At 44.1% G+C, this 115,343-nt stretch carries 106 protein-coding genes (1 of these 106 running past the window's edge); 69 read left to right on the plus strand and 37 right to left on the minus strand.

Translation table 11 applies throughout. The annotated features are described in order from the left end of the window. Positions 1-1,344, plus strand: a complete 1,344-nt coding sequence (dnaA, locus tag ACX6CI_RS00005; RefSeq protein ID WP_458776122.1) for a chromosomal replication initiator protein DnaA — start codon at positions 1-3, stop codon at positions 1,342-1,344. Positions 1,345-1,476: 132 nt separating this feature from the next. On the opposite strand, the gene hemG is transcribed toward dnaA, so the two are convergent. Both hemG and ACX6CI_RS00015 read right to left on the minus strand, forming a co-directional pair. Further along, positions 1,477-2,868 (minus strand): protoporphyrinogen oxidase, encoded by a 1,392-nt coding sequence (hemG, locus tag ACX6CI_RS00010; RefSeq protein WP_458776123.1) that lies wholly within the window; start codon positions 2,866-2,868, stop codon positions 1,477-1,479. Beyond that, a complete protein-coding gene (locus ACX6CI_RS00015) occupies positions 2,865-3,548 on the minus strand; it encodes a metallophosphoesterase family protein (protein ID WP_458776124.1) in 684 nt (227 codons plus the stop codon). The genes hemG and ACX6CI_RS00015 overlap by 4 nt, the downstream gene beginning before the upstream one ends. A 159-nt stretch (positions 3,549-3,707) precedes the next feature. On the opposite strand from ACX6CI_RS00015, the gene htpG reads away from it, so the two are divergent. From htpG to ACX6CI_RS00065, 10 genes are all read left to right on the plus strand, one after another. Next, complete coding sequence (htpG, locus tag ACX6CI_RS00020) at positions 3,708-5,588, plus strand: molecular chaperone HtpG (protein WP_458776125.1); 1,881 nt, start codon at positions 3,708-3,710, stop codon at positions 5,586-5,588. A gap of 323 nt (positions 5,589-5,911) precedes the next feature. Then, positions 5,912-6,298 (plus strand): hypothetical protein, encoded by a 387-nt coding sequence (locus ACX6CI_RS00025; protein WP_458776126.1) that lies wholly within the window; start codon positions 5,912-5,914, stop codon positions 6,296-6,298. Next, positions 6,298-6,942: a protein-L-isoaspartate(D-aspartate) O-methyltransferase gene (locus ACX6CI_RS00030; protein ID WP_458776127.1), complete on the plus strand. Its 645-nt coding sequence runs from the start codon at positions 6,298-6,300 to the stop codon at positions 6,940-6,942. The genes ACX6CI_RS00025 and ACX6CI_RS00030 overlap by 1 nt, the downstream gene beginning before the upstream one ends. Continuing rightward, positions 6,926-7,543 carry a YqaA family protein gene (locus tag ACX6CI_RS00035; RefSeq protein ID WP_458776128.1) on the plus strand — a complete coding sequence of 206 codons (618 nt, stop codon included), beginning with the start codon at positions 6,926-6,928 and terminating at the stop codon, positions 7,541-7,543. The genes ACX6CI_RS00030 and ACX6CI_RS00035 overlap by 17 nt, the downstream gene beginning before the upstream one ends. A 512-nt stretch (positions 7,544-8,055) precedes the next feature. After that, positions 8,056-8,550, plus strand: coding sequence for a hypothetical protein (locus tag ACX6CI_RS00040; RefSeq protein WP_458776129.1), 495 nt, complete (start codon positions 8,056-8,058; stop codon positions 8,548-8,550). Between the two features lie 27 nt (positions 8,551-8,577). Continuing rightward, positions 8,578-9,507 carry an NADH-quinone oxidoreductase subunit B family protein gene (locus tag ACX6CI_RS00045; RefSeq protein ID WP_458776130.1) on the plus strand — a complete coding sequence of 310 codons (930 nt, stop codon included), beginning with the start codon at positions 8,578-8,580 and terminating at the stop codon, positions 9,505-9,507. Between the two features lies 1 nt (position 9,508). Next, positions 9,509-10,936, plus strand: coding sequence for a Ni/Fe hydrogenase subunit alpha (locus ACX6CI_RS00050; RefSeq protein WP_458776131.1), 1,428 nt, complete (start codon positions 9,509-9,511; stop codon positions 10,934-10,936). Further along, on the plus strand, positions 10,929-11,180 hold the full coding sequence (locus ACX6CI_RS00055) for a 4Fe-4S dicluster domain-containing protein (RefSeq protein WP_458776132.1): 252 nt from the start codon (positions 10,929-10,931) through the stop codon (positions 11,178-11,180). The genes ACX6CI_RS00050 and ACX6CI_RS00055 overlap by 8 nt, the downstream gene beginning before the upstream one ends. Beyond that, positions 11,177-11,656, plus strand: coding sequence for an L-2-amino-thiazoline-4-carboxylic acid hydrolase (locus ACX6CI_RS00060; RefSeq protein WP_458776133.1), 480 nt, complete (start codon positions 11,177-11,179; stop codon positions 11,654-11,656). The genes ACX6CI_RS00055 and ACX6CI_RS00060 overlap by 4 nt, the downstream gene beginning before the upstream one ends. After that, on the plus strand, positions 11,653-12,114 hold the full coding sequence (locus ACX6CI_RS00065) for a hydrogenase maturation protease (RefSeq protein WP_458776134.1): 462 nt from the start codon (positions 11,653-11,655) through the stop codon (positions 12,112-12,114). Before ACX6CI_RS00060 ends, ACX6CI_RS00065 begins: the two co-directional genes overlap by 4 nt. 26 nt (positions 12,115-12,140) lie before the next feature. On the opposite strand, the gene yaaA is transcribed toward ACX6CI_RS00065, so the two are convergent. Continuing rightward, positions 12,141-12,905 carry a peroxide stress protein YaaA gene (yaaA, locus tag ACX6CI_RS00070; RefSeq protein ID WP_458776135.1) on the minus strand — a complete coding sequence of 255 codons (765 nt, stop codon included), beginning with the start codon at positions 12,903-12,905 and terminating at the stop codon, positions 12,141-12,143. Between the two features lie 116 nt (positions 12,906-13,021). On the opposite strand from yaaA, the gene ACX6CI_RS00075 reads away from it, so the two are divergent. Together ACX6CI_RS00075 and ACX6CI_RS00080 are read left to right on the plus strand one after the other, a co-directional pair. Further along, complete coding sequence (locus ACX6CI_RS00075; protein WP_458776136.1) at positions 13,022-13,450, plus strand: hypothetical protein; 429 nt, start codon at positions 13,022-13,024, stop codon at positions 13,448-13,450. 48 nt (positions 13,451-13,498) lie between these two features. Beyond that, the gene (locus tag ACX6CI_RS00080; protein WP_458776137.1) at positions 13,499-14,497 is read left to right on the plus strand and encodes a diguanylate cyclase; all 999 of its coding nucleotides are present in this window, start codon (positions 13,499-13,501) and stop codon (positions 14,495-14,497) included. A gap of 82 nt (positions 14,498-14,579) precedes the next feature. Here ACX6CI_RS00080 and ACX6CI_RS00085 read toward each other — a convergent pair whose 3' ends face one another. Continuing rightward, complete coding sequence (locus tag ACX6CI_RS00085) at positions 14,580-15,959, minus strand: DUF711 family protein (RefSeq protein WP_458776138.1); 1,380 nt, start codon at positions 15,957-15,959, stop codon at positions 14,580-14,582. A 43-nt stretch (positions 15,960-16,002) separates the two neighbouring features. Continuing rightward, a complete protein-coding gene (locus ACX6CI_RS00090) occupies positions 16,003-16,563 on the minus strand; it encodes a glycine cleavage system transcriptional repressor (RefSeq protein WP_458776139.1) in 561 nt (186 codons plus the stop codon). A gap of 327 nt (positions 16,564-16,890) precedes the next feature. Here ACX6CI_RS00090 and ACX6CI_RS00095 point away from each other — a divergent pair, with 327 nt between their 5' ends. The 8 genes from ACX6CI_RS00095 (at position 16,891) to ACX6CI_RS00130 (ending at position 24,548) form a co-directional block, all read left to right on the plus strand. Further along, positions 16,891-17,910, plus strand: coding sequence for a 3'-5' exoribonuclease YhaM family protein (locus ACX6CI_RS00095; protein WP_458776140.1), 1,020 nt, complete (start codon positions 16,891-16,893; stop codon positions 17,908-17,910). Beyond that, positions 17,911-18,882, plus strand: coding sequence for a DNA polymerase III subunit delta' (holB, locus tag ACX6CI_RS00100; protein WP_458776141.1), 972 nt, complete (start codon positions 17,911-17,913; stop codon positions 18,880-18,882). It begins immediately after the preceding gene. Between the two features lie 304 nt (positions 18,883-19,186). Next, positions 19,187-20,092, plus strand: a complete 906-nt coding sequence (locus ACX6CI_RS00105) for a PSP1 domain-containing protein (protein WP_458776142.1) — start codon at positions 19,187-19,189, stop codon at positions 20,090-20,092. Positions 20,093-20,162: 70 nt separating this feature from the next. Then, a complete protein-coding gene (metG, locus tag ACX6CI_RS00110; RefSeq protein ID WP_458776143.1) occupies positions 20,163-22,115 on the plus strand; it encodes a methionine--tRNA ligase in 1,953 nt (650 codons plus the stop codon). Positions 22,116-22,133: 18 nt separating this feature from the next. Further along, positions 22,134-22,433 carry a YggT family protein gene (locus ACX6CI_RS00115; RefSeq protein WP_458776144.1) on the plus strand — a complete coding sequence of 100 codons (300 nt, stop codon included), beginning with the start codon at positions 22,134-22,136 and terminating at the stop codon, positions 22,431-22,433. A gap of 182 nt (positions 22,434-22,615) precedes the next feature. Continuing rightward, on the plus strand, positions 22,616-23,440 hold the full coding sequence (locus tag ACX6CI_RS00120; protein ID WP_458776145.1) for a DivIVA domain-containing protein: 825 nt from the start codon (positions 22,616-22,618) through the stop codon (positions 23,438-23,440). Positions 23,441-23,528: 88 nt separating this feature from the next. After that, positions 23,529-23,825 carry a DUF167 domain-containing protein gene (locus ACX6CI_RS00125; RefSeq protein WP_458776146.1) on the plus strand — a complete coding sequence of 99 codons (297 nt, stop codon included), beginning with the start codon at positions 23,529-23,531 and terminating at the stop codon, positions 23,823-23,825. Positions 23,826-23,852: 27 nt separating this feature from the next. After that, on the plus strand, positions 23,853-24,548 hold the full coding sequence (locus ACX6CI_RS00130) for a triose-phosphate isomerase (RefSeq protein ID WP_458776147.1): 696 nt from the start codon (positions 23,853-23,855) through the stop codon (positions 24,546-24,548). Between the two features lie 17 nt (positions 24,549-24,565). Here ACX6CI_RS00130 and ACX6CI_RS00135 read toward each other — a convergent pair whose 3' ends face one another. Both ACX6CI_RS00135 and ACX6CI_RS00140 read right to left on the minus strand, forming a co-directional pair. Further along, positions 24,566-26,260: an ABC1 kinase family protein gene (locus ACX6CI_RS00135; protein ID WP_458776148.1), complete on the minus strand. Its 1,695-nt coding sequence runs from the start codon at positions 26,258-26,260 to the stop codon at positions 24,566-24,568. Continuing rightward, entirely contained in the window at positions 26,260-27,147 is an 888-nt protein-coding gene (locus ACX6CI_RS00140) for an HDOD domain-containing protein (protein ID WP_458776149.1), read from the minus strand. The genes ACX6CI_RS00135 and ACX6CI_RS00140 overlap by 1 nt, the downstream gene beginning before the upstream one ends. A 496-nt stretch (positions 27,148-27,643) precedes the next feature. Between ACX6CI_RS00140 and dnaG the strand changes: the two genes are divergently transcribed. From dnaG to ACX6CI_RS00180, 8 genes are all read left to right on the plus strand, one after another. After that, positions 27,644-29,443, plus strand: coding sequence for a DNA primase (gene dnaG / locus ACX6CI_RS00145; RefSeq protein WP_458776150.1), 1,800 nt, complete (start codon positions 27,644-27,646; stop codon positions 29,441-29,443). A gap of 212 nt (positions 29,444-29,655) precedes the next feature. Continuing rightward, entirely contained in the window at positions 29,656-31,311 is a 1,656-nt protein-coding gene (locus ACX6CI_RS00150) for a sigma-70 family RNA polymerase sigma factor (RefSeq protein ID WP_458776151.1), read from the plus strand. A gap of 36 nt (positions 31,312-31,347) precedes the next feature. Next, positions 31,348-32,460 carry a DNA-processing protein DprA gene (dprA, locus tag ACX6CI_RS00155; RefSeq protein ID WP_458776152.1) on the plus strand — a complete coding sequence of 371 codons (1,113 nt, stop codon included), beginning with the start codon at positions 31,348-31,350 and terminating at the stop codon, positions 32,458-32,460. A 64-nt stretch (positions 32,461-32,524) separates the two neighbouring features. Next, complete coding sequence (gene rpe, locus ACX6CI_RS00160; RefSeq protein ID WP_458776153.1) at positions 32,525-33,211, plus strand: ribulose-phosphate 3-epimerase; 687 nt, start codon at positions 32,525-32,527, stop codon at positions 33,209-33,211. Between the two features lie 18 nt (positions 33,212-33,229). Beyond that, positions 33,230-34,822 carry a glucose-6-phosphate isomerase gene (locus ACX6CI_RS00165; RefSeq protein WP_458776154.1) on the plus strand — a complete coding sequence of 531 codons (1,593 nt, stop codon included), beginning with the start codon at positions 33,230-33,232 and terminating at the stop codon, positions 34,820-34,822. 279 nt (positions 34,823-35,101) lie between these two features. Continuing rightward, positions 35,102-36,382 carry a dissimilatory-type sulfite reductase subunit alpha gene (dsrA, locus tag ACX6CI_RS00170; protein ID WP_458776155.1) on the plus strand — a complete coding sequence of 427 codons (1,281 nt, stop codon included), beginning with the start codon at positions 35,102-35,104 and terminating at the stop codon, positions 36,380-36,382. Positions 36,383-36,434: 52 nt separating this feature from the next. Next, the gene (dsrB, locus tag ACX6CI_RS00175; protein WP_458776156.1) at positions 36,435-37,562 is read left to right on the plus strand and encodes a dissimilatory-type sulfite reductase subunit beta; all 1,128 of its coding nucleotides are present in this window, start codon (positions 36,435-36,437) and stop codon (positions 37,560-37,562) included. An 80-nt stretch (positions 37,563-37,642) separates the two neighbouring features. After that, positions 37,643-37,879, plus strand: a complete 237-nt coding sequence (locus ACX6CI_RS00180) for a dissimilatory sulfite reductase D family protein (RefSeq protein ID WP_458776157.1) — start codon at positions 37,643-37,645, stop codon at positions 37,877-37,879. Between the two features lie 249 nt (positions 37,880-38,128). Here ACX6CI_RS00180 and ahcY read toward each other — a convergent pair whose 3' ends face one another. Both ahcY and metK read right to left on the minus strand, forming a co-directional pair. Beyond that, positions 38,129-39,427: an adenosylhomocysteinase gene (gene ahcY, locus ACX6CI_RS00185; protein ID WP_458776158.1), complete on the minus strand. Its 1,299-nt coding sequence runs from the start codon at positions 39,425-39,427 to the stop codon at positions 38,129-38,131. Between the two features lie 125 nt (positions 39,428-39,552). Next, positions 39,553-40,719: a methionine adenosyltransferase gene (gene metK / locus ACX6CI_RS00190; RefSeq protein ID WP_458776159.1), complete on the minus strand. Its 1,167-nt coding sequence runs from the start codon at positions 40,717-40,719 to the stop codon at positions 39,553-39,555. Positions 40,720-41,009: 290 nt separating this feature from the next. On the opposite strand from metK, the gene ACX6CI_RS00195 reads away from it, so the two are divergent. Then, entirely contained in the window at positions 41,010-41,981 is a 972-nt protein-coding gene (locus tag ACX6CI_RS00195) for a KpsF/GutQ family sugar-phosphate isomerase (RefSeq protein WP_458776160.1), read from the plus strand. A 22-nt stretch (positions 41,982-42,003) separates the two neighbouring features. On the opposite strand, the gene ACX6CI_RS00200 is transcribed toward ACX6CI_RS00195, so the two are convergent. After that, positions 42,004-44,493 carry a ubiquitin-conjugating enzyme E2 gene (locus ACX6CI_RS00200; RefSeq protein ID WP_458776161.1) on the minus strand — a complete coding sequence of 830 codons (2,490 nt, stop codon included), beginning with the start codon at positions 44,491-44,493 and terminating at the stop codon, positions 42,004-42,006. 251 nt (positions 44,494-44,744) lie between these two features. On the opposite strand from ACX6CI_RS00200, the gene ACX6CI_RS00205 reads away from it, so the two are divergent. Continuing rightward, positions 44,745-45,731 carry a DUF4388 domain-containing protein gene (locus tag ACX6CI_RS00205; RefSeq protein WP_458776162.1) on the plus strand — a complete coding sequence of 329 codons (987 nt, stop codon included), beginning with the start codon at positions 44,745-44,747 and terminating at the stop codon, positions 45,729-45,731. A 55-nt stretch (positions 45,732-45,786) separates the two neighbouring features. On the opposite strand, the gene ACX6CI_RS00210 is transcribed toward ACX6CI_RS00205, so the two are convergent. From ACX6CI_RS00210 to trxA, 7 genes are all read right to left on the minus strand, one after another. Then, positions 45,787-46,413: an HAD family hydrolase gene (locus ACX6CI_RS00210; RefSeq protein WP_458776163.1), complete on the minus strand. Its 627-nt coding sequence runs from the start codon at positions 46,411-46,413 to the stop codon at positions 45,787-45,789. 153 nt (positions 46,414-46,566) lie between these two features. Then, positions 46,567-47,304, minus strand: a complete 738-nt coding sequence (locus ACX6CI_RS00215) for a YkgJ family cysteine cluster protein (RefSeq protein WP_458776164.1) — start codon at positions 47,302-47,304, stop codon at positions 46,567-46,569. Positions 47,305-47,316: 12 nt separating this feature from the next. Continuing rightward, complete coding sequence (secD, locus tag ACX6CI_RS00220) at positions 47,317-49,884, minus strand: protein translocase subunit SecD (RefSeq protein WP_458776165.1); 2,568 nt, start codon at positions 49,882-49,884, stop codon at positions 47,317-47,319. A gap of 170 nt (positions 49,885-50,054) precedes the next feature. Next, positions 50,055-50,807, minus strand: coding sequence for a nickel pincer cofactor biosynthesis protein LarB (gene larB / locus ACX6CI_RS00225; RefSeq protein WP_458776166.1), 753 nt, complete (start codon positions 50,805-50,807; stop codon positions 50,055-50,057). A gap of 190 nt (positions 50,808-50,997) precedes the next feature. Next, positions 50,998-51,822 (minus strand): outer membrane protein assembly factor BamD, encoded by an 825-nt coding sequence (locus tag ACX6CI_RS00230; RefSeq protein WP_458776167.1) that lies wholly within the window; start codon positions 51,820-51,822, stop codon positions 50,998-51,000. 22 nt (positions 51,823-51,844) lie between these two features. After that, positions 51,845-52,774: an NAD(P)/FAD-dependent oxidoreductase gene (locus ACX6CI_RS00235; protein ID WP_458776168.1), complete on the minus strand. Its 930-nt coding sequence runs from the start codon at positions 52,772-52,774 to the stop codon at positions 51,845-51,847. 285 nt (positions 52,775-53,059) lie between these two features. Then, complete coding sequence (gene trxA / locus ACX6CI_RS00240; protein WP_458776169.1) at positions 53,060-53,386, minus strand: thioredoxin; 327 nt, start codon at positions 53,384-53,386, stop codon at positions 53,060-53,062. A gap of 348 nt (positions 53,387-53,734) precedes the next feature. Between trxA and hemL the strand changes: the two genes are divergently transcribed. The 7 genes from hemL (at position 53,735) to rimO (ending at position 59,083) form a co-directional block, all read left to right on the plus strand. Continuing rightward, complete coding sequence (gene hemL, locus ACX6CI_RS00245; RefSeq protein WP_458776170.1) at positions 53,735-55,027, plus strand: glutamate-1-semialdehyde 2,1-aminomutase; 1,293 nt, start codon at positions 53,735-53,737, stop codon at positions 55,025-55,027. An 85-nt stretch (positions 55,028-55,112) separates the two neighbouring features. Next, the gene (locus ACX6CI_RS00250; RefSeq protein ID WP_458776171.1) at positions 55,113-55,364 is read left to right on the plus strand and encodes an AtpZ/AtpI family protein; all 252 of its coding nucleotides are present in this window, start codon (positions 55,113-55,115) and stop codon (positions 55,362-55,364) included. An 8-nt stretch (positions 55,365-55,372) separates the two neighbouring features. After that, positions 55,373-55,792 (plus strand): ATP synthase subunit I, encoded by a 420-nt coding sequence (locus ACX6CI_RS00255; protein WP_458776172.1) that lies wholly within the window; start codon positions 55,373-55,375, stop codon positions 55,790-55,792. 8 nt (positions 55,793-55,800) lie between these two features. Continuing rightward, positions 55,801-56,523 (plus strand): F0F1 ATP synthase subunit A, encoded by a 723-nt coding sequence (gene atpB, locus ACX6CI_RS00260; protein WP_458776173.1) that lies wholly within the window; start codon positions 55,801-55,803, stop codon positions 56,521-56,523. 122 nt (positions 56,524-56,645) lie between these two features. Continuing rightward, complete coding sequence (atpE, locus tag ACX6CI_RS00265) at positions 56,646-56,897, plus strand: ATP synthase F0 subunit C (protein WP_136814690.1); 252 nt, start codon at positions 56,646-56,648, stop codon at positions 56,895-56,897. 108 nt (positions 56,898-57,005) lie between these two features. Beyond that, positions 57,006-57,740 (plus strand): nucleoside phosphorylase, encoded by a 735-nt coding sequence (locus ACX6CI_RS00270; RefSeq protein ID WP_458776174.1) that lies wholly within the window; start codon positions 57,006-57,008, stop codon positions 57,738-57,740. Between the two features lie 8 nt (positions 57,741-57,748). Then, a complete protein-coding gene (rimO, locus tag ACX6CI_RS00275; RefSeq protein WP_458776175.1) occupies positions 57,749-59,083 on the plus strand; it encodes a 30S ribosomal protein S12 methylthiotransferase RimO in 1,335 nt (444 codons plus the stop codon). 99 nt (positions 59,084-59,182) lie between these two features. Here the strand turns inward: rimO and ACX6CI_RS00280 are convergent, their stop codons facing one another. From ACX6CI_RS00280 to ACX6CI_RS00300, 5 genes are all read right to left on the minus strand, one after another. Continuing rightward, positions 59,183-59,467: an HU family DNA-binding protein gene (locus ACX6CI_RS00280; RefSeq protein WP_458776176.1), complete on the minus strand. Its 285-nt coding sequence runs from the start codon at positions 59,465-59,467 to the stop codon at positions 59,183-59,185. 222 nt (positions 59,468-59,689) lie between these two features. Further along, a complete protein-coding gene (locus ACX6CI_RS00285; protein WP_458776177.1) occupies positions 59,690-60,403 on the minus strand; it encodes a pseudouridine synthase in 714 nt (237 codons plus the stop codon). A gap of 28 nt (positions 60,404-60,431) precedes the next feature. Continuing rightward, on the minus strand, positions 60,432-62,210 hold the full coding sequence (locus ACX6CI_RS00290; protein ID WP_458776178.1) for a UbiD family decarboxylase: 1,779 nt from the start codon (positions 62,208-62,210) through the stop codon (positions 60,432-60,434). A gap of 2 nt (positions 62,211-62,212) precedes the next feature. Continuing rightward, positions 62,213-62,458 carry a hypothetical protein gene (locus ACX6CI_RS00295; RefSeq protein WP_458776179.1) on the minus strand — a complete coding sequence of 82 codons (246 nt, stop codon included), beginning with the start codon at positions 62,456-62,458 and terminating at the stop codon, positions 62,213-62,215. A 21-nt stretch (positions 62,459-62,479) separates the two neighbouring features. Continuing rightward, positions 62,480-62,884, minus strand: coding sequence for a secondary thiamine-phosphate synthase enzyme YjbQ (locus ACX6CI_RS00300; RefSeq protein WP_458776180.1), 405 nt, complete (start codon positions 62,882-62,884; stop codon positions 62,480-62,482). A gap of 469 nt (positions 62,885-63,353) precedes the next feature. Here ACX6CI_RS00300 and ACX6CI_RS00305 point away from each other — a divergent pair, with 469 nt between their 5' ends. The 4 genes from ACX6CI_RS00305 to ACX6CI_RS00320 all read left to right on the plus strand — a co-directional run bounded on the left by ACX6CI_RS00305 (position 63,354) and on the right by ACX6CI_RS00320 (position 71,036). Further along, complete coding sequence (locus tag ACX6CI_RS00305) at positions 63,354-64,988, plus strand: glycogen synthase (RefSeq protein ID WP_458776181.1); 1,635 nt, start codon at positions 63,354-63,356, stop codon at positions 64,986-64,988. Positions 64,989-65,178: 190 nt separating this feature from the next. Further along, positions 65,179-66,183: a type I glyceraldehyde-3-phosphate dehydrogenase gene (gap, locus tag ACX6CI_RS00310; protein WP_458776182.1), complete on the plus strand. Its 1,005-nt coding sequence runs from the start codon at positions 65,179-65,181 to the stop codon at positions 66,181-66,183. A gap of 203 nt (positions 66,184-66,386) precedes the next feature. Further along, positions 66,387-70,661 (plus strand): PEP/pyruvate-binding domain-containing protein, encoded by a 4,275-nt coding sequence (locus ACX6CI_RS00315; protein WP_458776183.1) that lies wholly within the window; start codon positions 66,387-66,389, stop codon positions 70,659-70,661. Between the two features lie 147 nt (positions 70,662-70,808). Continuing rightward, positions 70,809-71,036, plus strand: coding sequence for a hypothetical protein (locus ACX6CI_RS00320; protein ID WP_458776184.1), 228 nt, complete (start codon positions 70,809-70,811; stop codon positions 71,034-71,036). A 200-nt stretch (positions 71,037-71,236) separates the two neighbouring features. On the opposite strand, the gene ACX6CI_RS00325 is transcribed toward ACX6CI_RS00320, so the two are convergent. Both ACX6CI_RS00325 and ACX6CI_RS00330 read right to left on the minus strand, forming a co-directional pair. Further along, entirely contained in the window at positions 71,237-71,461 is a 225-nt protein-coding gene (locus tag ACX6CI_RS00325; RefSeq protein ID WP_458776185.1) for a YgaP family membrane protein, read from the minus strand. Positions 71,462-71,500: 39 nt separating this feature from the next. Then, positions 71,501-71,788, minus strand: a complete 288-nt coding sequence (locus ACX6CI_RS00330) for an ArsR/SmtB family transcription factor (protein WP_458776186.1) — start codon at positions 71,786-71,788, stop codon at positions 71,501-71,503. A 389-nt stretch (positions 71,789-72,177) separates the two neighbouring features. Between ACX6CI_RS00330 and ACX6CI_RS00335 the strand changes: the two genes are divergently transcribed. The 9 genes from ACX6CI_RS00335 (at position 72,178) to ACX6CI_RS00375 (ending at position 81,820) form a co-directional block, all read left to right on the plus strand. Further along, positions 72,178-72,747, plus strand: a complete 570-nt coding sequence (locus ACX6CI_RS00335) for an isochorismatase family protein (protein WP_458776187.1) — start codon at positions 72,178-72,180, stop codon at positions 72,745-72,747. An 88-nt stretch (positions 72,748-72,835) separates the two neighbouring features. Beyond that, a complete protein-coding gene (alaS, locus tag ACX6CI_RS00340) occupies positions 72,836-75,493 on the plus strand; it encodes an alanine--tRNA ligase (RefSeq protein WP_458776188.1) in 2,658 nt (885 codons plus the stop codon). Positions 75,494-75,773: 280 nt separating this feature from the next. Then, positions 75,774-76,199 (plus strand): ATP synthase F0 subunit B, encoded by a 426-nt coding sequence (locus ACX6CI_RS00345; RefSeq protein WP_458776189.1) that lies wholly within the window; start codon positions 75,774-75,776, stop codon positions 76,197-76,199. Positions 76,200-76,201: 2 nt separating this feature from the next. After that, positions 76,202-76,891 (plus strand): F0F1 ATP synthase subunit B, encoded by a 690-nt coding sequence (atpF, locus tag ACX6CI_RS00350; protein ID WP_458776190.1) that lies wholly within the window; start codon positions 76,202-76,204, stop codon positions 76,889-76,891. Beyond that, positions 76,888-77,433, plus strand: coding sequence for a F0F1 ATP synthase subunit delta (locus ACX6CI_RS00355; protein WP_458776191.1), 546 nt, complete (start codon positions 76,888-76,890; stop codon positions 77,431-77,433). The genes atpF and ACX6CI_RS00355 overlap by 4 nt, the downstream gene beginning before the upstream one ends. Continuing rightward, positions 77,434-78,957, plus strand: a complete 1,524-nt coding sequence (atpA, locus tag ACX6CI_RS00360; protein WP_458776192.1) for a F0F1 ATP synthase subunit alpha — start codon at positions 77,434-77,436, stop codon at positions 78,955-78,957. Positions 78,958-78,974: 17 nt separating this feature from the next. Continuing rightward, positions 78,975-79,844, plus strand: coding sequence for an ATP synthase F1 subunit gamma (atpG, locus tag ACX6CI_RS00365; protein ID WP_458776193.1), 870 nt, complete (start codon positions 78,975-78,977; stop codon positions 79,842-79,844). A 48-nt stretch (positions 79,845-79,892) separates the two neighbouring features. Beyond that, positions 79,893-81,305 carry a F0F1 ATP synthase subunit beta gene (atpD, locus tag ACX6CI_RS00370; protein WP_458776194.1) on the plus strand — a complete coding sequence of 471 codons (1,413 nt, stop codon included), beginning with the start codon at positions 79,893-79,895 and terminating at the stop codon, positions 81,303-81,305. 104 nt (positions 81,306-81,409) lie between these two features. Then, positions 81,410-81,820: a F0F1 ATP synthase subunit epsilon gene (locus ACX6CI_RS00375; RefSeq protein WP_458776195.1), complete on the plus strand. Its 411-nt coding sequence runs from the start codon at positions 81,410-81,412 to the stop codon at positions 81,818-81,820. Positions 81,821-82,393: 573 nt separating this feature from the next. Here ACX6CI_RS00375 and ACX6CI_RS00380 read toward each other — a convergent pair. From ACX6CI_RS00380 to ACX6CI_RS00400, 5 genes are all read right to left on the minus strand, one after another. Beyond that, positions 82,394-82,774, minus strand: coding sequence for a TFIIB-type zinc ribbon-containing protein (locus tag ACX6CI_RS00380; RefSeq protein WP_458776196.1), 381 nt, complete (start codon positions 82,772-82,774; stop codon positions 82,394-82,396). A gap of 271 nt (positions 82,775-83,045) precedes the next feature. Continuing rightward, positions 83,046-84,938: an N-acetylmuramoyl-L-alanine amidase gene (locus ACX6CI_RS00385; RefSeq protein ID WP_458776197.1), complete on the minus strand. Its 1,893-nt coding sequence runs from the start codon at positions 84,936-84,938 to the stop codon at positions 83,046-83,048. Between the two features lie 184 nt (positions 84,939-85,122). Then, the gene (gene mutS / locus ACX6CI_RS00390) at positions 85,123-87,771 is read right to left on the minus strand and encodes a DNA mismatch repair protein MutS (protein ID WP_458778512.1); all 2,649 of its coding nucleotides are present in this window, start codon (positions 87,769-87,771) and stop codon (positions 85,123-85,125) included. 5 nt (positions 87,772-87,776) lie between these two features. Further along, a complete protein-coding gene (locus ACX6CI_RS00395; RefSeq protein WP_458776198.1) occupies positions 87,777-88,283 on the minus strand; it encodes an HIT family protein in 507 nt (168 codons plus the stop codon). After that, entirely contained in the window at positions 88,280-88,777 is a 498-nt protein-coding gene (locus tag ACX6CI_RS00400) for a metallophosphoesterase family protein (protein ID WP_458776199.1), read from the minus strand. The genes ACX6CI_RS00395 and ACX6CI_RS00400 overlap by 4 nt, the downstream gene beginning before the upstream one ends. A 473-nt stretch (positions 88,778-89,250) precedes the next feature. Here ACX6CI_RS00400 and efp point away from each other — a divergent pair, with 473 nt between their 5' ends. The 4 genes from efp to ACX6CI_RS00420 all read left to right on the plus strand — a co-directional run bounded on the left by efp (position 89,251) and on the right by ACX6CI_RS00420 (position 92,257). Beyond that, positions 89,251-89,814 carry an elongation factor P gene (gene efp / locus ACX6CI_RS00405; protein WP_458776200.1) on the plus strand — a complete coding sequence of 188 codons (564 nt, stop codon included), beginning with the start codon at positions 89,251-89,253 and terminating at the stop codon, positions 89,812-89,814. Positions 89,815-89,819: 5 nt separating this feature from the next. Beyond that, positions 89,820-90,734 carry an EF-P lysine aminoacylase EpmA gene (gene epmA / locus ACX6CI_RS00410; protein WP_458776201.1) on the plus strand — a complete coding sequence of 305 codons (915 nt, stop codon included), beginning with the start codon at positions 89,820-89,822 and terminating at the stop codon, positions 90,732-90,734. A 257-nt stretch (positions 90,735-90,991) separates the two neighbouring features. Continuing rightward, positions 90,992-91,954 carry an ExeA family protein gene (locus tag ACX6CI_RS00415; RefSeq protein ID WP_458776202.1) on the plus strand — a complete coding sequence of 321 codons (963 nt, stop codon included), beginning with the start codon at positions 90,992-90,994 and terminating at the stop codon, positions 91,952-91,954. A gap of 12 nt (positions 91,955-91,966) precedes the next feature. Further along, complete coding sequence (locus tag ACX6CI_RS00420; protein WP_458776203.1) at positions 91,967-92,257, plus strand: hypothetical protein; 291 nt, start codon at positions 91,967-91,969, stop codon at positions 92,255-92,257. Positions 92,258-92,373: 116 nt separating this feature from the next. On the opposite strand, the gene ACX6CI_RS00425 is transcribed toward ACX6CI_RS00420, so the two are convergent. The 3 genes from ACX6CI_RS00425 to ACX6CI_RS00435 form a co-directional block, all read right to left on the minus strand. Next, complete coding sequence (locus ACX6CI_RS00425; protein ID WP_458776204.1) at positions 92,374-94,155, minus strand: YgiQ family radical SAM protein; 1,782 nt, start codon at positions 94,153-94,155, stop codon at positions 92,374-92,376. Positions 94,156-94,176: 21 nt separating this feature from the next. After that, positions 94,177-95,598, minus strand: coding sequence for a sodium:proton antiporter NhaD (gene nhaD / locus ACX6CI_RS00430; RefSeq protein ID WP_458776205.1), 1,422 nt, complete (start codon positions 95,596-95,598; stop codon positions 94,177-94,179). A 162-nt stretch (positions 95,599-95,760) separates the two neighbouring features. Then, positions 95,761-97,908 (minus strand): SulP family inorganic anion transporter, encoded by a 2,148-nt coding sequence (locus tag ACX6CI_RS00435; protein WP_458776206.1) that lies wholly within the window; start codon positions 97,906-97,908, stop codon positions 95,761-95,763. A gap of 451 nt (positions 97,909-98,359) precedes the next feature. Here ACX6CI_RS00435 and ACX6CI_RS00440 point away from each other — a divergent pair, with 451 nt between their 5' ends. Further along, the gene (locus ACX6CI_RS00440; protein WP_458776207.1) at positions 98,360-99,025 is read left to right on the plus strand and encodes a response regulator; all 666 of its coding nucleotides are present in this window, start codon (positions 98,360-98,362) and stop codon (positions 99,023-99,025) included. 243 nt (positions 99,026-99,268) lie between these two features. Further along, positions 99,269-99,544: an HU family DNA-binding protein gene (locus ACX6CI_RS00445; protein WP_458776208.1), complete on the plus strand. Its 276-nt coding sequence runs from the start codon at positions 99,269-99,271 to the stop codon at positions 99,542-99,544. Between the two features lie 3 nt (positions 99,545-99,547). Here ACX6CI_RS00445 and lgt read toward each other — a convergent pair whose 3' ends face one another. The 3 genes from lgt to ACX6CI_RS00460 are packed head-to-tail and all read right to left on the minus strand — an operon-like array spanning position 99,548 to position 103,156. Continuing rightward, a complete protein-coding gene (lgt, locus tag ACX6CI_RS00450; RefSeq protein ID WP_458776209.1) occupies positions 99,548-100,351 on the minus strand; it encodes a prolipoprotein diacylglyceryl transferase in 804 nt (267 codons plus the stop codon). A gap of 4 nt (positions 100,352-100,355) precedes the next feature. Continuing rightward, positions 100,356-102,263, minus strand: coding sequence for a tRNA uridine-5-carboxymethylaminomethyl(34) synthesis enzyme MnmG (mnmG, locus tag ACX6CI_RS00455; protein WP_458776210.1), 1,908 nt, complete (start codon positions 102,261-102,263; stop codon positions 100,356-100,358). 59 nt (positions 102,264-102,322) lie between these two features. Further along, positions 102,323-103,156 carry a class I SAM-dependent methyltransferase gene (locus ACX6CI_RS00460; RefSeq protein ID WP_458776211.1) on the minus strand — a complete coding sequence of 278 codons (834 nt, stop codon included), beginning with the start codon at positions 103,154-103,156 and terminating at the stop codon, positions 102,323-102,325. A 309-nt stretch (positions 103,157-103,465) separates the two neighbouring features. Between ACX6CI_RS00460 and rpmH the strand changes: the two genes are divergently transcribed. The 10 genes from rpmH (at position 103,466) to ACX6CI_RS00510 (ending at position 112,746) form a co-directional block, all read left to right on the plus strand. Continuing rightward, positions 103,466-103,600 carry a 50S ribosomal protein L34 gene (rpmH, locus tag ACX6CI_RS00465; RefSeq protein ID WP_458776212.1) on the plus strand — a complete coding sequence of 45 codons (135 nt, stop codon included), beginning with the start codon at positions 103,466-103,468 and terminating at the stop codon, positions 103,598-103,600. Then, positions 103,539-103,958, plus strand: a complete 420-nt coding sequence (gene rnpA, locus ACX6CI_RS00470; protein ID WP_458776213.1) for a ribonuclease P protein component — start codon at positions 103,539-103,541, stop codon at positions 103,956-103,958. Before rpmH ends, rnpA begins: the two co-directional genes overlap by 62 nt. A gap of 1 nt (position 103,959) precedes the next feature. Beyond that, a complete protein-coding gene (gene yidD / locus ACX6CI_RS00475; protein ID WP_458776214.1) occupies positions 103,960-104,187 on the plus strand; it encodes a membrane protein insertion efficiency factor YidD in 228 nt (75 codons plus the stop codon). Between the two features lie 66 nt (positions 104,188-104,253). Next, the gene (gene yidC / locus ACX6CI_RS00480; protein ID WP_458776215.1) at positions 104,254-105,927 is read left to right on the plus strand and encodes a membrane protein insertase YidC; all 1,674 of its coding nucleotides are present in this window, start codon (positions 104,254-104,256) and stop codon (positions 105,925-105,927) included. 71 nt (positions 105,928-105,998) lie between these two features. Further along, entirely contained in the window at positions 105,999-106,931 is a 933-nt protein-coding gene (locus ACX6CI_RS00485; protein ID WP_458776216.1) for a Jag family protein, read from the plus strand. Positions 106,932-106,995: 64 nt separating this feature from the next. Continuing rightward, positions 106,996-108,384 carry a tRNA uridine-5-carboxymethylaminomethyl(34) synthesis GTPase MnmE gene (gene mnmE, locus ACX6CI_RS00490; RefSeq protein WP_458776217.1) on the plus strand — a complete coding sequence of 463 codons (1,389 nt, stop codon included), beginning with the start codon at positions 106,996-106,998 and terminating at the stop codon, positions 108,382-108,384. Positions 108,385-108,885: 501 nt separating this feature from the next. Beyond that, positions 108,886-109,314, plus strand: a complete 429-nt coding sequence (locus tag ACX6CI_RS00495) for an FKBP-type peptidyl-prolyl cis-trans isomerase (RefSeq protein ID WP_458776218.1) — start codon at positions 108,886-108,888, stop codon at positions 109,312-109,314. A gap of 185 nt (positions 109,315-109,499) precedes the next feature. Next, positions 109,500-110,531: an NADP-dependent oxidoreductase gene (locus ACX6CI_RS00500; RefSeq protein WP_458776219.1), complete on the plus strand. Its 1,032-nt coding sequence runs from the start codon at positions 109,500-109,502 to the stop codon at positions 110,529-110,531. Positions 110,532-110,836: 305 nt separating this feature from the next. Then, positions 110,837-111,163 carry a hypothetical protein gene (locus ACX6CI_RS00505; RefSeq protein ID WP_458776220.1) on the plus strand — a complete coding sequence of 109 codons (327 nt, stop codon included), beginning with the start codon at positions 110,837-110,839 and terminating at the stop codon, positions 111,161-111,163. Between the two features lie 326 nt (positions 111,164-111,489). Further along, positions 111,490-112,746 (plus strand): molybdopterin molybdotransferase MoeA, encoded by a 1,257-nt coding sequence (locus ACX6CI_RS00510; RefSeq protein ID WP_458776221.1) that lies wholly within the window; start codon positions 111,490-111,492, stop codon positions 112,744-112,746. A gap of 1 nt (position 112,747) precedes the next feature. Here the strand turns inward: ACX6CI_RS00510 and mutM are convergent, their stop codons facing one another. After that, entirely contained in the window at positions 112,748-113,578 is an 831-nt protein-coding gene (gene mutM, locus ACX6CI_RS00515; RefSeq protein ID WP_458776222.1) for a bifunctional DNA-formamidopyrimidine glycosylase/DNA-(apurinic or apyrimidinic site) lyase, read from the minus strand. 424 nt (positions 113,579-114,002) lie between these two features. Here mutM and ACX6CI_RS00520 point away from each other — a divergent pair, with 424 nt between their 5' ends. Next, positions 114,003-114,584, plus strand: a complete 582-nt coding sequence (locus tag ACX6CI_RS00520; protein ID WP_458776223.1) for a CvpA family protein — start codon at positions 114,003-114,005, stop codon at positions 114,582-114,584. Between the two features lie 128 nt (positions 114,585-114,712). Next, positions 114,713-115,063 (plus strand): PilZ domain-containing protein, encoded by a 351-nt coding sequence (locus tag ACX6CI_RS00525; RefSeq protein WP_458776224.1) that lies wholly within the window; start codon positions 114,713-114,715, stop codon positions 115,061-115,063. Between the two features lie 53 nt (positions 115,064-115,116). Here the strand turns inward: ACX6CI_RS00525 and rfbD are convergent, their stop codons facing one another. Continuing rightward, a protein-coding gene (gene rfbD / locus ACX6CI_RS00530; RefSeq protein ID WP_458776225.1) for a dTDP-4-dehydrorhamnose reductase crosses the window boundary here: on the minus strand, positions 115,117-115,343 show its 3' end. The gene runs 655 nt beyond the window's last position; only the last 227 of its 882 coding nucleotides appear in the window; its start codon lies off the right edge, out of view — the gene reads right to left on this strand; the stop codon is at positions 115,117-115,119.

The raw sequence follows: 115,343 nt of genomic DNA on the forward strand, positions 1-115,343 counted from the left end.
ATGGTTTGGGACAAAATTAAGGAAAATCTTAAAACTACAATGGCAGATAATATCTACCATTTATGGATTGAACCCCTGCAGTTTGAACAGCTTAAGGGTGAACAGTTCGTTCTAAGAAGTCCCGACCGATATTTTAGTGCCTATGTAAAGCGAAACTTTCAGAATACCATTGAAAAACAACTTGCTGAAAATGGGCTGGATCAGACTCAGGTTGTTATTTGTGAAGAGGCTATTCCAAAGGTTGCTCCGTCTGCGCCTAAGAAAAAGAAATCTGCTCCCAAAGGGCAAATGCGTCTGCCGAATGTACCCCTTAATACGTCAAGGTCAAGAAATCTTCATCCGCGTTACACCTTCGATCAGTTTATGGTGGGGGATTCAAATATTGTTGCAGAATCCGCCTGTAGATCAGTTGTGGCAGAAGATGGTTTGGTAGGCCCCTGCCTGTATATAAATAGTGATACTGGTCTTGGTAAAAGTCACCTCACCCATGCTGTTGCCCATAAGGTGTTCACCGAGTCCCCTATGACCAGGTTACATTATCTTACAGCCAAGCAGTTTGCTTCTGAGATGATCCGTGGCATTCAGACGAAGACAATGGATGATTTTAAACGTAAATATCAGGAAAATTGTGACATTCTGCTCGTCGAGGACATTCACGCTCTTACCGGCAAGAAGAAGACACAGGAAGAACTAAATGATGTACTTGATATGCTCATTAATTCAGGCAAGCGTGTCATCTTAACAGCTAATACTGCACCACGGGATCTTGTCGGTATCGACAACGAATTTCGTTCCCGCATGAGTTCCGGTCTGGTTACGAGCATTAAGGCCCCGGATGTGAAGACACGGTTCAGGATTATTGAACAAAAGGCTATACAAAAACAGCTCGGTCTCAATGAAGATCTCATCGATTTTCTCGCCAACCATATAAAGGGCGACGTACGAAAGATCGAATCTGCATTGGTTGCCTTGCGGGCAAAGGCTCAGCTCACCGGTGGCCATATTGATATGGATCTGGTTCGGGAAGTTGTCAGTAATGTTGTAGGGCTTGGCCAGAGTCTGACTGCATCAATGATATGTGATTTGGTGAGCAGGCAGTTTAACGTCAGTGTTAAGGATCTGCAGTCTAAGTCGCGGAAAAAAAATATCACCGTCCCCCGTCAGATTGCAATGTACCTTGCCAGAAAGCATACAGAGGATTCTCTTGCAAATATCGGCAAGGCCTTTAATCGTGATCACTCAACTGTGCTCCACTCCATTAAGGTGGTTTCCAATAAGCTTGTGCGTGATACTTCGGTGAATGCACAGCTCGAGATTCTAAGCGATAAGGTTAATCAGTTGTAAAATAACCTGAGTGCACCTCACTTTGAGGATAGGATTATAGTCGCAAAAAAGTGGCCCGGTTTCTTTTGGAAACCGGGCCACTTTTGCATGTATTGTGGGGCTAGTGATTACAACTGCTGGGGAAGGTTCCTGCTAAAAATAGACACCCTTTAACTCAGTATCATACTTTTTGCCTGACGAATTTATGAGCTCTTCGGCAACCCTGGTTCCACTTTTCATCATATCGTTTAAGCCAATGCCATCCCAGCCAAAGCCGCAGATGAATAAGCTCTTGTCCTGCTGCTGGATTGCTTTCTGCCACTCTAGAAGGTCAGGGTAGCCCCGCTCAAGTTGAGGGATTCCACCATCTGATTTGAGAACTGTAGTGTAGACCGGATCTTTTGTAATACCTAGAATCTCCTTGGCATCCTTTATTGCATTCTTGGTGAGTGTTTCTTTATCAAGGTCTAAACGTTCGGGATGGCGCCTGCCACCAACAAGGGTTTCAAAGACAACGTGTCCTTTTGGGGCTCTTCCTGGAAACATATTTGATGAAAAAAGAGATCCAAGGGTGAAACGTTTTTCTACTTCAGGTGTAAGAAAGCCAAAGCCTGGTGGAATAACCACATCATCGGTGAAGCCTAAAACCACAGTTGTAATCCAAGTCTCAGGGATTGATTGCTGGGGTATTGTGGGATGGGTTTTACTGAGGAGCTTAAGGGCCGCATTTGCTGGCAGGCAAAAGACCACATTTTTAGCTAAATATGTACTACCTCCAGCCTCAACCTCCCAACCTTTTTCCGTACGCTTAACGGAAGTGACACCACAATTTACCTTTACTTCTTCTGTGGAGAGGTTTTCAGTGAGGCGTTCCACAAGACGTACCATACCTTTTGGAAAACTTGTCATGGCGGGCATCTCAAGCTTTGGTCCGCCCTCCTTTTTCTTGACCCGCATTTTGGCGATCAGGCCTTTTAAGACCGAGCCGTGTTCTTTTTCAAGGGAGCGTACCCCGGGCATAACACTGTCTATGGTGAGTTTGTCAAAGTCTCCGGCGTAGGTGCCGGTAAATACGGCGTCTACATAGGGTAAGAGAGCAGGGCCAAATCTGTGGTTAATCCATTTAGCGACAGTAGGTTCCCCTTCAAGAACAGGTTTCCAGAGGTCGGCTAATACCCGAAGTTTGGCATGCCATGGAATAAGGGGAGCCATTAAAATTTTAAGAGGCGTCTGGGGAATAAGGTTCAGCTTGCCGTTCAGATAGACATAGCGAACAAAATCGATCAGAGGGGCTTTGACTGCTTCGTTGTCAAGACCAGTCTCCTGGAGAATGAGCCTCGATTCTGCGCAGTTGTCCAAAAATCCATGGGGACCGATTTCGGTGATAAAGCCTTCTTCTCTGTGGGTTTTGACAACTCCGCCAGTGCGACCGCTTTTTTCCAGGATACAAAACGAATGCTTTGGCGCGTTGAGTTTTAGTTTGTGTGCCACAGTGAGCCCGGAAAGACCACCGCCTAATATTAAGGTCTGGTATGTATTGTTCATTGCAAGTGTGTATAGAGTTGAGAATTAACGACTTCGATTGCCACCCATCCACCATCTCTGAGCATGCCGGGGTTGATTATGGGGCTATCTATAATGGTGTCCTCTCCCTTTGCTTCATGGATGTGCCCAACAACAGTAAGCGCAGGTTGATATTTTTCAATGATTGAGCGGATGGCTTTAGAGCCAACGTGTTTGCCGCTTCGAATGGTATCAAGCCTGGTGTTGTAGGGTGGAGTGTGTGAAACAAAGAGAATAGGGATTTTTCTTTTATGCAAAGGTTCAGCAAGACGGACAAATTCTTTGCCCTGTTGATAGGCACTTTCTGCGGTTGCCCTGATGTCCGCTTCTGAAAATTCAGATGGTGTAAGAAAGGGAGTAGTATTTGAGCCCCCCACGCCAACTATGCAGATGGTATTTTCAATGAGTCGGGCCTGAGCGTGAAGGTTTATACCAAGCTCTTCAAGGTAGGTGTTCACTTCGGGCTTATCGAGATTTCCAAAGTGGGCCAGCGTCTTGGGGTTGAGTTCCATACAGTGGTTTAATACCCCGCGCACCTCACTCACGCCCCCATAGTTGGTTAAATCTCCATTGAGCAGAACCAGATCAGCATTTCTGATACCTGGAATTTTATCCAGATATTCCGGTGCCATATGTATATCGCCTACGGCTATGATTTTCATGGTTATTCCTGAAGTTTTTAAGTGTGGCTCAGAGGTGAAGGACGGCTCTTGACAGTAGTATATCGATGCTTAACATTTTGGCCGACTTTATATAAAAAATCAATGGAAAGGAAAGGTCATCTTCTTTTCTTTAACTAATTGAATCAAATGAGGTACTCGATGAGCGCTGAGAAAACAACTTTCGAATTTAAGGCAGAAACTAAAAAACTACTCGATATTGTAATTAACTCCCTCTATACAGAAAAAGATGTATTTGTTCGGGAGCTTATATCCAATTCAGCTGATGCGCTGGAAAAATTCAGGCATGAAAGTCTGACCGCAACAGATGTATTTGACGACCACCTCCCCCTTGAGATTGAAATTGAGCTGGATGAAGAGAAAAATACTCTGACCATCACCGATACCGGTATCGGTATGACCCGTGAAGAGTTGGAGAATAATCTCGGTACTATTGCCCACTCCGGGTCTAATACCTATCTCGCAGAGCTTGTGGAAGCAGCGCAAAAAGATGTAAGCCTCATCGGTCAGTTCGGTGTTGGTTTTTACTCTGCCTTTATGGCTGGTAGTACTGTTCGGGTTCAGACTAGATCCTGGGACAAGAGCGAGGGTAACGAGTGGGTTTCAGACGGAACCGGTTCTTTTACCATTTCTGAGATGCCAGGGCTTCACAGAGGTACAAAAATCATTATTGAGCTTAAAGAGGATGCTCAGGATTACGCAAAAGACTGGAAGATCAGTTCTATCATCAAACAGTATTCCGCCTTTGTTTCCTTTCCTGTAAAACTTGGTGGTGAGGTCGTAAATACTGTACAGGCTCTCTGGACCAAGAACCGCAGCGAAATCAGTGAAGAGGAGTACAATGATTTCTACAAGTTTGTTGCAAATGCGGGCACTGATCCAATGTATCAATTGCATTTTTCTGCAGACGCGCCCCTTGCAATTAATGCACTACTCTTTGTACCAACTGAAAACTTTGAAGGCTTTGGTTTTGGTAAGGTGGATCCTGGTGTGAATCTCTACTGCCAGAGAATTCTTATCGATCAACATTCCAAAACTATCCTGCCTGAGTGGTTGAGATTTTTAAAAGGCGTGGTCGATAGTGAGGACCTGCCACTCAATATTTCAAGGCAGGCCTTGCAGGATAACGCGCTAGTAGCAAAAATCCGTAAGGTTATCACCAAGCGTTTTCTCAAGTATCTCGACGAGCAGGCAAAGAAAGATCCTGAAAAGTACCTTAAATTCTGGTCGACCTTTGGTATCTACCTCAAAGAAGGTGCTACATCCGACTATGAGTACCAGAAAGAGATTGGCAAGTTGCTCCGTTTTGAGTCTTCAAAATCTGAGACTGATAAGCCTGTGTCTCTTGCCGACTATGTTCTACGAATGAATCCAGACCAGGAAGAGATCTACTTTATTAATGGTCCAAACAGAGCTGCCATTGAAGCGGGTCCATATGTAGAGATGTTTAAAGAAAAAGACATTGAAATTCTCTATACCCTAGAGCCAATTGATGATTTTGTTCTGAACCACCTCGGAGAGTTTGATGGCAAGAAGCTGGTTTCTGCTGATCGAGCTGATTTATCTCTTTCTAAAGAAGATGACGCAGAAAAGGAAAAGGAAGAAACAACAGACGAGCAGAAGCAGAGTGGTGAGGATATGGAAACTCTCACCAAGTGGATGCAGGAGGTTCTTGCAGACAACGTATCTGAGGTTTCTGTTTCCAAAAGATTGGTTGATGCACCTGCAATGATTGTTAATCCCGATAGTCACATGACTTCTTCCATGGAACGTATCATGGCTGCTAATCGTACGGAGCAGGGGATTCCTGGTATGGGAAAGAGTAAGAAAAAGCTAGAGATCAACCCTAAAAATGATCTTATTACAAAACTCGTGGCGCTACAGAAGAGCGATGCCGATTTTGCACGACAGGTGGCCTTTCAGATTCATGACAACGCCATGATTCAGGCAGGACTTCTTGTTGACCCACTTGAAATGGTGGAGAGGAACTACAAAATACTCAATAGAGTTGTGCAGGGCTAATTCCTGTAAACGGCAAGTAAAGTAGCGGTTAGTGCCTTTAGTCAATTTATTCATACAAATAAAGAATGAATCTGTAGGGTACTAAACGTGCTTAGTTTCAGACCTAAGACTCCACCCTTGAAATGTTCAAGGGTGGAGTTTTTTTGTTTCATGAGGTCTCGTACCAGTGTATCCTTGCAACTGTTTGTCAGCTCGCGGTTGCTCTGTTTTCATGGTTCTTAGCTTAAATATTGCAATATTGGGCGTTATAGATTGAAAAATACAATGTCACAGACTATAGACTTGTTGAGAAATTAACAATAACAGCTGTTTTGGAGATCCCTATGAAATCGCCTCAAAGCGCAATTCTTATGATGCTTTTGACCGTCTGTTTACTTGCAGGCTGTTATATTACCCCGGTACGCCATCTTGCAGCTGACATAGCGCTTGTACAGGTGGGGCAATCGACGCGGGAAGATGTGCTCATTTTTCTAGGAGACCCGGATGACCAGCAGGTGCTGGAAGGGGGCGTTGAAAAATGGCTTTATACTCAGAAGAAAAAGAGTACAGCGGAAAAGACACCTTTTCTAGGTAAGTATCTTGGTAGTCCCGAGATAAACCGAGTCATAATTACTTTTACTAACGGTATTGTTACAGACAGTAAGTTTTCCTCAAATGATGAGGATGACCTCGACTGGGCTGATGATTATTCCTGGCAGAAGAAAAACTGATGAGTCAATTTGCAACAAGCCGAAACCGTATGGTTCAGGAGCAACTTTTAAACCGTGATATTACAGACCCTGCTACTCTTGGTGCTATGGCTGAGGTCCCAAGGCATCTGTTTGTGGATGATGCTATGCAGGGACGTGCCTATGGAGATCATCCATTACCAATTGGGGCCGGACAAACTATTTCTCAGCCCTATATCGTCGCAACCATGACCCAGGCGCTAACCCTTTCAAATTCAGATAAGGTGCTGGAGATCGGTACAGGTTCAGGCTATCAGGCTGCAGTGTTATCGAGAATCTGTGGCCAGGTGTATACGGTTGAGAGGATAAATTCACTTCTTGCCAGGGCGCGCAAGGTCTTTGATAAATTGCGCTACTATAATATCAGATCAAAACTCGATGATGGCACCATGGGCTGGCCTGAAAATGGTCCCTATGATGCTATTATTGTGACAGCTGGTGGCCCGGAGGTTCCAGGGCCGCTTGTCGAACAATTAAATGATGGTGGACGGTTAATTATCCCTGTGGGTGATCAACATGTTCAGGAATTGCAGTTTGTTCAGAAAAATGAAGGCAAGGTTGAGATGTCGTGTCTTGCCAGTGTCCGATTTGTAGACTTGGTGGGAGAGCATGGCTGGGGTAAGTGAAGCACAACCAAAGGTTGGGATTGTCCGTAGATTGTACGATATTTGTATGGAATGGATTAGTGGTAAGTATGGTGTCTATGCACTGTTTTTTATAGCATTCATAGAGTCTTCGTTTTTCCCATTACCACCGGACGTCTTTCTCATTGCTATGTGTGTGGCCCTTCCGGCCATGTCGTTTCGTTACGCTGCGGTCTGCTCCATTGGCTCAGTTCTAGGTGGTGCGCTTGGGTATGGTCTGGGATTTTGGTTTATGGATGGTATTGGAATGACCATCATCGACTGGTACGGTCTCAGTGACAAGTACGACATGGTACAGCAGTACTTTAAGGACTACGATGTCTGGATTGTTGGTACTGCTGGTTTTACTCCAATTCCGTATAAGTTGTTTACGATCACGGCAGGCTTTGTTCATTCAAATTTTGTAACCTTTATGATCGTCTCCCTCCTGGCTCGTTCGGCCAGGTTTTTTCTTGTTGCTGGCCTTATCTGGAAATTTGGTCCACAGATTAAAAAATTTATAGATACGTATTTTAATATTCTCTCCATCGCTTTTGTGGTTCTTCTGGCTGCAGGATTTATTCTTATAAAGCTCCTCCTCTAGCACCTGCTACAGTCCCACTCCTTTGTATGTATTGTCTTTTTGCCTCGAAGGGGTCCTTTTGAAAGGGCCCCTTGTGCATTCTTCTGCACAATTACCTGGTCAGGCTAAATCTTTTCCTTGAGTTTGTGTGAAAGTCCACATATTATTAGTGTTTTACTCCTGAAATCCTGTCATAAAAAACAAGAAACTCAGGAATTGAATTTGAAATCGTAAGGTGAGTCTTATCACCAGATAGTGAACGTGGTGAGACCTTCGAGGCACTTATCCCGTTCATCGGGGTTAGGCTTATTCATATAATTGTTCGAGGAAACAGTCATAGAAATCAAATGATTTCATGGGTTGAAACTGATAATGAATAGGTGCCCTGTGGTATTTATTCCCGCTTGACCCCTGCATTGTCTGGGGAACTGTTTTCATCGATGTTTTCTGCGGTGGTTACCTGTGCAGAAGTTGCTATTCCTGCTCTGTCGGTTCAGCCGTTTCATTGCTTATAAACGATGAGGAGTTGTGGTGTGGAGGAAATTTTAAAGAAACGACGTACCCTGCAGGAGACTATGAATTTTATGGCGGCTCTCTCAGCTGGTATTGAACCTATTCTCGGTCGTGGCGCCAATAGTATGACAATGTCTGCGGGGAGAAAGCTTGGTCGCAAGTTTTCAGCTGAAGCCAAACGGACTGGAGATCTCTTGGCAGCCATTGATGAAGTACGCTCTATTCTTGTGGCTAATAATTGCCTCTGGGGCTTTGAGCCCTTTAAGCGAAAAGATCAGCAAGAATATATATCGTATACCGAAGAAGGGGACGCCCAGCTACTCCTTGTCTTTCGTGATTGTATGATTCGCCAGTCTCTACTGAGATTTGGTCATCCCCAGCAGGGCTCTCTTTGTAATATGATGTACGGTTTTTTTGCTGGTGCCTTGGAAGCTATTATGGGCAAGAAGGCCACACTTGAGATTAAGCATGCCGGAGAGAACAGTTGCCTGAAAATATTGACAGTTAAAAAATGATAGCATCCGGATGGCGAGGGAGAAAGTATGAGTGGAAGTAAGATTCGTTTGAATACCGAATGGCTCTGTGATTGTGGTGGTTGTCATGTTGCAATTGTAGATCTGCATGAGAAGATGTTAAGCGTACTGCAGTCTGTTGAAATCCTGAAGTGCCCTGTTCTCACAGATGAAAAAGAATACCCGGAAGCTGATATCGGAATAGTAACAGGGTCAGTACGAACAGAGCATGATCGCACAGCGGCCATCGCCATGCGGGAGAAATGTAAGACCATTATTGCTTTTGGAACCTGTGCCGTCTACGGGGGATTTCATGGTGCAGGTCTCGCTCACACAAGAGAAGAGATAATGGATCATGTGTACCGGAAAAGTCCTACGACCAAGACCGATACTATCCCGAACAATTCTATTTCAGCCCTTGGAAAAATGGTGACACCCATCGATGAGGTGATTGATGTTGACCTCTATTTACCGGGCTGTCCACCCCATGCCCACTATATACTCGAAGGTTTGAGTTCACTTATTAACGAGCGAGCTCCAAGAGTTGTAAAAGAAACGGTCTGTGCAGGATGTCACCGGGTGATGAAAAAAACGGATGTGACAGAGGTTAAAACGCCGACTGATGGTTTTGCCGATAATGAAACCTGCTTTCTCAGCCAGGGTTATATCTGTCAGGGTTCTGTAACCCTTGATCGTTGTCTTGCTCCTTGCCCGAACCATGGCATTGCCTGCAGTGGCTGCGCTGGTCCAACTATGCAGGTACTCTCTGAGCCCACAAGGGATATAAGAACTGAGATAAGTGAGAGGATGTCAAGACTTACACAAATCCCCTACGACACCATAAAAACACACCTGGAAAAATCTGCTAAAACCCATTACGCCTATGCTATGGCGACCAAGATGATTGGTAACAAGCCAACGTTTTTGATTCGAAAGTGGATTGCTGAAGGAGAAGCCTAAGATGACAACGACCATAAAAATTGACCCAGTCACCCGTATTGAAGGTCATGCAAGGGTTCTCCTTGACTGTGATGATGAGGGCAAGGTTGATGAGGCGCATTTCTGTGTAAATGAGCTGCGTGGCTTTGAACGGATTCTTCTTGGGATGGAGGCGCATACCCTTCCCCAGGTAACCGCCAGAATTTGTGGCGTTTGCCCCACAGCCCATCACCTCGTTGCCGCTAAGGCCCTTGATAATTGTGCTGGTGTTGAAATTCCTGAAGCTGCAAAACTACTACGCGAACTTATGTATATGGGACATGTTATCCATTCCCATGCCCTGTCACTCTTTGTGCTCGCAGGGCCCGATCTGGTTTTTGGTTTAGGCGGGGATTCTGCTACACAGAACATAGTTGGTATGGCAGAAAGAGAGCCGGAACTGACCCAGAAGGGGCTACGGCTTAGAACCCTTGGGCAGAAAATAAATGAAGTGATTGGAGGGCGTGGCATTCATCCGGTGACAGCTGTTGCAGGCGGGCTTTCATTCTCGCTTTCAGATGGGCAGTGTAAACGTCTTCAGGATCTTAGTGTCGAAGCACTCAGTCTTGTGAAAGAACTGTTTGGCAGGACAAGAGATCTCCTCCTTGGTCTCTTTGATTCCAACCCCGAACTGCTCAGTCAGCTCAATATTCCCACCTGGTATATGGGGTCAGTCAATCCTGGTGGCGGTCTTAGCTTTTACGATGGAACCCTAAGGGTTGTTGATGACAAGGGGGTGTTGCAAAAGGAGTTTCAATCAAGTGAATACAAAGATTATATTGTAGAGCGTGCAGTAACTAACTCCTACGCGAAAGAAGTCTATTTTCTCCATGGGGGCAAGGAGCATATGTACCGTGTGAGTAATCTTGCCCGTTTCAATGTCATTGATGGCATTGACACTCCACTTGCCCACACCGAATTTGAAAAATTCAGAGAAAACTTTGGCAGGCCTTGCCATAATGCTGTGATACAGATGTACGCAAAGCTGGTTGAGCTGATGTATGCCTGTGAGCATGCGGTCGAGCTCAGTAGTAATGCTGCGATCAGAGGAGTGACAAGGATTGCCGCACCAATTAAAGCTGGTCGTGGGGTGGCCCATATTGAGGCTCCCAGGGGAACTCTGATCCACGATTATGAGATTGATGATAAGGGAATCGTGAGAGCTGCAAATATGATCATTGCTACCCAGCAGAATACTGCGGCCATTAATGCCTCAATTAAAGAGGGGGCCAATTCACTGCCATCAATTGATGCAGGATCGAAGATGCTTAACGGTATAGAATTTATCGTTCGCTGTTATGACCCCTGCCTTGCCTGTTCCACCCATGCCATAGGACAGATGGGACTGGATATTGAAGTACGACAGAAGGGTGAGGTAGTAAAAAGAATCCAGAGAGGTTCCCATGCTTGAAATGACCATCCATGAAAAATCCTGCAGGGGCTGTCAGCTCTGTCTTGATGTTTGCCCAACGGAATGCTTTGGTTTTGATGAAACTACTCAAAAAGCGACAGTTGCTGTTGTTGAAAACTGCATTGAATGTTTGAGCTGTAGCTATATTTGTCCATCTCTTGCCATAACCCATAAGAACCACCATCAGGTTAAAAATTTCTATCGCAATATTGAATTTAGCAGTCGGATGGAGAAATTCATATGAACAATAACGAACTCTCACTCACCACAGAAGATTACGACAAGGCCTTTACCGAGGTCTCTTTTCTCTTGGATATCTTTATTGAAACCATTGTTACCTTTGTGGGTAAATCCACTCCGGCACTCGCAGTTGCCGCGGGCAGAAAAATGGCTGCTAACCTACCAGTGCATATTAAAGAAGACAGTGTTGAAGAGGTGTTGAGTGAAGTAATCCGTGTCTTTCGTATTCAACAAATGGAGATCGACGGTACGGTGGAGGGTGCTGGCGTGGTGCTTGAGTTGACCGACTGTCCCATTGGTAGTGTCTGTAAAAACCGAGGGCTTGAGCTTGGTGGTGAGGCCTGTCAGATGTTTCACTACTATTTTGCAGGAATTATGGCAGAGCTTGTGGGAAGGCCTGCACGACCAAAGACCCTGGCAGTGGGTGACGAGTGTTGTTTTTCCATTGCCTTTAGTGGTGCTCCCGCGAGGCCCTCGTGAACAAGGTTCTTATTGTTTGTGTTGGTAACCAGCTTGTGGCCGATGACGGTATAGGTCAGGTGTTATATCAGGAGCTCAGTAGCACTTCTTTGCCCGGGCAGGTGCGGTTGAAGTTTTTAGGCCTTGGCGGAATTGATCTGATAGAAGAGCTACAGGGCGAGGAACTGCTGATCGTGGTTGATGGTGTGCAGCTCGGTGGTACGGTGGGCGATGTTATTGTGCTTGATTGGAGCGAATTGCCTGTCTGTGAGGGTAGACCCGTCAGCGGCCATGGCATTGGAGTGAGAGAGGCCATTGCTGTTGCCCGGCATATTTTTCCTGAAAAATGCCCCCAGCGTGTTGTTCTGGTGGGGGTGGAGGGAGCCTGTTTTGATAAACTTGGAATCGGCCTAACCAAAGAAGTGGTTGATTCAATCCCAAAGGCTCTCACCCAAATTCTTGATCTGGCAATGGCCTGATCCTCTCTATGAACTACTTCTTGTCTTTATTTACGTACAAAGACCCAGCTTGTATCAGTTGTCTTAGAACTGTCAAGACCATAGCCATCAAGGTCAAACTGCTGTAGTTGTCGGGCCTGTTCAATTCTATTACTGATGGCGTAGTGAATCATCATACCACGGGCTCGTTTGGAGTGGATTGGGATGGTCTTAATCTGACCCTTGTGCTCCTGTTGAAAGGCCACCTCTATAATTTTCCCCTGCAGCTGTTTTCTGTCAATCACCTTTGAATACTCGGTGGAGGCGAGGTTGACAACAGTTGCATCTGTTGACTGGGCCAGTCTCTTATTGAGAACTCCTGTAATTTCATCTCTCCAGAGCTGATAGAGATTTTTACAATTTCCTACAGCGAGTTTGAGGCCCATCTCTAGCCGATACGGCTGCATGAGGTCTAAGGGGCGAAGAAGCCCATAAAGGCCGGAGAGTATGTTGAGGTGTTTTTGTGCATGTTCGAGTTCTTGGGCGCTATAATTCTCTGCATCAATAGCATCGTACGCATCACCTTGAAAGGTAAAGATGGCCTGCTTGGCATTGTCTATTGTGAAGGGTGTTTCAAAATTTTGTATTCGCTGGTAGGTAGACTCAGTGAGCTTGGCGCTGGTTTTCATACGAGTTGAAAGTTCATCTCTCGTCATCTTTTGCAGGATGTTGTTTATTGTTAGACTGGTTGCAAGGCACTGGGGAAGAGTGTGACCAGTGAAGATTCTACCATTAAATTCTTGGGTCTTGGATGGAGCAGTTATAAGTTGCATAAAGTTATTTCAAGAAATGATATGATGAGTTAAACACTATATTGAAGTTCTAGTTTATATTGTATCTTTCGTTTAAAAGCAACGGTGGCAGACAGGTTCTGTAACAGGAGGATGATATGTCAGGAAATAGCGAGGCTCAAGCAGAAATAGATTCATTTATCCAGGGTTGGACTGGCGAAAATGAGGCCATGCGTAATTGGTTTGAAAAGTTATACGGCGAATTGAAGAAGTTGTCTGATGTTGAATTGCAGTTTATGGCGCGCCCCGGGGTGAGTTATTCTATTCGGCCCAAATATCCTACTCAGAAAGAAAGAAACCTGTTTGCCATTGTTGATGTCATTGATGATGATCCTGCAGAACGTTGGCTCTCGGTCTGTTTTTATGAAGACATGATTAGTGATCCGGATGAACGGGGTGAGTTGATCCCGGGTGGTTTGGCCGGGAGCGATGGGTATTGTTTTGATATGTTTGATGATGATGAGACACTGGGGCAATACCTTGTGGCACGTATTGGAGAGGCTGCTGAAGCAGCAAGAAAAGAGTAGAGGTGTTTTTTTAGGAGAGTGCCTGAAAACTATGTAGAGAGGTGCGGTATGGGTGAAGCGTTAGTTCTTATCCTATGTGACTCTGAAAACGATCTTGGACAGCTTATTTGTAAAGAGCTTGCCTGGATGTCGGACCTTAGATTGGACCTTAGATTGGACCTTGCTACGGATCTGAAGGATTTGCAGCAGAAGCTATCTCTGCAAGATTATTCCTGTGTTGTGATTGATGCAGAAGCAGTGGGGGGGGGTATTGACTCTTCTCTACTACAAGATCTTAATAAAGTTTCAGACCCGCCACTTCTTTATATTATTAATGACAGAGAAGATGCTGACAGATTGAGCCTTGGACACGATTCAGGTCTTATTGACTTTTTACTGACTCCCATTAATGGAACTCTTCTGAAAAACAGAATTCAATTTTTCCTCGAACTTGATAAAGAGAAAAAGAGGGTCATATTTTACAGGGAGGAGTTCGAGGCAAAATCACTTGAGCTTGAGGTTCGGCATCAGGAGTTGCTCGAAAAGAATTGTCAGCTGGAACTCCTCTCATCCCTTGACAACCTCACCGGCCTTTTTAATAGATACTATTTTGATGAGAATTTACAAAAAGAGTGGCGGCAGGCGGTTCGGCAGTCTGAGTCGTTGTCACTGCTCTTTATTAATGTTGATCTATTAAAACCCTACAATGAACATTATGGCCGTAGTTCGGGGGATGAATTATTGCGTGAACTTGCAGGAGCTCTCCATGGGACTCTGCTAAGACCAGTGGATATCGTTGCACGGTATGGCGGCGATCAGTTTGCCGCAATTCTTCCAGGTACAGATAAGTCAGGTGCTGAACTTGTAGCAACGCGAATGCTTGAAAATGTGGACGCCCTTAAAAAGGAGCATCTGGGCTCACCTGACTCTGGCCAGGTCAGTATAAGCATCGGGGGGGCAACCATGCACCCTGAACTTGTTGATAAGCCAGTAGAGTTGATGGAAAAGGCAGATAGTGCCCTTCTAGAAGCAAAGAGAGCTGGGCGTAACAGGGTATTTCACAAGTAGACAGTACGGATTAAAACAACAAAGGCACTGGAGGTATTCCCCTCAGCGCCTTTGTTGTTTTAAATCTAAGTTTATTTCTATATTAGTTCTTAAAGCTATGGATCGGGGCTGGCATTCTTCCTCCCCAGGCAACAAACCTGCTGGACTTACCAACATTGTTGACTGGCATGATAGGGCTTGCACCAAAAAGACCACCAAAACTTACATGATCCCCAACTTCTTTACCCGGAACAGGGATGAGCCGTGCGGCGGTGGTTTTGGAATTTATTACTCCAAGGGCCATTTCATCTGCAATGATTGCTGCAATGGTATCGGCATCAACTGAGCCGGGAATGGCTATCATATCAAGGCCAACAGAACAGACGCAGGTCATTGATTCAAGTTTTTCAAGAGTAAGAGAACCGTCACCCACGGCGTCTGCCAGTATCGCATCTTCCATTACTGGAATAAAGGCGCCGCTAAGGCCACCAACGGTTTTACTGGCAAAGATACCACCTTTTTTAACTGCATCGTTGAGCATTGCAAGGATTGCAGTGGAGCCTGGAGCTCCCACGGAGTCGACACCTAAAATCTTAAAGATTTCGCCGACACTATCGCCGATGGTAGGGGTGGGAGCAAGGGAGAGATCAACAACACCGAATTCAATACCAAGAGACATTGAAACGGCACGGCCGATAAGCTCGCCGCATCTGGTGACCCGGAAGGTGGTTTGCTTGATTTCTTCTGCCAGTTCGTCAAATTGAAGGGTACCTGGTTCGTGTGATTCGATGAGACGCTCAAGGGATCTCGCGATTACACCGGGGCCGCTGACTCCGACATTCAGCACTACTTCAGCTTCTTCAACGCCGTGGATGGCACCCGCCATGAATGGGTTATCACCAGGCTGATTACAAAATACCACAAATTTGGCTGCGCCAAAGCCACCGGAATCAGCAGTCATCTCAGCCAGATCTTTTACAGTTTGGCCCATGATTGCAAGGGCGTCCATGTTAATACCCTTGTGGGTGGTGGCAATATTTATAGAGGAACAGATTTTTTCAGTCTGAGCGAGTGCTTCAGGGATGGAGGCAATAAACTCACGGTCAGTCTCAGTCATACCCTTTTCAACCTGGGCGGAGTAGCCACCCAGGATATCTACCCCAACGCGTGTTGCGGCACGGTCCAGCGTCTTTGCGATTTGAATAAAATCGTCCTTTTTAAATCCGGCACCTACAAGGGCGATTGGAGTCACTGATATGCGCTTATTGACCACTGGGATGCCGTATTTCTTAGACATCTCATTGCAGGTTGGAACAAAGTTTCCTGCAAAGGTGACAATTTTAGATTCAATTTTGTTACATGTTTCTTCTATATTCCCTGATCTGCAATCAAGGAGGTTTATCCCCATTGTGACCGTACGTACATCAAGATTTTCTTTTTGGATCATCTCGACGGTGGAAAGGATCTGGTCAGAGCGTAGCATGGTGGTGTCTCCTGAAGTGAGGTGCCAGGTATGGCACTACCTTTTAGTGCAAGGTTATTTCGTTTGTTACTTGAAAGATATCGTTGTGTTGCATCATGACTGTGAGGCCATTGTTTGTGGCATACTCCTCAAGCCTTGCCTGCAGTTCTATCATTTTACAACTGCAGTTTTTAAGATCGAGCTGAAGTGCCATTGTGTATTGGCCATCTTTTAATGTCGTCGCAAGATCAAAGATATTCACATTGTGTTCAAAACAGAACTGGCTAATGTCGTGTACGATACCACCACGGTTTGGACCCTGTACTGTGAGAATGTATGTTTCCTCAGGAACCCCATCCGTTGTAAGTTCTTCACTGGGAGGAATTTCTTTGATGGATACCTCAAATTTAGACTCAGTTTTAACGTGTGAAATGGCGGCATGGAGATCTTCTTTGGTCACATCGTCTTCAAAGGTGGCGCTAAGGATCATGGTCAAATAACCGCAGAGGACGGTCTGATTGAGGTCAGCCACATCTCCGTTAAGTCTAAAAATGGCTCCAGTTATACTTGCTATGATTCCAGGCCTGTCCTTTGACATAACTGAAATGATCATCTGTTTTCTCATTGTGTTCGTACTCCTGTGCAGCGTAAGTTATATGGTGTTTGTTCTTCTGGTCAGAGTGTTCTCTGGTGCCTAAGCAGAACCTTATATTATTCCACCGATTAACGAAATGGGCAAGGAAGAAAAATTAACAAGCGCAGCTACGCGGTTTCGGGGCATAGCTGGATAAGCCTATCAAGGGTGAAAGTATGGGTGTTTTGTGGCTAATGTTTGTATATTAACTATTTTTGTTTATTTCCCTTTACTGGGATTGGATTAGATTTACCTGGCGCTCAATGATAAGACTCTCCTGTAACTTAGGAGGTGTCTGGTTGTAATATATAGAAATCGATGAATAAAATTGCATTTGTACAGGCCTTGCGAGAAGGTGAGGCAGTAAACGATATCTTTCTGGTGAAAAGCTCAAAGCTTGGTGAAACCCGTGCAGGAAAACCGTATCTTGTACTCACTGTGATGGATAAAACCGGGGAAATTTCCGGTCCGATTTGGGATGATGCCCCGCGCTATAAAAAAATATGTGTTGTGGGTAGTGTTGTGCAGGTGTGCGGAAGTGTACAGCTGTATCGTGATAAGCCGCAGCTTAAAGTAGATGATGTCCGGCTGGTTGAACAGGAGGGGCTTGATCTTGGCGATTTCTTTCCCGCCTCTCCCAGAAGCCGGGAAGAGATGGCTGGAGAATTACAACAACTTGTCCGCACTGTAAAAGATCCCTTCCTCAAAAAATTACTCAATGTCTTTTTTGCGAAAAGTGATTGGTGGCCAAGGTTTCAAAAGGCCCCTGCTGCTAAAGGAATTCACCATGCTTACATAGGTGGGCTTTTGGAGCATTCTCTTTCTGTGGGAAAGGCTGCTGACTCCCTTGCAAACCACTATGAAGGTGTTGATAGATCACTGCTGCTCACAGGGGCTCTTCTCCATGATATTGGAAAACTGGAAGAGCTGAAGATGGAATGTGGGGTTGTCGATTATACGGTGCCGGGTCGGTTGAAGGGACATCTTGTCATAGGAAGCGAAATGGTTGGCAGAGCTGCTTCTAAAATAAAAGATTTCCCGGAAGAGTTGGCAAGTCAGGTTCAACACCTTATTTTAAGTCATCATGGGCGTCAGGAGTTTGGATCACCCACCGTGCCCATGACTGTTGAGGCCTTTATGCTGAGTTTTCTTGATGACCTTGACGCTAAGATGAATATCATAGAGCAGTTGCGGCGTAAGATGGAAAACGAAGAGTTGAGCTGGACGGATTATCAACGCAGTCTTGAGCGATATCTTTATCTTGGTGGCTTCGAAAAGCAGACCACTCCATCCATACAGCCGGGATCTTCCGCCTCAAAACAAGGGACGCTGTTTTAAATGTCTTCTTCCCCATTGTGTTATAGCCAGCTCTTAGGACAGGAAAAAGCCAAAAAATTACTTGGCAGGACTCTTGGTGGCCAGAGATTACCCCACGGCTTTTTGTTTAAAGGCCCCGATGGGGTAGGCAAGCGTATGTACGCCCGGGGACTGGCAGCGGCACTAAATTGCAAGGTCTCAGGACCCCGGCAGGCTTGTGGCGACTGTACATCCTGTAAAAAACTTTATGCAGGAAATCACCCAGATTTTACAATTGTTCAGCCGGACAAAGGTGCCATTAAGATTGACCAGATACGTGGTCTGATTAAGGTCGTCAGCTATCCTCCATATGAGTCCGCAGTGCGTGTTGTGGTTCTTGAAGACGTCCACACCATGAGACGGGAGGCTGCAAATAGTTTGCTGAAAACACTAGAAGAGCCTCCGGTCGGTAATATCCTTATTTTAACGGCTGACTCTTCAAGGGATATACTGCCCACTCTAACCTCCAGGTGCCAGGTCCTGCCTTTTGGCTTTTTGACTGCAGAGGATACTTGTACGGTTCTGGCTGATAATGATGTTGATGATACTGAGGCCAGGGTTCTGGCCAGGCTTTCAGAGGGTAGTCCCGGTATTGCGCTGACCTTGCACAAGGCCGGGATGATTCCATTGCTCAGCGATGTAATAGGCTTTTTGAGTGATTCTGCAATTGATATAAATAGAGATGTCGGTTTGCTCCTGCGCCTGGCAGAGAAGGTTGCAGCCTTGAAAGAGGAGCTGCCCACGTTTTTTGGTCTTTTACGGCTGTGGCTCAGGGATCTTCTGTTTCAGGAAACAGAAGTATTGACTCTTTTAGGTATGGGGGAGGCTGTAAAAGGCTGGAGTTCAAAGCAGATTTATATCAAATTGCAGGCGATTGATCGGGCCGAGCTAGAGCTTTCCAGGAATTGTAACAAAAATCTTGTTTGTGAGGTACTTCTCTTTAAGTTACAGTAGGAGTGCTCAATATTAGCACCATACTTCAGGAAATTCTGGATAGAGCAAGAAAAAGTCCAGACATCTTTACGACTGGGAATTCATAAAGGGCTCCATGGTGCTTATCCCGGCTTGTGCTTTGTTAACTGGGGTTCGCACCCTACTTCAGGAAATCCTGGGATAGAGAACGAGAGGTTTGAAGGATAGTATTAAATTAGAAGCTTATAATAATACGTTCTGGATAGTAGGTGAAGAGAGATCTTTGAGGTACTTATCCCGACGCTTATTTCCCCTTTATTGGGATATGTCATAAGGAAGAAGGTTGATGTCAGAAACTGAAAAAAAAGAATCTATCAAAGAGGCAACCGAGCACGAACAGCAGTTTTATCGTATTCGTTTTCGCGACGATGGACAGCACTTTACAGCATCCCATTTAGCGGGTCATCTCATTGTTGGTACTGTGGTTATGGTTCAGACAGATCATGGGCTGGAGCCGGCAAAGATTGCAGGTGATGCTCCGATGTGCGGGTGTAAGTCTGAAGAGAGTACAGCGACCTATGTGATAAAACGAGTTGCCCATGAGAATGAGCTGGATAAATTTAAAAATCTATTTGCCAGTGAGACTCGCGCCTTCAGGTCCTGTAGTAAATTGATCAAGAAGCATAAACTGAACATGCACCTTGTCCGGGTTGAGCGTTTTTTTAATGGCAGTAAGATGATTTTCTATTTTACAGCTGATAACAGAGTTGACTTTAGAGCCCTTGTAAAGGATCTGGTTCAGGAGTTTAGAACCAGGGTTGAGATGCGTCAGGTCGGGGTACGTCACGAGACAAAAATGATTGGCGGTGTTGGTACCTGTGGCCGGGAATTGTGCTGTTCATCGTTTATCAAAAAATTTGACTCTGTCTCCATTAAGATGGCAAAGGAACAGGATTTGCCGTTGAATCCGACTAAGATTTCCGGAGTCTGTAACCGTCTGCTTTGCTGTTTGACATATGAGTATGATACGTATAAAAAACAACGAAAGAATATGCCAAAGGCGGGCAAACGTATTAAAATTGAAGGGGAAACCTATCTGGTCAGACGGCAGATTATACTGAAAAATGCGATTTTGGCCGAAAACAGTTCAGGGGAAGAGGTGACGTTGTCGGCAGAGCAGTGGCGGTCATTTCAACCTGTGAAACGGCAAAATCCTGAGAGAAAAAAAGAGAGAAAAAGTAGTGGTGAGTAAGTGGAGATCAATCCCTGATTCGTCTTACCACGGTTAACCAACTTGTGTTAAAAATTTGATATAGATTACTATGACAACCTACATAACAACCCCTATTTATTATGTAAATGCCCAGCCACATCTCGGGCATGCCTACACCACTATTGTAGCGGACACCTATAGCCGTTTCAGGCGTCTTCTAGGAGATTCCGTGCGTTTTCAGACAGGAACTGATGAACACGGCGATAAGATAGTAGAGGCTGCAGAGAAACAGGGGGTTGGACCTAAGGAGTATGTCGATAACATTAGTGCCATGTTCCGGTCCACCTGGCCGATTTTAGAGATTGAGCCGGATAACTATATCCGAACCACTGATCCTGAACATATTGCTGTTGTTCAGAGAATACTTCAGGATGTATACGATAAGGGAGATATTTACTTTGATGAGTATACTGGACTCTACTGTCAGGGGTGTGAACGCTACCTCACTGAAAAAGAGCTGGTAGAGGGTAACTGTCCCGATCATCAGAAGCCACCTGAAGAGATTGCTGAAAAGAATTATTTCTTTAGAATGTCAAAATACCAGCAGCAGCTCATCGATCACATTAATGAAAACCCTGAATTTATCACTCCTGAGAGGTATAAAAATGAGGTGCTGGCATTTTTGAGTGAGCCTTTGGAAGACCTCTGTATATCCCGTCCTAAATCACGGCTGACCTGGGGTATTGAACTACCCTTTGACGAAAATTTTGTAACATATGTCTGGTTTGACGCTCTTATCAACTATCTTACCGGTATCGGTTACCCGGATGGTGAATTGTATGAGGAACACTGGGCGGTGGCAGAACATGTAATTGCAAAAGATATACTAAAGCCCCATGCGATCTACTGGCCAACCATGCTGCTTTCAATGGAAGTGCCGCTTTACCAAAAACTCCATGTCCACGGGTACTGGAATGTGGATGACACCAAGATGTCAAAGAGTATTGGTAACGTTGTGCGGCCAAAAGAGCTTGTGGATGCCTACGGTGTTGATACACTTCGCTATTTTACACTTCGGGATATGTCCTTTGGTCTTGATTCTTCCTTTAGTTCAGAATCCATTGTGGCAAGACAGAATGCTGATTTAGCCAATGATCTTGGCAATCTTTTTAGTCGTGCTATTGCCATGGTGCAAAAATATAGAGAGGGGGTTATCCCAGCTCCTGGCGCATATGCTGAGGCGGATATGGAATTGCAAAATTCTGCCAGGCTGATGATAGAACGGTATGAAGAGGTGATGGGACAGTTTAATTTCCACCTTGGACTCCAGGCAATATGGGAGTTTGTGGGTGTTGTGAATAGATACATCGTCACCAGCGAACCCTGGACTCTTGCAAAAGAAGATAGCAGTGCAGAACGTTTGGATACGGTGCTGTACACACTGGTTGAAGGTCTTAGGTTGTTAACGCTTGTTCTTCGGCCAGTAATGATTGGTGCTACTGTGAAAATGGCACAGGCCCTTGCCATGGAAAGAGGTGATGAACGAATCGCACTCCTGCCAAAGGGAAGAGAGTGGGGCCTGATGGAAGCGGGTGTACAGCTGCAGCCCCTTGAAACCCTGTTTCCGCGCCTTGAAAAAGAGACCAAAAAACAGCAGCCTGCCAAGCAGCCTCAGCAATCCAAGCAATCCAAAAAAAATAAGAAACAGCAGAAGGATGAGCCTGAGGATGGGCTGATCTCCTTTGATGATTTTAAAAAGATTGATCTTCGGGTGGCAGAGATAGTTGCAGCTGAACCTATTAAAAAGTCGGACAGGTTACTCAAACTCACAGTGAAGGCACCTGAAGAACGAACGATTGTCGCCGGTATCGCTGAGCACTATAGCCCTGAAGACCTTATTGGTCGTCAGGTTATTATTGTTGCGAATCTGAAGCCGGCTCAACTTATGGGTGTCGCTTCAAACGGAATGGTGCTTGCCGCTAAAGATACAAGTGGTGAAAAAGATTGTTTGATTTTAAGTAGTGTAAGTGAAGCTATTACAACGGGCAGTAAGGTTGCTTGAGAAAAAGGGAGAAAGTGAATGTTTGTAGTAAATAATTTTATGATGGCTATAGCCCAGTTAATAGATTTTGTACTGACGGCGTATATGTGGATTATTCTCGGTCGGGCGGTTATCTCATGGGTAAATGCGGATCCATATAATCCCATAGTCAGATTTTTGTACGAGGCCACCGAGCCAGTCCTTAGCAGGATTAGGCGTTTTGTACCAATGAGTTTTGGAGGCCTTGATTTTTCTCCTATGATTTTGATTTTAGGGATAATGTTTGTTCAGAGCTTTGTTGTACAGACACTAAAGCAGATGGCCATGGGGATGGGCTGATTGATAGAGAGTCGCTGAGTAACACAAGAATCTATTCAATGGTAAGGGTTCTTCTTGTTGGACGATTCTGTGATTAGAAGTAAGCCTTTCAGGGGGTACTGAATCTGGCCCCTGTTGACCTTTTGGTCCACTGGGGTTAAGAGAGAGAAAGAGCGGTTTATATAGAACTTTAAGGGGGAATCATGCTGACACCACAGGCAATTAAAGACCAGGAATTCCAGATAAAATTCAGAGGTTATGATGCTATTGAAGTTAAGGCGTATTTGGAGCTTCTCGCTGAAGATTTCTTCGAGTTAACTGAGCAGAACCGTGTTCAGGTGGAAGAGATTGAGGCGCTGCAGGCTGAACAGGAATCTCTCGTGCGAGACAAAGAGACTCTTGCTGCAGAAATGAAAGAGAGTCAGGATAATGCCGACGGAATTCAGTTTGATATTGATGAAGGATATAAGCATAAGGATCTTGAGATTGAAGAGTTAAAGGAAAAGCTTGAGGCCGCTGAAAAGAAAGTCCTGGAACTTGAAGAAGAAAAGAGTGCGCAAACTGCGAAAATAGAAGAGCTTGAAGAGCAACTTACAGGAGATACTCTCACCAGTGAGGATGATAAGTCAGAGCTTGAAAGATTACGTGCCCGTGTTGCGGTGCTTGATGAGCAGAACAAGGAACTCAAGCAGGAGGGGGTCGATTTTAAAACAACTATTCTGGCCGCTCAAAAATTTGCAGATAACCTTCGTGAAACCAGTGAAGTTGAAGCCACACAGATGATGGAAAACGCAAAGCTTGAAGTCGAAAGATTTAAGGCTGAAGCTGAGGCTGAGCTCGCTTACCTGCCTAAAGAAATTGATGAACTGCAGGAGAAAAAAGGGAGGGTGAAAGAGGATCTGAAAAACACCTTGCTCGGTTATTTGAATGCCCTTGATGATTTCCCTGACGCTGCAGCAGAAACTAAGGGGGATGACCTTTCAGATCTCTTTGAGAGTATTGAAATACCAGATGCCGAGGAAGCATAACCATCAGTTGTGGTGACTCATAATTGCGCCCCCATATGGAGGAGTTACTTTTTCCATCTGGGGTTTAGCCTGGTATCGACCATAGCCTATGCCATATCTGCCTGATACTTCAAATAATGAGCAATTGCTCCATGTACATATTCAGCCTAAGGGCTCAATAACTAAAGTCGTTGGTCTTCATGATGGACGGTTGAAAATTGCTGTGTCTTCGCCTCCTGTTGACGGTAAAGCGAATAAGGAAGTCGTACGGTTTCTCGCCTCGGTTCTTGGGGTGCATAAAAAAGATGTAGTGATTAAGTCCGGTTTACAGTCGCGCAGGAAATCAGTGCAGGTCTCATCCATGTCGGCTGATACAATTCGGAAAATTATCGATTCGTTGTTGTAAATTCTATTACCTCCCGGGAGGGTGCCTATGAAAACCTATGTTATCGGTAACTGGAAAAGTCATAAAACAACTGATAATGGTCTTGATTGGCTGACACAGTTTTCAGGACTGTATAGGGAGGTGGGTGAGGTAGAGGTTGTTGTTGCCCCTTCATTTCTTGGCCTTGAAACTATTAATCGGGCTATGGGGGAGTTGAAAGTATCAGGATTGGCTCTGGCCGCCCAGGATGTTTCACCCTTTCCTAAGGGCAGTTATACAGGCGCCATCGCAGCGGATATGCTGAAACCATTGGTGCAGTATGTCATTGTTGGTCATTCAGAAAGACGTCGCTATTTCCATGAAACTCCCCAGGATGTGATCAATAAGGTTACAGAGGTGGCCGACAGTGGCTTGACTCCCATTGTCTGCGTGGAAGATGCAGATATGCTGGCAAATCTCAGACCCCTTGCAGATATTGACTGCAGGAATATGATTGTAGCCTATACCCCTGTTGATGGTCTGAATTTCAATATCCCTGAATCCGTTAAACGCATAACTCAATCAGTTAGCAAAATTCGGGCATTTTTTCCTGCATGGCCTATCATTTATGGTGGGGCTGTAACTGAGAATAACGCAAAAGAATATCTTGCAATACCGGGCTTGAACGGCTTATTTATCGGTTCATCGAGTCTTGAGGCAGAGACCTTTTCAAGACTATGCCAGATAGCACAGAGCGGTGCGTAGGAATATAATATCGCTCACTACTGTTTGTTCTTGCGTGGTAGGAGAAAGGAGATAATAAAGCCGGTGGTGTTTATTCCGGCCAGGACAAGGCCGATTATACCGAGCGTTCCAATAAATCCGGGCTCATGGGACATGCGATCTGCCAGGATAAGGATAGATGAACCGACGATAAGTGCTGCAATAATCATTGCAATCCCCATGATTCTGCTCGAGGTGTCAATTCTTTCCGAGAGGTGCTCAATCCGTTTAAGCTCAAGATTTAGTGTGAAGCGACTGTGTTTAGCATGGTCAAGAAAACGCTGTAGTTCTCCGGGAAGATCCTCTACGAGTTCGAGGGAGGCGGTGAGCGTTTTTGCTATGCGATTCTTGATGGCACCCATGCTATAGCGCTTCATTACAATTTCTTGAATCTGCGGCTCAACATGGGCAAGCACGTCAAAGGTTGGGTCAAATTGTTCCGCAACACCTTCGATGGTTGTGAGTGCCTTGGTGAGCAGCATCAGGTCACTGGGGCATTGAATGTGGTAGCGCTGTAACATCGCAAAAAAATCAGACAGAAGTCCTGTGATGTTTAACTGTTGCAGGTTGGTGTTTTGAAACTGTCCTGTGAGATGACGCAACTCCAAACGAAATTCCCTGCTTTCCACAACGGTTGGATCAACACCGGTAAGCTCTAAGACCACACGACAGAGCTTGTCTATATCGGCCTTAATGATAGATGCCACAAGGTTAATCAGCTGATCGGTTGTCTTTCGGTCGAGCCTCCCTGTCATTCCACAATCAATAAAACAGAGCTTATTATCCTTTAGGAGGAAGATGTTGCCTGGGTGCGGGTCAGCATGGAAAAATCCAAATCGAAGGCATTGCTTGAAAACCGCGTCGGTGCCGTTGGCAACGATCTCCCTTTTATCCTTTGCACTCAGGTCGTCTGGATTAACAGAGGAGAGTAATCGTCCGTTAATCCTTTCCATGGTAAGGACGTTTCGAGTTGTTCCTGACCAGTAGATCTTTGGAAACTGTATGTTGCTGTCGTCCTCAAAGTAACGGCCGAGTCTCTCTGTTGACTGTCCTTCGATGACAAAATTGATCTCTTTATGCAACTCACGGGAGAATTCTTTAGCGACAGCTGTTGGACTATAGCCCAGGTCAGAGAAATACTGCTGGAGGAGTTGAGCGAGCATCTCAACCAAATCCATATCTTCTTCAATGATGGCTCTTGCACCGGGGCGAAGGACTTTGATCACAACCGGAGTGTCATCCACCATGGTAGCTTTATGCACCTGGGCAATGGATGCTGCGGCAAGGGGCTCTTCTTCTATTGAGGAGTACAACAGGTCGAGCCTGCCTGGAAACTCGAGATTAAGAACATCGTATATTTCAGAAAAGGGAACATGTTTACAGTTATCCTGGAGTTTTTTGAATTCTTCAGCCCACTCAGGTGGAATTAAATCTGGTCGTGTGGAGAGAAGCTGCCCGAGTTTTATGAACGTTGGTCCAAGTTCTTCGAGTACCATGCGCAGGCGGACCTGGGCGGGCAGGTGCTTGGAGTGATCCTCTAGTTCAATCTCGATGTCACTTTTAGCCTGGCCCATCAGTCGGTTAAGACCGGTGTCAATAACGAGTTGCCGAAAACCAAATTTAGAAAGGACCTTGACGATTTCTGCAAATCTCTTGGTGTTTCTAATGGTTTTTTTTATGGAAGTGATTTTCATTATACATTCAGTGAGGAGAGTAACTGTGGATCGTGTTCCCTTGTCTCCTGAAGAGTTTCATACCATACTCCCAGGTTTTTAGGTTCTAAAGGTAGTCCGTTGTTTTTCCATAAATCGTATGTGCCCGGGAGGAAGTCATAAAAGATATGTTCGACGTCCTCCGGGTCGGTGATTTCAGAGCAACAGTACATAAGTGACAACATATCGGCTACCTGAATAATAAGAGGATGTTTTTTATGGCATGGTGCCTTGTCCGGATTGTGGTGGTAACCAATGGCAGATGTCAGTTGTTCAGGTAAATTCCAGCGCTTGGCAAGTTCAAGGCCTACGACATCATGGGCGGTTCCATATTCTTCTATCTCTGTTCCCATGGCTTGGAAATGACTGGCAAGGGAGTGTTCATCGAGTATCGGGTAACTCTTAGGAAATGCCATCAACATGACGAGTTTGCCAATGTCGTGAATGAGACCGCTAATAAATAATTCACTTGGTGAGAGTTTGTAGTGCTCTGCGATTATCTTTGCCGTCAATCCACAGGTGAATGCATGTTCCCAGAATACGCCAACACTTTGGGTGGTTCCCCGGCTAATCTTTGGGAAAGAAGAGAACACTGCTTTACCGATGATGATATTTTTTATTTCGTCAAAACCCAGTACCATGAGGGCACGTTCGATGGTATGAACTTGTTTCGGTTGGCCAAAGGCTACTGAATTTGCAAGCTTAAGGACAGTCGCACACATTGTCTGATCGGGCAGGATGACTTGCATAAGGTCATTTGCGCTGCTCTCCGGATTTGACGTCACACCAAGAACATGGGTGACTGTTGCAGGAAGCGGAGGGATATTGTCTATCTGATCATTGATTGTTGTGGTGGGTGTTGGGGGCATAGGGTGCCTGTTGGCTATATTTTAACAAAAGCGGCAATTATATAACTAGTTCCTGGTAGTTTAGTGCATATCGTATCTATCTGCAGAAATAAATAGTTATGCAGTATAAATTAATGAACATATCTGACAGTAACGCGTTGGGCTGACAGTGTCAAAAACATTTCATGTCACTCTGTGCAACATGGGTTGGTTAAACTACCCCCGATAAACGGGATAAGTACCTTGTGGATTACTCGAAACAGTGAATGTACCTCAACTCAATTTCTCGGAGTCTACGTTGCCTGTTTTTTATGGCAGCTTTTTCTGGGTAATGCACTTACATAATCGAACTATTTTGCTTGTTGTTTGTGGGGCAAACCTGATGACTGGAATGACTTTCTGGGCTATAATGCATCCTGCATCTTCGGGGTCGATCTTAAATCTCGAAATTGAAAAAGTTGATCCAGTTTGCTGCGCTTAATTACTATAAAATAAAGACCTGTTGAAGGAATGCTCTATGGTTGCAAATGAAACATGGGAAGATGTTAAAGCAAAAATTAAAGAGCAGGCAGATATTGTTCAGATAATTGGTGAGCATGTAGATCTAAAGCAGAGTGGAGTTAGATTCCTGGGGCTCTGTCCATTTCATGGGGAAAAGACTCCCTCTTTTTCTGTGCATGGCGGACAACAGTTTTTTCACTGTTTTGGATGTGGAGAGTCCGGTGATGTCTTTAGTTTTGTAATGAAACAGCAGGGGCTTGATTTTCCAGAAGCTATCAGGTTACTCGCTGAGAGATACCATATAGAATTGCCCCAAAAAAAACGTTCAAAAGAAGACGAGGATCGTTTAAAGAAGCGAGACCAGCTGTTTAAGGTAAATGGGATGGCCGCAGATTATTTTAAAGCCTACCTGAAAGAGTCAGGGGGAGCTGCCGATGCCCGAAAATATCTTGAAAAACGAGGTGTGACTCAGGATATTCTTGATAAGTTTGGGATTGGTTATGCCCCCAATGTTGATACTGCTGGTTGGAATTTTCTCGGATCAAAATTTAAAGGTGCTGAGCAAAGGGCCGCCATTGAAGCGGGGCTCCTGGTTAAAAAAGAGACAGGTGGTACCTATGATCGCTTTAGGGATCGTATAGTATTCCCGATATACAATATTAGTGGTCAGGTTTCCGGGTTTGGAGGACGGATTGTGGGGGAGGGGCAACCGAAATATCTCAACTCCCCGGAGAGTCCGGTTTTTAATAAAAGTAATTCCTTACTTGGGTTGTATCAGCAAAAGGAACAGATCCGAAAACTCAACCGGGCTATCATGGTTGAAGGGAATTTTGACCTGATCTCACTTGTGGCAAGTGGCTGCGAAAATGTTGTGGCTCCGCTTGGAACTGCTCTTACAAGAGAGCAGTTACGGCTTGTTAAACGTTTTACTGAAGAGGTGACCCTGCTTTTTGATGGTGATGATGCTGGTGGTAAGGCTGCAGCTCGGGGAGTACCTTTTTTTCTAGCGGAGCAAATTACTGGAAAAGTGGCAGTTCTCCCTGCAGGACATGATCCAGACACGTTTGTCCGTGAGGAAGGCTTATCTTCTTTAAATCGTCTGCTTGATAGTGCTGAAAATTTACCTGAATTCGTCCTTGGACGCTGGGTCCAGCAGTATGGTCTTGGGCTTGATGGTAAAAGGCGCATCGTTGAAGAATTAAAACCCCTTCTTGCAGCCGCAGTCTCGCCCCTGCAGCGGGCTGTCTTTTTGTCACATTTTGCAGAAAAACTCGGAATGCAGGTGGCAGACCTGGAGCGTTATCTGGAGCAGAAGGTGGTAAGGGAAGGTCCAGCAGAACCGAGGATTACAAGGCAAAAGAAGTATGCTGGTATCGAGACACTGTCCATTCAGCAAAAACAGCTGGTTGAATTCATGATTTTAAATCCTGTGACTTACCAGGCACTGGCAGATAATAAAATTAGAGATTGTCTTGAGGGGAGTATTGGAGAAATATTGTTTCTTGAGTTGGGTAAGGTTGTTCGGCAAAACCCTGATGCTGAACCCGAGGAATTATTGACGGTACTGCCTGAAGGCGCGGAGCGGCGTTTTGTTTCCAATTTGTTACTGGGCGCTGGTGCAGAAATTGATGCTGAAGAAGATCAGTGTGAAAAAGAGTTGGCTGTCTTCCTCGATTTTCTAAAAAGGGATCAGGTAAAAAGGGAGAGCATATATATTATGCAACAAATTCAGCGCGCCCAGGCCGACAATGATTTACAACAGGTGCAGGAGTTGATGCTTGAAAAAGTTAGACTCGCTCAAAAGCTCCATGATTGAGCAAAAAATATTGTAACAAATTGAGATCGTAGCATATTAAAGTATTTTATGGTTAGTCTAAAAAAAACTTGACATTTTTCGCTGTTTCGTTTGATTGTGGATATGTAATAAAAATAGGTGGGTTAGTAAAAAACCATCTAGGCTTCAGGTTCGGGGGCGGGCTGATAGGGTTGAAAACCAGTTTTTACGTATATTGGTAGAGGGAGAATTATATGGCATTGGCCGGCGGTGACGACGACGTCGTCAGAGGGATGGATGAAGCGATGATGGATTATAGTGATGCAAAGGGCGCTTCGTCCTATAACCGCGCAGATAGTTCACTTGATGGTTTTACTGAATCCGTTGACTTTAACGATGAAAAGTTTGAACGGCGTGGAGATAGTAGAGATCGACGTGCCAGTTCTTTTAGTGATCGAAGAAAACGAGATCGGCGTCGCACATCTCGAGATAATGGTGTTGCAAAGGCTGACAAGTCTAAGGCTTCTGTAGATCCTATGAATATCTACCTCCGTGAGATGGGAACTCTTACCCTACTCAATCATGAGGAAGAACTCAAACTTGCCAGGATGATGGAGGATGGTAAACAACGAGTTCAGAATGCTGTTCTAAAGACTCCCATTGCGATTCCTGCACTTGTCGAGGTGGTTAAGGGCCTGGATAAAAATGATGAGAAAATTTGTCAGATTATTTCAGGTATCTCAGAAAATACACCAAAGGTTGTTGCAAAAGAAAGTAAGGAATTTCTGTCCCGCATAGATGATGCGGTTGCCCTTGATCTAAAAAGACAGGATTTATTGCAAAAGTATTTGGAAGAATCTCCAAACAGCTCCGTCTCTAATGATTTATTAGTACAAATTGAGTCAGTTGGAGAAGAGATAACCACGCTCTTTAATGACAAAATCATATGTGCTGATTGCATTAAAGCTATAGCAGCAGGGCTTGAAGATCTCTCGAAAAGATTTCGTAAAGTTTTTGTTGAGGTGATGGGAGAACAGGTAGCCGCTAAGGAAGAAGGGGCTAAAGATGTAGATCCAGAAGCAATTGAGCGACAGGTCAACAGATTGATGATGGAAGAGTCCGGGGTTGATGAAAAGCAACTCAGGACAATTCTTCACGAAGTTGATGCTGGTTGGGATATGTATAAGCAGGCCAAGGAGGGGTTAGTACGAGCTAATTTACGGCTGGTGATTTCCGTTTCAAAAAAGTTTGTTAATCGTGGCCTGCAGTTTTCCGACTTAATTCAAGAAGGTAATATTGGTCTGATGAAGGCTGTGGAGAAGTTCGATTACCATCGTGGCTATAAATTTAGCACCTATGCTACATGGTGGATCCGACAGGCTATTACCAGGGGAATTGCCGATCAGGGAAGGACTATTCGTCTGCCGGTTCATATGATTGAGACAATTAATAGACTTCTGAGAGTCTCAAAGGATTTCCTTCTCGAAGAGCACCGTGAACCTACTCCGGAAGAGATGGCTGATCAGTTGGGTACTGATGTTGGAAAGGTTAAATCCGCTCTGAAGATTGCAAAGGATGCCATCTCACTTGATACGCCTGTTGGTAATGATGGAGAGACATTTTTAGGGGATTTTATTGAGGATAAGGATAAGCTTGGACCCGATGAGTTGTCCATGGTTGGTAGCCTGCGTGAATGTCTCAATCAGGTGATGTCCTCACTTTCTCCTCGGGAGGCCAAGGTACTGCAGATGCGCTATGGTATTGACGTTGACTGTGATCATACCCTGGAAGAGGTTGGCAAGTGTTTTGCTGTTACCCGTGAGAGAATACGTCAGATTGAGGCCCAGGCAATATTAAAACTCAAACATCCCTCAAGAGTGGAAGAGCTTAAGGTCTTTATGACCGACTAGACTCTTACTCTTAATTGTTTTTTATAACGTAAAATTATGTCCGCACCTGACTCCACCCTCAGCTGGTTGAGTTTGTCGCTTGTTCCAGGTTTAGGTTTGGGTGGGGCATGGCGGCTGCTTCGTCATTTTAAAGATCCTTCGCTTATACTGAGCGCTTCTGCTTCAGCTTTAGCGCAAGTTGAAGGTATGAGAAAGGCTCAGATCAAGGGGCTTGTCTCTGGCGAGGATTGGTTAGAAAGGGGGGCGGTTGAGTTACAAAAGCTCCACTTGTTTGGGGCCCATGTCATCTGTTACGATTCCCCTGACTACCCACCTCTTCTTAAGCAGTTGGTCGATCCACCCTTACTGCTTTTTGTTCTTGGAAATCCAAAAATTCTCCATAGAAAATCCATCGCAATTGTTGGTTCCCGTGCAGCAACGGCATATGGTCGAAGAATATCATTTCAACTTGCAGAAGGATTAACACATTATCCAATAACTGTTGTTTCGGGTCTTGCACTGGGAATAGACACTGAGGCCCATAGGGGATGTTTACATGGGGCAGGAAGAACTGTCGCTGTGTTGGGATGTGGACTTGATGTGATTTATCCTAAACAAAATAAATCCCTGTATAAAAATATTGAATCTCGGGGGGCGGTTGTAAGTGAATATCCTCTTGGGACTCGGCCTGAAGGTTTTCGTTTTCCTGCCCGTAATCGTATCATTGCAGGTTTGTCGACAGGTGTTGTGGTGGTGGAAGCTGCTAGAAAATCCGGATCGCTCATTACTGCGCAGATGGCTCTGGATCTGGGTCGCGATGTTTTTGCTGTGCCAGGTCAAGTGGACTCATTTAAAAGTGAAGGAACTCATTGGTTACTGCAACAGGGGGCCAAACTTGTTGCAACGCCCGCCGATATTGCCGAGGAATATGGTTTAACGAGGCTTGTTACCATTGATGATAATGAAACTCTGCCAGAAAACGATGTAGATCTTGACCCGGATGCTGTAGCATTGCTTCATGTAATAGACACTTATGGAATGGCAAGAGAAGAATTGATTGTTACCTCAAAGATGGTACCAGCACGGGTAAGTGAGTTACTGCTTTTTCTTGAACTTGAAGGACGTATAGAAATGCTTCCAGGGGATCGGTTGCGTAAAGTTAAACAATAATATTGCATCTCTATGAGTGAGATTGAGGTGCTTAGAAAATTATAAAAAGATGTACAGGAGTATTATGAACAGGGATATTCTCATTGCGCCGTCAATTTTGTCTGCTGACTTTAACAGGTTAGGTGGAGAGATCAAAGCGGTTGAAGAGGCTGGAGCAGATCTAATTCACGTGGATGTAATGGATGGGCATTTTGTGCCAAATATTACTATAGGGCCACTGGTTGTTAACGCTGCGGCAAATATAGCTGCACAACCATTAGATGTTCATTTGATGATATCCGATCCGGATAAATACATTGATTCATTTGCAAAAGCTGGTGCTGACTGGATCACAGTTCATGTTGAGGCCTGCACTCACTTACACAGGACTGTTGCACGTATAAAGGAACTTGGTAAAAAAGCGGGCGTTGTACTTAATCCAGCTACCTCACTATCAACACTGGATTATGTGTTGGAGGATGTGGACGTTGTAATGCTGATGTCTGTGAATCCAGGATTTGGGGGACAGAAATTTATCCCGTCAACCCTTGCCAAAATCTGGCAGTTGCGTCAACGCATTGATGCCATGGGCCTTGATATTGACATTGAGGTCGATGGTGGGATCAGCCCTGATACTATTGCTGAAGTTGCAGAGGCTGGGGCAAATGTATTTGTAGCTGGTTCTGCTGTCTATGGTAGCCGTGATTATAAGGAAACCATTGATGCATTAAAAGAGAATGGAGCAAAAGGTGCTGCTGGATATCGCTCTTAATCGGGAGGGAGTATCATCATGGGGTTAGAATTCAAGTCATTGGCAGATACCAGTGTATATAAAGAATTACAGGACGCTTCTGGTCAACCATTTGATTTAACGAGGGTTAATGCCATAACTGACGATGAGAGACTCGCCCGCTATGTCTGTCACTCTTCTTTGTTGAACTATCACTACGCAACCCAGAGAATTAACGATGAGGTACTGGATCTTTTACAGACTGTAGCCGATGAACTCGATCTGGTTGGTCAGTTTCAGTCCATGCGTAAGGGAGCAGTTCTTAATAGGATAGAAGGTCACGATAGTGAAAATCGGCAGGTCCTCCATACCGCCTGTAGGGATCTGTTTGTAGACAAACCAGCAGAACCTGAGGCGACTGCAGCAGCACGGGGTGAACTGGAAAAGCTGGATACATTTTTAGAAGATGTTGGTTCGGGTAGGCTCAGTACTAGTGCAGGCAAAACCTTTGATACCGTTGTTCATGTAGGGATTGGAGGGTCAGATCTTGGCCCCAGGGCTATATATGAAAGTCTTAAGGCGTATGGAGTGCCTGGTCGAAAGGTGCACTTTGTTTCCAACGTGGACCCCGATGATGTCGCGGCAGTTTTAAGAGATGTAACACTTGAGACCACACTGATTGCAATTGTCTCTAAAAGTGGATCCACCCTTGAGACGCTTACAAATGAAAAATTGGTATGTAAGGCTCTGGAAGATAAAGGCTTATTACCTGAAAATCATTGCATTGCCATAACGGGCCAAGGTAGTCCCATGGATAATCCTGCGAAATATCTTCGAACATTTTATATGTTTGATTATATTGGTGGTCGTTATAGTTCTACCTCCATGGTTGGGGCTTTTGTTCTCGGGTTTTATCTTGGATTTGACGCCTTTAATGAGTTTTTACGGGGCGCTTCAACTCTGGACCGGCATGCTGAAAATAGAAACATTAGAGAAAATATTCCTCTATTGATGGCACTTATCGGCATCTGGAACCACAATTTCCTGGCTTTTTCAACAGTTGCTGTGCTTCCCTACAGTCAGGCTCTGAGCAGATTTCCAGCCCACCTGCAGCAGTGTGATATGGAGAGTAATGGTAAAAGTATAGACAGGTTGGGTAAACCGGTTAGCATGAAAACGGGGCCTTTAATCTGGGGTGAGCCGGGAACCAATGGGCAGCATGCCTTCTATCAACTCCTGCATCAGGGTACAGAAATTGTACCAGTGGAGTTTATAGGCTTTAAACATTCCCAATATGGTGATGATTTAATGGTTGAGGGTTCATCATCACAGGAAAAATTATTGGCAAATCTCTATGCGCAGATGGTTGCCATGGCAGTAGGTCAAGAGTCTGAGAACCCCAATAAAAAATTCCAAGGTAACAGGCCATCATCTTTAATCCTTGCAAATAAGCTCACTCCAGAGGTTATGGGAGCGCTTCTTGCTGTGTATGAGGCCAAAATTGTTTTCCAGGGCTTTGCCTGGAATATTAATTCCTTTGATCAGGAAGGGGTTCAACTTGGTAAAGTGTTGGCAGGGCGATTTTTATCGGCAATGGAAGAGACCAATAGTAGTGGTTCAACACTTGAAAAGAAATTTATGGATCAGCTCTAAACTTAGTATAACCAAACATTTTCGACTGAATTGTGGTTCAGTTGCCAGGCTGAAACCTTATGGATTTTTGTTGACAAAATTGCACAGCGAAGATATTCTCACACGCTGAATGAAATTTCAATGCTACTGGTGACTCATTTTGCAATTCATCGCAATGGGGATCATGGTGGCTAAGACGTACACTGAAAATGATAAACCGTATATCGGTTTCAGGTTTTCTAATTTAGTAAGAGTTTTGGTAAAGGTAGAAGTTTAAACAGAAATTCAAAGGAGGAAATCATGGCAAAGCATGAGACACCCTTGTTGGATCAATTGGAGACTGGCCCGTGGCCGAGCTTCGTTACCGACATTAAGAAGCAGGCAGAAACCAAGCCTGAGTGTTGGGACATTCTTGGTATCCTGGAGCTGTCCTACAAAGAAAGGATTACCCACTGGAAGCACGGTGGTATCGTAGGTGTTTTCGGTTATGGTGGTGGTATCGTTGGCCGTTACGCTGATATGCCTAAGGAATTCCCTGGAGTTGAGCACTTTCACACTGTTCGTGTTGCTCAGCCTTCTTCAAAGTACTATTCAACTAAGAATCTTCGTCAGTTGATGGATCTTTGGGAGAAGCATGGTTCCGGTATGACCAACTTCCATGGTTCTACAGGTGATATCATTCTTCTTGGTACCCGTACTGAGAATCTTGAGCCTTTCTTCTGGGATCTGACCCACGATATGGAGCAGGATCTTGGTGGTTCCGGTTCTAACTTACGTACTCCAGCTAACTGTATCGGTCAGTCTCGTTGTGAGTGGTCTTGTTATGATACTGAAGAAGCTTGTTACCACTTGACCATGCATTATCAGGATGAGATTCATCGTCCTGCATTCCCATACAAGTTTAAGTTCAAGTTCTCCGGATGTCCAAATGACTGTGTTGCTTCTATCGCACGTTCTGATGTGTCCGTTATCGGTACCTGGAGAGACGAAATTCGTATCGATCAGGCTGCCGTAAAAGAGTATGTTGCTGGAAACTACCCTGCAAACGGTGGTGCATTCTCCGGTAAAGATTGGGGTGCATTTGACATCCAGAAAGAAGTAATTGACCTCTGTCCTACTGATTGTATGTGGATGGAAGGTGATGAACTGAAGATTGACGATGCAGAGTGTACCCGTTGTATGCATTGTATTAATGCTATGCCACGTGCACTTCGTCCTGGTGCAGACCAGGGTGCTTCCGTTTGTGTTGGTGCGAAAGCTCCAATCCTTGATGGTGCACAGTTCTCAACCCTTATTGTTCCTTTCATGAAAGTTGAGAAAGAGAATGAGTTCGAAGAACTGATTGAGTTCATCGAAGGTATCTGGGACTGGTGGATGGAAGTTGGTAAGAACCGTGAGCGTGTAGGTGAGACCATGCAACGTATTGGTCTGCCAACCTTCCTCAAGGTTATGGGTATTGAGCCAATTCCACAGCATGTTAAAGAGCCTCGTTCTAATCCTTACGTCTTCTGGAAAGAAGAAGAGGTTGAAGGTGGTTTTGAGCGTGATGTCGAGGAATTCCGTCGCAAGCACGCCGCTTAATGCTGTTTTAATTTGAGCTAACAATTCATATTAAATATAAGGAGATTTTACAATGGGTTATAATCCAGATAAACCAATGGACGGACGTATATCAGATCTTGGTCCCCCTAATTACGAACAATTTTTCCCACCAGTCATCAAGGCTAATAAGGGAAAATGGTTGTGGCATGAAATTACACAACCAGGTGTTTTGATGCATAAATCAGAGACTGGTGATGAGGTATATACCGTACGTGTAGGTTGTGCTCGTCTTGTTTCTGTAGAATACATTCGTGAAGTATGTGATATCGCAGATGAGTTTTGTGACGGTTTCTTACGTTTTACTACCCGTAATAACGTTGAGTTCATGGTTGATTCAGCAGATAAGGTTCAGCCTTTATTGGACAACCTTGCTACCCGTGACAACAGATTCCCAGTTGGTGGAACCGGTGCTGGTGTAACTAACATCGTTCATACTCAGGGTTGGGTACATTGTCACACCCCTGCAACTGATGCATCTGGTGTTGTTAAGGCAGTAATGGATGAATTGTTTGATTACTTTACATCTATGACTCTTCCTGCACAGGTTCGTATTGCTCTTGCATGTTGTCTCAACATGTGTGGTGCTGTACACGCATCTGATATTGCTATCCTTGGTATTCACCGTAAGCCACCAATGATCGATCATACCCGTATTAGTGGCGTATGTGAGCTTCCATTGGCGATTGCTTCTTGTCCTCTTGGTGCTGTTAAGCCTGCAAAGGCTGAAGTTGATGGTAAAGAGATCAAGACTGTAAAGGTTAACGTAGAACGTTGTATGTTCTGTGGTAACTGTTACACCATGTGTCCTGCAATGCCTCTCGCAGATCCTGAAGGTGATGGTATTGCGATTCTGGTTGGTGGTAAGGTTTCCAATAGAATCAGCGCACCTAAGTTCTCTAAACTGGTCATTCCATTCTTGCCAAACACCACTCCTCGTTGGCCTGAGACTGTAGACGCTATCAAGAAAATTCTTGTAGCTTATGCAGACGATGCTAAGAAGTACGAGCGTATCGGTGACTGGGCAGAAAGAATCGGTTGGGAGAAATTCTTCGAAAAGTGTGATATCCCATTTACTGATAAGAGCATTGATGACTATCGTCTTGCTTATGACACCTGGCGTACAACGACTCAATTCAAGTACACCAGCCACATCAAATAGTAGTAAGAAAATGTTTTCAGTTGATCAGGTTCATTGATTCTGATCAACTGTTAACTTCTTGCTACTCGAGGAGCAGAATTATGGCTATGGAAAAAGAAGCATTAAAAGACGCCATTGAGGAGAAAGCAACAAAATCTCCTAAACCACAGCTGTATATCAAGGATTTCTATAAATGTGATCCTGACTCTAAGCCACGTGTTATCAAAAACGTAGCAAATGAGATGGTTCGTGAAGGACGGCTGATGTTCTGGTCTTCTGGATCTACGACTATGTATGCAATCCCTGGTCGTATTCAAAATGAGGAAGGAGAAGAGTAATCTTCAAATTCTACGTTCTTGAATGTTAAGGCACGAAGGTTTTTTAACCTTTGTGCCTTTTTTTGTGCCCTAAATATTTATGATTCATTCTGCTTTTCAGGGATAAACGTAGGTAAAGACCTAAAAAAATAGTTTCATCAAGGTTGTGTGGGTGCAAGTTGTGCAGCACTCTGTGTAAAAAAGAACCCCGGTCGACAGCAGAGTCGACCGGGGTTCTTTTTTGAGCAGGTGTTACTGTTTTACTGCTGCTTAATATCGGTAGTAATCAGGCTTATAAGGGCCTTCAACCTTCACACCAATATAGTCAGCTTGTTCTTTACTCAGAGTTGTCAGGTTAACTCCAATCTTCTTAAGGTGAAGTCGGGCAACCATCTCATCAAGACTCTTAGGGAGGAAATAGACCTTATTTTCGTAGTTATCAGAGTTGTTCCATAACTCAATTTGGGCCAAAACCTGATTGGTAAAGGAGTTACTCATAACAAAGCTTGGATGTCCGGTAGCACAACCAAGGTTTACGAGGCGTCCCTCTGCAAGAACAATGATTCGTTTGCCGTCAGGGAAGACTACATGGTCAACCTGGGGTTTGATATTGTCCCACTCTAGATCTCGGATACCAGCGATGTCAATTTCCGAATCGAAGTGGCCAATGTTACAGACGATGGCCTGGTCAGGCATCATGTCCATATGTGCTCTGGTGATGACATTGAGGTTTCCTGTACAGGTCACGAAGATATTACCAATGGACGCAATATCATCCATAGTGACTACACGGTATCCTTCCATGGATGCCTGAAGGGCGCAAATTGGGTCTATTTCGGTAACATAGACGGTTGCTCCCATGCCTTTTAGGGCTTGAGCACAACCTTTACCAACATCGCCGTATCCGATGACTACGGCGTTTTTTCCGGCGATCATCACATCAGTGGCCCGCTTAATTCCATCAATGAGGGATTCGCGACAGCCATAAAGATTGTCAAATTTGGACTTTGTAACTGAGTCATTGACGTTGATAGCAGGACAGGCAAGACTACCTTCGTTAGCCATTTCGTTGAGTCGATGGACACCGGTAGTGGTTTCTTCACTAATACCCTTGATGTTTTTCAGCTCAGTCTTGTATTTTTCATGAAGGATAAGAGTCAAATCTCCACCATCATCGAGTACCATGTTTGGATTCCAGTTATCAGTACCAAAGATAGTCTGATCGATGCACCACCAGAATTCCTCTTCAGTTTCACCTTTCCAGGCAAAGGTAGGAATACCTGCTGCAGCTACAGCAGCAGCAGCATGATCCTGGGTAGAAAAGATGTTACAACTGGACCAGCGTAGTTCTGCTCCAAGGGCCACGAGTGTCTCCATGAGGACGGCAGTCTGGATGGTCATGTGGAGACAACCGGCAATACGGGCACCCTTTAGAGGCGCTTTGTCAGCATATTCTTCTCGGAGAGCCATGAGGCCAGGCATTTCAGTTTCAGCAATGGCAATTTCTTTACGGCCCCATTCAGCAAGGCTCATATCAGCGACTTTATAGTCAGTAAATGTAGTACTCATTAATGTATCCTTAAATCAAATTTCTTTGTGTAGGTTTGGTACCTTAAAATTAACAATCATTTCAATTTCAATTTCAAATGAATGTAATGTAGGTACATATCCCGAGGTGATTGCTGTTTTCGGGGTTAGCTTATCTTGGCTGCGTCTCTTAGGATATCTGCCTTATCGGTTTTTTCCCAGGTAAAGGAATCAAGTTTTCGGCCGAAATGTCCATAGGCTGCAGTTGCCTGATAGATGGGTCGCAAAAGATCAAGTTGCTGTACAATGGCCTTGGGGCGCAGGTCAAAGTGTTCTGTGATCAGTTTTTTAATATCGGCATCAGAGATTTTACCGGTACCAAAACTGTTGACGTTAATGGAGACAGGTTGAGATACTCCAATGGCATACGCGACCTGAACCTCAAGTTCCTGGGCAATTCCAGCAGCAACAAGATTTTTGGCAACATATCTACCATAATATGCACTGGATCGGTCAACCTTGGATGGATCCTTACCAGAGAAAGCACCACCACCATGGGACCCTTTACCACCATAGGTATCTACAATGATCTTTCTACCGGTGAGTCCACAATCACCAACAGGGCCACCAATAACAAATCGACCGGTAGGATTAATAAAAAACTTGGTATCCTTATCTATCATGTTAGAAGGCAGGATCGGCTTGATGATCTCTTCCATGACACCTTCTTTGAGGTTTTCATAGGAGACAGTAGTGTCATGCTGGGTGGAAAGAACTACAGCATCAATACGGGTAGGAACGTTGTTTTCGTATTGTATGGTAACCTGGCTTTTCGCATCAGGGCGGAGCCAGGGTAAGATCTTGCCCTTGCGAACATCGGCCTGTCGTTTCGTAAGTCGATGGGCAAATGTTAAAGGCATAGGCATAAGGACTTCAGTTTCGTTACAGGCATAACCAAACATTAAACCCTGATCTCCTGCTCCCTGATCAAGATCAATCCCGGCGCCTAAATCAACACCCTGTGCGATATCAGGCGACTGCTTATCAATCGATGTCATTACAGCACATGATTGCCAGTCAAATCCCATATCTGAGGAATTGTACCCAATCTGCTTAATGGTGTCTCGTACCACCTCAGGCATATCCACCCAGGCGGTTGTAGTTATTTCTCCAGCGATAAGAGCCATTCCTGTTGTAACCAGTGTCTCGCAGGCAACTCGTGCCGCAGGATCCTGAATGAGGATTGCATCAAGAATAGCATCAGATATTTGATCGGCAACCTTATCAGGGTGACCTTCTGAAACGGATTCAGAAGTAAAAAGATAGTCAGACATATAAACTCCAAATTGTAGTGTGCGAAATGTAACAAAATAGACGCAGATACTTTAGTGTTTCTTACGAAAAATTCAAGTAAATACGTAGAACAGCATAATAATGTGTACAGCAATTGTAATTTTCACCAAAATAGTAAACCGTAGTCTCAGTTATAAACTATTTAATTGAGTAATATTATGTTGCAATTGGTACTTGCACCCTAGGTAAAAATGATTAGTTTCGCACTCGTCTTTACAAGCCATATTTATGTGGTTTGTCCCATGTTAACGTAGTAGAGGAATGTAAACTTATGACTATTGAAATTGCTAAGGAAGTACTTCTTACAGAAGAACGTGGCCTGGCAGCAGTACGAGAGCGGATAGGTGCTGAATTTGTCGATGCAGTAGAAATTATTTTAGCTTCATCAGGCAGGCTCGTTATTACTGGCATAGGAAAGTCAGGGCTGGTCGGGCAAAAAATATCAGCAACTCTTAACAGTACTGGAACACCTTCATTTTTTCTTCATCCTGTTGAAGCGATGCATGGGGACCTGGGAATGGTGATGGCAGATGATGTTATTATCGCTATTTCCTATTCAGGTGAAACTGCTGAACTCAATAGTCTGCTTATTAGTTTGAAGAAGCGGGGCAATAAAATTATTGCCATGACAGGTGGTCGGGATTCTTCCCTTGCATTGGCTGCAGACAAAGTTCTCGATATCAATATACCAAAAGAAGCCTGTCCCTTAGGTTTGGCTCCCACCACGAGTACTACCGCGACCTTAGCCATGGGAGATGCTCTTTCTGTCGTACTGCTTAACAGAAAGAAGTTTCAAGAGGCAGATTTTCGACATAATCACCCTGGAGGAAGTCTAGGGCAGCGACTTAAAGTGAAGGTTACTGAAGTTATGCTAAAAGGTGGTGATATCCCCATTGTTCATCCGAAGTCCTCGGCTCTTGACTCTGTCACAGCATTAAATGAAAAGGATGCTGGTGTTGTACTTGTGGTAGATGACGACAAGAGTGTTTTGGGTATAGTAACAGATGGGGATATTAGGCGATGTGTTGTTACAAAAGGTGGGATAGTAGATAGTACTGCTGAAGAACTGATGACCGCGAATCCAATCACCATAGGTGCTGAGCATCTTGCAGCGGATGCATTATCAATAATGCAGAAACATGAAATTACTGCACTTCCAATTGTGGACGAGTCAAGAAAACTACTTGGCCTGCTTCATCTCCATAATCTTCTCGGAAAAGGAGAGTTTCGCTTTCTTGTCTAACGCATTGTCAAGAAAGCGTGACCTACCCCTTTTGGTTTTCGGTAGATAACTCCCATTGGCCGTTTGTCTTGTTATACGCATAGAACATTACAAGTGTCAATGGGCGACTACCTCTTCTTTTTTCAGTGCACTGCATTCTGAAGAGCAGCTTGCCTGAAATTTCTTTGACGTAACTGATTACAGGGTTGGTAAGGTTTTCTCTTACTGCTGCAGGATAGTTGCTCATAAAAAGAGATTGGAAATTTTCTCTCAGGTAGGATTCTTTTTCTGAAATATAGATTTTCTGATTCAGGTCTTCAAGGGTTGAATGAATCTCTTCCTTTGCTTTTATAAATTCTTTTTCACTTGAATAGGTACTTCCCTCAATGGACTGGAGAATCTGATTATATAACTTACCAGCTTCATGGAGATCTTTGTTTTGAAGTTGAGATTTAACCGTCTGTTTGTCTCGAATGATAGATGCCTGGAGTATAATCTTTCCAAGTTTTTTACGGTTGATATCACGTTTTGCATCATCAAGGAGTGTCTGGTTAGCGGAAAGTGCAGCACTGGCTTCAGCATATGCCTCGATAGCATCATTCCATGCCCCTTGGGCAAAGGCATTATTACCTTTTTCAATAATGAGGTAGAGTTTAGCGCGCTCTATAGTGTTAGAAAGATATTTTACCTGCTCCGGTGTTATGGCGCTGTAGCTCTGAGCAATATCAAGACAGGATTCGTAGGACATAACTGCATCCTGCCAATTGCCTCGGTCAAAGGCAGAGTCTCCGTTTTTTAAGGCTATTTCAAATTTACATTTACTCAGAGCACTTTTAAGTTTTTCCTTATAAACAGCTCGGTCATCTTCAGGGAGCCGAGAAAGCAGGCCTTGAGTATGGGTAAGGCTCCCCACTGCCAGGTGCCACTGTTCTTCATCTATGAATTTATTGACAGAATCCAAGGCTATTTGAAATTGACAGAGAAACTTCTTTTCTTCAATTACTCCTAAAAGCTCCGGTGAAAATGTTTTAATGAGACTGCTTTTTTCCTGGAGCAGCGTATATTGTTCTGAGGCTTTTTCCCATTTTCCTTGTTTGAAAAGTGAATCCGCCTGAGTAACTATTTCATTGATCTGTTTGAAATCCTCTGCCTGTTTTTTTGATAGGTACATTCCCTCAAAAAGGATTTTACCTTCTAGGCCATTTTGTAGTTCTTCAGAGAGAAGAATAGAGTCAATACGGCTTCGAAGCATGTTGGCGCCGGATTGATTAAAAACATAAATCTTATCCAGGAGAACCTTACTGTTTTCGCAAGTCTGTTTGGCCTGTTTAAACTGGGATGCTTTGAGACTGGTCTCGCACTGTTTGAGACTCTGCTCACTCTGTGTCAGCAGTGAACTTGTCTGGGAGTAGTATAAACCAACTGCTGAGAGGCCAATAGCTCCAAGGCCGATGAGTGCAAAGGTTGCAACCTTACTTTTTTTAGCACTATCCTCAAAAAAAGAATCACGTTTTCTTTTTGGTTCTTTACGTTCCTTGGCAGAACCATTTTTCTGTTTCTCTTCTTTGACACTTTGTTCAATCTCGGCATCCGGTATCTGGTGAGGACCATCAAATTGATCAGGGTCGAGATCACTGAGTAGGTCTATGGTCTGTCTTACTCGTTTTATATCAGCGTCTATAGAGGGGAAATCTGAAACGGCGGCCTGTACTGCTTCAAATCTTTTCAGGGCTTTTGCGGCACTTCCAAGGTTTTCGAGATTTTTGGCCTCACGGTAAACACTCTTGCATTTCTGCAGCTCCTGATTGGCAAGTTCCTTGAGTTCAATGAATTCGTCACTTAATTGGGTCGTAGCGCGTAGCTTTTTAGCGAGCTCATGGTACCGTTTTTGAAACTTGAGTTGTTGAAGCAGGTCCAGGTCGTCTTGCTCATCGGTGGTAACATCGGGAAATTGAGGTCCCGGACCGCTGTCATCTGAGTCATTATCTAGAGTGAGGTAGTCAAAATCAGTTGATAGATCGTCTTCGCCAAGTATGTCGACAGTTTCTTCGGCTGTAGAAGGTCTCGTGCCAAGTTCACCACCCCAGGTAATTGCATTAAGTGGAAATCTGCTGCCATTTTCTTTGTACCACTGAGCCGCTTGATCATTGAAGGCATTTTTGAGTGAGAACGTTTCACCGTTGATCATCTTGCCGATGTATAAAATGATATTGGCAAGGGATGCATCCTGTTCCCAGATGTCTCCTAAGCAGATGGCAGCAGGATCAAAATCGGGATGGAAAATATCACTTTTGGGCTTGCAACTGGGGGGGAAATGTGGAAAACCGAATGGTATTGATAGTTCTACAACGTGCTTGTTGGTCTCAACAATATTACCCTCAGGGCTCTGTTGAAAGCCAGCCATTGTATAGGTAATAGTATACTGGTCAGGTGGGTCTCCCTTTGTCGGTTGGACGGAAATTACCGGATGACCTTGAAAATAGCTTTCGACCTGTTTGTATACTTCTGCTAGTTGATCTGAAGAACCTGACATGGACGTTGTATGTAAAAGTTGTCGATTTAAGTACGTTATTTGTTAGTATAACAACTTATTTTAGCAAGAACAAAAAAATAATGAAGCACAGTGGACAATAGTCGCCTAGAATGTTGTGTACCTTGTGCAGGTCAGGACTTGAGTATAATCTTAATACATTCCTCTTTATTTGTTTGATGAAAAACTTTATCGCATTATTTACAATTATTGAAGAGAAAAATTGCCCTCTCTATAAAACTGGAGAACCGTTGGTGCTCTCTGAAAGGACAATCGTTTGTCCCGAAGGAAAGGAGGTGTGCCTGATACTTGTACGGGATATGACGCAAATTCTCTTTCAAATGCTAGGCTCTGGCGGAATACCATCCGATGGCGAGCAGCAAATATATAATTGCAGCGGCTGTACCGGCTTGATTAAGTTTCAACTTCAGGATGAACTAGATCAGGGAAAGGTAAGCGGTAAGGGAAGCGATGTTGAGGTCGATCCTGCGATGCAGGTGTTGCTGGATCAAATTAGAAATGCAGAATTGTTTCAGTCATTTTCAGAAGATGAATTACATGATATCCTCTCAAATTTTAGGGTCATTGACTTTGTAAAAGATGGGGTGATCATAAATAAGGGTGAGCTCAATCTTAATTTGTACGTGGTGGTTGCAGGTGAGCTTGTTGTTGAAGATGATGGTGTACCGCTTGCGACACTTAAGCGAGGAGAAATCTGTGGAGAAATGAGTTATCTCGGTGCTGATGTTGCTGTTTCATCGGTGAGAGTGAGGAAGAACACTAAGGTTCTTGCGATTGAAGGGGAGGTTTTTGGGGAGATAATGGGCTCCAATACCACTGTGCAAAATTATATGGCTCAACTGCTGGCACGCAGGTTACGCAAGACAAACGCCGCACGAACAAGAGACTTCGAGTCATGTATGAGCGGACGTATTGATCAGATTCCTCCGGCAGAACTGCTCCAGATATTTCATATGCATCAAAAAACAGGAACGCTTGCCTTGCAGCTTCCCCAGGGAGAGGCAAAGGTGTCTTTTCGTGAAGGATGTATTATTAACGCAACCTATTGTTCTGCAAGCAGTGAGGAAGCAATATTTGCAATGCTCGCAGAAAAACAAGGGGTATACCGTTTTACAACAGGTCTTTCTGCAGGTGAGATGAAGGCCGCCGAGATTGGTGACTTCATGATGCTGCTTATGGAAGGTGTGAAACGGGTGGATGAAGAACAAGGTGAAGACTAACAACAATGTTTAAATGTTTGTCTCCTCCTCTTGCTCTTCATTATTATCGGTGAATCTAACTCTGGGTAAGCGGAGGAAGAGAAAGAATTTCAAGAAAACTGTTCACTGAATATGTGCTGTTTAGATCCGTATTTTTAAATGCAATAAGGTCGACTCCACACGCGGAAGCCTGCTGTTCATCAAAGATAGAATCTCCTATAAAAAGCACCTCTGCTGGGTTGCACTGAAAATGATCCAGAATCTCAAGCAGGCCGTCCGGAGCGGGTTTTGGTCGTGCGGCTGTGAGTGCTGTGACAACTTTATCAAAATAGTGTTCGAGGCCATGCTCCTGTAAAAGCGGGATCATGGTGTTAGATCGATTAGTTGAAATAGCCAATCGATACTTTGGTTTTACTATTTCCAAGAATTCTATGAGGTCGGCTTCCATTTTCATAAATTGTAAAAAAGGGCCATAACCGATCTCTTTCTGGTATGCTCTGATGGCATCACGGGAAATTTCAGGCGCTTTTTGAAAAATATGGTCAATGGAGCCTGCGACGCTTGCCATATGAACAAACTGTTCCTCAGTAGCATTCATAACAGGTTGTGAAAAATGGCCCAGTATATGATTGTAATATTCTATATTGGCCTGCTTGGAGTCAAACATGACCCCATCACAATCAAATACAATGAGTTTTAACATGATTTTTCCTTGTGGCGGATGAAAGGTAAGGCTGGTTGCTCATATCGTACTACGAAAAGGGTGTAATAAAAAAAACAAGACAACGAAGTGTTTTAGTAATCAAAAATTAAGAATAAGCAGTAAGGTAGTTTTCCTGGCATATCTTCGACTTTTTCAGGGTGAGAGAAAGTTAGAATACAATTCTGTTTTTACCCAAGAGATAGCGATTTTCAGCAGTTGTTCATCGTTATCAATGTTAATACCATCAGTTTCAGGGACGTCTAAATCAGCCTGAACAATCATTTGTCGAAAACGATCGAGATCATACAGGGCCAGAGTGAATAGTTCGACCTGTTTTTTAGAAGGGATAAAGCCTTGTCGAATGGCCTTGTGCTGTAGGATTGCTGCAACTGCATCGTTGAAGCAATTGTACTGTTCCAGTTCCTGGTCTTTAGTATATTCAAGAGGGGTTTGTACTACTTTTTCTTGAAAGCCCTGGCAGTGATGTTCCTCTATTACAATAAAATGTTGCTTAACTGAGCCGTTGTCGCAAAGCTGTGCGGCTCTTCCGAGGGGGTATGTTCTGCAGGCAGCGGGTCTGTCTTTATATATGGTGCAGCCGTCTTTTGCCACAAAGACGCAACTTGCCCGTCCGTCATCGACCATGGTGAGGTAGAATCGTGGGAACGGTTCACCGGGGTCCTGCTCCTGAATAATATACTCATTCAGGAGTTCAGATGAATTTTTTCCTGTGGAGTGTCGCAATCGTAATACATCATAGGGACTGAGCGCAAGTTCCAGCATCCTGCAGCATTCAGTAAAGCAGGAGACTCCTTTGTGGCAGGAGAAGCTAAAGGAGTCTCCACTGTCTATCTGCCGTGTTGAGACCGGCAGTTGCGAGTTATCAGTCATGACAGTATCAGTTTAAGCAGTCTTCTTATCCCAAAGGGTAAGAAGAGGACTTGCTATGAAAATCGATGAGTAGGTTCCAACCGCCACACCAGCAAGTAGAGCAAAGGCAAAGTCGTGTATTACCGCACCGCCAAGGAAAAAGAGGGCTGATAATACGATACCGGTGGTGAGAGATGTAACGATTGTTCTACTCAGTACCTGGTTGATACTGTTGTTAATTGCGTTTCCAAGGGAGCCGCTATCAGGTTTTTTTAGATTTTCTCGAATGCGGTCAAAGACAACAACTGAATCGTTGAGTGAGTAACCTGCAAGGGTAAGAAGAGCAGTCACAATAAGTAAGGTTATTTCAATATCGAGTAAGTAGCAGATACCTAAGACCACAAGTACATCATGGAAGGTCGCTGCAGCTGCTGCAAGTCCAAACTTAATATCAAAGCGGAAGGCCAGATAGATGATAACCCCGGCAAGAGATATCATAATGGCCTGTATTGCCTTATTGCGCATATCAGAACTGACGGATGATCCAATTTCAGACTGGCTTTCCAGAGTAAATCCTTTATCCGGAAGTGATGTTGAAAGAATAGTTCCTACCTGCTCGCTTAGATTGGCAACAATTTCTTCAGATTTCTTTAACTTGACGATGAGACGTTTTTCATTTTCAACTTCCTGCAGGTTTACTTCTTTCATGCCTTGAGAATGAAATGCATCTCTGACCTCAGCCATGGTAAATTCCTGCTGTGCCTGATACTGAAGGAGTGAACCACCAGAAAAATCAACACCAAGGTTTGCCTGACCACGGGTGATCTGAATAAATGCGATAAGACCGATACCTACCATCACAGCAGAAAGGGCATAAGTGAAATTTTTGATTTTAAGGTAATCAATATTAGGCTTCTTGGAAATCATCATGAAGTTCAGCTTTTTCATTGGTTTTCCTGAGTTGAGCAAGTCGAACATCAGGCGGCTGAAAAAGAGAGCAGCAAAAAGGTTGAAGATAATACCAAGGGACAGGGTAACCGCAAAACCTTTGATAGGACCGGTACCAAACATAAAGAGTGCAAGGGCAGTGATAAGTGTGGTTACCTGGGAATCTACAATGGTCAGGAATGCCTTACCAAAACCACCATCTATACTGGAGCGTACTGATTTTCCAAGAGAAAATTCTTCACGCATCCTCTCAAAAATAAGTACGTTGGCATCAACAGCCATACCAATAGAGAGAATAATACCCGCTATACCTGGAAGGGTTAGAGTTGCATTAAGGATCGCGAGTCCCGAGAAGAGTAGCAGGATGTTCAGGATAAGTGCACTGTTTGCAACAATACCAGAGAGGCGGTAGTAGATGATCATAAATCCGAGGACAATGAGAGCTCCAAAGACTCCGGAAGAAACACCCTTATTAATGGAGTCCTGTCCTAGACTGGCACCAACCGTCATGTTCTGGATGATATCAACTGGTGCAGGTAGTGCTCCAACTCGCAGTACAATTGCTAGGTCAGCTGCATCTTCGTGGGTAAAACTACCACTTATCTGGGCTGATCCTCCAAGAATTCTCTCGCGTATTACAGGGGCTGAGCGGACAACCTCATCGAGGACAATGGCCATTCTTTTTCCGACATTTTGTTCAGTAATGTGGGCAAAAACCTTGCCGCCCCTACTGGTCATATCCAGACTGACATATGGCTCATTAAAGTTGCCGCCAATTCGTACCTGGGCATCTTTAACCATGTCTCCTGTCATGAGGACCTTGTTTTCCAGTAGTAGAGGGATCAGACGTTCCTGCATGGTCTGCTTGTCGATCTCTTTCTCAAAATAGAGTGACGTGTTTTCAGGGAGTTGACCAGCAATTGCCCGGTTGAGTTTGGTCATGGATTCACCATCCTGCCACTGTTTGTTGTTCTTTGCAGTATTGACAATGGCTGGCAGGTTTAATCCTGTTGCATCCGCTACGACCTTAAACTCAAGCTGAGCGGTATCTCCAAGAAGCTTTAACGCTCTTTTGGGGTCCTTTACACCGGGGAGCTGAATGACAATTTCATCTGCTCCCTGGCGGATAATAACTGGCTCAGCTACACCAAACTGATCAATTCTGTTTCTGAGAATTTCTAGAGATTGTTCAACAGCATTGGTTTTGATGTAATCAATCTTTTCTTGTTTAAGAGAGAGAAAAATTCGAGGGAAACTTCCATCTTTTGCCTCAACCCGAGCATCGATATCAGGAAAATCTTCTGAAATCAGGGATTGAACCGTATCAATGGTACTGGTATTTGGCAGAGTAAATATCACAGTATCCTTGGCAGGGGAACTGGTGCGAACCGCGCTGATAGACTCATCTGCAAGGGTGTCCTTGAGGTCAGAAGCCGCAAATTCTAGGGTGTTTTCTTCTGCTTTTTCCAGATTGACCTTAAGCACGAGGTGCATGCCGCCCTGGAGATCAAGTCCTAAGCGCAGACCTTCTGGCGCCATATAGTCTTTCCACCAGCTGGGGGTGTTGGCATAAAAGGATGGGACAACAGTCATTATGGAAAAGGCAATGACGGAGATGAGAAAAGCAAGTTTAAGTTTTAATGATGTGTTCATTGAGATCCCTGAGGTTATCTATATCTACGACCAGTATTAATCTATTGTACAAGCCAATGATGTCAAACTTTGCGATTATACCCCAATGCATGAATCTTGCAAGGTTATGACAGGTAATATTGGAAAAAAACGATGGAGCTAATGGGTAAGACAGACGATGCGTGGGGAAATCAGCACCGGTTTATGGCGTCAGCCATGCACGCCGCACCAAAACCATTGTCAATATTGACAACAGCTACTCCAGGGGCGCAACTATTGAGCATTCCAAGAAGGGCTGCAATACCACCAAAACTTGCGCCGTAGCCAACAGATGTCGGAACAGCAATGACCGGAGCGCTGATAAGACCTGCAACAACAGTTGGCAGGGCGCCTTCCATACCGGCCACCACAATGACTGCAGACGCTTCTCGAAGCAATTGCTTTTGTCCCAGGATCCTGTGTAACCCTGCAACACCGACGTCATAGAGCTTTTCAACGGGATGACCGAAGGCTTGTAGGGTCAGTCGTGCTTCTTCAGCGACTGGGATGTCGGAGGTCCCTGCGGATACTACAACGGTTTTTCCTCGGTACGTATCGGGACTTGGCTTTACGGCATTACCAATGAGTATCTGGGAGTTATCATGGTATTGAAGTTCGGGGAGTTCCTGTGTGATGAGTCGTGCCTTTTCTTTAGAAACTCTCGTAGCAAGAACAGGCCCTTTTCTTTGCAACATGGCTCTTGCTATGGTCGTTATCTGTTGTGCAGATTTAGACGCCCCATATATAACCTCAGGAATCCCCGTGCGCCATAGGCGCTGGTGGTCAATGCATGCGTCGGTCATTGTTTCAGCCTGCATTGAACTGAGACGGCTGACTGTCTCGTCTAAGGTGTGGTTACCATTTTTGAACTGATGCAGCAGGCTGGTTAGGTCTTCTGGGTTCATGATCACATATAGTTATAGTAATGGAGATACGAGTAGGGCGATCAAAAAAACCGTAGTTTACAAGAGTAAACTACGGTTAAGATGCTTACTGCATAAAACGAAAAAATAAATGTATATTAAGTAGCTTAGATGACTCAACAAGTCATTTGATTGTGCTTCTATATCTTCCTGCCTGCCTGAATAAGAGCCACTAACGTTGTGCTGGCTCCACTGTGCTGTCCGCTTCATCTTCACGCCCAAACAAATTCCAGTCGGGTATCTCTACCTTTGGAAACCAAGAGGTGATACGGGATTTGGGTGGATCACCCGCTTCAATTCGTGTGAGTAGTTCTCTGGCTTCCGGAGCAATACTGGAATCAGGGTATGCACTCAAAAGATACTTGAGGCGAACCACAGCCTGATCATATTTGGCACTTCTGATGTAAAATTCAACCACAAAATATTCGTGATTGGCAAGAAACTCAGTCGCTGATTTAATTCTGGACTCTGCTTCTTCAGTATATGGTGAAGAAGGATACGCTTTAAGCAGTTGCCTGAAGAGAGCTATGGACTTTTCAGCACCGGAAGTGTCCCGGTCTATGCGATCAATCTGTTTGTAGTTGCACATGGCCTTCTGGAACATGACATAGGGTATCCCTTCATTGGTGGGATGCCTGTTTTCAAATTCCTCGTAGAGCAGGAGTGCTTCGACATATCGACCAAGGTAGTAACTGCAATCGGCAGCTTTAAGCTCAGCAAGGGTAGCTTCCTTACTAAAGGGGTAGCGATTGAGGATTTCTTCGAAAAATTCAATAGCAGAGAAATATTTACCAACGGAATAGTCCTCCATGCCCTGTTCAATAAGCTTTTTGGCTGGCAGGTTGATATCACGAGGTCCAACCTCATTACCATCTTCGTCAATGGAAGTGAAGTTAAAGGTCTCTTTCAGTGACGAACAGCCACCCTGAAAGAGCAGTGACGATACAATAAAGAAGGCAATGAACGCTTTTGATGATAAGCAATGTCTCAATCCCATTGTAGACCCGTTTAGGCTAAGATTATTTATTGTTTTGTATGTAGGCCTCAGCTGCGAGAACAGCAACAGCTGCTTCACCTGCTGCATTTACAATTTGACGTACATCCTTGCTACAGATATCGCCTGCGGCGAGAACTCCGGGAACGCAGGTCCGTGATTCAATATCCGTTGGAATAAAGCCCCACTTGTCAGCTTTTAACGTGTCAAGCGGAAGTCCCTCATTGTTTGGAGTCACACCAATTAAAACAAATACTCCTTCAACTTCAAGAACTGAAGTACTGCCGTCCCTGTTCAAGAGATTGAGCCTCTCAACTCCTGTATCACCTTCAATTGAGGTGACAGTACTGTCCCAGATGAAATCGATCTTTTCATTTGCAAAGGCAATTTCCTGAACGATTTTAGTGGCACGTAGTTCGTTACGTCTATGAATAACAGTTACCTTACTTGCAAATTTTGTGAGGTATTCTGCTTCCTGGATAGCTGTGTTGCCACCACCTACAACTGCCACATGCATATTACGATAAAAAGGAGCGTCGCAGGTACCGCAGTATGATACACCTTTACCCCGCATTTCCAGCTCCCCTGGAACGTTGAGCGTGTTAGCGCTGGCACCATTACATAGAATAAGTGCCTCACAGGTAACCTGACTACCATCTTCAAGATGCAACACTTTCTTGTCGCCCTGATCAAGGTCAACCTTGGTCACGCATGCCAGTTCGATATTGAGGTCAAAGCGTTTGGCATGCCTGGTCATACTTTCAATGAGGTCAAAACCTGTGCATCCATCAGGAAACCCAGGATAATTGTCAACCCAGTCTGTGAGCAGAACCTGCCCACCAGGGGCACCTTTTTCGATCATAACATGATCGAGTCTTGCCCGCGCAGCATAGAGCCCTGCAGTTAACCCAGCAGGGCCGCCACCTAAAATGATCAGTTCGTAATGTTCTTTCATTATTTAAATGTGTCTGTTGTAACGAATAAAAAAGGCTGTCTTCGTGCGATGCTCTTACCTGAGAGTTCAATTCATATTTATGCAATTGAACTGTGTAAAGGTAAGTACCTCCCAGCTTATTTTCAGCTTACCGGGTAGTTGTCGAACATGAAGACAGCCTGAATCTAATGAGTGCCTTACTTCAGAAAACCTGCAATTAAAACTTTGAAGACAGGCGATTCTTTTGTGATTCTGTATTTTAAATACCCTTTATGGTATTTATCCTGGCCTTTCCCGTGTACTGTCTTAATTAGCTTTTTCAATTAGTGCAACGAGCTGAGGCTTTCCAACAGATCCTGTGATCTGATCAACAACCTCTCCACCCTTGAAAAGAATGAGAGTTGGGATAGCACGGATACCAAATTTACCCGGTGTTTCAGGGTTGTCGTCGACGTTCATCTTGGCAATGGTGACTTTACCATCATATTCATTAGCAAGGTCCTCAATGACAGGTCCAATAGCTTTACATGGTCCGCACCAGGGGGCCCAGAAATCTACGAGAGTAGGTTGATCAGATTGGATGGTGGTGTCAAATTCTGCATCAGTTAATTGCAGGACTTTATCGTTTGCCATTGTTAACTCCTTTCTTGCAAGATGTGTTGTAGTATGAATTCAATGGTGAATATGCACCCAATTTCGGGGGCGGGAAAACTTCACCTACTGTACCTTTTGACCAATAAGCTGACAAGCAGAAAAATGTGCCTGTACATTGGTAAAATGGCAGAACTAACGCGATTTCCTACAATGCGCATCAAAAAAAAAAAATCAAGGGTCTCAGTTTGACAGAAAAAGTAGAGGCGTGCTATATTGCGCCTCTTGTTCAATATTAAAATATTTCACCTCTATCATATACGACGGTGTTGTATACGACGGTGGATTTACAAATTATGTCAGCTTGGATCTGACTAAAAGGAGAAGGACATGGACTGTACTCAATCATCTCAACTATTCAAGCAGGCTCAAAAAGTTATTCCCGGAGGAGTGAATAGTCCTGTAAGAGCATGTCGCTCGGTTGGATGCGATCCGGTGTTTATAAAAGAGGCTAAGGGGGCTACTCTTACGGATGCTGATGGAAACCAATATGTGGACTTTGTCTGTTCATGGGGACCTATGATCTTAGGTCATGCACACCCTGATATCGTTGATGCTATCACATCAACGACTCTTTTAGGTACAAGTTTTGGCGCGCCAACACCTCTTGAAATTGACTTGGCCGAGATGGTTGTGGATGCAGTTCCCTCCATTGAAAAAGTTCGATTTGTTAACTCAGGCACCGAAGCTACCATGAGTGCAGTGCGTCTTGCCAGGGGATATACCGGCAAAAATGTTGTTATCAAATTTGATGGTTGTTACCACGGACACGCCGACTCATTTCTTGTAAAGGCTGGTTCTGGTGTTATAACGCTCGGTATTCCCGGTAGCCCTGGAGTGCCTGATGACATCGTGAAAAACACGATTTCCATACCTTATAATAATGTAGAAGTTCTGGAAAAGACCCTTCGTGATCAAAACATCGATATCGCCTGTGTTATCGTAGAGCCTGTTGCAGGTAATATGGGATGCGTACCTCCCGCTAAGGGATTTCTTGAGAAGCTGAGATCACTTACCAGTGAACTGGGTATTGTCCTCATTTTTGACGAAGTTATTACTGGCTTTAGATTGAGTTATGGTGGAGCACAGGAGTTCTATAATGTCACGCCTGATCTGACCTGCCTTGGTAAAATCATAGGTGGGGGGCTGCCTGTTGGTGCCTATGGTGGTAAGGCTGAAATCATGAATTGTATTGCCCCGGATGGACCTGTGTATCAGGCTGGAACCTTATCGGGTAATCCTCTTGCTATGGCTGCGGGTATTGCAGCTCTTAAACTATTGAAGCAGCCAAATTTTTATAAAAATCTTGAGGATAAGGCAGCAGATTATGCGGGGCGTCTTAATGGGGTCGCAGAAAAAACCGGTGTTCCGGTACAACTCAACAGGGTTGGTAGCCTTATGACCGGTTTTTTTACAACAACTCCTGTAACTGATTTTGACTCGGCTATGAAAGCAGATGCTGAGCGATATGCTGTGCATTATCGTCAAATGCTTGGTCAGGGGATTTATCTTGCCCCATCACAATTCGAAGTAGCCTTTATCTCTGATGCACAGTCGGAAAAAGACCTTGAAAAGGCTATAGAAATGACTGAATGGTCATTCAAAAAATTGCTCGAAATGTGAAAATTTATTGACTATAGTGGGTAGTCGTGATATCAAAGTCCGTTATGTTCTACGGATTCTTGTTCTTAAAATGTAGGTGAATCAAATGTCGGGTGTTAAAAAAGAATTTGTTCATCTGCTTGCCAATTACGGGCACATTGGGTTTACCTTTGCTGCTGCAATTTTAATTGGTTTGTTTGGCGGTATTTATCTCGACCAGAAGGTTTTTGATGGTCGTACTGCTCCGTGGTTCACTTTCATCGGTCTTGCTTTTGGTATTGCAGCAGCGTATAAAACATTGCTGGAAGTCCTTTGGCGCAATAAGGATACCGATGAAAAGAAAGACCAGAATAAATAGAGGATGGTTTGACTGAAGGTTCATTGTCTCTTGAAAAAATGCAGGTGATAGGAGGATGTATCCTCGCAGTAATGACACTTGTATCGGCGATTTTTTCCTCATTGTTTTTTGCCTGGTCTGTATTGGTTGGAGGGATTATTTCGATATTCAGTTTCTGGATTGCCAATAAAGGTGTCTTGAGACTGGTCGAATCAGTAACATCTCTTGGATCCCTTGATGACCGAAAAGCACAGAGTAAGCAGGAACAGAAGGGGTATCTGCTTCGCTTCTGGCTACGAATTATAATTATAGGTATTGTGCTGTTGGTTCTGATTAAGGGTCAAATGGTCAATATCTTTGGGCTTATTTTAGGTTTGTCAACGGTAGTACTTACCGTCACTTATATTTCGATACAGGTGACCTGGGACTACTTCTTCAGAGGGAGGTAAAAGGCGTTATGGAACATCCGATACTATTTATTTCGATTATTCTCGAGAAACTGGGACTGCCAGTTCCCCATGGACCTGTCGGGCACGGGTTGCTTGAACAGTTGTGTGCGCCCTATATGACGTATACCTGGCTCGTTATGGCTTTCTTGTTTCTGGTTTCCAAGTTGACTCTTGGTAATCTTGAGATGGTCCCCGGTAACGGACAAAATTTCTGGGAACTCATTATTGGTGGAATGGACGACTTTTTTGCCGATAATATGGGAAGGGAGATGACTGATAAGTTTTTCCCAATGATTGCGACTTTTGCACTCTATATTGCAGTAGCAAACCTCATTGGTCTTATTCCGGGATTTATGTCCCCGACCTCAAGCCTTAACACAACGCTTGCCCTGACTGTTATCGTATGGTTGAGTCACCATGTTATTGGTTTTAAAGCCCATGGTTTGGGTTACTACAAACACTTCATGGGACCTGTATGGTGGCTCGTGCCCCTGCTGTTACCTATTGAGATCATCAGTAACTTTGCAAGGCTTCTTTCACTCTCTATTCGTCTGTTTGGTAATATCATGGCGAAAGAGACCCTGCTTGCAATCCTCTTTATGCTAGCCGGTGGATTCTTTGCACCTCTACCAATTATGATTCTTGGTGTTCTGGTATCTGTTGTACAGGCAATGGTTTTTGTTCTGTTGACAGTTGTATATTTCTCCCAGGCACAGGAACACGCACATTAATAAGAGAGGGGCCGAACTTTGCTTCGGCTTCCCGCTCTTTTTTTTAATAAGAATAACGTAGTTTAGGTAGTTTAGAAAATAAGAAGAAGGCCAAACTCAAAACATTTTTTAAGGAGAAAACAATGGAAGGAAATCTTCAGTTAGCTTTAATTTGTGTAGGTGCAGCTCTTTCAATCGGTCTTGCAGGTCTTGGAGCGGGTATCGGTATCGGTTCTGTTGGAAACGGCGCTTGTCAGGGTCTTGCACGTAACCCAGAAGTTCAGCCAAAGCTCATGGTTTTCATGATTCTTGGTATGGCACTTGCTGAGTCTGTTGCTATTTACGGACTGGTTATTTCTTTGATTCTTCTTTATGCTAATCCACTACTTGGATAAGAGAAAAGACGAATTTACGGTTGTTGTATAATCGTTGAAAGGGACTGCAGATATTTCTGCAGTCCCTTTTTTTTCGTTCAAAATTTTGGAAAATTCGAGGCCTAAAACATGACAGATCCCCAGGACCCGGATGTAGTGATAACACCCAGGCGAAATAAGAATGAAAAAGAGATTCCGGATGAAGGTGTATTCTTCGTCAATCCCACTGAAGCCTCACTTGAAATGGGCAAGGTGCAAAAAGAAGGCGGTGAGTCGAGATTTCTCTTTAATTCACAGCTCTATGTGGTAAGTGATGAAAAATTTCTAGCAGGGCCCGCAATTGGTGCCCCAATGGCCGCTATGACCATGGAAAAACTCATTGCTTTAGGAGCAAAACGAATTATTCTCTTCGGTTGGTGTGGTGCTGTTGCAAGGGATCTCCGTATAGGCGATGTACTTGTCCCTCAGTTTGCTCTTTCAGGTGAGGGGACCTCCCAGTATTATAATGAAGCCCAAGCCAGTCTGACTGTCAATACAGAGCTTAGAAACAGGATCGTGTCGGTCCTGACAGGTGGCGGCGTTACTGTTCATGATAGAACTGTCTGGTCAACGGATGCGGTGTACCGCGAAAAAAGAAGCTATCTTCATGAATTACATAAAGAGCAAGGTGTTGCTGCTGTTGATATGGAATTTTCGGCTCTTTGCAGCGTTGCACGTTTTCGAGGTATTGAATTTGGCGCGGTGTTAGTGGTTTCTGATGAGATTTGGGGGCAGTCGTGGCGCCCAGGTTTCACCAATAAAGAGTTTAAGAAAAATGCAACGCATGTCAGGCAGTTGCTCATAACAAATCAATTTGGTAGGTAGATAAGAAAATGGCAGCTACATTTCATTTAATTAGTCTTGGTTGTGCAAAGAATTTAGTTGATTCTGAAGTTATGTTAGGTGCGCTTGCCGAGCAGGGATACACCGTTAAAAATGAGATTGAAGAAGCCGAATTTCTCATCGTAAATACCTGCGGTTTTATTCAGCCAGCCGTTGAAGAAGCCATAACCGAGATACTGGATCTTGTTTTATTAAAAGAACAGAACCCCGGTAAAGTAATTGTCGTGGTCGGTTGTTTTGTTCAACGCTATAGAGAAACTCTTGTCCACGAGTTACCGGAGGTTGATCTTTTTGTAGGAACAGAAGGGCCAACTGAGCTTGGACGTATTTTAGACGACTTTTCAGCTGGTAAAATTACAGACAAGCTTATCCTGCCAGACACTTTTTTAATGGAGAGTACCAGTCCAAGACAGCTCACAACACCAAACTACCGTGCCTGGTTGAAGATCACTGAAGGCTGTGACAACAGATGTTCCTACTGTATGATTCCAAGTATTAGAGGCAGACTACGCAGTAGGGCAGAGGACGATCTCGTTAAAGAAGCAGTGCTTCTCGAGGCAAAGGGCGTGAGAGAACTGTCTCTTATTGCCCAGGATAGTACTGCGTATGGTAATGATCTCCACGGAGTTACAAATATTGAGTCCTTGATGCAGGCATTACTCGATAAAACTTCCATTGACTGGTTTCGCCTTCTCTATCTGTACCCCACCGGGCTGACTGATTCACTGCTTGAACTCATGGCAAGCAGCAGCCGTATAGTGCCGTACCTTGATATTCCTTTTCAGCATGTAAACGATAGAGTTTTAAAGCGTATGAACAGGCCATACGGTTATGATCATTTGGTGCAACTTGTTGCGAAAATACGGGCAAAGGTTCCTGATATTGCTATTCGAACCACCTTTCTTGTTGGTTTCCCAGGAGAGACTGGTGAAGAATTTCTGCAGATAGAGAAATTTATGAAAGAGGTGCGCTTAGATCATGTCGGAGTGTTTCCATATGCCAATGAGGAAGGCTGCCCTTCAGAGCATTACCCGGATCAGATAGAAGAAGAAGTTAAAATATCCAGAATGAATCACTTGCTTGAATTACAGGCAGAACTTTCAGCCTCTATTCAACAGAAATACATTGGTCAGACAATAGATGTACTTGTTGATGGTTTTTCCGCTGAGACAGATCTCTTGCTTGAGGGGCGGAGTATGTTTCAGGCACCTGAAGTTGATGGTTGCGTCTATATTAATGACGGACAGGCAAGTCCAGGGGATATCGTCAAGGTAGAGGTAACCCAGGCACAGATATATGATCTTGTTGGTGGAGTTGTGGAGTAGGTGAAAAAGAACTCCTGCGATAAGTACGAGAGGTAATACCAGATGGTTCTAACTGTTTATACCATCTGGTATTGTCGTCTGTTTTGTGAGGCGGCAGATCTATTTCTTGCCTGCGTTTACTTTTTCTCTCAGGTCCTTTCCGACCTTAAAGAAAGGTAGTTTTTTAGGTTTAACCTGAATTTTTTTTCCGGTTTTAGGGTTGCGTCCTTCGTATGATTCATATTCTTTTATGACAAAACTTCCAAAGCCTCGTATTTCTATACTTTCACCATTTGCAAGAGCATCTGTCATGGTGTCAATTACTGTATTGGTAATTGCAGCGGCCTCTCGATGAGGTATATTTATATCCTGCGCTAATGCCTCGATGAGTTCTGACTTGTTCATACGTTGACTCCTGTTTCCGAAAATCAATTTATGGGCTTATGCTTTCACATTTATATAGTAAAGTTACGCGAATAGTTAGTGGTGGCTCTGCATGTACAGTTGGTGCGTGAAAAAATATTGTAAAATCAGTATCTTAGTTGCTGACTGCGCAGAGGGTTAAAATATACCGAACTCCTAACTATTTAGATTTAATCAGCTATTTTTCTATTTGTAAAGAAATTTCTAAAAAAAGATACGATTTAAATCTGAGCTGCTGAGTGACCTGTACTTACCAATACCGAGTTTGCCAAGTCGTAGTTTGCCGTAGGCGGTTCTTTTGAGTTCCAGAACTGGATGTTTTATATAGCTGAACATTTTCTTCACCTGGCGTTTTCTACCTTCGTGAATAATAATTTCAATGAGAGTGTTGCGGCCTTTTTTACCAAGCCGGGTAATCTTGGCAGGGGAGGTCATCTTCCCCTCGAGGGGGATACCTCTTTCCAGTTGCTTGATTGCTTCCTGGGTTGGGTTACCACGGATGAGGGCCTCGTAGGTTTTGTCAGTTGTATGGCTGGGGTGCTGGATTTTTTGGGCAAGTGCACCGTCGTTTGTGAGGATTAACGCACCCTCAGTGTCGAGATCAAGCCTGCCCACCGGAAAAAGTCGGGCAGAATCTTTGATGAGTGAGGTGACAATGGGTCGTCCCTGGGGGTCTTTTAGAGTGGTTACGTACCCTTTAGGTTTGTTGAGCAGGTAGTAGACAGGTTGTTCCTTGGTTGTCAGCGGTTTACCTTTAAAGCGTACTTTAGAAACCCCGGGAGTGACGGTAATACCCATTTCTGTTACGACGACATTATCAACGGTGACATGTCCCTGGGCAATATACTCTTCTGCCTTACGGCGGGAGCAGACGCCGCACTGGGCGAGATATTTCTGTAAACGTATCTGTTCAGTCATTATAAACTCTGCTTCCTTATCTATCGATTCAGCGGTACTGGGCTGGTATAATTTTCGAGTAAATCGCGTCAACCCGATCCTTGGTTGGTTTGTCCACCTCAAGGACGTCGGTGTACCAGGGTTTCATCCGGCAGTCGAAAGCAATCGGTGGCTCAAGACCAACATGAAAGCGGTGAACTGCCGAGGCTCTTGCATGGATATCGGCTGCAGGTTCAAATCTTGTGAAAAATGTCCAGAGAAATTCCTGCATACAAGACGTTGCTTCATCGCAGTTGTCCACAAGAATAATTACTGGCCAGTTACCAAGGTCTTCCTGCTCAGCAAGCTGCTTTGCAAGATCAGGGGCATCAGTATAGCTTGCTCCTTCTATAACAAGGGTTCCTGGGAGAAATACCTTAGGTTTGGAACAGTTAAATGGAAGTGTTGCAGAGAATTCCCTTGGTAATTCACGTCGTTTTTCTTTTCCAAGTCCCATGAGCATGGCCTTAGATCCTTTGTTCACTGAAGGACCTGTGTAATCAAGGGTGTCCTGGGATACATTGGCAAAAACAAAGAGGTCTTTGTTCCATTGTACACGTTCAAGTGTGTGGGCCCAAAGTTTACCAAAGTCTGTTATGTCGATATCTCCGTCAGTGAGGAGGAGGAATTTTGTCAGTGACAGCTGACCTTCTCCAAGGACTCTCAGTCCACAGGCAAAGGCTTCACGGGGATAGCGGTTTGAAACCTTGGCTGCAGCCAGGCAGTGAAAGCCCGTTTCGCCAAAGGTCTTCAGCTCTTTTACACCCTTCATGACCAGTGGAAAAAGTGGTGAGAGAAGCTCCTGGAGGAAGTCGCCTATAAAGTAATCTTCCTGCTTCGGCCGACCGACGACGGTGGCAGGATAAATGGCGTCTTTACGGTGGTAAAGGTGGCTTGTCTGAAAAACAGGATAGTCGTGTTCAAGAGAGTCGTACCCGTAGTGATCACCAAACGGACCTTCAGGGTGTCGGATATGGGGAGGAACGTGTCCCTTTACGGCAAATTCAGCATGGGACACAAGGCGATGTCCGCCACGGGGGTCATCTGTCATTTGCAGCTTATCACCAATAAGAAGAGATGTCAGCATCAGTTCCGGTAAATCTTCTGGAAGTGGGGCAATGGCGGAGAGCATGAGTGCCGGTGGCCCTCCGATAAAAAGAGTGAGCGGCAGAGGCTGATTCAGTTTTTCCGCCTCATGGTAATGGTAGCCGCCTCCTTTGTGTATCTGCCAGTGGATTCCTGTGGTGGTGTCGCTATGTTGCTGGATCCTGTACATTCCTAGGTTGTGTCCTTTGCCGCCGGGGTGTTCTGTGTAGACAAGCGGTAGGGTTACAAAAGGGCCACCGTCACTATGCCATGATGTTAACATGGGAAGAGAACTCAATTTTGAAGGTGATTGACATTCTTCTAAGATTGGGCCGTTCTTGTTGTTTTTCAGCCCGATTTTAAGTCCATCTAAAAGCAGCTGCTTGTTGTCCCAGATTTTTCCAAAAGACATCGGCATGATTGACTCAGCCAAGCGAACGACATCTTTGACGAATTGTTGTGGTTTATTACCAAAGGCCAGTTCAAGTCTTTTGTTTGTTCCAAAAAGGTTGGTCGTGACCGGGAAATCGGACCCTTTAACCTTGGTAAACAGTAGAGCTGGGCCACCGTTTTGAATGACACGGCGATGGATTTCTGCAATTTCAAGATGAGGATCCACCTCTTCATCAATGACAAGGAGTTGATTTTCTTTCTTGAGTACATCGAGATAGCTGCGCAGGTCGTATAATTTAGGGGAAGTCACGGTTACTCCTTGTGATCGTGGTGGCGTGGATCATTTAGAAACAGTTTATGGTACTCGCTTTCACTGAGATGTTTGCGTAGGAGTTCCATCACGTGGTCAACGAACTTAATGGTTTCATCACCTGTGAGCCTGGAAGAAAATGTTTCAGCAAACTCAGGACGGCCGCATAACTGAAGAAAGGTATTTAAAGACTCTTTGTCGAGTTCTTCGGTAAGACCAAAACAAATTTTAGAGGCGTCGGGTGTCATGTATATTATAATGTGCAAAAATTAGGAATTATCCGGCAGAAACTTCCAGTTGATTGATCTTGTTCGAGGCCCATCATATTCACAGAAGAAGATCCGCTGCCAGGTACCAAGCTGGAGCTGGCCATTTTCCACTTCAATAGTCAGTGAGCTGCCGGTTAAAAGTGTCATTATATGCGCTGGCGAATTTCCTTCAGCATGCCGGTAGTTAAGATTCGGTACAAGTGTATTTAACCCCTCAATAATGTCTGTTTGAACATCAGGATCTGCACCTTCATTAATAGTGAGACCCGCAGTTGTGTGGGGATTAAAGAGAAAAAGGAGTCCTGATCCACTTGTGCAGCTGCTTAGGGTTGCGCTAATCTCATGGGTTATATCAATAAGTTCTCTGTAGTGATTAGTACTAACCTGTATTTTTCCTTTGTTCATTGTTGTATCCGGTAGGTCTTTGAATGTTCGTTAACATCTGGTTCTAGAGGAGTTTTGAGATGGATCAACACTATGGGCACAACAATATAGGATCTTTTTAATTTCCCGTCAATCTCTGAAGCTGTATTGACTATGGGGGATGCTTCAGGTCTTGTAACTGCTAGGATAGAATATAATAGGGAGTGAATGATTATAAAATATATTTATGATGAAGTGGAATATATCTATTGTAATCATGGTCTTATGGTGATTATTCTTTGATGGGGTGTACTTGACAAGGAGAATTTTACATATACTATATGATGGTTGAGGAGCAGTTCTAACCTCTATGTACTTGGTACGACAGCTGAACCGTTGAATTTATTGGTAGGTTCTTATCCCGATAAACAGAAAGCATGTCGGGATACGCACCTTCACGAAACTCAAAAACAAAATTAAAAAAATAAGAGATGAATTTCTAAGGCTCTACATGGTAGCGAAAAAAAATTCCATAACAAATATATGGATGCTGAGCCGGGAGTATGGTGATCTGGCCGGTGCCGGCGGAGTGAAGGATGTCGTGTCTCAACTCTCTAAGTCTCTTGCCCGCTGGAGTGGGCGCTCGGTCCACGTTGTACTGCCGTGCTATGGCTTTATGTCGGCTGCAAAATTGGGGTTTACTCCTGTGGAAGATCCTCTTGCACCTGGGCATACACTGCATCTTGCAGTGGAAATGAATCTTCCCAAGGAGCCTGCCAGCGAGGTCGTGTCATTTCTCTACAAAAAGCAGGAAAGAGTACATATCTACCTTGTTGCAGCTGAAAGATTCGCCGCCAAGCAGTCGGTGTATACCTATACTGCTGAAGAAGAGGCGAAGAGTTCCTGGCAAAAGACTGGTACAGGTCATCATGATTATTTTGCCATGAATGTCTTGCTGCAAAAAAGTGGTTTGGAACTCATGGTGGCCTTGGGCGAGAAGCCGGATGTGATTCACTGTCATGATGGTCATACTGCGCTTACCTCTGCCATAATACGCGAAACAACAGGGTATAAAACCTATTTTCGTGGAACGGGTTGTCTGACAACTATTCACAATGCAGGTTATGGGTATCATCAGGAAGTGGCAGATATTCCCTATGCCCAGTCCATTAGCGGCCTCTCAGGTGAGACAATTCTTAATCATCAGCTGGAAGAAAAGTTTGATCCCTTGCTGGTAGCAGGTGCTTTTGGGCTTGTGAATACGGTGAGTGAAAACTATGCCGATGAATTGCAAAAATCCCAACAGGATCAAATGACAGGCTGGTTGGGGCACGAGCTTGGGAGGCGTGGTGTTCTGCTTGAGGGTATAACTAACGGCATCGATCCCGAGGGATTTTCACCAGCAAGTGAGGCTATTCTTGCGGAGCACCGTTTTGATCCAGGCTCTGCCAGTGATGATCTTGCCGGGAAGAAGTCTTTTAAGCAGCACTTTACCAATTTAATTGCTGAGCAGACCACGTTTGAAGGTGTTGAAACTTTTGGTTCCTTGGATTCAAGGCTGGATGGTGCTCTGTTTTCTTTTATCGGCCGATTGAGTGGACAGAAGGGCGTTGATATCTTACTTGAAGTATTGCCGGTTTTTCTTGTGCAAAATAGCCATGCTCAGGTCGTTATCTTGGGTAGTGGAGAAACTCAGATTGAGGCGGGACTAATGGGTCTTGCACAGGAAGAGAGATTTTCAGGAAGGGTCTGTTTCTTACGGGGCTTTAATTCAGAGCTTGCTGAAAAGGTCTATTGCGCCGGAGACTATTTTGTAATCCCATCAAGGTTTGAGCCTTGCGGACTCACTGATTTTATTGCTCAACTGTATGGAAATATTCCAATCGCTCACCATGTTGGCGGGCTCGTGAAGGTGGAGGATGGGGTGACAGGGCTTGCCTATAAGGGAGACGCACCGGGGGATTTACTCCAGGCCCTTGGTCGTGCTTTACAACTGGAAGATAATCCGGACAAGAAGAGAGAAATACAGCTCCAGGCAGTTGATGTGATTGAAAAAAAATACACCTGGTCAAAGGTTATGCACACCTATTTGAAACTCTATCTCAAAAGTAAAAATAATCAAATAGAAGGTGCGTTGCTGCAGTAACTTTTTGGTTGTAGTGAACTGTTTGAGTCTCTGTTTTTTTAGACACCTACCTCGGCGTATGTTCTGTTTCCGGGGTTAGTGTCCTGTTAATGACAATGCTTGTGTCAGGGGTGCTATATCGCCTGGCAGGACACAGCGAAATACACAACCGGCCTGATAACTGATATGGCCGGAATTCCAGGAGGAAAAAATGTCTGTAAAAATTGGTATTAACGGCTTTGGCCGAATCGGTAGGAACATTTTCAGAGCACTATCTCAGGATCCAGCATTTGCTGATATCGAAATCGTCGGGATTAATGATCTGACAGATAATGCCACTCTGGCCCATCTGTTGAAATATGACTCAGTGATGGGGGTGTTCGATAAGGAAGTAGAAAGCAATGATAAAGGTATCGTTGTAGATGGAAAGCAGATTGCTGTCTCTGCCCACCGTGATCCCGCCGAAATTCCTTGGGGTGCTTTGGGTGCTGAGTATGTTGCAGAGTGTACAGGAATCTTTCGCGATGCCGAATCTGCGCAGGCCCATATCGATGGTGGTGCTTCTAAGGTGATTATTTCTGCTCCTGCAAAAGGTGGCGTCAAGACCTTTGTAATGGGAGTCAATGAAGATGAGTACGATGCAACAGTTCATCATGTTGTCTCCAACGCCTCATGCACAACTAACTGCCTTGCTCCATTTGCTAAGGTTATTTTGGATAACTTTGGAATTAAAAGAGGCTTGATGACCACAATACACGCCTACACAGGCGACCAGCGTCTGCTTGATTTTCCACACTCAGATCCACGTAGAGCAAGGGCTGCAGCTCTTTCCATGATTCCTACAAAGACTGGAGCCGCGGCAGCCGTGTCTCTGGTTATTCCTGAGCTAAAAGGAAAGTTTGATGGTCTTGCTGTTCGCGTTCCAACTCCTACTGTGTCCATTGTTGATGCCGTTATGGAGGTTGAGAAGGAAACAACAGTTGAGGAAGTGAATCAGGTTCTTAAGGCTGCTGCTAACCGTTACCTTGGTTATACAGAATTGCCACTGGTCTCCATCGATTTCCAGGGAGACGGCCGTTCCTCCATTGTTGATGCTCAGTCAACGAAGGTTATTGGCACTACGGTTAAGGTGATGAGCTGGTATGACAATGAGTGGGGGTACTCCAACAGGATGCTCGATCTTATCCTGCATATGGATGCGAATAAGGCATTATAAGGCCATTAAGATATAAGCATCAATATTTTACTCCGGGAAATTGTGTCTTAGACGGAGTAAAGTACCACAGTACTAAGCGCCTTTGGAGGGATCTTCAAAGGCGTTTTTTTTATGCTTGGCTGAAAAAGAAGTAATTCATTATAGTGTAAGATGAGAAAACGATATTTTATGAAGGGCACCCTTACTAAGGAAAATCGATGGGCATGGATATAGAAACTGACGGGTCGGTAATAGAATCGGACGCATTGAAAGCCAATCTTCTTGAAACTGCAGGAAAGGTTGAGATAGATGGGGAGCTGCATCTGCTTCTTGAGATTGTTGAGCCATATAAGGGCCTGCACTCGACCTTAGAAAAACTACTCTATGAAGTGTGCCATCCATTTCGAAACTGGAAGCTGGTGTTGCCACAGCTTCGAAGTTTTGCGCTTAAAAATATTAATTATTATCGAAATGATCCACGGGGGCCTGAGGCATTTCGACTGTTTGCCCGTCTTTTTGTGGAAGCCCTCCATGATACGGCTCGTGATCCACAGCTGCTCACCATGTCTGTAAGTGCTGTTATGACATGGCTCGATAAGATGCTTCAAAAATGTAGTGCAGATGATTTAGAGCGATTTGGTCCGGAGCTTAACAGATTGTTCGTCACTCTTGGTGAGTTGCGGGCCACGGATAAAGTGGTTCTTATGAAGTTCGTTCATGGACAGTATCCACTCGCGAAACTCGGGAAAAGACTTCTCGTTCTTGGCAAGGAGGGTGCTTCCTTCGATTTCAATCCTTTTGCTGAATTTATCAAAATTTCCCAGGAACTCTGTTACGAATATTGGTTGAGTGAGGATGATCCTCTTGCCTGGTTTCTTGGGCGTTGTTCAATTCCTGTCGCCGATTCAAAATCATCTGAGCTCTTTGCCGCTATATCCCATGACGTGTATCACAAGCATCTTGAACTGCTGCATAATCTCGACCTTGAACGTGATTCAATGTCTGGTCTTGAAAAGATTTTGGAGCTGCCCGATCATATTGAAGTTGTAAAATATTACCGGGGGATGCCCAATAAACTTGTGGCAGCAGAGGAGATATTTAACAAACTTGAGGAGGACTGTGATGTCTCTGTCCACTTTTTTAAAGAGAACAGGAAGCTGCTTTTTCTCTTTAAGATAATGGATACGACCGGTCTGTATCTGATCCATGAAGAAACACTGCGTGAGGTTAATCGAAGCCTGGTTCAGCTGATTCGTCAGCAGAGTTTTGAGGAGATTGAAGAATTTTTACTCACCACCTTCAAGCTGCTAAAAGCAAATGTGAAGAAATATCCGCACACCTCCCTGCAATGTATTCAAGTGCTTGGTGGAGAGGTTTTTGACCGCGGTAATAGTCGGATGGTTGAAGCCTTTTTGTGGGGAGTGGTCCGCTTTGGTTTTCAGCATGCAAGTGTTGTCGGGGTGGATGAAAACTGGCAGCCCATTTCAAATCCTGCGCACCTAGCCAATATACGGGTCTGGCTGCACCTTATCATGCGTGAGCCAAAGTGGTGCTCCACTCTTTTCTCAGCGCTTATTATTCATCTCAAGCTGTCAGGTACCTGTGTAAAAGATACGGATCTGTTCCAAAGAGATATTACCCAGCTGCTTAACCACCCCATTGAGCCTATTTACAATCTTTCCAAGCAGTTCACCAAGTTGATGCCGGTATTTTTCAACGAGATCGGGTCAGAAGGTGAGTTGCGGGATGTCTCAACTGAGCTTGATGAGATCCATAAACGAAAGGATCTGCTTATCCATTTTCTCAGGAAGCAGGGCCATGTTGAGAGTTCTAATCTGATCGTGGATTTTATCCAGGCAATTATTGTTTTTTGGAAAACAGGTGAAAAGTCAGTACTCGGCCCATATGTCCCTGAAGATGTGTATGTCCAGATTAAGAAGAACGGACCATATGTTGATGATCAGTTTGTTTTAAGCGAGCGGTTCTGGGCAGAGATGGGCATAGAAGATGTCGAAGATATGCTGGATCTTGATGAGGGACGTATTTCTATTTTTCTGGCTCGGCAGAATGATCTTCAAAAAAGTGAAGTGCGACGATTTGAACTGCTTATCCAGATGTATAAGCTGCTCCATAAAAAGTATAATTTAGGTTTTCAGCAGTTAAGAGCTGAGATTAGTCTTGCTGTAAATGACGGTTTTCCAGAGATGGAGCCGCTGCTTTCAACTCTGGAGCACTCTGATACAGAGCAATGTCTTGACTCTCTTCTCACCGCCCTGGAGGGACTAAAAGAGATTATCCTCTCCGAGGAGACCTTTGAGGCCCGTGAAGATATCTATTATAAGCGGCATATCGCAGTTGATATTCCGTCTGTATATGGGCGCTATAAAGAAAAGAAGTTTGATGCACTGAGTCTTACCTATCGTCTTGAAAATCTGGCAAACATCTATCTTGAGAAATTGCCTGAAACGGTTAATCTTTCGATTATCACCCAGGCAACATTTTATAATATTGTCCGTTGTATCAAACTCTATATGCGGGCTCTCTCCGTTGATGGTATCACCTCAAGGCGTTTGAATACCTATCTGATGATGCTGGAAAACTCCATAAAGATACGCCGTTTTTCCTATACTCAGTATCTTGATATCTTAAGAGGAATGTCGGAGGGCGTAAAGGATATTATCTACGCCTTTTATACCAATATTCACCAAAACAACCTCTCCATCATTATTCCCCAAATTGGGGAAGATAATATTCTTGATAAGCTCAGTAGCCAGTATGATGTTGATGAGATGGGCACAACCATCCAGCGAATTTCTGAATCATTCTTGCGGGAGTTGATTGCCTCAACCTTTGGCCTGCAGCACCTCGATAATTTCATCCTCAGAATCCTGCAGACGCTGGAGAGTCAGAAAGATCTTCTGGACCAGGATAAACTTGATCTGTTGATGACCTATAATCCTGAAAGGGCATTGTCTAACCTGCATCAGCCCAACCCCTATACCAACAATATCATACACTTAGGAAATAAGGGCTTTAATCTTGTGACACTGACCCGCCATGGTAAAAAGGTGCCGCCTGCTTTTATCATCACAACTGAGGTGTTTCGCTGCAGGGATATTGTCTTTGATTATTCCCTGACACGGGATGAATTTATGCAGCGGATACGGCGTGCTCTTTCGGAAGTTGAAGATTTGACCGGTAAGACCTTTGGCTCACCGGACGCCCCTTTGCTGTTATCCGTTCGAAGTGGTGGAGCTATCTCCATGCCCGGTATGATGGCCACGGCCCATAACGTTGGCTTTAATGAGGAGATGATAACGGAGCATGTGGAGAGACACGGTAACGGTTATCTTGCCTGGGATAATTATCGTCGTTTTCTTCAGTCCTGGGCCATGATTTCAGGAGTGGGTAGAGAGGACTTTCAGGTTTTGATGAATAAGGCCAAGGATTCGGCCAATGTTTCTTTGAAACGTGAGTTTTCGCCAGAACAGATGAGGGATCTTGCACTTTCTTATCAAAAGCTCATTCGCGAGCGTGGGCTTGGGATTCCAGGGGACCCCTGGTTGCAGTTGGTCCATGCTATTGAACTTGTTCTTGATTCCTGGGAAACTCAAAAAGCCTTGGAGTATCGAAGGATTATGGATGTCTCGGATTCATGGGGAACTGCAGTAATTGTACAGGCAATGGTCTATGGTAATAAGAGTGATCAGTCCGGTGCTGGAGTTGTTTTTACGGCTCACCCATATAGAAAGGTGAGGAGGGTCGCTCTCTGGGGAGATTATGCCTTTGGTGATCAGGGTGAAGATATAGTCTCTGGGCTTGTTTCGAGTTGTGCCATTTCGGTTGAGCAGGCTGAGCTTGATGGTCGTTCGGTGGAAGATTCTCTAGAGATGCGTTTTCCAAAAATCTATGCAGAACTTTTGGAGATTTCCCGGGAGCTGGTTTATGACAAGAGGTGGAATGCTCAGGAGATCGAGTTCACCTTCGAAGGCCCTGAGGCCGAAGAACTGTATCTCCTACAGACACGGGATATGATAACTATTAAAAAGAAAGAGCATCTCAATGTGTTTGTTGAAAGTAAAGCTCTGGAAGAAGCTCATCTTGGCAAGGGGGTTGGGGTGTCTGGTTCAGCACTTTCTGGGCTTGCTGTGTTTACCGAAGATAATATTAAGGTTTTAAAGAAAAGTCAGCCCGGGGTGCCACTTATTCTTATACGTCAGGATACTGTTCCTGAAGACATTAAGGTTGTGAGCCAGGCGGATGGGTTACTCACTTCACGGGGGGGGCAGACTTCCCATGCTTCAGTTGTGGCTGTTCGTCTAGAGAAAACCTGTGTGGTAGGTTGTGGGAAATTGACGGTATACGAAACGGAAAATTATTGTGAAATTTCGGGACAACGCATTAGTTTTGGTGACCATATTTCCATAGATGGTAGAAATGGTCAGGTTTTGTGCGGGACTCACGATATTGTTGAGGAATATCATATTCTTCCAATTTAATAAAAATAGCGATGCTCATTTTTTTTAATGGCGTTTGAAATCCCAGAGCATTACTATGGTATCAATAGGATAGACCTGTTAAGCGTGTTGATGAGATGTGTGATTCTCTTTATATAAACCACTTAAAGGAGTGGTTGAGGAGGCGGGGTGGCTACAATTGTGTATAAAAAAGGGCCCAAGCTGTTTTCACTAGCAAGAAAAAAAGCGATAACCTTAGGTGTACCTCAGGAAAAAGGTGTAAAACTGGCAGAGTTGATTTGCAGGATTCAGGAGCAGGAAGGTAACGATAGCTGCTTTCGCAAAAGAGACGCCTGTAGTCAGACTACCTGCTGCTGGCAGGCCTCCTGCGGGGCTGAAATGAATAGTGAGTCCTAGCCTAAGCTTTGAACCAGTTGTAAGCCAGTTGTAAAGAGAAGTCGTCAGACTATTCTTTATAACTGGTTAGTGTCTTACTCAGGAAAACCTGTCATGACAAACAGGAAACTCAGGAATTGAATTTGAAATGGTACGTTTAGTTATACCACCAGATAGTGAACGTAGTGAGACCTTCGGGGCACTTATCCTGTTTATCGGGGTTAGAGTGACTTTTGGTTATGGCTTTCGGCAACGCCCAGCTTTTTTAGTATGAGTCCTAGTGGGCAGAACTTAGTCACGCCGAATTGAAGTAGGTTTAAGCCAACAAAGGCTGTGAATAACAACCAGTAACTACTATGAAAGACCGGGCTGGCCTCAACTCCTAAAGAGAGGCTGAAGAGGATGAAGAAACCGGCAATGGAGTGTATCCAATCTGTTATGATCATTGTTGTATCCCTACAATTTGCTGGAAAAATATATTCTTATTAAAAATTAGGACAGAATAACGTTCGCATTGTTTGAATGAGTTCAAGTATTCTTTTGTCCACTATTTTGTTGTAGATGAAATTTGCGTCTTTTCTAAAGTCAATAATGCCTTGACTCCGTAGGATGTTCAGATGCTGAGAAACATTGGCATTTGTCGTTTTTACCTGATCTCTGATTTCCCCAACCGAAAGCTCTTTGTCTTGAAGCAGACAAAGAATTTTTAAACGAATCGGGTGTGACATCGATTTAAGTAGTTTGGACATATTGTCAATTTGTTCGTCTTGCATCCTTTCACCTAATTAAGTATTTCATCTTTTAATTTAATAGCGATTCCACTTTTGTAAAGTATCTTTATTCAAGTTCATTGAAACAGCTATGTAAATGTGTGAACCATAAATAGTGCTACAATACAGTCTAAAATACGGATTATGCAATATAAAAAGAGTATTTTATTAATGGCTAATATGAAGTTTATGATCAGTCAAACCAATATGGAGCATACTGTTTACTGGTGACAGTATATTATTTACTCCAATTTAAAGCCATACATATGGGTCATTTTGTCTAAAGAAAAGGATTATTTTGGGCAATTGAAACGATAGACTTGAATCTCAGAGGAGAAAGAGGTTTATTAAAATGAATTTTAATTCATTGATATACTTTTTGGAGGCAGCTGATGGAGAAGAGTCTACTTGATCCCGGTTCGGTATGTTTGCATGTCGTCGATGTTCAAAAGAGCCTTATGGCCAAGATTGATCAAGCTGATGCTGTGGAACGTAACATTGAACTCTTACTTAACTGCTCTAAAATATTAGAAATACCTGTTCTTGCAAGTACTCAGTATAAAAAAGGTCTTGGTCCCTATGGGGAGCGTATTAGGCCCTTGGTTGAAAAGGTCCCTCAGTTTGATAAGGTCACTTTTAGTGCTGCAGCAGACCCTTACACAGCGGCTCATTTAGAGACGTTAAAACCAGCTCTTAAAACTGTAATCGTTGTAGGGGTTGAAACCCATATCTGTGTCTATCAGACGACAATGAATCTTATGGCTCAGGGTTTTGGGGTGTGGATTGTGGCTGATGCTGTTTCCGCTAGAAACCAGTTTGATCATGATATCGGGATTGCCCGGATGCAAAGTATGGGAGCTGCAATTGGTTCCACTGAAATGTTAATATATGAGCTTCTGGGCCGGGCAGGAACAGAAGAGTTTAAACAAATTTTACCGTTCATTATTGATCGAGATTCATAAAGCTTCAAAGAAGAAGAGAGCGTCACCTGTATAACTGAATGTTATGAGGTGGTAGTGAGTGAATATTATTTTTGTCTTGTAGAAAACTATGAAAGGAAATGAAATTCGTAGCAAGTTTCTTGCTTACTTTAACGATAAAAATCACACTGTTATCGATAGCTCGTCACTTGTTCCAAAGGATGATCCCACACTACTTTTTGTTAATGCGGGTATGGTGCAGTTCAAGACTGTATTCATGGGAGAAGACAAGCGGGATTATAATAGAGCAGTAACAAGTCAGCGTTGTGTCCGCGCTGGTGGTAAACATAATGATCTTGAAAATGTTGGTTATACCGCCAGGCACCACACCTTTTTTGAAATGCTTGGTAACTTTTCTTTCGGGGATTACTTCAAGGAAGATGCCATCAGGTATGCCTGGGAATTTCTCACAAAAGAATTGGGTGTTGATGCATCTAAACTCTGGGTTTCAATTTTCGATGATGATGATGAAGCTGAAGAGTTGTGGAAAAAAATTGATGACCTGCCCAAGGGTCGTATAGTACGCATGGGTGAGAAAGACAATTTTTGGGCCATGGGAGATACCGGACCATGTGGACCTTGTTCTGAAATTCATATTGACCAGGGTGCTGAAGCTGGTTGTGGAAAGCCCGAATGTAAGCTTGGTTGCGACTGTGACAGATTCCTGGAGTTATGGAATCTTGTTTTTATGCAGTTTAACCGTTCTGAAGATGGAACCATGACCAAGCTACCCAAACCGAGCATTGATACAGGGATGGGACTTGAGCGTGTGGCTGCGGTACTGCAGGGCAAGTTTAATAATTATGACTCTGATCTGTTTATACCTATCATTGCAAAACTTGAAGAGCTCTCCGGAAAGACCTATGGTGATGATGCAAAGTTTGACGTCGCGATGCGGGTCATTGCAGATCATGCACGGGCAACGACCTTTCTTGTGTCCGATGGAGTGCTACCCTCTAATGAGGGGCGTGGTTATGTGCTGAGACGTATCATGCGAAGAGCCGTTCGTTATGGCAAGTATCTTGGACTGGAAAAATCATTTCTTGAGGATGTTACCCGTGTTGTTGTGGCTGAAATGCAGCACGCATATCCGCAATTACTTACCACTGATTCCCTGCTGATTAAAGTTGCAAATAATGAGGAAGAGCGTTTTCGCGAAACCCTTGAGCATGGCCTGGCCCTGCTTGACGAGGAAGTGGAACGCCTGAAAGGATCTGAAGATAAGACTATTTCAGGAAAATTCATCTTTAAGCTCTATGATACCTTTGGATTTCCTTTTGATATTGTTCGTGATATTGCCCTGGAGAAAGGCTTTAGCTTTGATGAGGAAGGTTTTCTTTCTGAAATGGAAAGCCAGAGAAGCAAGTCAAGGCAATCACGTAAAGGTGAGGGTGTAAAACTTCTTGGCGAGGGTGTGAAGAGTATTGTTGCTGATGGCAAAAAGGCGACCTTTACTGGATATTCTGATCTCTGCGGAATTTCCAGGGTCGAAGCTCTTCTTGATGCCGATGGAAGGAGGGTTCAGCAGTTGCCTGTTGGTCAAAAAGGGCAACTTTTTGTTGGCTCAACTCCGTTTTACGCAGAGTCTGGCGGGCAGGCTGGTGATACCGGGACCATCACCTGGGATGGTGGAGTAGCCCAGGTTACTCAAACCTCTGTTGAAGGAGATAAGATTATCCTTCATGCGGTTGAAGTAAAAGAGGGTGTTTTAGCTGAAGGAAGTGAGGTAACCCTCACCGTAGCAAAGAGCGAGCGTAAAGCGTCTGCTGCCCATCATACAGCGACCCATCTTTTGCATGCCGCACTGCGAGAAGTCCTGGGGGATCATGTGAAGCAGGCGGGCTCACTCGTGGGACCAGAGCGACTGCGTTTTGACTTCACCCATTTTAGTCCGGTTACCCCTGATGAATTACAGCAGATTGAACTCCTCGTTAATCAGAATATCTGGGAAAATGGTTCTGTTGAAACTCGCCTGCTTGATCGTGAAGAGGCCTTGAAAGAAGGTGCAATGGCACTCTTTGGTGAAAAGTATGATGAAAAAGTCCGCGTTGTCTCTGTTACTGATTTTAGTAAGGAACTTTGCGGTGGAACGCATGTTTCAGCCATTGGTGAGATTGGTGTCTTTAAAATCCAATCTGAAGGAGGAATTGCTGCAGGAGTAAGACGTATTGAGGCACTTGCAGGAAGCGCTGCATACGCCGACATCCAAGGAGTCTATTCTGAGCAAAAAAAGGCCGCTGAGCTGCTTAATGCCCAGGGCTCGAGTGACGTAGCAGTTAAGGTTGAACAGTTGCTTGGTCATGTAAAAGAGATGGAAAAACAGGTGTCTGACCTGTCAAAACAGCTTGCAAGCTCCGATCTGGATTCACTCTTTGATGCTGCAGTGGAGATTGATGGAATTAAAGTCGTCTCTGCTGAAATACCCCTTGATAGCCCCAAAACCTTACGCGAAGTCGGGGATAAGGTACGTGATACCCTGGGCTCCGGTGTGGCTGTTCTAGGCGGTGCCATCGGCGGTAAAGCTGCAATCCTGGCCCTTGTCAGTAAGGATCTTACCTCAAGGATAAAAGCTGGTGCACTTGTGAGTAAGGTAGCCCAGGTTGTCGGCGGTAAAGGTGGCGGTCGACCGGACATGGCTCAGGCCGGCGGACCGATGGTTGATAAATTACCAGAGGCAATAAAAACTGTGCCTGCAGCTGTGAAAGAGATTCTTTCTCAAAACGAGTAGGCAGACAATTTTAAGGTAACAGAGCGCCTTTCAGGTCATTTGTAGGAGCTGTAAAGAGCGCTCTTTGTTGTGTATCTGTGAGGGGTTGAGTTAGATAAAATAGTTGACAGAATCGCAGAACTGCAGTAAGAATTTTTGGCTATTGTGAATGGTGGTTCATTTTTTCACACTCAGCGTAAATCAGTCGTCACATCAGTAGACCAATCGCGGTTATCATTCATTTGACGTCAAATGGATGTTTAGTTTTTTTTCGTTATCTTAGTTAAGCAGGAGTACTAACATGATTACGACGGATATCACCTTAGTTATTCAGATTATTAACATGATTGTCCTCATGTTTATCCTCAATCGGGTCCTTTACACGCCAGTAAGGAACATCCTGAAAGAGAGATCTGAAAAGCTACGGGGCATGCAGGATGACATCTCGAAGTTTGAGAAAGATGCACAGCTCCGACAAGAAGAAGTTGATGCAAAAATGGCACAGGCCTCTGGCAAGGCTAAGGCAGCACTGGACACAGCAAGAGCTGGGGCACAGGCTGCTGGCGATGAAAAGTTGGCGGCAATCAAAGCGGAGGCTGTAGCAGCAAAGGATGAAAAACTTGCTGCACTAAAGGCTGACATTGAGACTGCTAAGGCGAGTTTGCAAGATGGTATGGATGATTTTGCAAATGAGATGGCAAGTAAAATTTTAGGGAGGAGCCTGTAATCATGATTGGAGTGAAAAAAATTGCGGGCCTCATAAGCTTGCTGACCTTGACACTTTGCTTTGCTCTGTCCTTTGGAACAGCGCTTGCTTCAAGTGATACTGGCCACGCACCTGCCGCAGCTGAACATGCTGTTGCAGCCGATGCACATGTCACAGCTGACGCACACGCTGGGGATGCAGGCGGTCACGCTGTTCCTAACAGTCTCTCTGCTGAAAAGCTTAAGGATCTCGGCTGGAGAATTGTAAACTTTATCGCTCTCATGATCATTCTGGTTAAATTCGGTGCAAAGCCAATCGGTTCTGGCCTTTCAGCACGCAGAACGAAAATCAAGGATGAGATTGAAACTCTCGAGCAGCAAAAAGTTGACGCTGAACAGTCATACAATGACTTTCAGACTAAGCTTGCTTCTGTTGAGACTGAGATTGATAAGGTTGTCGATCGCGCTGTAGCACAGGCTGAGGTTGAAAAGACCAAGATCATCGAAAAAGCTGAGCAGGCTGCTGAAGAAATTATGCGTTCAGCTGAGATGGCGGTGCAAAACGAAGTTACTGAAGCTCGCAGGGCTTTGAAAAATGATGTTGCAGATCAGGCAGCAGTCATTGCAGAAGAGCTCATAGTGAAGAATCTCACTGCGGACGATCAGGTGAAGATCATCGAAAACTATTTAGATAAAGTGGGGGCCGTACAGTGAAACAGACTATCCTCGCAAAAAGATACGCCAAGGCAATTTTCACCATAGGGCAGGATCAGGAGAATTACGAAGAGTACAACGAAGTACTCCAGGGAGTAGCTACTCTCTTTAACGAAAATCCTGAAATTGCAGACGCCCTGACAAACCCCTTGTACCCCATGGACGTAAAAGAAAAAATGATGACTGATGTCGTTGCTTCTATGGGTGTTGATACTGTCATGGGGAACTTCCTGAATCTTTTAGTTCAGAAAAAGCGAGCAGAGATATTGCCGGAAATAGCTGACGCTTATAAGACCATGGTTGATGAAGCTAAAAACATCAGTCATGGCAATGTTATTTCAGCAGTTGAGCTAAGCGATGAATTAAAAAACAATATTCAAACAGTATTAGAAAAATTAACAGGCAAGAAAGTTGAACTGACGACCAGTGTTGATCCAACTATCATTGGTGGTATGGTCGCCAAGGTAGGAGATCTGGTGTTGGACGGAAGTATTAAGACTCAGCTTGCAGGTTTAAAAGATTCCATTAAGGGGAGAGAATAGATGCAGATCAAAGCCGCAGAAATTAGTCAGATAATCAAAGATCAGATTGGGGCCTACGAAACCAGCGTTGATCTCAACGAGACCGGAACCGTAATCTCAGTTGGTGATGGTATTGCCCGTATTTACGGTGTTCAAAATTGTATGGCCATGGAGCTTCTTGAGTTTCCTGGTGGTATCATGGGCCTTGCACTTAACCTCGAAGCAGACAACGTTGGTTGTGCTGTTCTTGGTAACGTTTCGGGCATTAAAGAAGGTGACATCGTTAAGCGTACCGGTAAAATTGCGGAAGTTCCTGTTGGACCTGCAATGGAAGGTCGTGTTGTTGATGGTATTGGGCTACCTCTTGATGGTCTCGGGCCTATCGAAAGTGAGTTAAGCTCTAAAATTGAGGTACTGGCTCCTGGTGTTATCGCAAGAAAAGGTGTTCACGAACCATGCTACACCGGTGCAAAGGCAGTTGATGCTATGACCCCTGTTGGTAAGGGACAGCGTGAGCTGGTTATTGGCGATCGTCAGATTGGTAAAACAGCCCTTTGTGTTGATGCTATCATCGCACAGAAAAACACCGATGTTCACTGTATATACGTCGCCGTTGGTCAGAAAAAATCTACCGTTGCCCTCGTTGTGGAAGCACTTCGTAAGCACGGTGCCATGGAATACACCACTGTTGTTTCAGCCTGTGCATCTGATCCTGCTCCTATGCAGTACATTGCACCATTTGCCGGTTGTGCCATGGGTGAGTATTTCCGTGACAACGGTCAACACGCTCTGATCATTTATGATGATCTCTCCAAGCAGGCTGTTGCTTATCGTGAGCTTTCTCTCCTTCTAAGACGTCCACCAGGTCGTGAAGCATATCCTGGAGATATTTTCTTTAATCACTCTCGTCTTCTTGAGCGTGCTTCTAAGGTAAATGATGAGCTTGGTGCTGGATCTCTTACTGCACTGCCAATCATTGAGACCCAGGCGGGTGATGTTTCTGCTTTTATTCCTACCAACGTTATTTCCATTACCGATGGTCAGGTTTATCTTGAGCCAAACCTCTTCTTCTCTGGTGTTCGTCCTGCAATTAACGTTGGACTCTCAGTATCCCGTGTTGGTGGTGCTGCCCAGGTAAAAGCAATGAAGCAGGTTGCAGGTACACTTCGTCTTGATCTTGCACAGTATCGTGAGCTTGCAGCATTTGCTGCTTTTGGCTCAGATCTTGATGCTTCAACCCAGGCAAAACTTACCCGTGGTGAGCGACTGGTTGAAATCCTCAAGCAGCCACAGTATCAGCCTCTTCCAATGGAAAAGCAGGTTACTATCCTGTATGCTGGTTCTAATGGTTATCTTGACACACTGCCTGTAGATACTCTTGCAGATTATGAGAGTGAACTCTATAGCTACATTGAGTCCAATGAGCCTTCTATTTTCTCTGACCTCGTAGAAGAAGAGAAGTTTACCGATGGTATTAAGGAGAAACTCAATAAGGTACTGACCAGCTTTGGCGACACTTTCAAGGCAACCAAAGGTCTCAACTAATCTGAAAAGGTCAAGATATGGCGAGTCTAAAAGAAGTAAAAACAAAGATCACGGGCGTTAAGAAGACGGCTCAGATCACCAAAGCCATGAACATGGTTGCCGCGGCGAAGCTCCGCGGTGCCCAGGAAAAGATGGAGTCCTTTAGACCTTATACCGCTAAATTCAACGACGCGATGTCAAACCTCTCTGGTGGCGCGAACACCAACGCTTTTCCACTTATGGAAGAAAGAGATGTTAAGAGTGTCGAGTTAGTGGTTGTGACCTCAGATAGAGGTCTTTGCGGGTCTTTTAATGCGAATATCGTCAAGCTTGTTATGAAGAAGATTGGCGCGTATGAAGCAGAAGGCAAGTCTGTCAGCTTGGTTTGTGTCGGGAAAAAAGGGTACCAGCTTCTGAAAAAAACCGGAAAGGTCAGAAAAAGTTATTTAGAAACAATGGGTAACTTTCAGATGTTCAATGCCAGGGAGATTGCAACCGATCTAACCCAACAATTTTTGAATGGGGATAGCGATAAGGTTGAGGTCGTTTACGGAGAATTTCAGTCCGTTGCACGACAGGTTCCTGCGACTTCTACGTTTCTTCCGGTACAACCGATTGAAGCGGAAGCAGATGCTGAACAGCAAATCTCCGGTGATTACATCTATGAACCGTCAACTGAAGAAATCATGGATGTCCTGCAGCCACTGTATCTCAATGTTGTTATCTACCACACCATGCTCGAAGTTGGTGCATGTGAGCATGCAGCACGTATGACTGCAATGGACAATGCAACCAGCGCATGTAAGGACATTGTCGCTAATTTGACTGTTGTGTACAACAAGGCACGACAGGCAGCGGTAACAAATGAGCTTATGGACATCGTTGGCGGTGCAGAAGCCCTTAAATAATAATTTATCATTTGATAATCTAAGACTTTTTAGGAGGGGTAAAGCCCAATGAGTGATCAAAGAATTGGAAAAATTACACAGGTTATTGGACCTGTAGTAGATGTTGAATTTGAAGCAGGAAATCTGCCATCAATCTTAAGTGCTTGTCTGGTAACAAATCCTGGTATTGATGATACTGAGGGAAATCTCGTTGTAGAGGTTGCTCAGCATCTCGGTGACAACGCATGTCGTTGTATCGCAATGGATCAGACTGATGGTCTGGTTCGTGGAATGACTGTAACCGATACTGGTAAGCCAATTACTATTCCAGTTGGCGAGTCCGCACTGGGTCGTATTATGAATGTTGTTGGTCGTCCAGTTGATGGCCTTGGTGAAATCGCAGCTGAAAAGTCTATGCCAATTCACCGCGAAGCTCCAGCTTTTACCGAACAGGATACTGAGGTTCGCGTTCTTGAAACCGGTATTAAGGTTATCGATCTTCTCGTACCTTTCCCACTTGGTGGAAAGATGGGACTCTTCGGTGGTGCTGGTTGTGGTAAGACCGTTATCATGATGGAAATGGTTAACAACATTGCAATGCACCATGGTGGTATCTCAGTTTTCTGTGGTGTTGGTGAGAGAACCCGTGAAGGTAACGATCTCTACCATGAGATGAAGGATTCAGGCGTTCTTCCTAAAGCTGCCCTAGTTTACGGTCAGATGACAGAGCCTCCGGGAGCACGTGCTCGTGTTGCTCTTACCGGTCTTACTGCGGCTGAATATTTCCGTGATGAAGAGGGACAGGATGTACTTTTCTTCGTTGATAATATCTTCCGTTTTACCCAAGCTGGTTCTGAGGTATCTGCGCTTCTTGGACGTATTCCTTCAGCGGTTGGTTACCAACCAACTCTGGCGACAGATCTTGGTGCCCTTCAGGAACGTATTACCTCCACAAAGAAAGGTTCCATTACAGCGGTTCAGTGCGTATACGTACCCGCGGATGATTTAACTGATCCGGCTCCTGCGACTACATTTGCTCACCTTGACGGTACTGTTGTTCTTTCCCGTCAGATTTCTGAGCTTGGAATCTACCCTGCGGTGGATCCACTTGATTCAACCTCCAGAATCCTCGATCCAAACGTTATTGGTGAAGAGCATTATCAGGTTGCCCGTGGTGTTCAGGTTTCTCTCCAGAAATATAAGGATCTTCAGGATATCATCGCCATTCTTGGTATGGATGAGCTTTCTGAAGAAGATCAGCAGCTCGTATCCCGTGCTAGAAAGATTCAGAGATATCTGTCTCAGCCATTTACCGTTGCAGAAGTTTTCACCGGTATGCCTGGAAAATTTGTTAAGGTTGCTGACACCGTTCAGGGCTTTAAAGAAATTTTAGAAGGCAAGCATGATGAGCTGAACGAGAACTCCTTCTATATGGTTGGTTCCATAGACGAGGCGGTTGCTAAAGATGCGGAGTCTAAATAATAGACTGTAGTTGACCGCATTAAGTATTTGCTGAAGTATTGTTGCCCGTTATGGGCAGCAATACTCAGGTAGATACCCAAATTTTTGCTAAAGAGGACAGTTCGATGGGACAACAGATAAGACTTGAGGTCGTAACTCCGACCGGTGCAAAGGTTGACGAAGATGTAGATATCGTTAACGCGCCCGGTTTTGGTGGTGACTTCGGTGTACTCGCAAACCATGCGCCTTTTCTGTCGACAATCAAAATTGGTACTCTGACATATGAGAATGGTAAATCACGTGAATCCCTGATGGTTAGTGGTGGATTTTGTGAGGTCTCAAATAATAAGATCACCTTTCTTGTTGAAAGTGCCGAAAAAGGCTCTGAAATCGACGTTGAGCGTGCAATGAAAGCAAAGGAAAGGGCAGAGAAGCGCCTCGCCCAAGCTGCTCAACAGACAGAAGATTTCAACCGCAAGAGAGCAGAAATTGCTCTCCAGCGAGCCATTGTACGATTGAAAGTGGCGAAGATGTAGTTCTTAGTTATATTGAAGTAAAAAAGGGGCCTTACTCGTTTGAGTAAGGCCCCTTTTTTTGTTTAACAGCGAATGTGTTCTTAGTTATTTGAATATTACCATTGTATGGTCAAATTGTTGGTGATACAGAAGGCTTGATTTATAATAAATGGTAACTGTGATGAGAAAGTATTATCAGTGATCGAGATGATCAGAAATGGAGTAACAAAATAATAAATAATCTGTTCAACTCATGTCAACGAGAAGTGGCCAAAAAGAAGTAATATTGTCCCGACATATAGCAAGAACAGAGGTAGTTTAGCTAGTTTCCAGTGTTCTATTGCAAATACCAATGGCCCTATCCACCCAACCAACATGCATACTAAAGCCCAACCAAAACTAACCTTAAAAGCTCGCCAAACAATCCAAAAATATCCAATAAAACTTAACAAAATCCCAATAACTAAAGAAAATGTGTAAAAATTATGCATAGTTCACAAGAATATCAATAGGAACGTACCCCTATCTTGATTTTAGTTCGAAAAAAATGGAGCAAACCAACTGTAACAGTGTTGAACCTCCTGTTAACAGCCATTAATCCAACATGCCCAGAAGGTTTTCGATAACTATAAATGGATCGATTTGAGTGTAATAATCCCATATTGAACTTGAGCTATTTTTATATTTTTTTACTTGATCTTCTTTTACAAAGATACCCTCACAACTTCCACAAAGGTAGACCTCCATGTTAGATATATGGCCCAAATTTAAATCTACATTTTGGCATTTTGGGCAAGGACAGTTATTTGATTTTTCTTTAAATCGAAAAAAATCACTTATAGAAAATGCCACTTCATAATATTTTTCAAACTCACTTGGATCAAACCATATCGCATTGCAATTATCACATTTGTCAATTTCAAATGGACCAACATCTACAGACTTTAAGAATCTACTACAGTAAGGACATTTCATTTCTCATTGCTAATAAGTTCTATTGCACTGAATTCATAAATAAGGATTTGAACAATTCCGCACTGTCAGTGTAAGTCAAATCAAACATTCTGTGCAATGCAAATATGTTAGGCACCTTGCACAATATCACGGCATTGTATGTAACTAAGATGTTCAATTCTGATATTGACTATTAAATGTTGGTTCTCAAATGTAACAGGAATAATCATCGAAGAAACACTTTAAACTCAGTACTTGAGATATTAAGCAGCGGTGTAAACATGTCCCTATGCTACAGAGAATTTTCGAGGCTTGGGGTATTATCCGTGTAATTAAAGGCTTGAAATTGGGCTGTGGTGGAGCTTACATAGGATCGAATACCGTCAGCGATCTCTTGGGTTAAGAGTCTGACAAAGGTGGGGTCTGAAAGGTTTTTGACATCTGCTTTGTTGGTGATGAAAGCAATCTCAAGAAGAATAGCAGGCATCTGCGCACCGATTAATACGTAAAAAGGTGCTTGTTTAACGCCCAGGTTTTTAATGTTTGAGTACCCTTGGTCTGCTGCTTCATCGAGGATCGAGTTATGAACCTGTTGTGCCAGCCTTGATGATTCCTCGATTTTAGAATTCTTCATGATATCAGAGAGTATATCTTGCAGATCACTCATCTGGTGGGTCGACGTCGCATTTTCCATGGCAGCAACACGCATGGCTTCAGCATTGGTAGTCAAGTTGAGATAGTAGGTTTCAAGCCCACGTACCTTTGCTGAAGGATGTGCATTAACATGAAGAGAGACGAAAAGATCGGCATTTTCGGTATTGGCAATGGCTGTTCGTTCTTCAAGTGATATAAAGACGTCCGTGTCGCGGGTAAATATAACTTCACAACCAAGTTCTTTTTGCAGGACAGGACCAAGGATCTTAGCAATCTTTAAGACAACGTCCTTTTCCTTGATGCCATGAGCCATAGCGCCTGGATCCTTCCCTCCATGACCTGGATCAATAACAATTTTTTTGACGCCAAGACCAAGCTGTTGGGCAAGTGAAAGAGCGTCTGTCTTTGGATCCCTTCGTTTTTCTGTGAGAGCTTGTGTATCTGTACTACTGATTGTACCGTTAATGGATTTTTTCTTAGACTGTCGCAGTATAACAATACCCTCGCTTTCATCTGCGGTAATAATCTTTTTAGTTTTCTTCCTGTCCTGTCCAATCTTAGGGGTGTGGGGATCCGGCTTTGTCTCAGCAATCGCCACACCTTCAGGTTCTTCGTGGCCCTTACCACGCACATCAATGACTACTCTGAACGGATCTGGAAGGCTGAATATTTTGTAACTGCCAATGGTTTCGATATCAAGAACTACCCGTACGGTATCGGGGCTGAACTGACCGGTCCTAATTCTTTCAAGGAGTCCATCTTTAATCGGAACAGGAGCTCGGTATTGGGGTTCTATATAGCTGTCCTTAAAATCAATATAAAGTCGTCTGGGTGTGTTTTTTGTTGGCTCCAGGAGAACCTCTTTATAGTTCACAGGACCAGATGCCATGATGACAACTCTGGTGTAATGGTCAGAAGACCAGTATTTTACGGGTAAAACATAACTGAGTTTATTTTCCCCCGAGGCTGATACCATGATTTTGGGCAGGGCAATATTGTGTTCCTTAGAGAGAATTTTAAGGAGATCCTCCGCCTTAGAGTGCATGTCACCACTGGTATAATTTGTAACGATCTCGATGAGAAACTTTGACGCTTGAGTGGGGTCTTCTTTTTTTAGAAAAACGTCAGCCAGTTCAAAATAGGCATCATCTGCAAGAGTATGCTGGGGGAAGAGTCGGACAATGTCTTTATAGTAGGATACAGATTCATCCAGATCGATAGGTTTTTCAAATATCTGGTACATATCCCGATAGAGTCCTCCAAGCATGAAGAGGCAGGGTGCAGCAAATTTTGACTTTGGACTAGAGAGATAAATTCTTCTGAAGTTTCGTGTTCCTTTCAACCAGTTATCACGGGTTGAAGACAGTTTTGGGTTTGTTTGGAGCTGGTTGTAATAGAATTTTGCCTCATCATATCGCTTTGAAACAGGAGGAGGTCCACCCCCTTCACCTTGAGCGACGCCTGGTAACGCCCATGCAGAAAGGAGGTGAATTGCAGCAAAAAGAGCGATGAATAAGGATCGATGAATCATTATGGTATTAAACACACTAAAACTGATTTAAAGGTAAAGCAACTCATTGAATGAAAACAAAATTATTATACAAGAAAGGTGGTCTCATAGCAAAATTAAATACTCATCCGCCAACTATTGTGCATTGAAGCATGCAAAATGACAGGATGTATACCCTATGTTGTACTATGTTGAGATCGTCATTTTACTTTTTCAACATTTTCTTTAGCTCATAGAGGGTATTGAGTGCATCAATTGGGGAACAATCATCAGGATTGAATTTTTCTATAAATGTCCTGATCGGATCCTGCGGCGGAGCAAAAAGCTGAAGTTGATCTGGATGACTCTTATTCACCTGTCCACTGCCACCTTTTTTTGATCTGGTGGTTCCATCAAATTTACCCTGCTCAATATCTTTTAAAATCTCTTTAGCCCGAAGAACTACTTCTTCGGGAACTCCAGCTAGAGCTGCTACTTGAATACCATAGCTTCTGCTGGTTCCACCTTTAACGAGTTTATGGAGAAAAATGAAATTAGATTGCCATTCCCTTACACCAATCGAGTAGTTTCTGACCCGTTTGTTACTTTTAGCCAGATCGGTCAATTCGTGGTAATGGGTGGCAAAAAGAGTTTTCACCCCAATATTATTTTTATTCACCAGATTTTCAGCAACAGCCCAGGCGATGGAAAGGCCATCGTAGGTTGAGGTACCTCGACCAATCTCATCTAGGATCACAAGGCTTCGCTCAGTGGAGTTGTTGAGTATGTTGGCCGTTTCACTCATCTCGACCATAAATGTTGACTGGCCTTGTCTGAGATTATCCATGGCCCCAACCCGGGTGAAGATTCTGTCAACTATGCCTATACTTGCTTCTTGAGCGGGTACGTAACACCCCATTTGAGCCATAAGTACAATGAGTGCGGTCTGTCTGAGTATTGTAGATTTACCTGCCATATTGGGCCCGGTAATAATGAGCACCTCATCTCTTTTTTGATCAAGGTGGACATCATTTGGCACAAATTTTCCAGAAGGAAGCATCCGTTCAATGACAGGGTGTCGACCTTCTACGATGTGAATTGTGTCATCATCTGTAACCTCGGGGCGGAGGTAATTGAACTTATGTGCCATTTCTGCATTAGCCAGGAGGAAATCCAGTTGAGCGAGGGTATTGGCAGTTTTAAGGATGCGGCTGCTGGCATTGGCCAACTGCTGTCGCACATTACTAAAGAGCTGGTATTCAAGGTCGGTTTTTCTCTCTTCAGCTCCCAAAACCTTATTCTCAAATTCTTTGAGTTCAGGTGTTATAAATCGCTCAGCATTCACTAGAGTCTGTTTACGGATATAATGATCTGGAACCTTATCCGCCTGGAGCTTACTCACCTCGATAAAGTAACCAAAGACCCTATTAAACCCGACTTTAAGCTTTGCAATACCTGTCCTTTCCCTTTCCTGGTTCTCAAGGTTTAAGATCAGTTGTTTGCCATCACTGAGAATAGCGATAAGTTCATCAAGCTCTGCGTTGTAGCCTTGCTTTATCAGATTACCGTCACGAAGGGTAATTGGAGCTTCGTGATGGATTGCAGTGTCGAGCAGTTCGTACAGATCCTGTAGAGGATCAAGGGTGTCTCGCAGGGCAATAAGTTTTGTGGTGTTACATTGCTCAAGCGCCTCTAGTACTTTGGGGATGGTTCCAAGAGAACTCTTCATAGCAAGCATGTCCCTGCCGTTTCCAGAGCCCAAGGTCATGCGGCTGTTTAACCGTTCAAGGTCATATACTTCTTCGAGCCGAGCTCTGAGAGCTTTCCTGGGACTGCTCTCTTTATAAAAATAGGTAACAGCGTCAAGTCTGTTGTTTATCCGTTCTGTGTTTTGCAGTGGGAAAAGAAGATTATGCTTTAAGAGTCGTGCCCCCATAGGAGTGCAGGTATGGTCGATCACAGAAATAAGAGAACCTGATCTATTCCCCCCGGCTATCGTTTGGGTCAGTTCCAGGTTACGCCTGGACGATTCATCGATATGGAGGATATCTTCAGTTTCGATGGGGGTGAGGCTTTCGATATGGTCAATGGCTGTTTTCTGGGTCTCATGAATATAATCGAGTAGCACACCTGCCGCGGTAATACCGATGGAGTAACTTTTACAACCAAAACCATCCAGGCTCAGAATAGCAAAATGTTCAAGGAGTATCTCCCTGCTATTTTCCAGGTTGAAATTGGATTTATCCTTTTCCGTAATACAAATCCCGGGGATTAGACTCTCTATATCTTTGGTGAGTTCAAAAAGCCCTTCCCGGTAGTTATCAGGCAGCAACAATTCAGATGGTGTGAGTCTTGTGAGCTGATCAATGACCTTTTCCTCATTTGCTCCATTACCTTTGAATTCACCAACAAGGAATTCACCTGTGCTCACATCAAGAAAGCTCAAGCCATAGATACGCGTTGCGCCATTGTCTTTGTAACTAAGAGCCGCGATATAGTTGTTGTCTTTGTCATCAAGAAGATGATCATCGGTTACAACACCTGGAGAAACGATGCGTATAACTTCTCTTTTTACGATCCCTTTAGCCTGGGAAGGATCTTCGGTCTGCTCACAGATGGCGACCCTGCAGCCTGCTTTAATGAGTTTTGCAAGATATGTCTGGGCAGCATGATAGGGGATGCCGCACATGGGAACTTGAACGGCATCGCTCTTTTTGTTTCTTGAGGTGAGGGTTATTCCTAATATCTTTGATGCTTTTTCTGCATCGTCGAAGAACATCTCATAAAAATCACCCATTCGGTAAAAGAGTATGGCGTTTTCATGTTGCTCTTTTATCTCAAGATACTGCTGTAGCATTGGGGTGAGTTTAGCTATTTTGCTCATGGATTTTTTTGTCTATAAAGGGTAGTGAAATCTTCGAGTAGATTGTCAAATGTCGAGTCGATGTGTTCCGGGATGGTCCGAACCTCAGAGAGTACTGTTATAAAATTATGGTCTCCGTTCCATCTGGGGACTATATGAAAGTGCAGGTGATCAGCGATCCCGGCTCCTGCAATATCACCAAGATTACAGCCTACATTAAAGGCGTCAGGTTTAAGGTGCTTGCGTATAATTGTTGTTGATTCTTTCACCAGGGTCATTAAATCACCACATTCCCTGTCATCTAGATCAGTCAGACATCCAACGTGTCTCACTGGGGCTACGAGGAGATGACCATTTGCATAGGGAAACCTGTTGAGTAGAACCACACCTCTGCTGTCGCGATACAACAGGAGGTTTTGTTTATCAAAGGATGCTGTTCCTGGAGGCTCAAAGATACAAAACTGGGATGTAGTGGCCTTGCCTAGTACATGGTCAATGCGCCATGGAGTCCATAGTGTTTTCATCGCGGAGTGGGAAGGTTGTGGAGTTTGCCGTGTAGACCACTTTCATCAATGGTGAGTATGGCGTAGCTACCAGGGGCCCCATAGCGTCCTGTTGACTGAAAACTGCCGGGATTAATGAGAAGGGTGGAACCAAAATAGTGGCAGATCGGTATGTGGGTATGCCCATAGATGATACAATCAGCGCCCGGGAACATGTCGAAAACCCGTTCTTCAATATTGTGACGTGGTCCAGCCCCGTGGGAAATGCCTATGGTATGTCCAGCAAGACTAATTACTTTTCTTTCCGGCAACATTCTCTGGGTATCGAGGTTACACATGTTGCCACGAACAGCGTATATTTTTTTTTCACCAAAGACAGAGAGTATTGAATGATCGGTGAGATCACCAGCATGGACGATGCTGTCACACTCGGCAAAAGCTGCTGTGCAAAGCTGAAGAAAAGATTGGTCCGGCTGTGAGATGTGGGTGTCTGAGATAATACCGATGGTGTTCATAAGTTTGATCCGGAAATAATTAAAGCATCAATTCTGGTCGAAATTTTAGTGTCTTACTCCTGAAAGACTGTCATGACAACAGGTAGCGTAGACTCCAAGAAACTCAAGGATTGAATTTGAAATTGTACGTTTAGCCTTATCACCAAATAGTGAAAGTAGTGAGACCTTCGAGGCATTTATCCCGTTCATCGGGGTTAGATTACGATTACCTCATTAGCATTACCTATAGAGTGAAAAAAAGATTAAGTCCTGGTTGTATGTTGCCATGGGATAGTTTTTCACACCCTGTTATCACTATTAAGAGTTGCGCTATCAAATGAAAGATAGGTATACTATAATATTTCAGGTTAATACAAGAAACGTTTAATACCGCTTTTGAATAGTAATGTACCATCATAGTAGATGAAAGTAGCGGTATGACATTAATACAAAGCCGGTGAGCCGGTTTATACGAAAACGAACGGAGAAGTGGGATGCTTAGTGCCTCAGACTTACGTAAAGGTCTTAAAGTTCAAATTGATGGAAACCCTTATATTATAATAGACTTTCAATTTTCCAAGCCGGGCAAAGGGCAGGCTTTATATCGATGTAAAATGCGCAATATGATCTCCGGCAATCAGCTGGTGCAAACATATCGCTCAAACGATAAATTTGAGAAGCCGGACCTTGAAGAGAGAAAGATGCAATTTCTTTATAATCAGGGAGATGAGTTCCATTTTATGGACACCGAAAACTTCGAGCAGCTATTTCTTACAGCCGAGCAGTTAGGTGATAACAACAATTTCCTTATTGATAATATGGAAGTTGATATGTTGTTCTTTGAAGGTCAGGCCATTGACATTACCATGCCTATGTTTGTAAATTTAAATGTAACCCAGGCTGATCCATGGGCCAAAGGCGATACTTCAGGCAATGATACTAAGCCCGTGACTGTTGAAACCGGGTATGAACTCCAGGTACCGCCCTTTGTCGAGGAAGGGGATATAATTCAAATTGATACCCGGACAGGGGAATATGTTACTCGAGTAAAAGAATAGAGACTATGTTGCCTGTTGAGCGGTTGCGTGAGCGAGCAACCCTTATACGTAGTTTGCGGTCCTTTTTTACCGAACGGGGGTTTTTAGAAGTTGATACCCCCGTGCGGCAACCTGTGCTCATTCCAGAACGTTATATTGAACCGTTGTCTTCCGATGGTTTTTTTTTGCAGACCTCCCCCGAGATTTGTATGAAACGACTCTTGGCGCTGGGGTGTTTTAAGATCTTTCAAATCTGTCCCTGCTTTCGGAAAAATGAATTCGGTAGGCGTCATCTAGAAGAGTTTACCATGCTTGAGTGGTATCACTCTGGGCAGGACTATTTCACCCTTATGGATGATTGTGAGGAGCTGTTTCGCTTTATTGCAAGAGAGGGGCTTGCTGAAAAAGAAAGGGCGAGTCAGGAAAAATATTTTTCTGGCTTTGAATTAGAGCTGCCCTGGGATAGACTTACTGTGGAAGATGCCTTTGAACAGTTTGCTCCCTGTGATGCTGCCAGTGCAATGAGAGATAATCGGTTTGATGAGATTTTAGTTGAATATGTTGAACCGCAACTGGGCCTGGTCCGTCCTACTTTTTTAATAGATTACCCAATAGAGCTGGGTTCTCTTGCAAAGCGCAGTAAGGATAACCCTGATATTGTCGAGCGATTTGAACTATATCTAGGTGGTGTGGAACTGGCTAATGGTTTTACTGAACTTACAGATGAGGACGAGCAAAGGCTCAGGTTTTCAGAAGAAATTCAGGCGATTAGGGGGCTCTGGAATAAAGATACAGAAATGCCAGATCGATTTCTAAAGGATCTGCAGCAGCTTCAATCTGCTGCGGGAATAGCACTTGGCGTGGATCGGCTTTTTATGTTGGCCTTAGGTCTTGAAGATATTAGGGAAGCGGTGAGTTTTTGTCCCGAAGACTTTCAGTAAAAAACCACTGGGATGTTGTGTAAATAAGGGTTATACCGGATAACTATAGAGATAGTGGTATTACCTTTCTGGTTCCATGGACATATTGTTATCTTATCTCGGCAACTAAAAAACGCCGCGATAAGTGTTTTAAGGGTTACTTTGCATGTACTATTTGCCGGTTAGTTTACGTTACTCATTTTATACGAATACCAGATACCAGATCATTTTTTTATGAAAGGCTTTTGGGGATAAGGTTCTACGTTTATAATTTAATTATGTATACATCTCATTTTGGTCTTAAAAGAAAACCGTTTGAACTCACTCCCGACACAAAGTTTCTTTTTTTGGGTGAAACCCATAAGGAGGCTCTTGGGGTTTTAAAACATGGAGTGGTTTCAGATAAAGGTTTTCTTCTTTTTACAGGAGGTGTTGGTACTGGAAAGACAACTCTTATTAATGTTTTGTCCAAGACTCTGGAAAACCCGGGTTATCTCTGTGTGATATCTAATCCTACACTTGAAATAGATGATTTCTTTTACTATTTTGCAGCGCAACTTGGTTTGCTTTTTGATGGAAATAAAGCAAAATTTCTCTTCTTATTTTCTAAACTTTTAGAAGAGTGTAAAAAGACCAACCGCAAGGTTTTACTCATAATTGATGAGGCCCACGCCCTGCCAACTGATTTACTAGAGGAATTGAGACTTCTGGTGAATATGGCAGCAGAAATCAAGGGTGTTCTGAGTGTTTTTCTTGTCGGTCAGCCAGAGCTTCTTGAGAGGTTAACTGAAGAGCAATTATCGCCACTTGCCCAGCGTATTGCAGTGCGTTATCACCTCTCCAGTCTTTCCAAGCAGGATGCTATCAAGTATGTGCTTTATAGGGTCAAGAAGGCTGGAGGCAGTAGTGCGATCTTTACCGAAAAAGCCCTCGAGTTAGTCTGCACTGCAACTTACGGTAATCCTCGTCAGATCAATTTGATATGTGATAATGCCCTGCTTGCAGCGTACTCAAGGGAGCTCTCTACGGTAGATGATAAAATCATTCGTAAATGTGTAGAGCAATTAGCTATTCCAGGAGACGATTTATACCATCTGCCACCAACCACAAAGATTTGGCACCGCTGGTGGTTCTGGGTAATTTTAGGGCTTATTGCAGCGGAGGTTGTAGCTGGTGTGTATGCCTGGCAGCAGGGATGGCTGCAATCACTACAGGACTATGTTGTCAATCTGCTTAATTAGGTTGGTTTCTGCATGGGAAAATTAACCCGAGTATTGGAGAAATCCGGTTATGAGGTGAAGCTTAAGCCCCTGAAAAAACCGGAACAAGAGACTGAGGTTGAGTTTTGTCTTGGTGAGGAAGAAGAGTCTGGTACAGGCAACAATCAAAGAGAAAAAGTAGAGAGAGTATCTCAAGATCGTGAAAGGGATCCTATTATCAGTGAAGAGTGGGATGATCTATTACGAAAGATTGTACATAAGTACCGCAGGTCAACTGCGTCCCTTCGCCTGCTACGGTCAAAAATTTTTTCCCACAACAAATAGTGGTTCATCTAAGAAACTGTCTTGTTTCAAATATCCTGTTAGAATGACCTGAATCAAGTTTCTCTTTTTTAGGGTATGTGCCTTAGAAATATAAGATATACGTTCTAACTTATATATCATTTCTTCTTCTTTTTAGCAGGTCTGTAATTGATCTTGAATCCTGTCTCTATGACTTTTCGAGCCTTCTGTCTCTCGGCCTGACCCTTTAGCACTATAATTGGTTTTCCTGTTTCTGCGTCCCGTTCTGCAACATACATTGCCGTTGAAATTGAGCCCGGGGTTGGGGTGAAGTCCTGAAACTTACGTATAGTAAGGTTGAGCTTTTTCATATCCTGGACGAGTTGTTTATTGCTGTTAGGGCATGATCCAGGGTGCGCAGAGATGATATACGGGGTAAGTTCCACCGATTTTTTCTTATGTTTTTTACTAATGTCGCGACATTTTTTGACGAATTCCTGCAGAAGTGAGTGTGGCTCCTTATGCATTAGTCGAAGAACCTCTTTGTCACTGTGTTCAGGTGCGATTTTAATTGAGCCGGGGGTGTGGCGGCTCATTATACGTTCCATCAGTTTAGGGGTGCTGAGAAGGAGTTCCATTCTAAGACCCGATGAGATGAAGAGATGTTTCACTTGTTCTATGTTCACCACATCTTCAAGCAGTTTAAGAAATAGTTCCTCATCAACTTTCAGATGAGCACAGGTCTTGGGATAGAGACAATCCCGTTTTTTACAGCCTCCAATTTCACATGCCGTCCCATAAAGATTTGCCGTAGGCCCGCCAAGATCACTTATGGTTCCGGAAAATTTAGGACTCGCAGCAATTGTACTGCATTCTTCAACAATGGAAGTGTGGCTGCGAGAAACGATGGCAGGCCCCTGGTGCCGAGTGATACTGCAAAAGGAGCAATTTCCTGAACAGCCTCGTACGATGGTCACCGAATCTTTGATCATCTGGTGAGCTGGAATCTGCTGGTTTTCCGGATGGGGTTTTCTGGTGTAGGGAAGAGCGTAGAGTGAATCCAGTTCATGCTGCTGCAGTGGGTTATTGGGAGGATATTGTATAACCCAATGGCTTTGCTGCCGTTGGAGTACGGTCCTTGGTGAATAAGCTCGCAGATGTTTGTCTACCTCGATCTCAGCTTTTAAAAAGAGGCTTGCGTCTTTAATAATCTTTTCATGGGAGGGAAGATGTAAGAAATAGCGCGGTTGCTTGAGTTCATGTTCTTCGAACAGTTCATGCAGTTCCTTGTCCGTTGCCCGGATACAGGTGCCGGAAATGCCGGTGAGGGGCTTGCCTGCTTTGCATCTGCTGGCTATTTCAATCACAGCCTTTTCCCCCATCCCATAGACGAGAAGATCGGCCTTGGCATCAGTTAAAAATGAAGCGCGAAGTTTATTCTGTTTATAGTCAAAGTGGACAAAGCGTCTCAGGGACCCCTCAATTCCACCAAGAATAATGGGCACTTTTCCGTAGGCCGATCTGGCAAGAGAGGTGTAGATAAGACTTGCCCGGTCAGGCCTTCTTCTCTCTTTTTTATCCTTGCTGCCTCCCCGCCATGGGTTGCCGTCAGGGGAATATGAGTCACTGTTTCTGACCTTACCGTTACCCGTATAATTGGCAACTATGGAATCGAGATTGCCCCCTGTAATTCCGCAAAAAAGTTTTGGAGCAGGGTAGGTTGTGAAGTCTTTGTTATCGTCAAATCTTGGTTGTGAAAGGATGGCAACCTTGTAACCGTGACTTTCAAGGAGTCGACCTATAAGGGCGATACCAAAGGAGGGATGGTCTATATAAGCGTCGCCGGTCACAAGTAATACATCAATATGTGACCAGCCGCGAGCTTTACACTCCTCCCAGCTTATAGGCAAGGGAGGAGTGGAGGCGGTGTGTGTGTGCATCAATAGCGAGAAAACATCACATTACATGATATCAGCATTAATAATAAGGTGGGTGATAATGGACGCGGCATAACCAAGAGCGATGATAGGTGTCCATTTAAGGTGAGCGTTAAAGGTGTAAACACCTCGTGCTGATCCCATGAGAGCAACGCCTGCAGCGGACCCAATGGAAAGTAGACTACCACCTACTCCTGCGGTAAGGGTTACGAGTAACCACTGGCCGTGGGACATATCCGGAAGCATGGTAAGAACGGCAAACATTACAGGGATATTATCAACAATAGCAGAAAGAACACCTACGATAACGTTGGCGGTTGTGGGGCCAAGGTCGAGATAGAGGAACTTTGAAACAGTCGCGAGATAGCCAAACTGGGACAAGCCACCAACACAGAGAATAACACCATAGAAGAAAAGCAGGGTGTCCCATTCTGCCCGGGCTACCTTTCTGAAAAGATCAAAAGGATCTGGCTTTGAATGATAGGTCTGGTGCGCCAGTGGATTATCGTCGATATCATAGTTTCTGTGCTCTTTTTTCTTCAGGTAGTAAGAGAAGAAACCAAGGTAACCGAGACCAAGCATCATGCCGGTTGCAGGTGGAAGATGGAGGAAGTTATGAAAAGAAACGGCAGTGGTAATGGTACAGAGGAAAAGAACAATTATACGTTTTGCACCCATTTTCATGACATACTGGTCTTTACTGGGCTGCGGTGTCGCCTTACTGATGGCAAAGTTCATAAATACTGCGGGGACCAGCCAGTTAACAAGGGATGGGAAAAAGATATGAAAGAATTCGGAAAACTGAACGATACCCTTCTGCCACACCATAAGTGTTGTGATATCACCAAAAGGAGAGAACGCCCCTCCTGCATTTGCAGCGATGACAATATTGATGCAGGCAATTGAAACAAATTTCTTATCAGTTCCACCCACAGCCATGGCAACAGCACCCATAAGAAGTGCGGTGGTGAGATTATCAGCAACAGGTGAAATGACAAAAGAGAGAGTACCGGTAACCCAGAAAACCGTTCTTAGAGAGAAGCCCCGTGTCACCAGCCAGGAACGAAGAGCCTGGAATACGTTTCGTTCATCCATGGCGTTAATGTATGTCATGGCAACGAGGAGAAAGAGAAACAGTTCGGCATACTCAAGAAGATTGTGGCGAATAGCAACTTCTGCAGAGTGGGTATCACCCATTTGCGAAAAGGTGATGGCAACGAGTACCCAGATGACACCTGCAGCCAGTAGTACTGGTTTTGATTTTCTAAGGTGGAGTTGTTCTTCAAAAATTACAAGTGAATATGCCGCAACAAATAGTAATACAGCGAGTATTCCGAAAAATGAGCCAGTGAGGTCTTGAATCTCATGGCCGCCTGAACCTCCACTTGCAATGGCAAAGGAGACCGGTGCCAGAGCAACACAAAGAGCAAAAAATAATTTTTTCATTATTCGATTTTCCTGGGTAAAGTTTGCTAAAAGAAGGGACAAAACTTCGGCAATTATACCAGCAGTACCCAGTCAAGGCAAGAGATGTCCTGTGGTACTGCGAAATACCAAGGAGAGGTGAGGAGCGCTCCCTCAGAAATGAGGGAGCGCTGGAGAAAAGAATTACGCTGCTTTAGGGATATACTTAGTGAGAGGACAGTTGTCACAACCAGCCTTGGGCAGGTCGGTTCCGTTGTGGATCCTGTCAATAAGAGCTGCAACGGCGGTTTTACTATCAGGGAACATGTGTTGTTTCCCTACTTCGTCATAGAGGCCGGTTCTTTCCATTACGTTGAGAACCTGCATCTTGACTCCGCACATGGCAAAACCAATTTCGGCACTTCGTATTCGTTTACAGAGCATCTCTAGTGCCTCTTCTCCTGATGCATCCATATCATTGATACCTCTGGCATCAAGTAAGATATATCTGAGGTCGGGCTGCTCATTTCTAAACTTCAGCACCTGCTCATCGAGGTAACTGGCGTTGGCGAAAAAGAGTGCACCGTCAAAGCGTACGACTGAGATATGTCTGCAACCCTGGAGGCGATAATCCTCTGCACTTTTAAGTACATTGTCTTCACTAAGAGAAAGCGTAGCTACAACTGGTCGCATCGACTTGTAAAGGAAAACGAACATGGATAGAGCAACACCAACCATGATACCTTTGTCAAGGTGTGGTGCAAAATACAAGGTGACAAGAAAGCTTAAGACAGAGATAGCACCATCGTACCACTGCGCTTTCCAGGAGTGTACAAACCCTTTAACGTTAACAAGGCCGATTACAGCCATCATGATAACAGCGGCAAGAACAGCCTGTGGTAGATGATAGAGCAGCGGGGTGAAAAACAGTAAGGTGATAACCACCATGACTGAGGTCACAACTGAGGAAATGCCTGATATTGCACCAGCCTGGAGATTAACAGCGGATCTGGAAAAGGAACCTGAAACGGCATAACTGGAGCCGATGGACCCGATCATGTTAGCAAGACCCTGGCCAATGAGCTCCTGATTTGGGTCGAGCTTCTGGCCGGTTTTGGCAGCCATGGCTTTTGCAATAGCAATGGCTTCCATGAAACCAAGTAAAGAAATGATAATTGCTGTTGGAAGTAGTTTGAGAAATGACTTCAAGGTTAAATCAGGCATGGCGAAAGTTGGAAGACCTTCAGGGATTTTCCCTACAACTGCGCCACCTCCCATCATGAGCAGATTGCTCGAGTCAAGTTGACTGTTCCCAACTTTGATTCGCCAGGTTTTTGCATCAGTTTCTATCCCTGTTGGGATAGAAGTTTTATTGTAAAAGGTGATGTTGTCGTTATCTCTTACAGCCTCAAACTTTAAGCCGCGAAGTTCACTGCGAATTAAGTGACTTTCGTGCTTAATTTCACCGATCTCGAGGGTAAGGGTAGAAACTTGACTCTGCAGGTCGATGAGTCTTGCTGTCTGTTCGTGATTATTTTTTATCTCGTCGTCAACCTCAAGACCAATTGCAGCTCTTTTGTTACCAAGAGTTTCGATATCTGTGACAGTCTTGTTGAACGCTGCAATTTTCTCAGAAATTCCTGGTTGCTGGATCGCTGAAATATCAACCTTTTCATCATTGTTGAAATGGGTGAAGTAGGAAATGATGGTGGTAATAGCAACAGCGACAAGAACGTTTGGTATTCTAGGGTTAATTTTTTTCAGAACAACCATTATCGTAACTGCGGCCACGCCATAAAGAAGGGTAGGCAGGTGGGTGTAATCAATGGCTGCCTGTGCAACACGAATCATAGTTTCATAGTGATGCTCTGCCTTGTCGACGTAGACACCAAAAAATTTTGAGAACTGTGAAGATGCAATGATAATGGCAGCAGCATTAGTAAAGCCGTTTACAACAGGGTGGGAGAGAAAATTAACCACTAGACCGAGTCTCAGGACACCGAGGGAAAACTGAAAAATTCCAACGGTGAGCGCCAGGACTATAGAGTAGGCAATAAATTCAGATGACCCCGCAGTAGCAAGCGGCTCAAGAGATGCCGCCGACATGAGTGAAACGACGGCCACCGGACCAGTTGCAAGCTGCCTACTGGAGCCAAAGAGGGCTGCCACCATTGGAGGCAAAAATGCAGCGTATAAGCCGTAGTACGCCGGGAGGCCAGCAAGCTGAGCATAGGCCATGGATTGAGGGATAAGAACAAGAGCTACAGTGAGGCCTGCAAGGAAATCGATTTTGAACTTTCCGGCATCGTATCCTTTGAACCAGTCGAGAAAGGGGAAAACTTTGAGAATCATTAGGTCTCCTTTGATATATCCACACGAGACAGAGTGTGCGGATGAGTCATTCTATGTTTTTTTTATAGTATCTGTAATATGCACATGTGAATGATTGCGGGTTCTCTGTTGGTCTGGTTGGTGTAGTTTGCTCCGGGCCAGTTGAAAAAAAACGTTCATTGTAAATCTCCTGAAATCTAAGGTTATAATATACGCAAAAGGGGCTGTTGACCCTTTTGTTTATTTCAATAATCATATGCTGATAAAAAATGAATCAACATTCATTAATGGTGCAATTAATGAAAGCGTCTTTTGTGATAATGTCAAGAAAAATTGGTCTTTCAACAGTCGTATGTGGTCACTAAATTGCTTTTTAGCTGAAAATATGGTTATCAAATGAGTTGGTGCGAAACTGGACTAAAAGATAATAATTCCTGGTTTTCTTATTGACATAGTTTGGAGGGAGATGTGCATGTTGGCTGAAGATAAGACGTTTAAGGTGCTGTTGGCTGATGATCATGTGTTAATACGGCACGGGATTAAAAATATAATTAAAAAAAATGTCCAGTTTCAGGTTGTGGGTGAGGTGAGCAGTGGAAAACAGCTGATGAGTTTTCTAGAAGAATCTGAAACTGATCTCATCATCCTTGACATATCTATGCCTGATATTGGAGGTATGGAGGCCATTGGCCTTGTGAAGGGTAAGTATCCCTGGATTAAAATTCTCATGCTCACCATGCATAAGAATAAACAGTATTTTTATAATGCCATGGGGGCAGGGGCTGATGGCTATCTCATGAAAGATGACTCCGATGAGGAGTTGCTCGTGGCCATAACAAAAGTTCTTTCTGGAAAAAGCTATATTTCTCCCTATATGACAGATGATTTTGCAGATGACGTCATTAACATGTATCGCAATGAGAAGCGGACGCCTTTTCAGGAACTGACAAAACGTGAGAAGGAGATTCTCCAGCTTGTAGTGCAGGGGCTCACCAGTAAGCAAATGGCAGGGCAACTCAATCTAAGCCAGCGCACCATAGATCACCACCGATCGAACCTGTTGAGGAAGTTTAACCGAAAAAATAGCGTTGATCTTGTCAACTATGCTGTACGTAATGGCTTTGTTACGACGGATTAGGTAAGTTTTCAGGAAGTTTTTTCATTTGAGATACACGTTAAATTACATCGTAATTTGACTGGTAGTGTGGTGTAAGTCTCTCATTTTACTAAATTGTAGCAGTTGCGTAAATGCAACTAGGTAGAAATACCTATAGTATTTTGAGTATCTCCACCGATTGTGATTTTTGTCAGAGCGGATAGTAATAGGTCAGAATATTTTTTTAACCCTATTATTAGCTCTGTACAGAGAGGCGCAATTGTAATGAATAAAAGTGAACTCGTAGCGACAATAGCAGAATCCGGAGGCGTGACTAAGGTTCTTGCAGCCCAGGCGCTTGACAAGGTTTTGGCAAATATGGCAACAGCGATGGAGAAGGGAGAGCGGGTTACCCTGTCCGGATTTGGTTCGTTTAAGGTGGTGGAAAGAGCTGCCCAAAAAGGACGTAATCCCCAGACAGGTCAGGCGATTACCATCCCTGCCCATAATGTTGTTAAGTTTAAACCTGGTAAGAATCTCTGTGAACGAGTAAAGCACTAAGCCTTACCCCTTGTGGCTTTTTCCGTAGCGAAGAAGCCACATGATAGTTCCTGCGGCGATCATTGCACCACTTAACAACTGGCCCATGGTCAGAGAACTATAGATAAAACCCATCTGCAGATCCGGTTGCCTGAAGTTTTCCACTATTATCCGAAATATCCCGTAACAGATTAAAAACAGAGCACAGATGGATCCATGGGGCCACAATGCCTGCCCTTTCCATGGTCGTTTTCTCAGGGTCCAGAGAATGGTAAATAGCACTATTCCCTCAAGAAAAGCCTCATAGAGTTGGGACGGGTGGCGTGGCAAAGGACCTCCGCCTGGGAAGACCATGCCTAAAGGAGAATCGGTGACACGACCGTAGAGTTCTCCGTTTATGAAATTCCCAATTCTGCCAAGACCAAGGCCAATAGGGATAGTTGCAACATAGATGTCAGCTGACTTCCAAAAATTAATGTTCTGTTTTTTGCAGAAAATCCACCCTCCAATTAACAGGGCGATACACGCCCCGTGAAATGACATTCCACCATTCCATGTGGCGGCAATTTCAAGTGGATGTTGTATGTAATAGGAAAAGTTGTAAAAAAGTACATAACCTAATCGGCCACCTATAATAACTGCGAGAATGAGAACCATATTGAGATTCTCAAAGTGGGCCTCCAGAGGTTTATAGGGCAAATCCTTAATCTGTTTGCGGACAAGTGTATAGCTTGCAATAAAACCTATCACGTACATGAGCCCGTACCAGCGGACATGCAGGGGGCCGAGGCTTACGATTATTGGATCAATTTCTGGAAAGGTGAGCATTGAATTAGCCTTGATCCTGTCTGGACTTTTGGAGTTTTCGCATATGAACCTGCAAAACTGATACGGCTGCAGGAGTTACGCCGGAAATCCTTGATGCCTGGCCAAGGGATACGGGCATGATTTTTGATAATTTTTCTACAACTTCATTGGAGAGGCCAGAAAGGCTGCTGTAGTCAATGTCCTTTGGTAATAGAACTGACTCCATCTTTTTAAACCTGGCCACCTGTTCGTATTGTCTGTCGATGTAACCCTTAAATTTCACCTGAAGTTCGATCTCTGCTTGAACAACACTGCTGCTGAGTTCTTCAACCAGTTCAATTTCATTCTGTGTGAGGGGGAGTTTCGCAAAAGCTGTGAGGTGTAATTCGGGTCGTCGCAACATATCTGCAAGACTTGATTTTTGTTTGAGGTCGGTGGATCCAAGGGCTGCAAGGGCCGCATTGACCTCTTTTGTCGGTTTTATCCAGATGTTCTCGAGCTGTGTGATACCCTTTTCTACCGCTATCTGCTTTTGCACAAAGGAGTCATTTCTTTCTTTACTGACAAGTCCAATTTTATGGCCGATATCCGCAAGTCTGGCATCCGCATTGTCTTCTCGCAGTAGCAGGCGATATTCGGCACGGGAGGTAAAAAGACGATAGGGCTCAAGTGTCCCACAGGTGACAAGGTCATCAATAAGAACACCAATGTATGCCTGGGACCGGTCAAGGATGAGCGGAGGAGTGTTTTTAATATAATGACAAGCGTTGATACTTGCCATAAGTCCCTGGGCGGCAGCCTCCTCGTATCCGGAGGTTCCATTGATTTGGCCGGCAAGAAACAGACCCTTAATCTTTTTAGTCTCAAGGGATGGCTTTAGGCCAAGTGGATCTATATAGTCGTATTCGATGGCGTATCCAGGACGAATGATCTTTGCATTCTCAAGCCCCTTAATGGAGTTGACCATTTTCTGTTGGGTGGCAAGGGGCAAACTCGTGGGAATACCGTTTGGATATACCTCTACAGTATCCAGCCCTTCAGGTTCGATAAAAATCTGGTGTCTGTCCTTTTCTGGAAATCGCATAACCTTATCTTCAATGGATGGACAGTACCGTGCCCCTACTCCTTGAATGATACCTGCATAGAGGGGAGATCCACCGATATCTTCTCTAATGATATCATGGGTCTTTTCGTTGGTGTAGGTTATGTAACATGGAAGCTGGGGAAGGGTGTAGGCACCTTTAGATGCAAACGAAAAGTGTGCAGGAGGATTGTCACTATGCTGGGCTTCAAGCTCGCTGTAATCGATGGTGTTGGCATCAAGCCTTGGGACTGTGCCGGTTTTCATACGACCCACTTCAAAACCGTTTTCCCTAAACCAGCGCGAAAGGCCTTTAGATGCGGCACAGCCAAGTCGGCCTGCGGAAAAATTCTTGAGACCAATGTGTACAAGGCCATCAAGAAAGGTACCTGTACAGACAACCACAGCCTTGGTGGCAATCTCTTCGTCTATCGAGGTCGTAAGACCTGTTATTGTGTCGTTTTCAACGGTAAACCCTGTTACAACCGTCTGTTTAACGGTGAGATTTTCCTGGTTTTCAATAACTGACTTCATGCGAAGCCGGTAGAGGAGTCTGTCCGCTTGGGCCCTGGACGATCTAACTGCAGGACCTTTACTTGTGTTGAGCTTACGGAACTGGATGGAGGTGGCGTCTATGTTCTTTGCCATTTCACCGCCAAGGGCATCGATTTCGCGAACGAGGTGTCCCTTGGCAAGTCCACCAATAGCGGGGTTACATGACATAGCCCCAATGGTGTCTGCATTGATAACCGTAAGAAGTGTTTTAAAACCGAGTCGTGCACTGGCAAGAGCTGCTTCGCATCCTGCGTGGCCTGCACCGATTATGGTGACGTCGTATTGTTCTGATATCATCTGAAGTTTTTTTTAATGTTAAATTTACTGGTAGCAGTATTTCTTTATTGGATGAGAGGTTACTGTTTCTGCCACCAGATGAGTGCCCACTGTACAGGACTGTTGCGTTTAACCGAGATGGTACCATCAGGGCTGGTTTGTATAATATTTTGTTGTATGTAATCGCGTAATTTAGTCTCTTCCCTAGTACTTAACTCCTGAAACATCCAGCAATATGACTCAAATGCTTTGTTCACAGAGGAATAGTGGGAGACTGGGTCAGGTCGTAGAACAGTCACATTAGGGTAGATACCCATAGTGTAGAGCAGGTTGAGAGTGTATATGTAATCCGGTCCTGACTCAAAAGGCCTTCCTATGGCGTGGAAGGCATCAGCTTCAAAAGGTGTGGCACCTATACGATCACTGATAAACACAAATTTTGTGGCTATGTTATTTATTTTTGTAAGAGCAGCTTGAAGTTCCTCTACGCCAACGGATCTGGATGCTATGGCAATGTCATGGGGGGGAATTCCTTTTTCCTGCCAGTCATCCTCCCAGGAGCACTCTACAGTATTGATGTTTGTAAGCCCTTCAGCAGCGGCATGCTGATCAAGTATTTCAAGCATGCCTTCTGAAAAATCAAGCGCTGTGACACTTTTAACAAGTTTGGCAATGGGTAAAGAGAGCGTTCCCGGCCCCGATCCTATGTCAATGACTGTAAGTGATGGAGCAAGCGGGAGTTCACTGATAAAGAGATCAACATAATCGTTATGCTTGGTTCGTCCGGAAAAGGATTTTGCTTTTTGGTCCCACTCTTTAGGGCCTTTTCGCTTCCATCCTTTTTGGGCCATGGCGTTTCGCCTGAGGGTTGCCCAGTCTATGTCTTTATATGTTTTAATAGGGGAATTGGTCATGGGGGAAGACTCTTGTCTGCAATATATCGCTATTCTCAACAAAATTAATTTAATTGAGAATAGCACAGCCCATGGGCTTCTGCAATATTCCATGAACGAGATATTGCAAAAATGTTTGACACAATAGGGTGGATATGGTTAATATTCTTCTTTTGCAATTTGTAAATTCGCAAATAATCGAGTTGTGTTTGCGGATGAAGTTGACTTTTGGATAGCTAATAAAACATTGAAAAGAACAATTCAAAAGTTTCTACAGTATTAAAAACAGTCCATGTCATTTCATGGGTTCCACAGATGAGGATGTAAATAATGAGTTTAACTTTCAAACCAAGCAGAATCAAACGCGCACGTAAGCATGGCTTTAGAGAAAGAATGAGTACCCGTGCAGGACGCGCTATCATTCGTGCCCGCAGAGCAAAAGGTCGCAAGAGACTTTCAGCGTAACTTGACCGATCAACGGCTTTTGAAAACTTCTTTGCTCCGAAAGGGCTGGGAGTTTGATAAAGTTTACAGCAGGGGAAAACGTTTACATGGTAACGGTTATACCTTGATTTGTATGGATAATGGCTCCGCCATTAACAGATTAGGTATAAGTGTTCATCGGAAAATCCGTGGTGCCGCGAAGAGAAATCGCATTAAACGGATTATCAGAGAATCGTTTAGGCTTCAGCGAGAACAGTATCCAGCTGGTGCTGATATTGTTTTCGCAGTGCGTAAAGATTTTGCATGTAAACATCCCGATGATATCTGCAAAGCTGTAGAAGAAGTTACAGCAAGATTTACTCGTGGTCAGAGCAGATGAAATGAAGATAAGTAGATTGCCTGAAAGAGCATTTATCGGATGTGTAAAAGGGTATAAATATCTAATCTCGCCTCTTTTACCACCTTCTTGTCGTTTTACTCCCACCTGTTCTACATACACAATTCAAGCAGTTGAAAAATACGGGGTGCTTCGCGGTGCCTTCAAAGGCGTGTGGCGCTTGTTGCGCTGCCACCCATTTTCCCGAGGCGGTTATGATCCGTTACGTTAACAGATCATCCGCAATTATTTATTAACTGACAACCTCCCTCATTCGTCATTTATAAACGGACAGTTCATGGACACCTATAGAGCCTTTTTGGCAATAATTATCTCTTTTGTAATTCTCGTTGGCTATCAATATTTCTTTGTAGGTTTTGATCAGCCTGTAGCTGTGGAAGAGCAGACAGAACAAAGCACACCACAACAGACAGCTCAGCCTGGTGCTGCCGTAACGAACACTGCTCAAGTGACAGTTGCACCGCAGGTAGTCGCACCTGCTCCTGCAGTTGCCTATGATCGAGCACCTAAAGAAATTGTTGTTGAGACTGATCTTTATACCGCAACGTTGTCTGAAGATGGTGGTGTGGTTACCAGCTTTGTCTTGAAAAACCATAAAGAAACTCATGATGCTGACTCACCCGGTATGCAGTTGGTTAAGACCGACGCCAGTCAGGGATTCCCTTTACAGTTTTCCTGGGGAAGCGCAGTTCCAAACAGAATTTTGTATGATAGCGAAGTTGATTCTGTTGTACTAACCCAGGCTCAGGATGAAGGGCAGCTTGTACTCACGGCTGATGCTGGAAATGGTTTGTCTGTTGTCCGTACCTATACATTTAATAATGACACATACCTTATTGATCTGAGTGTGAAGGTTTTAAATGGCTCTGGTTCAATCCTCCAGGGAACTCCTCAGTTAAGTCAGATTAATACTAGATTTGAAACAAGTATCAGTCCTGCTAAACGGTTTTTGTTTGCTGGTCCCGGGTCTTATATTAATGGGGAACTGAGTGAGACGAGTGCTGGTGATTTTGAGGAAGGTCCGCTCACCTTTCAAGGTGCAATTGATTGGGCCGGCTATGAGAGCAACTACTTTATCTGCGCGCTGATTCCAACAGTGGATAATGGAAAATCTTTCACCATGCAGGGAACTGAAGATCTCGTTACAACGCATCTTGCTGGCAGTATGGATACCCTGGAAGCAGGAGCTGAGAAAGAATATGCGTACCAGATTTTCTATGGTCCTAAAAAGCTGAAGATGCTGAAAGCAGTAGGTTCTAATCTGGAGCGTTCTATTAATTTTGGCTGGTTTGATGTGATCGCTAAACCCGCCTTGTGGCTCCTTAATACCCTTAACGGTGTGTTTCATAACTACGGAATTGCCATTATTCTTGTAACTGTTCTTTTTAAAGCAGCGTTCTGGCCGATTTCCCAAAAGGGTATGAAGTCGATGAAGAACATGCAGAAGCTTCAGCCTAAAATGGCAAAGCTTAAGGAGAAATATAAAGACGATCCCACCAAGATGAATCAGGAGGTTATGAGTCTTTATAAAACCTATAAGGTGAATCCCCTTGGTGGTTGTTTACCGATGGTGCTGCAGATTCCTGTGTTTTTTGCACTCTATAAGGTGTTGTTACTCTCAATCGAGTTGCGCCATGCACCTTTCATGCTCTGGATTACTGATCTCTCAGCACCAGATAGACTTTACCTTGGTTTTGATCTGCCGTATTTAGGTGGTCTGCCTGTGCTTACACTGCTTATGGGTGCATCGATGTTTTTACAGCAGAAAATGACACCTACCACTGCTGATCCTACCCAGGCAAAAATTATGATGTTTCTGCCAGTGGTATTCACGTTCATGTTTCTTAATTTCGCTTCAGGTCTTGTTCTCTACTGGTTTATCAACAATCTACTTTCTATTCTCCAGCAGGTTCTCATTAATAGAGACAAAAAGAAACCGGCGACTGCATGAGAGTAGCTTTTTAGGGTGCTGAGAAGTTAAGATAGAGTGAGATGTGAGAATCAATTGAAGAAGGTAATGTAATGTCTTTAGCGAAAAAAGATTTCTACGGAAAAGAAGTTACCGATGCCATCAAAAAGGCATGTGAAAGTTTTGAGGTCGCACAGGAAAAGCTGGAAATAGAGGTCGTTGAGACTGGATCCACCGGAATCTTTGGTCTAATACGTAAAAAAGCACATATCCGAGCTGGTGTACGACCTGAGGTCGAAGAGGATAACGCGGACTATTCCATGGATTCTCTTCTTGAACCTAAGAAGAAACCAGGACGACCAAAAAAGAAGGCTACTCCTAAGGTAGAGGTTGAGGCAAAAATACAACCGGATGTTGAGAAAAAAAATCCTGTAGTTGAAAAAGTCGATATTCCCGAGGCTCCAGTCGAGGTTGAGGTCGAGGTTGAGGTTGTAGAAGAAGAGATAGCAAGTCCTGAGAGTGTCGAAATTGTAAAAGCTGAGCTTCTGCAGATTGTCGAGTTAATGGGCTTTCCTTCTACCCTTGAAGTTGAAACTGAAGGCTTGTCTGTTTCGTGTACTCTGCGTGGAGACTTTGAAGAAGATCTGACCGGCGTTGATGGTAAGGTATTGGATAGTCTGCAGTATATCTTGCGAAAGGTTGTTACCAGAAAGGTACCTGAGAGACTGCGAATTTCCATTAATGTTGGAGATTTTAGAGAAAAACGTCTTGAGAATCTGAAGGTTAAGGCAGTTGAACTGGCAGCGCTTGTTAAAGAAGAAGGGAAAACTCAGGTATTGCCTGCCCTTAACCCTTCTGAACGACGTGCAATCCATATGATCCTTCAAGAAGACAAAGAGATTCGTAGTCGTTCCGTCGGGGACGGACTTTTTAAGAAAATACTCATCTACAAGCCCGGTAAAGGCAATAGAGGCGGTAAGAAACGACCTCAATCCAAGGGGAGAAATAAAGGCTCCCAGGTTGCCAAGATCGATAAAGATGCCTGATACTCTTTCGTTGTACCGTTTCATCGACTGAAAGAGTTCATGAAACCCTCATTTTTGAGTTAGAATGAATCTTTCAAATACCGAACAGACAATAGCCGCAATATCCACTCCCCCCGGAGCCGGGGGGATTGGTATCATCCGCATGAGTGGCCCCCATGCACTTGAAATCCTGCAACTCCTCTTCACACCTAAAGACCCTCAGTGTACCTATCGCAGTCACCAATTGTACTATGGGCACATATATCATCCGGAAGACAAAAGGATTCTTGATGAGGTAATGGCTGTGATAATGAAGGGCCCCCACTCCTATACACGAGAAGATGTGGTGGAGATCCACTGCCATGGCAGTTTTCTTATCCTGCAGAATATTTTGGAAATAATTGTGACCAGTGGCGCAGTGCTGGCAGCACCAGGTGAGTTTACTAAACGTGCCTTTTTAAATGGCCGTATCGATCTTACCAGAGCCGAAGCAGTCATTGATATTCTCTCAGCCAAAACCAGAAAGGGCGTTGACCTTGCTCAAGAGCAACTATCTGGTCAACTATACCGCGCTATCGAGCCCATCCAGAAGAGTCTTGTCTCAATGAGGGCTGTGGTTGAGGTTGCAATAGATTTTCCGGATGAAGATATTGACATTGTTGATACCAGTAAAATGGTTTCTCAACTTGAAAGTGAGGTGATCGCACCTCTTGCAAGACTTCTTGGCAATGTGTCCCAGGGACGGTTGTATAGGGAAGGTATTTCTCTTGTTATCGCGGGGCGACCTAATGTTGGAAAATCAAGTCTCTTAAACACCATGCTTCAAGAAGAAAGGGCCCTTGTAACTGCAATTCCAGGAACCACCAGGGACTCAATTGAAGAAGTTATTGATATTAAGGGAGTTCCAGTACGCATTATAGACACTGCTGGTATTCGAAGCGGTGCTGGGGAAGTTGAGGAATTGGGTATAAGCCGGGCTAAGGATCTCATCAATACAGCAGATCTTGTGCTTTTTCTCCTCGACGGTTCTGTTCGAGTAACTGAAGAAGATAGGTTGCTCTATAAAGATGTTTCCCATAAGCCGGTGCTTACAGTTGTAAATAAGCTCGATCTGTGTGAGCTCGGGAAATCCAATGTCACATCTCTTGGTAATGATGGGGAAATTGTAGAAATATCGGCGAAGCAACAACTGGGTATTGATTCTCTTAAAGATGCAATCTTTTCTAAAATAACCACAGACTCAGAGCAGTGGGAAGAAGATGCCTGTTCCCCAAATCTTCGTCACCAGGTAGCTCTCAAACAGGCAAAATCTGCCGCTGAACGGATTCTGTCAACGTTGCAGACCGGGCTCACCAATGATCTTATCGCCGTTGATTTACAGGACTGTTTAGAGTTTTTAGGTGAAATTGTTGGCGAGACTACAACCGATGATGTTCTCGATGTGGTGTTTGAACAATTTTGTCTTGGTAAGTAGCTTGTTTGGATAAAGGATATAATGAAATATGTGAGGGAGCTTCTACACTGTTTGATTAGATTTCAATAAGACCATGTCAGAAATGAAAAAAGGGAACTAATTGCTTCAGCGATTGTTTCCCTTTTTTTGTTTGCCAGTAAAACAGTGAAGAGTAATTTCAAGCAGGTAAAGGATTTTGTTTTTTTTAATAAATGGTTGAACTATCGTCGTTAATATAATTGTTGTAATTTTTACGGGCAATTGGTATCAGCAGTAGCCAAATTGTATTTTGGTGTATGAGTAATTATATAACCCCGATGAACGGGGTAAGTGCCTCGAAGGTCTCACTAGGTTCACTATCTGGTGGTAAGACTAAACTTACGATTTCAAATTCAATTCCTGAGTTTCTCGAAGTCTACGCTATCTGTTTTTTGTGACAGGCTTTCAGGAGTAAGGCACTAAAAAGCGATGAGGGATGTAAATGGTCTTTCATAACAATAGTATCTAAACTGGAGTAAAATTATGACTCAATTAAATAATGGAGATAAGGTCTCCGTTCACTATATCGGCAAGCTCAATGATGGAACAGTCTTTGACTCAACAGAAGGGGAAGAGCCATTTGTTTTCACCCTTGGAGAAGATGATCTGATCGATGGTTTTGTAAGCGCAATCAAATCTATGACAGTTGGCGAAAAGAAGACAGTCACTATCGGTGTTGAAGATGCTTACGGACTATGGCATGAAGATATGGTTATAGAGGTTCCTCGTTCAGAGATGCCAGCAGATTTAGAGCTCGCTGTAGGTGATGAGCTTGAGGTAACTGATGAGGAAGAGGAGCCAATGCTCGTTATGATCAGTGAGATGACAGATGAAACTGTTACCCTTGATGGAAACCCGCCTCTTGCAGGGCAGGATCTGATATTTGACCTTGAGTTGGTTGCTATTAATTAATTTTTTAGATCTCAATAGAAGTGCTCAGGGCGTTGACCATCAGTGGTTCAACGCCTTTTCTTTTTTGATATCATGAAAAAACATATAAACATAACTACCCGACGGGTCTAATGTTACTTACATTGTCTGAAACGAAATTTATACTACTGGGATATTAAAAATCATATAACTACAGAGGATAGGTAATGGCAGATAACAGAGTTGTTAATAGTCGTATAGTACTTGCTTCACGTCCTAAAGGTGCTCCTCAGGATGACAATTTCAGGCTAGAAGAAGAGGCAGTACCTTCTTTACAGGCAGGAGAAATCCTGCTCCGTACTATTTATCTATCCCTTGATCCTTACATGCGTGGCCGTATGAGTGATGCTCCATCATACGCCCCACCAGTAGAAATAGGTCAGCCGATGGTGGGCGCCACTGTATGTCAGGTGCAGGAGAGTCGGAATGAATCCTATGACGTCGGAGAGTGGGTCCTTGCATATAGTGGGTGGCAAAGCCATGTTGTGTCCGATGGAAGCGAGCTTACAAAGCTCGGTAAGGAGCCTGAAAACCCCTCATATGCCCTTGGGATTCTTGGTATGCCTGGATTTACAGCATACATGGGCTTACTTGATATCGGACAACCCAAACCGGGTGATACCCTCGTAGTGGCAGCAGCAACCGGGCCAGTTGGAGCAACGGTTGGCCAACTCGGGAAAATTTATGGATGCAAGGTGGTGGGCGTCGCAGGGGGGGGTGAAAAATGTCAGTATGCAAAGGAGAAGCTTGGGTTTGATGAATGTCTTGACCACAAGGCGGAAGATTTTGCGGAGCAGCTAAAGCTGGTCTGTGTAGATGGTATTGATGTCTACTTTGAGAATGTTGGCGGAAAGGTTTTTGATGCAGTGTTACCTCTCTTAAATGTTGGCGCCCGAATCCCTGTTTGCGGAATGGTCTCAAAATATAATTCCACTAAACTTCCAGATGGACCTGATCGTCTTTCAGTCCTGGTTGGAACAATTCTGGTTAAGCGAATTAAAATGCAGGGTTTTATCATCTTTGATGATTATGGCCATAGATATGGCGAGTTTGCAGAAAAAATGATGACTCTTTTGCAAGAAGGTAAAATTCATTATAAAGAACAGATCGTTGATGGTCTTGAAAATGCGCCCCAGGCATTTATGGGTTTGTTAGAAGGGAAAAATTTTGGCAAGTTAGTGATAAAAGTTAATAGTTAGCTGGGTGAGCCATTGTAAAAGTGACTTCTTGGGGCCAGTGTTTACCTGACTCAATATCTTCATATAGGTGGATTCAAATATTTCAAATGTTACAGGTTTTCTAAAGAGTAATGAATCGTAGTATGTGACCCTGTGTTTGGTCTGTTAATAGATCGAAGAGTCTCGCAAAAAATTCGTGAAAACAATATTCTATCATGGACAAGTAGTAGAAAATCAAGTAAGTGTTAGTGAATTAATTGTAACTCAAGTTACGTAATGGTAACTGAAGGCACGTGGCCTTGATTAAGCGAGATGAGATTTCGACTATGAATCGTAAACATTTGAGTCTTGAAGCCAATGGAATCCTGAGTAAAGCAAAGACTATTTCAGGATTTTTAAAAGTAGATCTTGAGCGTTTGGTCTCTGAGAGTAGTTGTGAAAGTGAGTATTTAACAAAGGTTCATGAACTAGTAGGAGACATAGTACAAGATCAGGATCACTATTTGGACGATTGGCTGATTGAGAAGCGTTTCGATGAGCGTCGATTACACGAACTCTATCAGTATATTGATTCAGTACGCTACATGCCCCCAACAGTAAAAATTTATGACAGCAGCTACAAAAGAGTTATTTCTACAGAAGTCAGACCCTAGGGTTAGCTGTGAAATATCTGCATTCAGTGTGTTGTGACCCTTCGCTCTACAGTGGCCGATGGTCATATCTCGTTTATGTAATATGGCTATTGAGTAGTTGTATCCTTCCTGTTGCTTGTAGGTGTCTCCCTATTGTTTTTTTATTCATTATTATTGTATCCCTGACCAGCTAAAATGGATGTTTCAAGTTCATAAGGTAGTCTCTCTGTCGCCCTAAGTAGTCGTTTACTTGAACAGGGGGGCGTATCTTTTTTTTCAAAAAGATTGTATTGTGTTGCTCCAGCCACACTTTGGATCTTCTCAAAACACCTGTATGTGGGATCAGTATGTTAAATAAAAAAAATCGGGCCACAGATGAAGCTGTGATCTCAGCCCAGCTATTATTGAGGGAGATACAGAGTTTCTGCGCAAAGAGGAACCCTGGGCCAAAGAACACTGAGGTGACACCCCTTGAAAATGCAGCAGGAAGAGTCCTTGCTGATGAAGTCTCTGCTGGTTGTGATGCTCCGCTATATGATGAGTCTCTCCGGGATGGCTATGCAATAGGACCTCTGGATATTGATGCAGTACAAAGTGCTTCAACGTTTACCCTTGTGGGTGAAACAGGTGCAGGCGACTCGCTGGCGTTAAATCTTGGTGCAGGGCAGACCTGGAAGGTTATGACCGGGGGAAAGGTGCCAGGTAATTGTAGTTGTGTTATTCCACAGGAGTTGTGCAGAATCTCGGGGGATTTGATTACAATTGATCGCGCCCATCTCACAGGGCCCACCTTTGTACGGAGAAAAGGGTCCCATCATAAAACGGGTGACACCTTAGTTGCTACCGGTACAGTTATTAGCCCCGCTATTCTTGTTACAATAGCTGATGCTGGACGCACTGATGTAAACATCTACTCCCAGCCCAGAGTATGTTTTTGTTGTACTGGAAAAGAGTTGGTCGGGGCTGGTGTAGTACCAGGTGATGCTCAAAAAATTTCTTCCAACCAGTATCTGTTGGCCGCACTTATCAAACAGTATGGATGTAAGGCCGATAATTACGGTATTGTCGGAGATGAAGAATCACTGGTTGCTGATTTCTTTAATTATAGTCTTGGCGACAATTATGACTTAGTGTTAACAACCGGAGGAACTGGAGGAGGAGATTTTGACCTCGTTGAACGTGGTTTTATCGGAGCAGGGGGTACTGTAACGTGTAATTCCCTTAAGATGAGGCCTGGAAAGTCAACTGTCATAGGGTTTAAGGGAAAGACTGTTTATATAGGATTGCCTGGGCCTCCGGCGGCAGCGCATACGGTCTTTCTTGAGATAGTTGTTCCACTCCTGATGCAAATGAAGGGTGTGGAGAATGTTTCAAATTCCGTTGTCTCAGCTGTTGCTACTGAAGAAATCAAGGTAAAAACAAAGGGAAGTCTGGTTGTTAAAGAGGGTGTGAGCTGCTTATCACAAGGTGTCCTTCAGGTTCGTATGGCTGGGAAAAAAGAGTTTGCCACCTGTAATGTTTTGATTCCACCGGGAAAAGATTACATAGCCAGGGGTGAACCTGTTGAAATCCACATGAGAGAACCACTCTTTTTCAACAGGTAGTCTAACACTGACAATTTTTGCAGTAGAATGTGGCCCGGCCGCCGATCTTTGATTTAAGAAGGGGCGCGTAGCATTTGGGACAAGGCTCACCGTCTTTTCCGTAGACTGTGAAATTCATCTGAAAGTAACCACGCTCCTGGGAGGCATTGAGAAAGTCGCTGATTGTAGAACCTCCACAGTCAATGGCATGGAGCAGGACTTTTTTAATTGTGTCTATCAGAGTCTGCCACTCAATCTGAGTCAGCGCTGATACTTTTTTCTCAGGGTGTATTCCTGCCCTAAAGAGGCTTTCATTGGCATAAATGTTACCAATTCCAACAACCACTTGAGAGTTCATTATAAACTGTTTCACGGTGAGCTGTTTTCCTTTTGCTACATTGCACATGTTTTCAACAGAGAACAGTTCATCAAAAGGTTCCGGGCCGCTTGTCTTAAAAAACACTTCCTCCTGAACGAGAGTTTCAGACGCGGTAAGGGTGTGGATTGAACCAAACCTGCGGATGTCGTTATAGCGGAGTTGGTTCCCGTCACTGAGTGACCATTGGAGATGATCATGTTTGGCCCGGGGAGTGTGGTTGTCAAATATGCCCAGGTTACCAGTCATTCCTAAGTGAATTACCACGGTCGCACCGGTTTCCATGGCGAGTAAAATATACTTTGCCCTTCGCTTAACATCTGTAATTTTGACCTGTATAATTTCTTTTGTCATTTTACTGATATCAACCGGAGAGCGCAGCGGCTTCATGTTGTAAGAGATTCCAGTGATGGTTTTGTCCACAAGATGGGGACGAAGGCCTCTGCGAATAACTTCAACCTCGGGGAGTTCTGGCATATGAGTCTGGTTAATCCTGTATTATAAATGGAAGACGTTCAATAATTATAACATAGTCTATAGTAACCCCGATAAACGGAATAAGCACCTTGCGAATTACTCGAAACAATAAATGTATCTCAGCTCAGTTTCTTGGAGTCTACGCGACCTGTTTTTTTATGACAGGTTTTCCTGGGTAAGGTACTGATATGTTGTGTCCGCTTTGCCATATTGCAATATGGGCATTCTTGTTTGTTGTTTAAACATTATAAACCTTGTATGAAACGGAAAAGAGAACACTGCTGCTATCTGGGGCAAAGACACTGTTTTATTAAGTTTTTTCGCTTAGGATAAAAAGCTTGCAGTTTCTTAGTTTCTCTTTCATTATTGAACATTCTTATAACAATTACTAACAATTGAAAGATCAATACAATCAGGTGAGTTCATGGATGTTTTTGGAAGTTTGACGCCCTACGATATGGTCATTTTAGGACTTTTTGCTCTGCTTATTGGCCGTGGTATATGGTTGGGCTTATTGAAACAGGTGACCGGGCTTGCTGCACTGTATCTGGGGTACTATGCCGCAAGTCAGTATCATGGCATTATTTTCCCTGTACTAAAAGATGTTTCTGGTAATCCGAAAGTCGTTTTTCTCACCAGCTATGTAATTCTGTTTGTGGTGACGTATATAGTTGTGATGTTGCTCGGAAAGGGGCTTGGGTATGTGATCAGTCTGACAATAACATCCTGGTTCGACAGGTTGCTTGGTGGATTAGTGGGCTTTGCCAAAGCTATGATTGTTGCTATAATACTACATATGGTACTTGGAACTGTTCTCGCTCCGGAAAATCAGATGTTGAGGAGATGTATGACCTGTGATGCACTCAATGATGCCTGTGACTTCACAAGGACCTTTATCAAAGATGATGATGTTCGGAGGTCGTTATTGCAGCAGCAGCCGGCAATTGCTATTGATGCGGTAAAGGATTATTTGGAGCCACCTTCCAGGACAGAAGAGAGTGATTAGCCGTTTTTGGCGTATGTCCCTTGTTTGAGAATATTGTAACAGATATATGTAGAAAATATAAAAGACGTTGTCATAAGAGGATAGTGTACATTGTAGAGAACGCAGTGCTCACGGGAAAGGTGGAGAAAATGGATCAGCGGCAGATCGATCGTAAGTCTCTGGTGTTTTATCTTCGGGTATTTGATGGTCTGAGTAATAAGATTCTTGGTCACCTCATTGATATATCGGAAAAGGGGGTATTGCTTAGAACAGATGAACCTGTACAGCCCAATGAAAACCACCGCCTTCGTATTCGTCTACCTGCGGTTATCCGTGAGCGTCATGAAGTGGTGCTTAATGGAACCAGCCGCTGGTGCAGGCAGGATGTGGTGCAGGGTCATTATCTGGCCGGTTTTCAGGTTTATGATGTTGATGCGTCTACTAAAAGGGTGGTTCAGAAACTTATCGTTGATTTGGGCTATCAAGAAGCCGCTTCGTAGCGACTACTTGATAACTTCTTATGCAGGACGTTAGTCGCAACATTTTAATACGATTACCCTTCCCGGGCTTCTTTCAATAGTTGTTCTCTATACAGGGAGACGAAGGTCTTGATGTCTTCTTTCCAGTCTATAAACGTCGATATCCCGGCATTGTTGAGCACCCTGTTTTCAAGAATTGAGTTTGCCGGACGGTGGGCAGGTGTGGGGTATTCTGCTGTTGTGCAGGGGCGCATAGCATAAGGAACGTCCATGGTATCCAGGAAGTATCTGGCTGCCTCGT

The organism is Desulforhopalus glucosivorans (assembly GCF_054397165.1).

Coding starts and splice junctions, on each gene's coding strand:
- dnaA (WP_458776122.1), top strand. CDS start 1: ATGGTTTGGGACAAAATTAAGGAAAATCTTAAAACTACAATGGCAGAT.
- hemG (WP_458776123.1), bottom strand. CDS start 2,868: ATGAACAATACATACCAGACCTTAATATTAGGCGGTGGTCTTTCCGGG.
- ACX6CI_RS00015 (WP_458776124.1), bottom strand. CDS start 3,548: ATGAAAATCATAGCCGTAGGCGATATACATATGGCACCGGAATATCTG.
- htpG (WP_458776125.1), top strand. CDS start 3,708: ATGAGCGCTGAGAAAACAACTTTCGAATTTAAGGCAGAAACTAAAAAA.
- ACX6CI_RS00025 (WP_458776126.1), top strand. CDS start 5,912: ATGAAATCGCCTCAAAGCGCAATTCTTATGATGCTTTTGACCGTCTGT.
- ACX6CI_RS00030 (WP_458776127.1), top strand. CDS start 6,298: ATGAGTCAATTTGCAACAAGCCGAAACCGTATGGTTCAGGAGCAACTT.
- ACX6CI_RS00035 (WP_458776128.1), top strand. CDS start 6,926: ATGGCTGGGGTAAGTGAAGCACAACCAAAGGTTGGGATTGTCCGTAGA.
- ACX6CI_RS00045 (WP_458776130.1), top strand. CDS start 8,578: ATGAGTGGAAGTAAGATTCGTTTGAATACCGAATGGCTCTGTGATTGT.
- ACX6CI_RS00050 (WP_458776131.1), top strand. CDS start 9,509: ATGACAACGACCATAAAAATTGACCCAGTCACCCGTATTGAAGGTCAT.
- ACX6CI_RS00055 (WP_458776132.1), top strand. CDS start 10,929: ATGCTTGAAATGACCATCCATGAAAAATCCTGCAGGGGCTGTCAGCTC.
- ACX6CI_RS00060 (WP_458776133.1), top strand. CDS start 11,177: ATGAACAATAACGAACTCTCACTCACCACAGAAGATTACGACAAGGCC.
- yaaA (WP_458776135.1), bottom strand. CDS start 12,905: ATGCAACTTATAACTGCTCCATCCAAGACCCAAGAATTTAATGGTAGA.
- ACX6CI_RS00075 (WP_458776136.1), top strand. CDS start 13,022: ATGTCAGGAAATAGCGAGGCTCAAGCAGAAATAGATTCATTTATCCAG.
- ACX6CI_RS00080 (WP_458776137.1), top strand. CDS start 13,499: ATGGGTGAAGCGTTAGTTCTTATCCTATGTGACTCTGAAAACGATCTT.
- ACX6CI_RS00085 (WP_458776138.1), bottom strand. CDS start 15,959: ATGCTACGCTCTGACCAGATCCTTTCCACCGTCGAGATGATCCAAAAA.
- ACX6CI_RS00090 (WP_458776139.1), bottom strand. CDS start 16,563: ATGAGAAAACAGATGATCATTTCAGTTATGTCAAAGGACAGGCCTGGA.
- ACX6CI_RS00095 (WP_458776140.1), top strand. CDS start 16,891: ATGAATAAAATTGCATTTGTACAGGCCTTGCGAGAAGGTGAGGCAGTA.
- holB (WP_458776141.1), top strand. CDS start 17,911: ATGTCTTCTTCCCCATTGTGTTATAGCCAGCTCTTAGGACAGGAAAAA.
- ACX6CI_RS00105 (WP_458776142.1), top strand. CDS start 19,187: ATGTCAGAAACTGAAAAAAAAGAATCTATCAAAGAGGCAACCGAGCAC.
- metG (WP_458776143.1), top strand. CDS start 20,163: ATGACAACCTACATAACAACCCCTATTTATTATGTAAATGCCCAGCCA.
- ACX6CI_RS00115 (WP_458776144.1), top strand. CDS start 22,134: ATGTTTGTAGTAAATAATTTTATGATGGCTATAGCCCAGTTAATAGAT.
- ACX6CI_RS00120 (WP_458776145.1), top strand. CDS start 22,616: ATGCTGACACCACAGGCAATTAAAGACCAGGAATTCCAGATAAAATTC.
- ACX6CI_RS00125 (WP_458776146.1), top strand. CDS start 23,529: ATGCCATATCTGCCTGATACTTCAAATAATGAGCAATTGCTCCATGTA.
- ACX6CI_RS00130 (WP_458776147.1), top strand. CDS start 23,853: ATGAAAACCTATGTTATCGGTAACTGGAAAAGTCATAAAACAACTGAT.
- ACX6CI_RS00135 (WP_458776148.1), bottom strand. CDS start 26,260: ATGAAAATCACTTCCATAAAAAAAACCATTAGAAACACCAAGAGATTT.
- ACX6CI_RS00140 (WP_458776149.1), bottom strand. CDS start 27,147: ATGCCCCCAACACCCACCACAACAATCAATGATCAGATAGACAATATC.
- dnaG (WP_458776150.1), top strand. CDS start 27,644: ATGGTTGCAAATGAAACATGGGAAGATGTTAAAGCAAAAATTAAAGAG.
- ACX6CI_RS00150 (WP_458776151.1), top strand. CDS start 29,656: ATGGCATTGGCCGGCGGTGACGACGACGTCGTCAGAGGGATGGATGAA.
- dprA (WP_458776152.1), top strand. CDS start 31,348: ATGTCCGCACCTGACTCCACCCTCAGCTGGTTGAGTTTGTCGCTTGTT.
- rpe (WP_458776153.1), top strand. CDS start 32,525: ATGAACAGGGATATTCTCATTGCGCCGTCAATTTTGTCTGCTGACTTT.
- ACX6CI_RS00165 (WP_458776154.1), top strand. CDS start 33,230: ATGGGGTTAGAATTCAAGTCATTGGCAGATACCAGTGTATATAAAGAA.
- dsrA (WP_458776155.1), top strand. CDS start 35,102: ATGGCAAAGCATGAGACACCCTTGTTGGATCAATTGGAGACTGGCCCG.
- dsrB (WP_458776156.1), top strand. CDS start 36,435: ATGGGTTATAATCCAGATAAACCAATGGACGGACGTATATCAGATCTT.
- ACX6CI_RS00180 (WP_458776157.1), top strand. CDS start 37,643: ATGGCTATGGAAAAAGAAGCATTAAAAGACGCCATTGAGGAGAAAGCA.
- ahcY (WP_458776158.1), bottom strand. CDS start 39,427: ATGAGTACTACATTTACTGACTATAAAGTCGCTGATATGAGCCTTGCT.
- metK (WP_458776159.1), bottom strand. CDS start 40,719: ATGTCTGACTATCTTTTTACTTCTGAATCCGTTTCAGAAGGTCACCCT.
- ACX6CI_RS00195 (WP_458776160.1), top strand. CDS start 41,010: ATGACTATTGAAATTGCTAAGGAAGTACTTCTTACAGAAGAACGTGGC.
- ACX6CI_RS00200 (WP_458776161.1), bottom strand. CDS start 44,493: ATGTCAGGTTCTTCAGATCAACTAGCAGAAGTATACAAACAGGTCGAA.
- ACX6CI_RS00210 (WP_458776163.1), bottom strand. CDS start 46,413: ATGTTAAAACTCATTGTATTTGATTGTGATGGGGTCATGTTTGACTCC.
- ACX6CI_RS00215 (WP_458776164.1), bottom strand. CDS start 47,304: ATGACTGATAACTCGCAACTGCCGGTCTCAACACGGCAGATAGACAGT.
- secD (WP_458776165.1), bottom strand. CDS start 49,884: ATGAACACATCATTAAAACTTAAACTTGCTTTTCTCATCTCCGTCATT.
- larB (WP_458776166.1), bottom strand. CDS start 50,807: ATGAACCCAGAAGACCTAACCAGCCTGCTGCATCAGTTCAAAAATGGT.
- ACX6CI_RS00230 (WP_458776167.1), bottom strand. CDS start 51,822: ATGGGATTGAGACATTGCTTATCATCAAAAGCGTTCATTGCCTTCTTT.
- ACX6CI_RS00235 (WP_458776168.1), bottom strand. CDS start 52,774: ATGAAAGAACATTACGAACTGATCATTTTAGGTGGCGGCCCTGCTGGG.
- trxA (WP_458776169.1), bottom strand. CDS start 53,386: ATGGCAAACGATAAAGTCCTGCAATTAACTGATGCAGAATTTGACACC.
- hemL (WP_458776170.1), top strand. CDS start 53,735: ATGGACTGTACTCAATCATCTCAACTATTCAAGCAGGCTCAAAAAGTT.
- ACX6CI_RS00250 (WP_458776171.1), top strand. CDS start 55,113: ATGTCGGGTGTTAAAAAAGAATTTGTTCATCTGCTTGCCAATTACGGG.
- atpB (WP_458776173.1), top strand. CDS start 55,801: ATGGAACATCCGATACTATTTATTTCGATTATTCTCGAGAAACTGGGA.
- atpE (WP_136814690.1), top strand. CDS start 56,646: ATGGAAGGAAATCTTCAGTTAGCTTTAATTTGTGTAGGTGCAGCTCTT.
- ACX6CI_RS00270 (WP_458776174.1), top strand. CDS start 57,006: ATGACAGATCCCCAGGACCCGGATGTAGTGATAACACCCAGGCGAAAT.
- rimO (WP_458776175.1), top strand. CDS start 57,749: ATGGCAGCTACATTTCATTTAATTAGTCTTGGTTGTGCAAAGAATTTA.
- ACX6CI_RS00280 (WP_458776176.1), bottom strand. CDS start 59,467: ATGAACAAGTCAGAACTCATCGAGGCATTAGCGCAGGATATAAATATA.
- ACX6CI_RS00285 (WP_458776177.1), bottom strand. CDS start 60,403: ATGACTGAACAGATACGTTTACAGAAATATCTCGCCCAGTGCGGCGTC.
- ACX6CI_RS00295 (WP_458776179.1), bottom strand. CDS start 62,458: ATGACACCCGACGCCTCTAAAATTTGTTTTGGTCTTACCGAAGAACTC.
- ACX6CI_RS00300 (WP_458776180.1), bottom strand. CDS start 62,884: ATGAACAAAGGAAAAATACAGGTTAGTACTAATCACTACAGAGAACTT.
- ACX6CI_RS00305 (WP_458776181.1), top strand. CDS start 63,354: ATGGTAGCGAAAAAAAATTCCATAACAAATATATGGATGCTGAGCCGG.
- gap (WP_458776182.1), top strand. CDS start 65,179: ATGTCTGTAAAAATTGGTATTAACGGCTTTGGCCGAATCGGTAGGAAC.
- ACX6CI_RS00315 (WP_458776183.1), top strand. CDS start 66,387: ATGGATATAGAAACTGACGGGTCGGTAATAGAATCGGACGCATTGAAA.
- ACX6CI_RS00325 (WP_458776185.1), bottom strand. CDS start 71,461: ATGATCATAACAGATTGGATACACTCCATTGCCGGTTTCTTCATCCTC.
- ACX6CI_RS00330 (WP_458776186.1), bottom strand. CDS start 71,788: ATGCAAGACGAACAAATTGACAATATGTCCAAACTACTTAAATCGATG.
- ACX6CI_RS00335 (WP_458776187.1), top strand. CDS start 72,178: ATGGAGAAGAGTCTACTTGATCCCGGTTCGGTATGTTTGCATGTCGTC.
- alaS (WP_458776188.1), top strand. CDS start 72,836: ATGAAAGGAAATGAAATTCGTAGCAAGTTTCTTGCTTACTTTAACGAT.
- ACX6CI_RS00345 (WP_458776189.1), top strand. CDS start 75,774: ATGATTACGACGGATATCACCTTAGTTATTCAGATTATTAACATGATT.
- atpF (WP_458776190.1), top strand. CDS start 76,202: ATGATTGGAGTGAAAAAAATTGCGGGCCTCATAAGCTTGCTGACCTTG.
- atpA (WP_458776192.1), top strand. CDS start 77,434: ATGCAGATCAAAGCCGCAGAAATTAGTCAGATAATCAAAGATCAGATT.
- atpG (WP_458776193.1), top strand. CDS start 78,975: ATGGCGAGTCTAAAAGAAGTAAAAACAAAGATCACGGGCGTTAAGAAG.
- atpD (WP_458776194.1), top strand. CDS start 79,893: ATGAGTGATCAAAGAATTGGAAAAATTACACAGGTTATTGGACCTGTA.
- ACX6CI_RS00375 (WP_458776195.1), top strand. CDS start 81,410: ATGGGACAACAGATAAGACTTGAGGTCGTAACTCCGACCGGTGCAAAG.
- ACX6CI_RS00380 (WP_458776196.1), bottom strand. CDS start 82,774: ATGAAATGTCCTTACTGTAGTAGATTCTTAAAGTCTGTAGATGTTGGT.
- ACX6CI_RS00385 (WP_458776197.1), bottom strand. CDS start 84,938: ATGATTCATCGATCCTTATTCATCGCTCTTTTTGCTGCAATTCACCTC.
- ACX6CI_RS00395 (WP_458776198.1), bottom strand. CDS start 88,283: ATGAAAACACTATGGACTCCATGGCGCATTGACCATGTACTAGGCAAG.
- ACX6CI_RS00400 (WP_458776199.1), bottom strand. CDS start 88,777: ATGAACACCATCGGTATTATCTCAGACACCCACATCTCACAGCCGGAC.
- efp (WP_458776200.1), top strand. CDS start 89,251: ATGCTTAGTGCCTCAGACTTACGTAAAGGTCTTAAAGTTCAAATTGAT.
- epmA (WP_458776201.1), top strand. CDS start 89,820: ATGTTGCCTGTTGAGCGGTTGCGTGAGCGAGCAACCCTTATACGTAGT.
- ACX6CI_RS00415 (WP_458776202.1), top strand. CDS start 90,992: ATGTATACATCTCATTTTGGTCTTAAAAGAAAACCGTTTGAACTCACT.
- ACX6CI_RS00420 (WP_458776203.1), top strand. CDS start 91,967: ATGGGAAAATTAACCCGAGTATTGGAGAAATCCGGTTATGAGGTGAAG.
- ACX6CI_RS00425 (WP_458776204.1), bottom strand. CDS start 94,155: ATGCACACACACACCGCCTCCACTCCTCCCTTGCCTATAAGCTGGGAG.
- nhaD (WP_458776205.1), bottom strand. CDS start 95,598: ATGAAAAAATTATTTTTTGCTCTTTGTGTTGCTCTGGCACCGGTCTCC.
- ACX6CI_RS00435 (WP_458776206.1), bottom strand. CDS start 97,908: ATGATTCTCAAAGTTTTCCCCTTTCTCGACTGGTTCAAAGGATACGAT.
- ACX6CI_RS00440 (WP_458776207.1), top strand. CDS start 98,360: ATGTTGGCTGAAGATAAGACGTTTAAGGTGCTGTTGGCTGATGATCAT.
- ACX6CI_RS00445 (WP_458776208.1), top strand. CDS start 99,269: ATGAATAAAAGTGAACTCGTAGCGACAATAGCAGAATCCGGAGGCGTG.
- lgt (WP_458776209.1), bottom strand. CDS start 100,351: ATGCTCACCTTTCCAGAAATTGATCCAATAATCGTAAGCCTCGGCCCC.
- mnmG (WP_458776210.1), bottom strand. CDS start 102,263: ATGATATCAGAACAATACGACGTCACCATAATCGGTGCAGGCCACGCA.
- ACX6CI_RS00460 (WP_458776211.1), bottom strand. CDS start 103,156: ATGACCAATTCCCCTATTAAAACATATAAAGACATAGACTGGGCAACC.
- rpmH (WP_458776212.1), top strand. CDS start 103,466: ATGAGTTTAACTTTCAAACCAAGCAGAATCAAACGCGCACGTAAGCAT.
- yidD (WP_458776214.1), top strand. CDS start 103,960: ATGAAGATAAGTAGATTGCCTGAAAGAGCATTTATCGGATGTGTAAAA.
- yidC (WP_458776215.1), top strand. CDS start 104,254: ATGGACACCTATAGAGCCTTTTTGGCAATAATTATCTCTTTTGTAATT.
- ACX6CI_RS00485 (WP_458776216.1), top strand. CDS start 105,999: ATGTCTTTAGCGAAAAAAGATTTCTACGGAAAAGAAGTTACCGATGCC.
- mnmE (WP_458776217.1), top strand. CDS start 106,996: ATGAATCTTTCAAATACCGAACAGACAATAGCCGCAATATCCACTCCC.
- ACX6CI_RS00495 (WP_458776218.1), top strand. CDS start 108,886: ATGACTCAATTAAATAATGGAGATAAGGTCTCCGTTCACTATATCGGC.
- ACX6CI_RS00500 (WP_458776219.1), top strand. CDS start 109,500: ATGGCAGATAACAGAGTTGTTAATAGTCGTATAGTACTTGCTTCACGT.
- ACX6CI_RS00505 (WP_458776220.1), top strand. CDS start 110,837: ATGAATCGTAAACATTTGAGTCTTGAAGCCAATGGAATCCTGAGTAAA.
- ACX6CI_RS00510 (WP_458776221.1), top strand. CDS start 111,490: ATGTTAAATAAAAAAAATCGGGCCACAGATGAAGCTGTGATCTCAGCC.
- mutM (WP_458776222.1), bottom strand. CDS start 113,578: ATGCCAGAACTCCCCGAGGTTGAAGTTATTCGCAGAGGCCTTCGTCCC.
- ACX6CI_RS00520 (WP_458776223.1), top strand. CDS start 114,003: ATGGATGTTTTTGGAAGTTTGACGCCCTACGATATGGTCATTTTAGGA.
- ACX6CI_RS00525 (WP_458776224.1), top strand. CDS start 114,713: ATGGATCAGCGGCAGATCGATCGTAAGTCTCTGGTGTTTTATCTTCGG.